General features: G+C 47.7%; 100 protein-coding genes, 4 tRNA genes, 3 rRNA genes and 1 pseudogene (2 of these 108 running past the window's edge). 44 read left to right on the top strand and 64 right to left on the bottom strand.

Going from position 1 to position 115,343, the window contains the following annotated elements; translation table 11 throughout:
• A protein-coding gene (locus ACO6VG_RS06795; RefSeq protein WP_422136224.1) for an acyltransferase crosses the window boundary here: on the top strand, window positions 1-464 show its 3' portion. 451 nt of this gene lie to the left of the window's left edge; the window shows 464 of its 915 coding nt (coding positions 452-915); its start codon lies beyond the left edge, outside the window; its stop codon occupies window positions 462-464.
• 88 nt (window positions 465-552) lie between these two features.
• Here the strand turns inward: ACO6VG_RS06795 and ACO6VG_RS06790 are convergent, their stop codons facing one another.
• Window positions 553-1,590: a hypothetical protein gene (locus tag ACO6VG_RS06790; RefSeq protein WP_422473238.1), complete on the bottom strand. Its 1,038-nt coding sequence runs from the start codon at window positions 1,588-1,590 to the stop codon at window positions 553-555.
• Window positions 1,591-1,856: 266 nt separating this feature from the next.
• Between ACO6VG_RS06790 and ACO6VG_RS06785 the strand changes: the two genes are divergently transcribed.
• From ACO6VG_RS06785 to ACO6VG_RS06765, 5 genes are all read left to right on the top strand, one after another.
• Window positions 1,857-3,323, top strand: coding sequence for a protein adenylyltransferase SelO (locus ACO6VG_RS06785; protein ID WP_422473236.1), 1,467 nt, complete (start codon window positions 1,857-1,859; stop codon window positions 3,321-3,323).
• A 56-nt stretch (window positions 3,324-3,379) separates the two neighbouring features.
• Entirely contained in the window at window positions 3,380-3,652 is a 273-nt protein-coding gene (locus ACO6VG_RS06780; protein ID WP_422136221.1) for an oxidative damage protection protein, read from the top strand.
• Window positions 3,653-3,672: 20 nt separating this feature from the next.
• Window positions 3,673-3,891: a hypothetical protein gene (locus ACO6VG_RS06775; protein WP_422136220.1), complete on the top strand. Its 219-nt coding sequence runs from the start codon at window positions 3,673-3,675 to the stop codon at window positions 3,889-3,891.
• Between the two features lie 146 nt (window positions 3,892-4,037).
• Window positions 4,038-4,113: transfer RNA gene (locus tag ACO6VG_RS06770), tRNA-Phe, on the top strand.
• A gap of 41 nt (window positions 4,114-4,154) precedes the next feature.
• Window positions 4,155-4,230: transfer RNA gene (locus ACO6VG_RS06765), tRNA-Phe, on the top strand.
• An 86-nt stretch (window positions 4,231-4,316) separates the two neighbouring features.
• Here ACO6VG_RS06765 and ACO6VG_RS06760 read toward each other — a convergent pair.
• The gene (locus ACO6VG_RS06760; protein WP_422136219.1) at window positions 4,317-4,976 is read right to left on the bottom strand and encodes an XRE family transcriptional regulator; all 660 of its coding nucleotides are present in this window, start codon (window positions 4,974-4,976) and stop codon (window positions 4,317-4,319) included.
• A gap of 124 nt (window positions 4,977-5,100) precedes the next feature.
• Between ACO6VG_RS06760 and ACO6VG_RS06755 the strand changes: the two genes are divergently transcribed.
• A complete protein-coding gene (locus ACO6VG_RS06755) occupies window positions 5,101-6,870 on the top strand; it encodes a DEAD/DEAH box helicase (protein ID WP_422140061.1) in 1,770 nt (589 codons plus the stop codon).
• A 69-nt stretch (window positions 6,871-6,939) separates the two neighbouring features.
• Here the strand turns inward: ACO6VG_RS06755 and ACO6VG_RS06750 are convergent, their stop codons facing one another.
• Window positions 6,940-8,070, bottom strand: a complete 1,131-nt coding sequence (locus ACO6VG_RS06750; RefSeq protein WP_422473234.1) for a hypothetical protein — start codon at window positions 8,068-8,070, stop codon at window positions 6,940-6,942.
• 488 nt (window positions 8,071-8,558) lie between these two features.
• Here ACO6VG_RS06750 and ACO6VG_RS06745 point away from each other — a divergent pair, with 488 nt between their 5' ends.
• On the top strand, window positions 8,559-8,996 hold the full coding sequence (locus tag ACO6VG_RS06745) for a hypothetical protein (protein ID WP_422136216.1): 438 nt from the start codon (window positions 8,559-8,561) through the stop codon (window positions 8,994-8,996).
• 100 nt (window positions 8,997-9,096) lie between these two features.
• On the opposite strand, the gene ACO6VG_RS06740 is transcribed toward ACO6VG_RS06745, so the two are convergent.
• From ACO6VG_RS06740 to efp, 8 genes are all read right to left on the bottom strand, one after another.
• On the bottom strand, window positions 9,097-9,909 hold the full coding sequence (locus tag ACO6VG_RS06740) for a formate/nitrite transporter family protein (RefSeq protein ID WP_317144287.1): 813 nt from the start codon (window positions 9,907-9,909) through the stop codon (window positions 9,097-9,099).
• 271 nt (window positions 9,910-10,180) lie between these two features.
• Window positions 10,181-10,296, bottom strand: a 5S ribosomal RNA gene (gene rrf, locus ACO6VG_RS06735).
• A gap of 209 nt (window positions 10,297-10,505) precedes the next feature.
• Window positions 10,506-13,987: ribosomal RNA gene (locus ACO6VG_RS06730) — 23S ribosomal RNA — on the bottom strand.
• A gap of 329 nt (window positions 13,988-14,316) precedes the next feature.
• Window positions 14,317-14,392, bottom strand: a tRNA-Ala gene (locus ACO6VG_RS06725).
• Between the two features lie 17 nt (window positions 14,393-14,409).
• Window positions 14,410-14,486 (bottom strand) — tRNA-Ile (locus ACO6VG_RS06720).
• Window positions 14,487-14,638: 152 nt separating this feature from the next.
• Window positions 14,639-16,195: ribosomal RNA gene (locus ACO6VG_RS06715) — 16S ribosomal RNA — on the bottom strand.
• Together the 16S, 23S and 5S rRNA genes with 2 tRNA genes alongside form the textbook arrangement of a ribosomal RNA operon.
• Window positions 16,196-16,793: 598 nt before the next feature.
• The gene (gene epmA, locus ACO6VG_RS06710; protein WP_422139470.1) at window positions 16,794-17,792 is read right to left on the bottom strand and encodes an EF-P lysine aminoacylase EpmA; all 999 of its coding nucleotides are present in this window, start codon (window positions 17,790-17,792) and stop codon (window positions 16,794-16,796) included.
• Between the two features lie 107 nt (window positions 17,793-17,899).
• The gene (gene efp, locus ACO6VG_RS06705; RefSeq protein ID WP_252177617.1) at window positions 17,900-18,469 is read right to left on the bottom strand and encodes an elongation factor P; all 570 of its coding nucleotides are present in this window, start codon (window positions 18,467-18,469) and stop codon (window positions 17,900-17,902) included.
• Between the two features lie 29 nt (window positions 18,470-18,498).
• Here efp and epmB point away from each other — a divergent pair, with 29 nt between their 5' ends.
• From epmB to ACO6VG_RS06690, 3 genes are all read left to right on the top strand, one after another.
• Window positions 18,499-19,554, top strand: a complete 1,056-nt coding sequence (gene epmB, locus ACO6VG_RS06700) for an EF-P beta-lysylation protein EpmB (protein ID WP_422139469.1) — start codon at window positions 18,499-18,501, stop codon at window positions 19,552-19,554.
• A gap of 93 nt (window positions 19,555-19,647) precedes the next feature.
• The gene (locus ACO6VG_RS06695) at window positions 19,648-21,324 is read left to right on the top strand and encodes a hypothetical protein (RefSeq protein ID WP_422473232.1); all 1,677 of its coding nucleotides are present in this window, start codon (window positions 19,648-19,650) and stop codon (window positions 21,322-21,324) included.
• 132 nt (window positions 21,325-21,456) lie between these two features.
• Window positions 21,457-21,711 carry a hypothetical protein gene (locus ACO6VG_RS06690; RefSeq protein ID WP_422139468.1) on the top strand — a complete coding sequence of 85 codons (255 nt, stop codon included), beginning with the start codon at window positions 21,457-21,459 and terminating at the stop codon, window positions 21,709-21,711.
• A gap of 76 nt (window positions 21,712-21,787) precedes the next feature.
• On the opposite strand, the gene ACO6VG_RS06685 is transcribed toward ACO6VG_RS06690, so the two are convergent.
• Complete coding sequence (locus ACO6VG_RS06685; RefSeq protein ID WP_422136206.1) at window positions 21,788-22,651, bottom strand: YicC/YloC family endoribonuclease; 864 nt, start codon at window positions 22,649-22,651, stop codon at window positions 21,788-21,790.
• Between the two features lie 317 nt (window positions 22,652-22,968).
• On the opposite strand from ACO6VG_RS06685, the gene rph reads away from it, so the two are divergent.
• Window positions 22,969-23,688, top strand: coding sequence for a ribonuclease PH (gene rph / locus ACO6VG_RS06680; protein ID WP_422136205.1), 720 nt, complete (start codon window positions 22,969-22,971; stop codon window positions 23,686-23,688).
• A gap of 311 nt (window positions 23,689-23,999) precedes the next feature.
• Window positions 24,000-25,415 carry a hypothetical protein gene (locus tag ACO6VG_RS06675; protein ID WP_422136204.1) on the top strand — a complete coding sequence of 472 codons (1,416 nt, stop codon included), beginning with the start codon at window positions 24,000-24,002 and terminating at the stop codon, window positions 25,413-25,415.
• Between the two features lie 190 nt (window positions 25,416-25,605).
• Here the strand turns inward: ACO6VG_RS06675 and ACO6VG_RS06670 are convergent, their stop codons facing one another.
• Entirely contained in the window at window positions 25,606-26,382 is a 777-nt protein-coding gene (locus ACO6VG_RS06670; RefSeq protein ID WP_422136203.1) for an exodeoxyribonuclease III, read from the bottom strand.
• 912 nt (window positions 26,383-27,294) lie between these two features.
• Here ACO6VG_RS06670 and pyrE point away from each other — a divergent pair.
• The gene (gene pyrE / locus ACO6VG_RS06665) at window positions 27,295-27,939 is read left to right on the top strand and encodes an orotate phosphoribosyltransferase (protein WP_422136202.1); all 645 of its coding nucleotides are present in this window, start codon (window positions 27,295-27,297) and stop codon (window positions 27,937-27,939) included.
• 144 nt (window positions 27,940-28,083) lie between these two features.
• Here pyrE and slmA read toward each other — a convergent pair whose 3' ends face one another.
• The 5 genes from slmA to ACO6VG_RS06640 all read right to left on the bottom strand — a co-directional run bounded on the left by slmA (window position 28,084) and on the right by ACO6VG_RS06640 (window position 31,996).
• Entirely contained in the window at window positions 28,084-28,674 is a 591-nt protein-coding gene (slmA, locus tag ACO6VG_RS06660) for a nucleoid occlusion factor SlmA (protein ID WP_422136201.1), read from the bottom strand.
• A 120-nt stretch (window positions 28,675-28,794) separates the two neighbouring features.
• On the bottom strand, window positions 28,795-29,700 hold the full coding sequence (gene argB, locus ACO6VG_RS06655) for an acetylglutamate kinase (RefSeq protein WP_422136200.1): 906 nt from the start codon (window positions 29,698-29,700) through the stop codon (window positions 28,795-28,797).
• 105 nt (window positions 29,701-29,805) lie between these two features.
• Complete coding sequence (gene dut, locus ACO6VG_RS06650; protein ID WP_422136199.1) at window positions 29,806-30,261, bottom strand: dUTP diphosphatase; 456 nt, start codon at window positions 30,259-30,261, stop codon at window positions 29,806-29,808.
• Window positions 30,258-31,502 carry a bifunctional phosphopantothenoylcysteine decarboxylase/phosphopantothenate--cysteine ligase CoaBC gene (gene coaBC, locus ACO6VG_RS06645; protein ID WP_422136198.1) on the bottom strand — a complete coding sequence of 415 codons (1,245 nt, stop codon included), beginning with the start codon at window positions 31,500-31,502 and terminating at the stop codon, window positions 30,258-30,260. The genes dut and coaBC overlap by 4 nt, the downstream gene beginning before the upstream one ends.
• Window positions 31,503-31,783: 281 nt before the next feature.
• Window positions 31,784-31,996: a hypothetical protein gene (locus tag ACO6VG_RS06640; protein WP_422139461.1), complete on the bottom strand. Its 213-nt coding sequence runs from the start codon at window positions 31,994-31,996 to the stop codon at window positions 31,784-31,786.
• A 177-nt stretch (window positions 31,997-32,173) separates the two neighbouring features.
• On the opposite strand from ACO6VG_RS06640, the gene ACO6VG_RS06635 reads away from it, so the two are divergent.
• From ACO6VG_RS06635 to ACO6VG_RS06600, 8 genes are all read left to right on the top strand, one after another.
• Window positions 32,174-32,740 carry an RING finger protein gene (locus ACO6VG_RS06635; RefSeq protein WP_422473228.1) on the top strand — a complete coding sequence of 189 codons (567 nt, stop codon included), beginning with the start codon at window positions 32,174-32,176 and terminating at the stop codon, window positions 32,738-32,740.
• Window positions 32,741-33,163: 423 nt separating this feature from the next.
• The gene (locus ACO6VG_RS06630) at window positions 33,164-34,168 is read left to right on the top strand and encodes a hypothetical protein (RefSeq protein WP_422139459.1); all 1,005 of its coding nucleotides are present in this window, start codon (window positions 33,164-33,166) and stop codon (window positions 34,166-34,168) included.
• 252 nt (window positions 34,169-34,420) lie between these two features.
• Window positions 34,421-35,116, top strand: coding sequence for a RadC family protein (radC, locus tag ACO6VG_RS06625; RefSeq protein WP_422136194.1), 696 nt, complete (start codon window positions 34,421-34,423; stop codon window positions 35,114-35,116).
• A 404-nt stretch (window positions 35,117-35,520) separates the two neighbouring features.
• Complete coding sequence (gene rpmB, locus ACO6VG_RS06620; RefSeq protein WP_422136193.1) at window positions 35,521-35,757, top strand: 50S ribosomal protein L28; 237 nt, start codon at window positions 35,521-35,523, stop codon at window positions 35,755-35,757.
• A gap of 20 nt (window positions 35,758-35,777) precedes the next feature.
• A complete protein-coding gene (gene rpmG / locus ACO6VG_RS06615) occupies window positions 35,778-35,945 on the top strand; it encodes a 50S ribosomal protein L33 (protein ID WP_034834535.1) in 168 nt (55 codons plus the stop codon).
• Window positions 35,917-37,470 carry an AAA family ATPase gene (locus ACO6VG_RS06610; protein WP_422473225.1) on the top strand — a complete coding sequence of 518 codons (1,554 nt, stop codon included), beginning with the start codon at window positions 35,917-35,919 and terminating at the stop codon, window positions 37,468-37,470. Before rpmG ends, ACO6VG_RS06610 begins: the two co-directional genes overlap by 29 nt.
• 53 nt (window positions 37,471-37,523) lie before the next feature.
• Complete coding sequence (locus ACO6VG_RS06605; RefSeq protein WP_422411960.1) at window positions 37,524-37,982, top strand: hypothetical protein; 459 nt, start codon at window positions 37,524-37,526, stop codon at window positions 37,980-37,982.
• 14 nt (window positions 37,983-37,996) lie between these two features.
• Entirely contained in the window at window positions 37,997-38,707 is a 711-nt protein-coding gene (locus tag ACO6VG_RS06600) for a DUF47 family protein (RefSeq protein ID WP_422136190.1), read from the top strand.
• A gap of 38 nt (window positions 38,708-38,745) precedes the next feature.
• Here ACO6VG_RS06600 and ACO6VG_RS06595 read toward each other — a convergent pair whose 3' ends face one another.
• From ACO6VG_RS06595 to ACO6VG_RS06550, 10 genes are all read right to left on the bottom strand, one after another.
• The gene (locus tag ACO6VG_RS06595) at window positions 38,746-39,177 is read right to left on the bottom strand and encodes a hypothetical protein (protein WP_422136189.1); all 432 of its coding nucleotides are present in this window, start codon (window positions 39,175-39,177) and stop codon (window positions 38,746-38,748) included.
• 48 nt (window positions 39,178-39,225) lie between these two features.
• Window positions 39,226-39,894 (bottom strand): epoxyqueuosine reductase QueH, encoded by a 669-nt coding sequence (locus ACO6VG_RS06590; protein ID WP_422136188.1) that lies wholly within the window; start codon window positions 39,892-39,894, stop codon window positions 39,226-39,228.
• A gap of 505 nt (window positions 39,895-40,399) precedes the next feature.
• Entirely contained in the window at window positions 40,400-42,250 is a 1,851-nt protein-coding gene (locus tag ACO6VG_RS06585; RefSeq protein WP_422473222.1) for an F-box/WD repeat-containing protein, read from the bottom strand.
• A 237-nt stretch (window positions 42,251-42,487) separates the two neighbouring features.
• Window positions 42,488-44,329, bottom strand: a complete 1,842-nt coding sequence (locus tag ACO6VG_RS06580) for an F-box/WD repeat-containing protein (protein ID WP_422473217.1) — start codon at window positions 44,327-44,329, stop codon at window positions 42,488-42,490.
• Window positions 44,330-44,925: 596 nt separating this feature from the next.
• Window positions 44,926-46,776, bottom strand: a complete 1,851-nt coding sequence (locus ACO6VG_RS06575; protein WP_422473215.1) for an F-box/WD repeat-containing protein — start codon at window positions 46,774-46,776, stop codon at window positions 44,926-44,928.
• Window positions 46,777-47,013: 237 nt separating this feature from the next.
• A complete protein-coding gene (locus ACO6VG_RS06570) occupies window positions 47,014-48,855 on the bottom strand; it encodes a hypothetical protein (protein WP_422136184.1) in 1,842 nt (613 codons plus the stop codon).
• A gap of 229 nt (window positions 48,856-49,084) precedes the next feature.
• Entirely contained in the window at window positions 49,085-50,932 is a 1,848-nt protein-coding gene (locus ACO6VG_RS06565; RefSeq protein ID WP_422139450.1) for an F-box/WD repeat-containing protein, read from the bottom strand.
• A gap of 215 nt (window positions 50,933-51,147) precedes the next feature.
• The gene (locus ACO6VG_RS06560) at window positions 51,148-52,998 is read right to left on the bottom strand and encodes a WD40 repeat domain-containing protein (protein WP_422473213.1); all 1,851 of its coding nucleotides are present in this window, start codon (window positions 52,996-52,998) and stop codon (window positions 51,148-51,150) included.
• A 234-nt stretch (window positions 52,999-53,232) separates the two neighbouring features.
• Entirely contained in the window at window positions 53,233-55,083 is a 1,851-nt protein-coding gene (locus tag ACO6VG_RS06555) for an F-box/WD repeat-containing protein (RefSeq protein ID WP_422473211.1), read from the bottom strand.
• 191 nt (window positions 55,084-55,274) lie between these two features.
• Window positions 55,275-56,837: an FAD-dependent oxidoreductase gene (locus tag ACO6VG_RS06550; RefSeq protein WP_422473209.1), complete on the bottom strand. Its 1,563-nt coding sequence runs from the start codon at window positions 56,835-56,837 to the stop codon at window positions 55,275-55,277.
• 385 nt (window positions 56,838-57,222) lie between these two features.
• Here ACO6VG_RS06550 and ACO6VG_RS06545 point away from each other — a divergent pair, with 385 nt between their 5' ends.
• Window positions 57,223-57,384, top strand: a complete 162-nt coding sequence (locus tag ACO6VG_RS06545; RefSeq protein ID WP_422473207.1) for a hypothetical protein — start codon at window positions 57,223-57,225, stop codon at window positions 57,382-57,384.
• Between the two features lie 336 nt (window positions 57,385-57,720).
• On the opposite strand, the gene ACO6VG_RS06540 is transcribed toward ACO6VG_RS06545, so the two are convergent.
• On the bottom strand, window positions 57,721-58,854 hold the full coding sequence (locus ACO6VG_RS06540; protein WP_422473205.1) for a glycerate kinase: 1,134 nt from the start codon (window positions 58,852-58,854) through the stop codon (window positions 57,721-57,723).
• A 143-nt stretch (window positions 58,855-58,997) separates the two neighbouring features.
• Between ACO6VG_RS06540 and ACO6VG_RS06535 the strand changes: the two genes are divergently transcribed.
• Both ACO6VG_RS06535 and parC read left to right on the top strand, forming a co-directional pair.
• A complete protein-coding gene (locus ACO6VG_RS06535) occupies window positions 58,998-59,693 on the top strand; it encodes an endonuclease (RefSeq protein WP_422410142.1) in 696 nt (231 codons plus the stop codon).
• 87 nt (window positions 59,694-59,780) lie between these two features.
• Window positions 59,781-62,054: a DNA topoisomerase IV subunit A gene (parC, locus tag ACO6VG_RS06530; RefSeq protein ID WP_422473203.1), complete on the top strand. Its 2,274-nt coding sequence runs from the start codon at window positions 59,781-59,783 to the stop codon at window positions 62,052-62,054.
• Between the two features lie 93 nt (window positions 62,055-62,147).
• Here the strand turns inward: parC and ACO6VG_RS06525 are convergent, their stop codons facing one another.
• From ACO6VG_RS06525 to trxA, 5 genes are all read right to left on the bottom strand, one after another.
• Window positions 62,148-62,798: a TetR/AcrR family transcriptional regulator gene (locus ACO6VG_RS06525; protein WP_422139444.1), complete on the bottom strand. Its 651-nt coding sequence runs from the start codon at window positions 62,796-62,798 to the stop codon at window positions 62,148-62,150.
• A 169-nt stretch (window positions 62,799-62,967) separates the two neighbouring features.
• Window positions 62,968-63,702 (bottom strand): NAD(P)H-flavin reductase, encoded by a 735-nt coding sequence (locus ACO6VG_RS06520; protein WP_422136172.1) that lies wholly within the window; start codon window positions 63,700-63,702, stop codon window positions 62,968-62,970.
• 318 nt (window positions 63,703-64,020) lie between these two features.
• Window positions 64,021-65,487, bottom strand: coding sequence for a 4-hydroxy-3-polyprenylbenzoate decarboxylase (gene ubiD / locus ACO6VG_RS06515; RefSeq protein ID WP_422136171.1), 1,467 nt, complete (start codon window positions 65,485-65,487; stop codon window positions 64,021-64,023).
• Window positions 65,488-65,552: 65 nt separating this feature from the next.
• On the bottom strand, window positions 65,553-66,812 hold the full coding sequence (gene rho / locus ACO6VG_RS06510; RefSeq protein WP_257276489.1) for a transcription termination factor Rho: 1,260 nt from the start codon (window positions 66,810-66,812) through the stop codon (window positions 65,553-65,555).
• A 591-nt stretch (window positions 66,813-67,403) separates the two neighbouring features.
• Complete coding sequence (gene trxA / locus ACO6VG_RS06505; RefSeq protein ID WP_422136170.1) at window positions 67,404-67,727, bottom strand: thioredoxin TrxA; 324 nt, start codon at window positions 67,725-67,727, stop codon at window positions 67,404-67,406.
• A gap of 488 nt (window positions 67,728-68,215) precedes the next feature.
• Between trxA and ppx the strand changes: the two genes are divergently transcribed.
• A complete protein-coding gene (gene ppx / locus ACO6VG_RS06500) occupies window positions 68,216-69,712 on the top strand; it encodes an exopolyphosphatase (protein WP_422136169.1) in 1,497 nt (498 codons plus the stop codon).
• Here ppx and ACO6VG_RS06495 read toward each other — a convergent pair.
• Window positions 69,698-71,542 (bottom strand): Na/Pi cotransporter family protein, encoded by a 1,845-nt coding sequence (locus tag ACO6VG_RS06495; protein WP_422136168.1) that lies wholly within the window; start codon window positions 71,540-71,542, stop codon window positions 69,698-69,700. The two genes, ppx and ACO6VG_RS06495, sit on opposite strands and share 15 nt — an antisense overlap.
• Window positions 71,543-71,807: 265 nt before the next feature.
• Here ACO6VG_RS06495 and ACO6VG_RS06490 point away from each other — a divergent pair, with 265 nt between their 5' ends.
• Window positions 71,808-72,002, top strand: coding sequence for a hypothetical protein (locus ACO6VG_RS06490; RefSeq protein WP_422136167.1), 195 nt, complete (start codon window positions 71,808-71,810; stop codon window positions 72,000-72,002).
• Window positions 72,003-72,083: 81 nt separating this feature from the next.
• Here ACO6VG_RS06490 and ACO6VG_RS06485 read toward each other — a convergent pair whose 3' ends face one another.
• Window positions 72,084-73,343, bottom strand: a complete 1,260-nt coding sequence (locus tag ACO6VG_RS06485) for an FAD-dependent monooxygenase (RefSeq protein WP_422410133.1) — start codon at window positions 73,341-73,343, stop codon at window positions 72,084-72,086.
• Between the two features lie 433 nt (window positions 73,344-73,776).
• Here ACO6VG_RS06485 and ACO6VG_RS06480 point away from each other — a divergent pair, with 433 nt between their 5' ends.
• The gene (locus tag ACO6VG_RS06480) at window positions 73,777-75,036 is read left to right on the top strand and encodes a hypothetical protein (protein WP_422410131.1); all 1,260 of its coding nucleotides are present in this window, start codon (window positions 73,777-73,779) and stop codon (window positions 75,034-75,036) included.
• Here the strand turns inward: ACO6VG_RS06480 and ACO6VG_RS06475 are convergent.
• Complete coding sequence (locus ACO6VG_RS06475; RefSeq protein ID WP_422139439.1) at window positions 75,033-75,311, bottom strand: hypothetical protein; 279 nt, start codon at window positions 75,309-75,311, stop codon at window positions 75,033-75,035. The two genes, ACO6VG_RS06480 and ACO6VG_RS06475, sit on opposite strands and share 4 nt — an antisense overlap.
• Window positions 75,312-75,884: 573 nt before the next feature.
• Between ACO6VG_RS06475 and ACO6VG_RS06470 the strand changes: the two genes are divergently transcribed.
• Window positions 75,885-77,672, top strand: a complete 1,788-nt coding sequence (locus tag ACO6VG_RS06470; protein ID WP_422473200.1) for a hypothetical protein — start codon at window positions 75,885-75,887, stop codon at window positions 77,670-77,672.
• A gap of 148 nt (window positions 77,673-77,820) precedes the next feature.
• Here ACO6VG_RS06470 and ACO6VG_RS06465 read toward each other — a convergent pair whose 3' ends face one another.
• On the bottom strand, window positions 77,821-78,309 hold the full coding sequence (locus tag ACO6VG_RS06465) for a DUF29 domain-containing protein (RefSeq protein ID WP_422136162.1): 489 nt from the start codon (window positions 78,307-78,309) through the stop codon (window positions 77,821-77,823).
• A 52-nt stretch (window positions 78,310-78,361) separates the two neighbouring features.
• Here ACO6VG_RS06465 and ACO6VG_RS06460 point away from each other — a divergent pair, with 52 nt between their 5' ends.
• Entirely contained in the window at window positions 78,362-78,493 is a 132-nt protein-coding gene (locus ACO6VG_RS06460; protein WP_422136161.1) for a hypothetical protein, read from the top strand.
• Between the two features lie 256 nt (window positions 78,494-78,749).
• On the top strand, window positions 78,750-78,911 hold the full coding sequence (locus ACO6VG_RS06455; protein WP_422136160.1) for a hypothetical protein: 162 nt from the start codon (window positions 78,750-78,752) through the stop codon (window positions 78,909-78,911).
• A 101-nt stretch (window positions 78,912-79,012) separates the two neighbouring features.
• Here ACO6VG_RS06455 and ACO6VG_RS06450 read toward each other — a convergent pair whose 3' ends face one another.
• On the bottom strand, window positions 79,013-79,501 hold the full coding sequence (locus tag ACO6VG_RS06450; protein WP_422473198.1) for a DUF29 domain-containing protein: 489 nt from the start codon (window positions 79,499-79,501) through the stop codon (window positions 79,013-79,015).
• On the bottom strand, window positions 79,494-79,991 hold the full coding sequence (locus tag ACO6VG_RS06445) for a DUF29 domain-containing protein (RefSeq protein ID WP_422136158.1): 498 nt from the start codon (window positions 79,989-79,991) through the stop codon (window positions 79,494-79,496). The genes ACO6VG_RS06450 and ACO6VG_RS06445 overlap by 8 nt, the downstream gene beginning before the upstream one ends.
• Window positions 79,992-80,043: 52 nt before the next feature.
• Between ACO6VG_RS06445 and ACO6VG_RS06440 the strand changes: the two genes are divergently transcribed.
• The 3 genes from ACO6VG_RS06440 to ACO6VG_RS06430 all read left to right on the top strand — a co-directional run bounded on the left by ACO6VG_RS06440 (window position 80,044) and on the right by ACO6VG_RS06430 (window position 82,640).
• The gene (locus ACO6VG_RS06440) at window positions 80,044-80,232 is read left to right on the top strand and encodes a hypothetical protein (protein ID WP_422136157.1); all 189 of its coding nucleotides are present in this window, start codon (window positions 80,044-80,046) and stop codon (window positions 80,230-80,232) included.
• Window positions 80,233-80,252: 20 nt separating this feature from the next.
• Window positions 80,253-81,074: a glutamate racemase gene (murI, locus tag ACO6VG_RS06435; RefSeq protein WP_422473196.1), complete on the top strand. Its 822-nt coding sequence runs from the start codon at window positions 80,253-80,255 to the stop codon at window positions 81,072-81,074.
• Between the two features lie 177 nt (window positions 81,075-81,251).
• The gene (locus ACO6VG_RS06430; RefSeq protein WP_422473194.1) at window positions 81,252-82,640 is read left to right on the top strand and encodes a hypothetical protein; all 1,389 of its coding nucleotides are present in this window, start codon (window positions 81,252-81,254) and stop codon (window positions 82,638-82,640) included.
• 73 nt (window positions 82,641-82,713) lie between these two features.
• On the opposite strand, the pseudogene ACO6VG_RS06425 reads toward ACO6VG_RS06430, so the two are convergent.
• Window positions 82,714-82,824: pseudogene (locus ACO6VG_RS06425) on the bottom strand (IS701 family transposase); the annotation flags it as partial.
• Window positions 82,825-82,857: 33 nt separating this feature from the next.
• On the opposite strand from ACO6VG_RS06425, the gene ACO6VG_RS06420 reads away from it, so the two are divergent.
• On the top strand, window positions 82,858-83,289 hold the full coding sequence (locus tag ACO6VG_RS06420) for a hypothetical protein (RefSeq protein WP_422473192.1): 432 nt from the start codon (window positions 82,858-82,860) through the stop codon (window positions 83,287-83,289).
• Window positions 83,290-83,454: 165 nt separating this feature from the next.
• Here the strand turns inward: ACO6VG_RS06420 and uvrD are convergent, their stop codons facing one another.
• Window positions 83,455-85,608 carry a DNA helicase II gene (gene uvrD / locus ACO6VG_RS06415; protein WP_422139434.1) on the bottom strand — a complete coding sequence of 718 codons (2,154 nt, stop codon included), beginning with the start codon at window positions 85,606-85,608 and terminating at the stop codon, window positions 83,455-83,457.
• 280 nt (window positions 85,609-85,888) lie between these two features.
• Here uvrD and ACO6VG_RS06410 point away from each other — a divergent pair, with 280 nt between their 5' ends.
• Together ACO6VG_RS06410 and znuA are read left to right on the top strand one after the other, a co-directional pair.
• Window positions 85,889-86,068: a hypothetical protein gene (locus ACO6VG_RS06410; protein ID WP_317144168.1), complete on the top strand. Its 180-nt coding sequence runs from the start codon at window positions 85,889-85,891 to the stop codon at window positions 86,066-86,068.
• 698 nt (window positions 86,069-86,766) lie between these two features.
• Complete coding sequence (gene znuA, locus ACO6VG_RS06405) at window positions 86,767-87,738, top strand: zinc ABC transporter substrate-binding protein ZnuA (RefSeq protein ID WP_422136152.1); 972 nt, start codon at window positions 86,767-86,769, stop codon at window positions 87,736-87,738.
• A gap of 68 nt (window positions 87,739-87,806) precedes the next feature.
• Here znuA and ACO6VG_RS06400 read toward each other — a convergent pair whose 3' ends face one another.
• From ACO6VG_RS06400 to ACO6VG_RS06380, 5 genes are all read right to left on the bottom strand, one after another.
• Window positions 87,807-88,076, bottom strand: a complete 270-nt coding sequence (locus ACO6VG_RS06400; RefSeq protein ID WP_422136151.1) for a hypothetical protein — start codon at window positions 88,074-88,076, stop codon at window positions 87,807-87,809.
• A 136-nt stretch (window positions 88,077-88,212) separates the two neighbouring features.
• Complete coding sequence (locus tag ACO6VG_RS06395; protein ID WP_422473190.1) at window positions 88,213-89,862, bottom strand: hypothetical protein; 1,650 nt, start codon at window positions 89,860-89,862, stop codon at window positions 88,213-88,215.
• Window positions 89,863-89,894: 32 nt separating this feature from the next.
• Window positions 89,895-90,482, bottom strand: coding sequence for an FGGY-family carbohydrate kinase (locus ACO6VG_RS06390; RefSeq protein WP_422473188.1), 588 nt, complete (start codon window positions 90,480-90,482; stop codon window positions 89,895-89,897).
• Window positions 90,454-90,897 (bottom strand): FGGY family carbohydrate kinase, encoded by a 444-nt coding sequence (locus tag ACO6VG_RS06385; RefSeq protein ID WP_422139430.1) that lies wholly within the window; start codon window positions 90,895-90,897, stop codon window positions 90,454-90,456. The genes ACO6VG_RS06390 and ACO6VG_RS06385 overlap by 29 nt, the downstream gene beginning before the upstream one ends.
• On the bottom strand, window positions 90,894-91,175 hold the full coding sequence (locus ACO6VG_RS06380; RefSeq protein WP_422136147.1) for an FGGY family carbohydrate kinase: 282 nt from the start codon (window positions 91,173-91,175) through the stop codon (window positions 90,894-90,896). Before ACO6VG_RS06380 ends, ACO6VG_RS06385 begins: the two co-directional genes overlap by 4 nt.
• Before the next feature lie 160 nt (window positions 91,176-91,335).
• Between ACO6VG_RS06380 and def the strand changes: the two genes are divergently transcribed.
• Window positions 91,336-91,944 (top strand): peptide deformylase, encoded by a 609-nt coding sequence (def, locus tag ACO6VG_RS06375; RefSeq protein WP_422139429.1) that lies wholly within the window; start codon window positions 91,336-91,338, stop codon window positions 91,942-91,944.
• Window positions 91,945-91,949: 5 nt separating this feature from the next.
• Here the strand turns inward: def and ACO6VG_RS06370 are convergent, their stop codons facing one another.
• From ACO6VG_RS06370 to ACO6VG_RS06340, 7 genes are all read right to left on the bottom strand, one after another.
• Window positions 91,950-92,291 (bottom strand): hypothetical protein, encoded by a 342-nt coding sequence (locus tag ACO6VG_RS06370; protein ID WP_422136145.1) that lies wholly within the window; start codon window positions 92,289-92,291, stop codon window positions 91,950-91,952.
• Window positions 92,292-92,301: 10 nt separating this feature from the next.
• A complete protein-coding gene (locus ACO6VG_RS06365; protein WP_422473186.1) occupies window positions 92,302-92,883 on the bottom strand; it encodes a hypothetical protein in 582 nt (193 codons plus the stop codon).
• Entirely contained in the window at window positions 92,873-93,487 is a 615-nt protein-coding gene (locus ACO6VG_RS06360) for an NUDIX domain-containing protein (protein ID WP_422139427.1), read from the bottom strand. The genes ACO6VG_RS06365 and ACO6VG_RS06360 overlap by 11 nt, the downstream gene beginning before the upstream one ends.
• An 8-nt stretch (window positions 93,488-93,495) precedes the next feature.
• Entirely contained in the window at window positions 93,496-94,059 is a 564-nt protein-coding gene (locus ACO6VG_RS06355; RefSeq protein ID WP_422139426.1) for an adenylyltransferase/cytidyltransferase family protein, read from the bottom strand.
• Window positions 94,056-94,928, bottom strand: coding sequence for an endonuclease/exonuclease/phosphatase family protein (locus tag ACO6VG_RS06350; protein WP_422136141.1), 873 nt, complete (start codon window positions 94,926-94,928; stop codon window positions 94,056-94,058). The genes ACO6VG_RS06355 and ACO6VG_RS06350 overlap by 4 nt, the downstream gene beginning before the upstream one ends.
• A 65-nt stretch (window positions 94,929-94,993) precedes the next feature.
• Complete coding sequence (locus ACO6VG_RS06345; RefSeq protein WP_422136140.1) at window positions 94,994-95,689, bottom strand: thiol:disulfide interchange protein DsbA/DsbL; 696 nt, start codon at window positions 95,687-95,689, stop codon at window positions 94,994-94,996.
• A 319-nt stretch (window positions 95,690-96,008) separates the two neighbouring features.
• Complete coding sequence (locus ACO6VG_RS06340; RefSeq protein WP_422136139.1) at window positions 96,009-96,617, bottom strand: c-type cytochrome; 609 nt, start codon at window positions 96,615-96,617, stop codon at window positions 96,009-96,011.
• Between the two features lie 437 nt (window positions 96,618-97,054).
• Here ACO6VG_RS06340 and yihA point away from each other — a divergent pair, with 437 nt between their 5' ends.
• Window positions 97,055-97,678, top strand: coding sequence for a ribosome biogenesis GTP-binding protein YihA/YsxC (gene yihA, locus ACO6VG_RS06335; protein WP_422136138.1), 624 nt, complete (start codon window positions 97,055-97,057; stop codon window positions 97,676-97,678).
• Between the two features lie 665 nt (window positions 97,679-98,343).
• Here the strand turns inward: yihA and polA are convergent.
• Entirely contained in the window at window positions 98,344-101,082 is a 2,739-nt protein-coding gene (gene polA / locus ACO6VG_RS06330; protein WP_422473184.1) for a DNA polymerase I, read from the bottom strand.
• Between the two features lie 158 nt (window positions 101,083-101,240).
• On the opposite strand from polA, the gene ACO6VG_RS06325 reads away from it, so the two are divergent.
• From ACO6VG_RS06325 to znuB, 5 genes are all read left to right on the top strand, one after another.
• The gene (locus tag ACO6VG_RS06325) at window positions 101,241-101,651 is read left to right on the top strand and encodes a DUF2782 domain-containing protein (protein ID WP_422136136.1); all 411 of its coding nucleotides are present in this window, start codon (window positions 101,241-101,243) and stop codon (window positions 101,649-101,651) included.
• A 172-nt stretch (window positions 101,652-101,823) separates the two neighbouring features.
• Window positions 101,824-103,521 (top strand): C2H2-type zinc finger protein, encoded by a 1,698-nt coding sequence (locus ACO6VG_RS06320; protein WP_422136135.1) that lies wholly within the window; start codon window positions 101,824-101,826, stop codon window positions 103,519-103,521.
• Window positions 103,522-103,750: 229 nt separating this feature from the next.
• Window positions 103,751-104,236 (top strand): Fur family transcriptional regulator, encoded by a 486-nt coding sequence (locus ACO6VG_RS06315; RefSeq protein ID WP_422136134.1) that lies wholly within the window; start codon window positions 103,751-103,753, stop codon window positions 104,234-104,236.
• 74 nt (window positions 104,237-104,310) lie between these two features.
• Complete coding sequence (gene znuC, locus ACO6VG_RS06310; RefSeq protein ID WP_422137055.1) at window positions 104,311-105,090, top strand: zinc ABC transporter ATP-binding protein ZnuC; 780 nt, start codon at window positions 104,311-104,313, stop codon at window positions 105,088-105,090.
• Window positions 105,083-105,865 (top strand): zinc ABC transporter permease subunit ZnuB, encoded by a 783-nt coding sequence (znuB, locus tag ACO6VG_RS06305; RefSeq protein WP_422136133.1) that lies wholly within the window; start codon window positions 105,083-105,085, stop codon window positions 105,863-105,865. Before znuC ends, znuB begins: the two co-directional genes overlap by 8 nt.
• 42 nt (window positions 105,866-105,907) lie before the next feature.
• Here the strand turns inward: znuB and ACO6VG_RS06300 are convergent, their stop codons facing one another.
• The 9 genes from ACO6VG_RS06300 to ACO6VG_RS06260 form a co-directional block, all read right to left on the bottom strand.
• Window positions 105,908-106,570 carry an SCO family protein gene (locus ACO6VG_RS06300; RefSeq protein ID WP_422136132.1) on the bottom strand — a complete coding sequence of 221 codons (663 nt, stop codon included), beginning with the start codon at window positions 106,568-106,570 and terminating at the stop codon, window positions 105,908-105,910.
• Window positions 106,571-106,662: 92 nt separating this feature from the next.
• Entirely contained in the window at window positions 106,663-107,580 is a 918-nt protein-coding gene (cyoE, locus tag ACO6VG_RS06295) for a heme o synthase (RefSeq protein WP_422136131.1), read from the bottom strand.
• Window positions 107,577-108,662 (bottom strand): COX15/CtaA family protein, encoded by a 1,086-nt coding sequence (locus tag ACO6VG_RS06290; RefSeq protein ID WP_422136130.1) that lies wholly within the window; start codon window positions 108,660-108,662, stop codon window positions 107,577-107,579. Before ACO6VG_RS06290 ends, cyoE begins: the two co-directional genes overlap by 4 nt.
• A 16-nt stretch (window positions 108,663-108,678) precedes the next feature.
• A complete protein-coding gene (locus ACO6VG_RS06285) occupies window positions 108,679-109,284 on the bottom strand; it encodes an SCO family protein (protein WP_422473181.1) in 606 nt (201 codons plus the stop codon).
• Between the two features lie 27 nt (window positions 109,285-109,311).
• Window positions 109,312-110,520, bottom strand: a complete 1,209-nt coding sequence (locus ACO6VG_RS06280; protein WP_422473179.1) for a diacylglycerol/lipid kinase family protein — start codon at window positions 110,518-110,520, stop codon at window positions 109,312-109,314.
• Window positions 110,521-110,714: 194 nt separating this feature from the next.
• Window positions 110,715-111,893, bottom strand: coding sequence for a diacylglycerol/lipid kinase family protein (locus tag ACO6VG_RS06275; protein ID WP_422136127.1), 1,179 nt, complete (start codon window positions 111,891-111,893; stop codon window positions 110,715-110,717).
• A 152-nt stretch (window positions 111,894-112,045) separates the two neighbouring features.
• The gene (locus ACO6VG_RS06270; RefSeq protein ID WP_422473177.1) at window positions 112,046-113,374 is read right to left on the bottom strand and encodes a diacylglycerol/lipid kinase family protein; all 1,329 of its coding nucleotides are present in this window, start codon (window positions 113,372-113,374) and stop codon (window positions 112,046-112,048) included.
• 154 nt (window positions 113,375-113,528) lie between these two features.
• Entirely contained in the window at window positions 113,529-114,689 is a 1,161-nt protein-coding gene (locus ACO6VG_RS06265; RefSeq protein ID WP_422139419.1) for a diacylglycerol/lipid kinase family protein, read from the bottom strand.
• A protein-coding gene (locus tag ACO6VG_RS06260) for an SURF1 family protein (RefSeq protein WP_422136124.1) crosses the window boundary here: on the bottom strand, window positions 114,686-115,343 show its 3' portion. The gene runs 125 nt beyond the window's last position; 658 of the gene's 783 nt are visible here — the last part of the coding sequence; its start codon lies off the right edge, out of view — the gene reads right to left on this strand; the stop codon is at window positions 114,686-114,688. Before ACO6VG_RS06260 ends, ACO6VG_RS06265 begins: the two co-directional genes overlap by 4 nt.

Here is a 115,343-nt window from a genome sequence, read left to right as displayed (position 1 = left end):
AGCACCCGGAAAAACGTGGCAAAGATCTGGAAAATACCCTCAAAGCCTGCGAAAAATTCAAAACCATGCCGGTATCCATTGTCAATTACCTTGAAGGCACCCGTTTTAGCAAAGCAAAACAGCAAAAGCAGTCGTCACCTTTCAAACATTTACTAAACCCCCGCGCTGGCGGTATCAGCTACGTGATCGGAGCACTGGGTGAGCAGGTGAGAACCCTTTTGAATATCACCATTGTTTATCATCAAAAAGACCAGCTGGGCTTCTGGGACTTCCTGTGTGGTCGAATTAAAAGCGTCAGTATCCATTTTGAACAACAAACGATCCCGGAATCATTCATAGGTCGAAGCTACCAGCAGGATGCTGAATTTCGAAATGACTTTCAGGCATGGGTCAATCAGCTCTGGGTAGAGAAAGATCAGCTCATGCTGGAAATGAGTCAGCGTCAGGAAGGTGTTGTTAAATGACAATCGTTGAAGCTGGTAAAAAAAGCTAAAACATAGTCGTATAATACAGCCTTCATTCTGACTCCTAGGCCAAAAAATTCTTTTTGGCCTAGAGTTTACGCTTGCTTTCAATATGTGACGAAAGCAACTTTCCAAGTCTACTTTCCAGAACGTATGCATTTATGTAAGCAACAGCCTCTGATTCATCCTCTGATTCAGAATCATCCTTTGTCAAAAGTGACTGATATACAGTTCTCAATAACGAAACCATTTGCACTCTTATTTTTGAATCACACTCGTTATATTGGATTTCAGTAAATAAACTACAGTAGCCATCTACAAAATTAGTAACGAACTCTGGAAAAGCACTTATCCAATCAGATAAATCAGGGTCATCAAGTAATAACACCGTCCCCGGTAAAACTTGAAGTATCACTGTGTTAATATCAATAACTATCTGCTGTGGTGATTTTACTGATTTGTATAAACCATCTGTATCTACAAAGAGCACAGAATTATCAGATTTGACGATTATATTTGAGCTATGCAAATCTCCATGCACTAAGCGGGATTTCAATAAAATAAAATTGTTTTCAACATATTTATTGATTATCCCTGAGCTATGCAGAGTACCGAGAGTCATTCCAATTTTTCTATACAATATATTTAGTTTTTTTTGATTTAAACCATTTGAATACATTTTTTCTTTTATTGTACTTAATGTTTTTCCTTCAATATAAGGAAAGACAGAGTAATAAAAGGGTATTGAATCACTTAAAAGGGAAACTTCTCTCACTGGTTTTACTAACATTGAGCAAAATTCAGATATGCAGTTTGTAGATAAGTAGTCATTGATAAGTGTATTTTCTTGATAATTGCTATTTCGTGACTCTTTTATAAAAAATCTATCCGACGGGCATATTAAAGAATAGAAAGCGTCTTTAGTGACAGAGCCTTTATCAAAATTAAGGCTTTCCAACTGACATACTTCATAATTCTCAATACCGAGAGAATTTGAAATATCAAATACGCAGTCCTGAATACTTCTGGAGTTACAGGATACCCTTTCATATGCCTTAGCAGTTGAAGACAATGACATAAGCTCAACCAAGAGGCAGATCATTAAAATTTTTATTGTGGTTTTCATGTTAATACAAAAAATTTGATTAATAATGTTTAGACTGCTTTTTTTGAAGAAAGTTCAAACTTTATGTTCCGACCGCCATCTAACAAATGCTTCCTGCTCTTTCTGGTGTCTCGTCTCTTGAGCCGACGTTTTTTATATAAGCATTTCTGAACAGCTCTCCCCTACAGGACGATTTCCTAGTAAAATACTAAGGTATTATTTGAACGTAGCAATGCCGTCGAAGGGAGTGGTGGCATTTCCGTCCTCTGATGTATGGAAAATCCTGAATGAGAACAAGCCTGGATCAGCTCAACTTTAACAACCGCTTTGGCCAGCTGCCTGACGTGTTCTACACCCGTCTTCAGGCCACGCCTCTGGATAATCCAAAGCTGGTAGCCGTCAGTCAGCCAGCCGCTGATCTGTTAGATCTTGAGCTGAGTGACACCTGCAAAGAACAGTTGACCCAGGTGGCTGGAGGCTTAAAAACTCTGAAAGGTTCCGATCCTCTGGCAATGATCTACTCCGGACATCAGTTTGGCAGCTACAATCCACAGCTGGGTGACGGACGAGGCTTGCTTCTTGGAGAAGTGACCAACAACCTGGGTGAAAGCTGGGATCTCCATTTGAAAGGGGCAGGTATGACGCCTTATTCCCGATTTGGAGATGGTCGGGCCGTTCTACGTTCCTGCATTCGAGAATACCTGGCCTCTGAGGCTCTGTTTCACCTGGGCATCCCGACCACCCGCGCCCTATGTGTGGTGACCAGCGACACTCCGGTTTACCGTGAAACTGAGGAACGCGGATCTACCCTGCTGCGAATGGCAAAAACTCATATCCGTTTCGGTCACTTTGAGTATTTCTACTACAGCAAACAATACGATGCCCTTGAAACTCTGGGCGAATTTACCATTGAGAACTACTTTCCCGAGTGTTCCGATAAAAACGACAAATACAGTTTATTTTTCAAAACGGTGGTAGACAAAACCATTGAAATGATTGCCCTTTGGCAGGCTAACGGTTTTGCGCATGGGGTGATGAACACCGACAACATGAGTATCCTCGGCGAAACTTTTGATTACGGACCTTTCGGCTTTCAGGATGATTTCAACTGGCACTTCATCTGTAACCACTCTGATCACTCCGGTCGCTACGCCTTCAGCCAGCAACCTGATATCGGTTACTGGAACTGTGGCCGACTGGCACAGGCCCTGGTGCCTCTGCTCGACGATGTATCCGCTCTGCAAAAAATACTGGACACCTATCCTGCACTATACTCAGCCAGATATCTGTCATTGATGAGTGAAAAGCTGGGACTCCTGGAAGAAGACCCCAAAGACTCAGATCTGATCAAGGATCTTCTGCAGTTGCTCCATGAACAACATGTGGACTACACCCTGTTTTTCCGAACCTTGTCTGATTACCATGTGGGTCAGGGAGTATCCGCATTCGTTGCTTTATGCAGCGAATCTGAGCCGCTCGGACAATGGCTGCAACGCTATGATGAAAGAGTTTCTCAAAACTCCGAGCCAGAGCAGCTACGCCACCAACGTATGAAGCAAATTAACCCCAAATACATTCTGCGAAACTATCTCGCCCAGGCTGCTATCGAGAAGGCAGAACAAGGGGATTATGTCGAGATTGAACAACTGATGACAGTGTTGCAGTCCCCCTATGATGAGCACCCTGATCTGGAACATTATGCTCAAAAGCCCCCTGAGTGGGGTAAAAAGCTGGAAGTCAGCTGCTCGTCCTGACGGATAGTTTGCTATACCATTCCAACCTGTTACTGATTAAGAAAATGAGGATACCCATGGCCCGTACCGTACATTGTGTAAAACTCAAAAAAGAAGCCGAAGGTCTTGCTGTACCACCTCTGCCCGGACCCAAAGGCCAGTGGGTTTATGAGAACGTTTCCCAGACAGCCTGGAGCGAATGGCAAGCCCACCAGACTCGCCTGATTAACGAGAAACACCTCAACTTGCTGGACCCTGAAACCCGCAAATACCTGACCGAACAGATGGATAAGTTTTTCGCCGGTGAAGATTATGATACCGCCGATGGTTTTGTGCCTGAGCAGAAGTAAACTGATTAGGAGCCTCTACCATGAACATCAAAGACATTTCCATCTCTAACAACAAAAAGAAGCAGATCCTCTCTGCTATCAGCGACCACTCCGTCCTCTTTCAGGAAGAAAATGGCGACATTGTTGTAGATACCCGGGCCTATCAGACTTACAAGGAAGAAAAAGGGCAGGCACCGATTGAAGAAATAGCGGAACTGGACTCTCTGGAAGAATTGGCAGACTATGTCGTTTTTCAATGACAAAGCAAGCTCTGTCTGCTGCGTTACATCTCTAATCTATTGATCCAACCCAATTTTTTTGTTCAAAAGACCGAAAATCGTTGTAGCCGACTTGACTCAGAGGGGTGAAATCCGTTTAATACGCCTCGCACATGATTGCATGAAACGCCTGGGTAGCTCAGTTGGTAGAGCAGCGGATTGAAAATCCGCGTGTCGGTGGTTCGATTCCGCCCCTAGGCACCATTGATCTTCACGATGGTGCTATTAAGTCGAAAAGCAGTCTGGCCTGGGTAGCTCAGTTGGTAGAGCAGCGGATTGAAAATCCGCGTGTCGGTGGTTCGATTCCGCCCCTAGGCACCATATATCAAAGGGTTACGAGAAATTGTAACCCTTTTTTTGTGCGCCGAAAAAATTTACAGATTAATAGTGTACCTCTGAAGCGCTACTCAGACCGCCCTGGCACACCAGATGACCTTGCCCACAACTGGATTCTCTTCCACCTTTTTCAGATCCATATTCCAACGGGGATATTCAGGGTTATCACTGGTTATTTTCAGTTCATGCTGCACCTGTTTTACCCGCTTGGCCATCAAACCATCTTCGGTTTGAATAAGGTAAACAGCTTCACTATGGACTGATCTCCGGGACAGATCCACCAACACCTGATCTCCGTCCTGAAAGGTGGGCAGCATACTGTCACCGCTGATGGTGACAAATGCCAGACTTTCACCGGAAACGCCCAATTGTCGGCTCAGAAAGGTTTTATTGAAAGCAAAATAATCGCTGACTTCTTCACCCTGAACAGCTGAACCCATTCCTGCACTGGCCTCTACATCAAACATAGGAGCGAAGACAATTTCTTTACTTTCTTTAGTATCAGATATTTGTCCACTGTCGTTTTGATTGCCAGTCAGCAACCAGTTCAGGTCGACCCGAAACTCATCATAGAGACTTTCCAGATAGGCCATGGAAGGGCGGCTTGTACCCCGACAGATTTTATAGATGTGAGAGGCGGATTTGCCTGTCATTTCGGCAAACTGCTTTTTGTTTCCCTTTGCCAGACGATCAACTATCAACTGGAATCGACGCGCGAAAGCGTTTGCCATACTCTGTTTTGTCCTGAAATAAGAATGAAAGAGCAATTATACAACAGCAGATCTGATTAAACGTGCACAGATAAAAAAGAGGCCTGCTGTTCAGCCTTTAGCAAAGGACCGATATAATCAGCCAATGACTTTCCAGCTACGCCCTTATCAACAAGACGCTGTTTCCAGAGTGATACAGCACTTTCGCAACAGTGACGACCCTGCCCTTGTGGTACTGCCCACAGGTGCTGGCAAGAGCCTGGTCATCAGTGAGCTGGGACGCATTGCCCGTGGCCGGGTCCTGGTTCTGGCTCATGTCAAAGAGCTGGTTGAACAGAATCATGTCAAATACGAAAGCTATGAGCTGAAAGCTTCCATATTCAGTGCCGGGCTGGGCAAGAAAGAGGCTACTGAGCAGGTTGTATTTGGCAGTGTTCAGTCTGTCGTTAAAAACCTGGATCAGTTTAATGACGAGGACTTCACGTTGCTGGTCATAGATGAGTGTCATCGGGTTTCTCTGGAGAAAACCTCCAGTTATCACAAGATTATTGAGTACCTTCAAAAGCTCAATCCAAAGCTGAAAATACTGGGATTAACGGCAACGCCCTACCGGCTTGGCATGGGTTGGATTTATCAGCATTACCTGCCCGGAAACCAAAAAGGCACCCTGCGAACGGCAGAAAAGCGATTTTTCAAAAGCTGCATTTATGAACTTCCGTTGTCGTACATGATCAAAAACAACTATCTGACACCGGCAACCTTGATTGATGCTCCTGTTGTTTTTTACGACTTCAGTCTTTTATCAAGGGACCGTTTTGGTCGCTACAGCGAAGCTGATCTGAACACGCTGCTCAAGGGCGAAGGGCGGGCGACACAACAGATCATCAATCAGGTTCTGAAAGCGTCGGAAAACAGAAAAGGTATCATGATCTTCGCTTCTACCGTGGACCATGCCCGGGAAATAATGGGCTATCTGCCAGAATCTGAATCCGCTTTGATCATTGGTGACACGGCTACTCAGGAACGCGATAACCTGATTCAGGCTTTCAAGGCTCAGAAGATCAAATATCTGGTCAACGTCTCGGTCTTAACCACCGGCTTCGACGCCCCCCATGTTGATCTGATCGCTATTCTTCGCCCCACCGAATCTGTCAGCCTTTATCAACAGATTGTGGGCCGTGGGCTTCGTCTGGCAGGAGGCAAGAAAGATTGTCTGGTTATAGATTTTGCCGGCAATCGCTATGATCTGTTTAGCCCTGAAATAGGTAGTCCAAAGCCAGACTCCCAATCCGTTGCGGTGACAGTTCCCTGCCCTGCCTGTGGCCATGAGAACAGCTTCTGGGGCATTGTCGATGATGACGGTGATCTGATCGAGCACTATGGTCGCCGTTGCCAGGGCGTTGAAACGTTTGAAGGTCAAATCGTTCGATGCGACTTCCGCTATCGTTTCAAGGAGTGTCAAGAATGCGGTGCAGAAAACGACATTGCCGCGAGAAAATGTCATCAATGCAGAAAAACACTGGTTGATCCGGATCAAAAACTGCGAGATGCCCTTAACCTGAAAGACTGTATGGTGCTTCGTTGCTCCGGTATGACGATGGAATCTGACTCCGGAGGAAATCACCCCAGAATCAAAATCACCTACTACGATGAAGACGGAGCTGAAGTCAGCGAGTATTTCCGTCTGGACACCGCTGCCCAACAAGGTGCTTTTTATCATCACTTTGGCAAACATGCCCTGATTAATCGTGCTGAGCCCTTCAGGGCAAAGTCAGTCGACTCCGTTATCAGTCAACAAAAGAAATTTCGCAAACCAGACTTCGTGATTGCCAGAAAAGAGAAACACTACTGGTCGGTCGTTGATAAGCTCTTTGATTATGAGGGTCATTACCGAAAGGCTTATGAGGCTGAATAACTCCTCCTCATACTCTAGACCTATTATGAAGGTGCCTGAAGCAAGACATTTATGACAGCAATAATCAGACTAAACCTCTCTTTCGACAGATTCTCTTATGTCATATTGAGAGAGTTCATGTCTGATGCGCGTGTTTAATTCATCGCGATTAAGCCAAATAAGTTCTTCGATGTGTTGGATATTCCTGCTTTTGAAATCCATAGATAAGAGTAAGATGAATCGTCTCTTGGCTAACAATGAGTCACAGTTCAGGATCTGCCTGCGAAATTCTTCGGATGCAATCATTTTTTTTCTCAGAGGATCTCCCAGATTATAAAACAAGCCCTTTGCTAATTTATTAAAGAAAATAATCAGCAGGTTTTCGACTGTTCCATCGGGTTTACCGGGATCCAGATCCGGACGGTCAAGTAGTGTAAGTGCTAAATGAGGGTTATTTAACAATATGGCCTGACCGATAAGGCTAACAGGGATCTTTCTTTCACCCGTTTTTTTATAAAATGAAAACTCAGGAGGAAATTTAATATGAAAGGAAGATTTAAAAGGCCCTGAGTACTCAAATCCTATTTTTGTATTTACCCGGGTTCTGGGATCGCTGGCCAGTAATTCACTGATTACGCCTCTGTTTTTGGCTCCTACCTGGCTGTTTACTAATTCCGTTGGTGTCATGTACATACTTCCAGTAAAATCTTGAATACAATTGACGCTATTAACGTTGGTATCATTGTTTTCCAGTAACACCTTCATTATTTTTGATGTGAAATCAGCAGGCGAATAACTAGAGTGCCTGCCACTGCGAACAAATAGTCGGGGGAGGTTACCTTCTCCTTTTTCATAGCTTTCACTCGCCAATACTGTATCCGGTAATGCTCCATAGTTAATTAACAATTGGAGTGCTTCCGTTTTACCATGAACTGCCGCCTGAATGGCCGGATTTCGATTTTTTTGCTTCAAGCAAAGTTGTAAAGAGGTCGGGTGCCTGTCAATGATATAGCTGATCAGCTTAGTATCGTTGTGTTTGGCTGCTTTCATTAATGCTGAATCTGGTCCTCTTAATTTCAGATGCAATTTGTTAACTTTATGCTGAGCCCAGGAACAGGTCCGTGTCTCACTGTTCTGTTGTCCTTGAGCTGAATTGCTTCTACCAAGCAGGCTGTGATTCTCAAGAATATGGCTATTGGGTGCTCCTCCAGTGGCTATCATCTCTCTTCTCCTTTTTTAATTTCATATTCCTTAGATTATTATTTTTTTATAAAGTTCAACGGTATCCTTACTTTTTTTACTTCAATCCGGATAATGAATCATATCCGCTGATAGGGCTCACAGCTGGAGTAATTGTAGAGACATCAATCTATTATCAAGCTCCTGAATCTGATTTAATCGCCTCTGTCCGTGATACAGAACACAGGTGGGACTTACTGAACATAGGTACAAATCAGTCCTGCTGCTGGTCAGTAACTACTTTTAATTCCTTATGGTATTATCCTTGTCCATAAACATTTGCTTAAGGCATTAAGTACTCAGCCATACGGAATCGAATATTTCTGGCTTATTGGGCAGGTGCTCTGCAAGGCACAACGACGGGAACATAGCAAGCTATATGACCAGGGTTGCAACGCAGTCAGAGTGCCTGAACAATGAGTCAGAAAATATGATTTCGTATGGTTGAGTACTTACAGTAGAATAATGACATGATCTGGATCATCGCACTCATTGCTCTGATTATTATTGGTAACTTCATGTGGCTCCTGCCTTCCAAATCAGACAGGCGTCGTATGAAGCTTAGAAACAAAGCCATCTTGTCTGGCTTTACCTGTCGGGAAATCAAAGACAAAGATCTTTTACCTGAATCTGCCATTATCGAGCAGAGCCCATGGCTTGAGTATTCCACTGTGTCTTTGACTGAAGATAATGATCCCGTTATCGTTCTGGAAAAAGCCGATGGATGCTGGCCTGAAAACACTAGAGTCGGCTCTGAAAAGCTCTCCAAATTACCTGCTTCCGCTGTCAGAGTGAGCTTCCGGGCAGGTTCCATCGCAGTACTCTGGAATGAAGAAGGTGAACTGGAGGATGTTCAGACTATCATGGATTTTCTTGAGAGCGTTGCGGTTACAGAGCCCCGGCAATAAACCTGAGCCACCACGTAAAATTCCTTCCGTTCTTTTCTTTTTTCTCAAGACAACTTTTGTGACTACCTCTTTATGTAAGAGAGGCAGTCACTCTGATACGTTAAGCCAGTCCTCGCTCCGGGCTGGTTCTTACATGGGTCAAATAAAGTGGCAGGCCAACCAAAAGGAAACCTCCTACCAAATTCCCCAGAGCGGTAGGCAGTTCATTCCAGATCAGGTAATCCATCACAGTAAACTCACCACCCATGATCATTGAGAAGGGAAAAAGGAACATATTGACAATAGAGTGCTCGAAGCCCATGAAGAAAAACAGCATAATAGGCATCCACATGGCCACCATCTTTGCACCTGCAGACGTTGAGATCATGGCGCCGACAACCCCCATTGATACCATCCAGTTACAGAGCATTCCCCGAACAAAAATCGTTAACCAACCTGCAAGACCATGCTCCTGATAGCCCAATGTTCTCGACTCACCAATGGCGGAGACTTTCGCAGCTATGGCTCCACCATCAATGCTGTAGCCATAGGTCAAAATAAACGACACAAAGAAAGCAGTAGTCAGTGCTCCGGCAAAATTCCCCAGAAATACCAGACCCCAATTCCTGAGAAGCCCTCGCATATCCACACCAGGTCGTTTATCAATTAACGCCAGAGGAACCAGGGTGAAGACGCCGGTCAACAAGTCAAATTTCATGAGATACAACATGATAAAACCAATCGGGAACAACAGAGCTCCGATCAGCGGTGAGCCAGTATTGATAGTCACTGTAATGGCAAAGATAGCCGCCAGTCCCAGAATAGCTCCTGCCATGAAGGCTCGAATAAAAGTATCTTTGGTTGACATAAAGATCTTTGACTCACCGGAGTCCACCATTTTTTTGACAAACTGATCGGGTTCGATATAAGCCATATAATTCCATCTCGCTAATTTTATTATTCGTCGAGTCCTGCACAGCAAAAAAGATGCCTGTCTTTTGATTTATCACTTAACAATTTGATTTTTAATAAGTTAACTATTTACAGGATGGCAAGTACCTGAAGAAAATAGTTGATGGGAAAGAAGTGAATCGGTGCATTTTGTGTGAACATGCACCAAAGAAGGAAAAAGTTTTGAGAGTAATGGGATACGATTAAACAAAAACCCCGATCAATCTCTCAACCGGGGTTTTGCTTTATTCAATGCCTGGCGATGACCTACTCTCACATGGGGAAGCCCCACACTACCATCGGCGATGTGTCGTTTCACTTCCGAGTTCGGGATGGGATCGGGTGGTTCCAACACTCTATGGTCACCAGGCAAAACTGGTCGAGCCGTTGGCTCTCGAGCTGGAAGCTTTAAGCTGGAGGCTTGAAGCTGTTTCTCGAAAACCAAGGCTCTGGAATCCAAATATCTTTTAAGCTGTGTGTCTATTCTTGCTCAACACTCTCGTTCACTGTGTACGGCTTCAAGCTTCCAGCTTCCAGCTTTTGCTGGCAGCTTCGCTGCGCAAATCGCTTTGGCGTTATATGGTCAAGCCTCTCGAGTCATTAGTACGGGTTAGCTCAACGCCTCACAACGCTTACACACCCCGCCTATCAACGTCATAGTCTTTAACGTCTCTTATGGGCCTTACGGCCAGGGAAGTCTCATCTTGAAGGGGGCTTCCCGCTTAGATGCTTTCAGCGGTTATCCCGTCCGAACTTAGCTACCGGGCAATGCGTCTGGCGACACAACCCGAACACCAGTGGTTCGTCCACTCCGGTCCTCTCGTACTAGGAGCAGCTCTTCTCAAACTTCCAACGTCCACGGCAGATAGGGACCGAACTGTCTCACGACGTTCTAAACCCAGCTCGCGTACCACTTTAAATGGCGAACAGCCATACCCTTGGGACCGGCTTCAGCCCCAGGATGTGATGAGCCGACATCGAGGTGCCAAACACCGCCGTCGATGTGAACTCTTGGGCGGTATCAGCCTGTTATCCCCGGAGTACCTTTTATCCGTTGAGCGATGGCCCTTCCATTCAGAACCACCGGATCACTATGACCTACTTTCGTACCTGCTCGAGATGTACCTCTCGCAGTCAAGCTGGCTTGTACCATTACACTAACCGCACGATGTCCGACCGTGCTTAGCCAACCTTCGTGCTCCTCCGTTACTCTTTGGGAGGAGACCGCCCCAGTCAAACTACCCACCACACAATGTCCCCGATCCTGCTAAAGGACCTGGGTTAGAACCTCAATATTGCCAGGGTGGTATTTCAAGGTTGGCTCCATGCAGACTGGCGTCCACACTTCAAAGCCTCCCACCTATCCTACACAAGCAACATCAAGATCCACTGTGAAGCTGTAGTAAAGGTTCACGGGGTCTTTCCGTCTAGCCGCGGATACACTGCATCTTAACAGCGATTTCAATTTCACTGAGTCCTGGGTGGAGACAGCGTGGCCATCGTTACGCCATTCGTGCAGGTCGGAACTTACCCGACAAGGAATTTCGCTACCTTAGGACCGTTATAGTTACGGCCGCCGTTTACCGGGGCTTCGATCAACCGCTTCTCTTGCGATAACAGCATCAATTAACCTTCCGGCACCGGGCAGGCGTCACACCGTATACGTCCACTTACGTGTTAGCACAGTGCTGTGTTTTTAATAAACAGTCGCAGCCACCTGGTATCTTCGACCAGCCTCAGCTTACGGGGCAAGCCCGATCACCAAAGCCGGCGCACCTTCTCCCGAAGTTACGGTGCCATTTTGCCTAGTTCCTTCACCCAGGTTCTCTCAAGCGCCTTGGTATTCTCTACCTGACCACCTGTGTCGGTTTCGGGTACGGTCCCTTTTGACCTGATGCTTAGAAGGTTTTCCTGGAAGCCTGGCATCAACCACTTCCCCACCTTGGTGGGTTCGTCATCAGTTCTCGGCTTTGTGAACCCGGATTTGCCTGAGTCCACAGCCTACGACCTTAAACAGGGACAACCATCGCCCTGCCGGCCTAGCCTTCTCCGTCACTCCATCGCAGTCAAAAGGGGTACAGGAATATTAACCTGTTTCCCATCGATTACGTCTTTCGACCTCACCTTAGGGGCCGACTCACCCTGCGCCGATTAGCGTTGCGCAGGAACCCTTGGTCTTCCGGCGAGGGAGCCTCTCACTCCCTTTATCGTTACTCATGTCAGCATTCGCACTTCTGATACCTCCAGCCCACCTTCCGGTGAACCTTCAACGGCTTACAGAACGCTCCTCTACCGGTTCAGTTGTCAGTTTGCAGTTGTCGGTTGTCAGTTTGAACTGAGTTATTTAAAACTCTTGTGCAAACTAACCAACATCTTACTGACTTGATTGTATTCGGTTTTGAGGTCTTGCCATTGCTGATCGTCAATGTAATTGAGATCAAGGCAGTACCTTAACCAAACTCTCATTTCGTCAGATGATCCGATAGCCATCAATATGAACCTTCGAAACTCTGCTTTTGAGATGATCAGTTTCCCATGTCCTTCAGCAATATTTGCACAGATTCCTTTACTGGCTCTGCGCATCTGATCAGCAAGTCCATGCATTTGTTCAATTCTCGGAAATTCCAGCGAGAGCTTGTGAACTTTCAAAGAAAGCTTATAGGCCCGTTGAAATACTTCTAAATCTTCAAATCGCTGCATACTTACTTCTCATACTGCCAACTGACAACTGTAAACTGACAACTGAACCCCGTAGCTTCGGTGAATAGTTTGAGCCCCGTTACATCTTCCGCGCGAGCCGACTCGACCAGTGAGCTATTACGCTTTCTTTAAAGGGTGGCTGCTTCTAAGCCAACCTCCTGGCTGTCTGGGCCTTCTCACATCGTTTCCCACTTAACTATTACTTTGGGACCTTAGCTGACGGTCTGGGTTGTTTCCCTTTCCACGACGGACGTTAGCACCCGCCGTGTGTCTCCCGTGATTGCACTCATCGGTATTCGGAGTTTGCATGGGGTTGGTAAGCCGGGATGGCCCCCTAGCCCAAACAGTGCTCTACCCCCGATGGTGAGACACGAGGCGCTACCTAAATAGCTTTCGAGGAGAACCAGCTATCTCCGGGCTTGATTAGCCTTTCACTCCTATCCACAAGTCATCCCCTGGCTTTTCAACGACAGTGGGTTCGGTCCTCCAATCAGTGTTACCTGATCTTCAACCTGCTCATGGATAGATCGCCCGGTTTCGGGTCTATTCACTGCGACTGGACGCCCTGTTAAGACTCGCTTTCGCTACGGCTTCCCTATACGGTTAACCTTGCCACAGAAAATAAGTCGCTGACCCATTATACAAAAGGTACGCAGTCATCAGTGGCCAGTTGTCAGTTGTCGGTGGTCAGTTTTGTTCAGCGTCAATTTCAACACCTCTGCAAATCTGCCCGTATTTTCCAACTTGACGACCTGGTAATCAGTCATCTGCTGTCGCTTGCCTACTGGCAACTGACAACTGACAACTGACCACTGACTCCCACTGCTTGTACGTACACGGTTTCAGGTTCTGTTTCACTCCCCTCAACGGGGTTCTTTTCGCCTTTCCCTCACGGTACTGGTTCACTATCGGTCAGTCAGGAGTATTTAGCCTTGGAGGATGGTCCCCCCTTGTCTCCGAAAAGACGGTTCAGACAACATTTCACGTGTGCCGTCCTACTCGATTTCACAATAACTGGCTTTTCGCGTACGGGGCTATCACCCACTATGGCCACACTTTCCAGAGTGTTCCGCTAAACCAAAAATTGCTTAAGGGCTACTCCCCGTTCGCTCGCCGCTACTGGGGGAATCTCGGTTGATTTCTTTTCCTCCGGGTACTTAGATGTTTCAGTTCCCCGGGTTCGCCTCCTAAACCCTATGTATTCAGGTAAAGGATACTCACTTGTGTGAGTGGGTTTCCCCATTCGGACATTCCTGGATCAACGCCTGTTTATCGGCTCCCCAAGACTTTTCGCAGATTACCACGTCCTTCATCGCCTCTGACTGCCAAGGCATCCACCGTGTACGCTTAGTCACTTGACCATATAACCCAAAACGATCTCTTCGAGATCTCAGTTGTCAGTTGTCGGTGACCAGTGGTCAGTCGATTCGTGGCAACTGATGGTTATAGGCAATAACTACCTTTAACGATCTTCAGTAACCGGCAACTGTCAACTGACAACCGGCCACTGATACGCCCTACACTTGAGAGTGTCTCAGCAAGAATTTCATTAAAAGACCAAAGTCTTTTAAATCAACTCAGCTTAATTTAAGTTTGGATTCCACATTGTTAAAGATCGCATTGTCCGCTTTCTATTAAAGAAGGGGACAATGAAGCAAAATACGCTTAATGAATGAGTCGTTCGGATTAATGGTGGAGCTAAGCGGGATCGAACCGCTGACCTCCTGCGTGCAAAGCAGGCGCTCTCCCAGCTGAGCTATAGCCCCATATTCCGAATCATGATTGGTGGGTCTGGGCAGACTCGAACTGCCGACCTCACCCTTATCAGGGGTGCGCTCTAACCAACTGAGCTACAGACCCAATCCTGCTGGTTCAGCGCACCGCCAAAACAACCGATTCATTAAACACACTTTTTTAAAGAACAAAACTAACAACTGCCAACTGACCACCGTCAACTGACAACTGATAATCAAACAATTCGTGTGAACGCTTATGGAAGGTCGGTCTTCGTTTAAGGAGGTGATCCAGCCCCAGGTTCCCCTAGGGCTACCTTGTTACGACTTCACCCCAGTCATGAATCACTCCGTGGTAACCGCTCTCCCGAAGGTTAAGCTAGCTACTTCTGGAGCAACCCACTCCCATGGTGTGACGGGCGGTGTGTACAAGGCCCGGGAACGTATTCACCGTGACATTCTGATTCACGATTACTAGCGATTCCGACTTCATGGAGTCGAGTTGCAGACTCCAATCCGGACTACGATGCACTTTCTCAGATTAGCTCCACCTCGCGGCTTGGCAACCGTCTGTATGCACCATTGTAGCACGTGTGTAGCCCTGGCCGTAAGGGCCATGATGACTTGACGTCGTCCCCACCTTCCTCCGGTTTGTCACCGGCAGTCTCCCCAGAGTGCCCACCCGAAGTGCTGGTAACTGAGGATAAGGGTTGCGCTCGTTGCGGGACTTAACCCAACATCTCACGACACGAGCTGACGACAGCCATGCAGCACCTGTCACTGCGTTCCCGAAGGCACCCCTCTATCTCTAAAAGGTTCGCAGGATGTCAAGGCCAGGTAAGGTTCTTCGCGTTGCTTCGAATTAAACCACATGCTCCACCGCTTGTGCGGGCCCCCGTCAATTCATTTGAGTTTTAACCTTGCGGCCGTACTCCCCAGGCGGTCTACTTATCGCGTTAGCTGCGTCACCAGAAATGCAAGATCCCCGACGACTAGTAGACATCGTTTACGGCGTGGACTACCAGGGTATCTAATCCTGTTTGCTCCCCACGCTTTCGTACCTCAGCGTCAGTGTCAGACCAGAGTGTCGCCTTCGCCACTGGTGTTCCTTCCTATATCTACGCATTTCACCGCTACACAGGAAATTCCACACTCCTCTTCCGCACTCTAGCTTGCCAGTTTTGGGTGCCGTTCCCAGGTTGAGCCCGGGGCTTTCACATCCAACTTAACAAGCCGCCTACGCACGCTTTACGCCCAGTAATTCCGATTAACGCTCGCACCCTCCGTATTACCGCGGCTGCTGGCACGGAGTTAGCCGGTGCTTCTTCTGCGAGTAACGTCACAGATGCAGGGTATTAACCTACACCCTTTCCTCCTCGCTGAAAGTGCTTTACAACCCTAGGGCCTTCTTCACACACGCGGCATGGCTGCATCAGGCTTGCGCCCATTGTGCAATATTCCCCACTGCTGCCTCCCGTAGGAGTCTGGGCCGTGTCTCAGTCCCAGTGTGGCTGATCATCCTCTCAGACCAGCTACGGATCGTCGCCTTGGTAGGCCTTTACCCCACCAACCAGCTAATCCGACGCAGGCTCATCCGATAGCGCAAGGTTCCGAAGAGTCCCCTGCTTTCCCCCCTCTTCCGAAAAAGAGTAGGACGTATGCGGTATTAATCCGGATTTCTCCGGGCTATCCCCCACTACCGGGCAGATTCCTACGTGTTACGCACCCGTCCGCCGCTCGTCAGCAACTAGCAAGCTAGTTCTGTTACCGCCCGACTTGCATGTGTTAGGCCTGCCGCCAGCGTTCAATCTGAGCCATGATCAAACTCTTCAGTTTAAATCGTTTTGTCAGCTGCCCCGAAGAACATGCTGACTGCTCAATCTTTGCAATCAAACGTACATGTTAGAATTAACGAGTATGTTCGCTTGCTTGATCAGCATTTAAATCATTCCAGAGCAAAGCTCTGTTGACCGATGCCATTCGCACAAGCGCCCACACGAATTGTCTGATAATTTGTTAAAGAACTGGATTAAAACAAGAAGGTTTTAACCGGCTGATTCAGCGGTCAGCGCTGTTCAGCAAGGCCGCTATCTTACCGCGACCGTTTTTGTTGTCAAGCCTTGTCTTTGCCAAGGAGTCAAAGCGGCTTTCCAACCCGCTAAACTGACAAACACTTATGATTAATCAGTGTTGTTTTTCCTGTTCAGCGGCGGCGCATTCTACATCGCCAAACCAGACTGTCAACCAATATTTTATTGATTGCAATGCCGTCTGCCAGTAATGGAATATTGCGCCGGATAAGTAGAATGAATTATACGTCTGAAACCGACTATGGCAACAGAGGATTAATACCTAATGCTCAATAGTGCTATTCAGGCACCCAATCATTCCAACGACAAATGTCGCTTGAAAACCGGCTTGACGATCTGTTTGCTCAGGCCCTGAAGAAATCGAACGCAACGACATCTGCAATTTTCTTTTTGTTCAGCATTAACATCAGGAGGCGATCAAGCCCCATAGCGACACCAGCGCAATCGGGCATACCTGACCTCAAGCCTTCAACAAGATGATGATCGTAAGGGTAAACTGGTCTGCGCAGTTCTCTACGATTAGCCTGCTCCGTTTTGAAACGCATCTGCTGCTCTTCAGCATGGGTCAGTTCGTGGTAACCATTGGCCAGTTCAACACCGTTAACAAAAAGCTCGAATCGTGCTGCCACCCGGTCCCCTTGATCATTTGTATGAAGCTTCGCCAGAGCAGCCATACTGGCTGGGTAGTCGTAGACGTAAACGCCATTGAGCTCACCGGCCTCACCGACACCGAGCTCGGGTTCAATCTTCTTTGAAAACAACAGATCAAGACAATCATTTCTTTCCAGGCCTGAGAGTGCCTCATCGACATGCTTTTTAACCAGATCAGAAAGCGCCTCATCTGTTGCCCCATGAGGATTCAGTCCCAGTTTTTCCTGAAAAATGCCCCCATAACTGACTCTCTCTATCTCTTTAAAAGCTGTCACTGAAGACAGGAGTGAGGTCATATCATCCATTAACTGGTGCGGATCCATTCCGAGTCGGTAATATTCAAGCATCGTGAATTCAGGATTATGGCGCCCGCCTGCCTCTCCATTACGAAACACTCGACCCAGAGAATAAATATCACCACTTCCCGCAGCCAAAAGCCTTTTCATTGGAAACTCGGGTGATGTATGCAGGTAGCAAGTTTGCTCACTACCTCCACCGATAGGTAAAAAGCTAGTGACAAAACTATCGATATGAAGATCTACAGTTGCGCTGGCAGAAAGCATGGGCGTATCCACTTCCATCACTTGCTGCTCGTCGAAGTACTGCCGGATTCTGGCGAACAGCCGGGCTCTTTCTTGCAGTGTCGAGATTGAGGCAGAGGGCTTCCAGTTGTCGGATGACATGTAAGTCATACTCCATTTGCCAAATGAGTCACATGTTAGCCCTCAGAGGGACGCAATCAATTAAAGCGGCGGACGATGCTAAAGCCCTCCAGCCAAAGGCTGGAGGTAACGGTCAATTACTTCACACGACCCACATACTCACCAGTTCGGGTATCGATTTTCAGAACTTCACCTTCAGTGATAAACAAAGGCACCTTCACGGAAGCGCCAGTACTTAGCTTGGCTGGCTTGGAGCCGCCCTGGGCAGTATCACCTTTCAGGCCCGGATCGGTTTCAATGACTTCCAGCTCTACGAAATTAGGTGCGCTCACAGAAAGAGGAGATCCGTTGTAAAGGGTTACGGAGTATACTTCCTGCTCCTTGAGCCAATCGAGAGTATCCCCCACGGCTTCCTTGCTGGCAGCGTGCTGCTCGAAAGAACCGTCAGTCATCATGAAGTGCCAGAATTCACCGTCGGTGTAGAGGTACTCCATGTCATAGTCCATCACGTCTGCCGCTTCGATGCTTTCACCAGACTTGAAGGTACGCTCCCAGACACGGTTGCTCATCAGGTTGCGGAACTTGACGCGGTTAAAGGCCTGACCTTTACCCGGTTTTACAAACTCGTTTTCAATGATGACGCAGGGATCACCTTCCAGCATCACTTTGAGACCTGAACGAAATTCGTTGGTACTATAACTAGCCATCGGACACTACCAGCAAAATGAAAACCCCTATGATAACCCGTTACGAGGACGGTGTGCATACTGACAAGCTATCAACCCGTTTTATGCTTCCTGAAGAGCAACCAGACAACTGGAAAAAAGTGCTGGCTGATTCAGTCACCGACCCTGAAGTATTGCTCAACATTCTGAATCTTCCAGACACTTTGTTGCCGGGGGCCATCAAAAGCGACAAGTCTTTTCGTATGCGGATTCCACGTCCTTTTATAGATCGGATGACCCGGGGTGACCAGTACGATCCGCTGCTCAGACAGGTTCTGCCTCTGGGTGAAGAGTGTGAGGAAGTCAGTGGGTTCAGTCTCGACCCTCTGGCAGAACAGTCTCAGAACCCGACCGAGGGCATTATTCATAAATATCAGGGAAGACTGCTTCTGATTATCAGCGGAGCCTGTGCCATAAACTGCCGCTTCTGCTTTCGGCGACATTTCCCTTATGAGGACAACCGGCTGGGCGGAGACAACTGGATGCAGGCGATAGAATACATTCGCACTCAGAACAGTATTCATGAGGTCATATTAAGTGGCGGAGATCCACTGGCTACCACGGATAGTCGCCTTGCTCGTATGGTAGAGGCACTGTCCGATATACCCCATGTGAAAACGCTTCGAATTCATACCCGACTGCCTATTGTTATTCCCCAGAGAGTCACCAAAGAAATGCTTCATTGGTTTTGTAGCGGAAGGCTGAAACCCGTTATGGTGATTCACTGCAACCACGCCAATGAGATCGATGAACAGGTTGAACGAGCGCTGCAAAAGCTGAGACAAGCGGGTGCAATAGTATTGAACCAGACGGTGCTGCTTAAAGGCATCAATGATGACTCCGGATCACTGGCCGATCTGAGTCACACCCTGTTCAATGCCGGAGTTCTACCCTATTACCTGCATCTTCTGGACCGGGTTCAGGGTGCCGCCCACTTTGACGTAACGGAAGAAAGAGCCAAAGTGCTCGTTAACGAGCTGATGCAGAAATGTCCGGGTTACCTGGTCCCCAGGCTGGTCAAAGAAGTAGCAGGAGAAGCCAGCAAAACCCCCATACCGGTTAATTAGCCTGTCTGTCACGCTGGATTCTTTAAGCCCGTGATCTTAATATAAGAAATGGTCCTAAAGGATTTTTAACAGGCAGACAATCAGGATGATTTCATGGACGCGCAGAACGAAAGGATTCCGCTGCAGCTCCCGTCTCAGAGCCTGAACACTTTATCGTTCAGCCAGACCGATGTGCACGGAGTTCATCAATGGCTCAGTGAGCTGCCTAAAATTGATAGATCTTTGTCGTTTAAATCAATAGGGCAGGCATTGGAAGAGCTGGCTCGCCTCAAAGTACAGCCTTCTCTTCAGTGGTCTCTGGTTGAGCAATTCAGACCCGTCGTTTATTTTCTGGTTCATCAGAGTCAGAATCAGGTTCTGAAAGATATCATCACTTTTAACGATGCTCAGCAGGTAGAATACGATAATTGTCTGAAACTGCTGCTCAGACTGCTGAGAGTCTACAAAGTGATTGTGCGCAGCAGCCAGAACCAGGAGGATGCTTCCAGCCCTCTGGGCGCCGCATTGCATCGCTCACTGACTGAAAGTGCCTCCATTCTGCTCTTTACCTGTGAGTATTATCGACCTGCTCCCGAGCGGGTGTGGCTGGAAATGCACACCCTGTACTTTACTGCCCGCACACAAAATCTGGACACTTTCAGCCTAGAGGATGCCATCACTACCAAGGCCAGAAAACTGTCTCTTTCAGATCTGTATAAGCGTGCATTGCTACTCAGTCGTTCCCGATCCAACCAGCTGAGACCTCAGGAAATCCGACAGATTTTCAAGGCCCTCTGTCTCTGGGCACCGCACAGCAAACTCGAGCCGGTTGAAAACAGCCGGTCGCACTTTGTGGTCAATCTGGATTCCGATGAAGGGCTGCTCTACAGCTCTCTATTGGAAGGAGAAAAAAATGATCACCTTATGGCTCTGGATTCCAGGCTGCTGACCGCGCACCTCAAAAAGCTGAGCGAATCGGTCTCGGAAGAAAAACCCGGAGCTCTGACAAAACGGGTCATTGATCATCTGGCAGCTGCATGGAGCCTTCCCGGGCAACGAAAACACCAACGTCAGACAAGCTCAGACAGCTGTGAAATCTGCTTTGGCTTCAGCGCTGTTCATTATTTCCTGCACGGCCAGCAGTCGTTTGATGAAATGGTTTCCAGACATATAGCCCATAACCAATCCGGTATGAGTAGCTTCTCTTCCAATGACAGTAGTGATGCCTGGTCCGAAGCCCATGACACCCATACGGATGAAGATACAAAGATGTCCACGAGCACTTCATCCATTCAATTTGCCCGCTCAGGCAATCAGGGCTCTCTCTATCCCGTCTATGATTGCTCGATCATCAATACCTGCGCAGGGGGTTACTGCCTGAGCACCAGTGGTGATCTTGAACGCCAACTGCGAACCGGGGAGCTTCTGGCCGTCAGGGAAACCGGCCAGAAAAACTGGTTACTGGCCGCAGTCCGTTGGGTTCAGGTGAATAATCAAAAAGATCTGCTCATAGGTTTGGAACTTCTGTCTGCCTCAACAAAACCCTGTGCGCTTACGCCTCTGAAAAAAAACATGGACACCAGTCACTATCAGAGAGCTTTCCTTCTACCGGTCATGCCAGCCGTGAATGATATGCCCACCCTGATAACGCCCAGGGTCTCATTCAAAAGTGGACTGAAATTCACTCTGCTTCAGGGAGACAAAATCCGAAAAGGTCAACTGCTGGAATGCATCTCCAGTTCACCAGGCTATAGACAGTTCAAATTTCGGCTGCTGGAAGATCAGTACTGATCGCTTCTATACTTTTTTCGATTCAACCCTGAAGATCGAAGCAGGGGCAATAAAGTGTTCAGCAACCATTCTTTGCAATATGTACTACCATTCATCTTCCTTCTGACAGGCTGTAGCACCACTCAGGAGGTCATGGATTCCTGGCACGGCCACCACGTAGAAGAAGCCATCAGTAACTGGGGAGCCCCCAGTTCCATGCTGGAACTGAAGAATGGTAATAAAGTTTATAGCTGGGTCTCTAACTGGGGCTCAGCCTACCTGATGAGCACTTGTCGACAGTCGTTTACTACTTCTTCCAACGGCGTCATTCAAAACTGGCGATACACGGGCTGCCCTTACTGGCAATCGATATCGATGGATAAAATTAAAAAGATGTCGTCTGAGTGACACTTCCACCGTCGCCAGAACGCAGGAGGCGCCATGGTTAGCACTTAACGATGTTCAAAACTGATACCAGAACAAATCACTCGATATTCTGAATCTGCTCCCGCATCTGCTCAATCAACACCTTAAGATTAACGGCACTTTGTGTCAGACCTGCGTTGATGGATTTTGAGGACAGCGTATTGGCTTCCCGGTTGAGTTCCTGCATCAGGAAGTCAAGTCGGCGCCCGATAGCTCCTTTCTTGCCCAGGGTGTGTTTAACTTCAGAAACATGGGTCGACAAACGATCCAGCTCTTCATCAACGTCCATTTTCTGAGCCAGAAACACTAATTCCTGTTCCAGTCGATCCGGGTCCAGTTCAGCCTTGGCTTCTTTCAGACGATCCATGATTTTTTGTCTTTGGGACTCCAGCAAATCAGGGAGAACAGAACGCACGCTCTCTACTTCTTCGGTCACGCCTTGCAGCCTTAAACGGATGAACTTCTCCAACTCGCCCCCTTCTCTGCGACGGAAATCCGACAGCTGTATCAGAGCCTCTTCAAAGGCTTTGATAACCGCCGCATGAACCGGAGCCATATTGGTCTCTTCATTGTCCATAATGCCGGGCCATTGCAAGACCTCCAGAGGATTTACGCCGGAAGCATTGATGAAGTAGGTTTCAACTTTGTTGACCACTGACTGCAGAGCTTCCAGGGCCGATTCATTGACGTTCATCTGCTGCTGACCTTCTGCCAGTTGCAGCTTTAATGAACATTCGACCTTACCCCTGTGCAGGTGCTTTCTCAATGCTTCTCGCAATGCAGGTTCTACTTCCCTGACAGCTTCTGGCAGACGAAAATGAGGCTCCAGGTAGCGATGATTGACTGAACGAATTTCCCACACCAGACTGCCCCAGCCCTCCTGGACCTGAGTGCGGGCAAATGCCGTCATACTGGAAGTCATAAGTATCCCTGTTAAAAGAACCGTCAGCCACATCGGCTGAGCATAAATTACTGCACTGAAAAGCAACCGCCCCGAGTGCCGCCTTTGAAGATGTCGGAATCCTGATCAACTCGGATCAGGAAGCAGAACGGGAACCACCCAATCTTTTTCAGAGCGAAAGTTTGTGGTCCGGTGTTGCAGGATACATCAACAGCAAGCAGTATCAAGCCTCGATCAACTTCCGGCCATTAATGGTTATTTTATGGCAAACATAGAGCCCAACGTCGGCGTTGGTTATAATTCCGCTTTTAATATTCCCGGCGGTAGAAGGTAAGACAATGCGGCGTCCTAGTGGAAGAACTGCGGATCAGTTACGCAACATCAAAATCACTCGTGAGTACACCATGCACGCTGAAGGATCAGTGCTGGTTGAGTTTGGCAACACCAAAGTGATCTGCACAGCGTCTGTCGACAGGTCAGTCCCCCGATTTCTGAAAGGTTCCGGACAAGGCTGGGTGACCGCCGAATACGGTATGCTGCCCCGATCAACCACAGATCGCATGGGCCGCGAAGCCGCCAGAGGCAAGCAGGGTGGCCGCACTCTGGAAATTCAGCGTCTCATTGGCCGCTCACTGCGTGCTGCTGTTGACCTGAAAAAACTGGGCGAGAATTCCATCACCATCGACTGTGATGTTATCCAGGCAGACGGTGGTACCCGTACAGCCTCTATTACCGGTGCCTGCGTGGCTCTTGTTGATGCGATCCGCCATATGCAAAGGAAAAAGATCATCAAGAATGATCCATTCCTTCAGTTGATTGCTTCTGTTTCTGTAGGTATTTACAAAGGCAGCCCGGTTCTTGATCTGGATTATCCGGAAGACTCCAACGCTGAAACCGATATGAACGTTGTCATGACAGAAGAGGGTGGTTTCATTGAAATTCAGGGTACCGCTGAAGCAGCACCGTTCAGTCAAAACGAGATGACAGCCATGTTAGCTCTGGCTAAAGCAGGCATTAATGACCTGATTAACCTGCAGAAAGAGGCTCTGGCAGAATAAACCGCTTGATCCAGACCGCCTGCCGGTCTGGCATAACCCGATGGGACGAAAGGATATTGATAACCGACAGCCTGGCAGCTATCTGTTAAATGCGAGACAGTCTGCGAGAATGCAAAAATCCTGTCGAATCACAAAAGAGCACATCGAAAGGGCAAGACCTTTTGATGTGAACCGGGATGATTTCCCAAGCCCTGCGACTGACATCTGCCCTTTCATGAGTGAAGACACAAAAAACACACTTATTTTCTTGATCTATCCTTCCTCTCTGTAAACCAGAAGGCAAAGATAGAACTATTAAACACTTACTCTTTTTGGCACTGCTGTTACTGACGTTGTCTGCCATCTGCCAGGCTAAACCCTTGACAAAACACTTTGTTATCGAGCTTGAACGGAATGCAGATTTTTCAAACCAGAACTTTTTGATAAAGCTTGACCGACGAACATTGTCAGGCAACCCGTCTGAGATTGCCGACACAAACGGCTATACAGAACCCGATTCACAGACTGATAACAAACGACACAAACCTGACAGTTACTGGATAAAAAAAACCTCCCAGTGCCCAACCCCTTATTCATGGCTGCTTCTGGAAGCGGTTATCACTGTCGGCTGGCTTTTAAAAAACTATTGGAACCCCGACTCATCGCTGTTTAACCCAATTGAAGGACAGGAGACGGGTCAAAATCCCCCGTTTGCGATCACCACTATGATGCCTGGCACTGAACAGGACCAACCACAATATCAGTCATCACAATCACCGGGCCAGAATACCTCACAGGCCACTACTCATATTACATGCTATTACAGCGGCCTACTGTATTCTGACACTGGCGGCGGTAATGAAGACCCTGGACAATCCCTCCATACTTTGGGTTTAAATTGTTTTGTCTATCCCTGTGACGACGTTTGTCGATTCCGACAATCTTCCGACCCATCCAATAGTGTAAACGGAGTCGCCTCAAACTCAATGGTTTCAGAGACAGCTGATACAACTCCCCCTGTCGGACAGGCAGCCTGCAACGTGATCCTGATGGGAGATGATGGCCAGCTGCGGCAATGCGGGAAGGTCTTCAAGAATGAAAGAGTACTTATTTCTCACAAAAGCAAATACCACACCGGGCAAAAAACCTGCGACTTAACTTTAGTCGGTGAGGATGGTCAGCTTGGGCCATGCGGAATGGTCTGCCAGAATGCTAAAGCCCTGTCGAACCACAAAACCCAATATCACACCACGCAAAAAATCTGTGGCGTAAGAGTCGTCGGAGAACTTGGCCAGCTTCGGCCATGCGGAACGGTCTGCCAGAATGCACAAGTCCTGTCGAATCACAAAAGATACGCCCACACCAGGCAACAAATCTGTGGTGCAACCGTTACCGGGGAAGATGGCCAGCAGCGACTGTGCGGGAAGATCTACAAGCATAAGCTAGCCCTGTCGTATCACAAAACCAAATACCACACCGGGCAAAAAACCTGTGACGTAATACTAGTCAGCGAGGATGGCCCGTCAAGGCCGTGCGGAATGGTCTGCCAGAATGCTAAAGCTCTGTCGAATCACAAAAGAACCCACACCAGACAAAAAACCTGTAACCTGACAGTAATCGGGGAGGATCGCCAGCCACGGCCATGCGGATGGGTCGGTCAGAATGCTAAAGCCCTTTCGAATCACAAAAGAATTCATCGAAAACGCAAGCCTGTTGATGCGAACCAGGATAATGACCTCATCCCTTGAACTGATACCCGCCCTTTGATGAGAAAGTCAAAAAAACACACTTATTTTCTTGATCTATCCTTCCTCTCTGTAGATCAGGAGGCAAGGATAGAATTATTAAACACCCACTCTTTGCGACACTGCTGTTACTGTCATTGTCAGGCAACCCGTCTGACATTATCGACACAAACTGCTATTAAGAAGGTACAGATCAGCTCTCCAGTTCCCAGTCAAAATCGATGATGACCGGCGCGTGGCTGGAGAAAGCCTGGTTTTTGTAGATGCCGCCATTCAGGACACTGTGACGCATCCCGGCCGTAATGATCTGATAATCAATACGCATGCCCAGATTATCGTGACGCAGAAACTCATCCTGCCACCAGCTGTATTTGCCAGACTCACGATCCACTTCACGATAAGCATCAAAGAAGCCCATATCACCCAGCAGACCTTCCATCCAGCCACGTTCAGCAGGCTGAAAACCGGAAACTTCTTCAGAATCGCGCCAGTTGGCCACATCAATCTTGCGATGAGCAATGTTCCAGGTACCCGCCATAATGAATTCACGGCGCTTGCGACGCTGTTTGTTCAGATGATGGGAGTAATTGTCCAGAAAGCGATACTTGAAGTTCTGGCTGGCAGCATCATGACCTTCAGGCACATGCATGCTGGCAATACTGATCTTGTCAAAGTCAGCCTGAATATAACGCCCTGTTTCGTCCGCCTCGGAAAAACCAAGCCCGCTGATAATAGCTTTGGGCGCCTGACGTGTATAAATGGCTACACCGCCACAATCTTTCCTGTCATAACCACCGTGTGCATAACAGAAATATCCATTGAGCTGATACTGGTCTTCTTCCATTGCAAACTCATCTTCTCGAATGTCCTGCAAACAGATGACATCGGCATCCTGGTCCATCAACCAGCCAAGCAGACCTTTTTCACGCGCGTTTTTTATGCCTTCGCAATTAAAGCTGATAACTCTCATTATTGACTACACCTTACCTGAACCAGACCTGGCCCGGCATAAAGCAAACTACCTGATTGAACTGTCGACCTGAGTCAACAGTCATTAAAACAGGCTTAATCCTGCATCTGCCTCAGGCCAATGAGGGTGTTGCAAAAGCAGCGACAAAGCTGAGACAGGGAAAAAAGTGGCAAAAAGCGAAGTTTACAAGGAGTAAATGAGCATTTTGAATCACCTTTTAACGCAGTATCAGTCAGGCACAGCACCTTTGCGACGGCCTCCAATGACTTGGGAATCGACTCATAACCTGAATAGTCACAGGTCTCTCTCCATAACCAGAGCATTGCTTCCCGGATCCGGGACCAGCCTTATACAGCCCTGATTAAACCCTGGAAATGACTTAATAGTTAAAAGTGCTGCATTTCCAAGGTAAAAGTTCAACTACACAGAGTACAGGAAAAGAGGGAATTTTAACTGAAGAATGATACAGGGTTGTCGCCGATATGTTTATCCGCATAAATGCTGCAACAGCTTCTCAAAATATCAGAGCAGTGCACTGTCGTCAGGCATCAAAACATCACTTTGGCTTTTTTTCATTTAAAGACACTACTTTCGAGAATAGCTGCACCCATGGATAGTTGGCAAAGGTATTTTCAAAATTGAGGGTTCCCATACAGTTTACTGACCTTCTTACTCAAGGCTAAACACAGAATTACAAACTCACTGTCGTAAGAATAGCGTTCAGCATTTCCGATCCATTTTATGGGGTTTTATAAAAGCCTCCTACAGGTTGACGGTTCGTCCTGCTGCAAGCGGCGCCAGTGACCCAAACTTTATTTGACCGGAATCATGTAAATCGCTTCAGAGCCTGCATGAGAAGAATTTTCGCGGTAAAATAAAGCTACCTTTTTTCGAATAAGCACTTGATAGATCATGCTCGATTATCAGAGAGAATTTCTAGACTTCGCCCTGCAAGAACAGGTGATTCGCTTCGGTGAGTTTACCCTCAAATCTGGCAGAAAATCGCCCTACTTCTTTAATGCCGGCCTTTTCAACACTGGCGAAGCCATCAGCAAAATGGGGCAGTTCTATGCTCACGCCCTGGTCAATTCTGGTATTGAGTACGATATTCTTTTTGGTCCGGCCTACAAGGGCATCCCTCTGGCCACTACCACTGCAGTTGCATTATCTGAGCATCACGACCTCAATACGCCCCTGTGTTTCAACCGCAAGGAAGTTAAAGAACACGGCGAGGGAGGCAATATCGTCGGAGCCCCCCTTGAAGGTCGTGTCATTATTGTGGATGACGTGATCACAGCAGGTACTGCTGTTCGTGAAGTTATGGAAATTATTGATCAGAGCCCTGCCAGTCCGGCGGGAGTCATGGTTGCTCTGGACCGTCAGGAAAAAGGCAAGGGCGAACTGTCAGCCATCCAGGAAGTTGAGAGAGATTTTTCCATCCCTGTGGTCAGCATTGTCACACTGAATGACCTTTTGTCGTACGCCGAAGAGAATAAAGATATAAAGATGCATGCCCCTGCCATCAGGGAATACAGGGAACGTTACGGAGTCTCATAACAATCTCTGGCATCAGAAATAAGCGGCTCTCTTCGATCATGTCGGCCTGTTTCGCTGCTCTGACAGTCTCTTGCGCCAGTCTAAACGCAGACGGCTGTCAAAGCAGCAAGGGCGATCACTGAGTCGCCCACTGACACATCGTGCTTATCTGAAGACGACGGTTGCAAGCACTTCCCATTGTGCGAGCCACTGCTCAGTTGGCTTCCGTTTGAACTCACTGCGCACGTACTGACAAATACGTCCTTCAGCAATGGAGAGCAACATATTAGCCATAGCACCCGGAGTAGCTTGAGGTCTCAGCCCCTCACTTAATTCAGCACCTCTCAGGACCTGCTTGATCTGGGTTTCCAACCGGTCAAACAGTTTGAAGACTCTCTGTCTAAGGCGATCAGGCTCTCCAGCCAGAGCATCGCCTGTGAGAATACGAGTCAAACCAGGGTTTTTCTCACAGAAACCCAGCAGAAGTTGCAGCATCATGCCGCAGCGCCGCAAAGCCTGCTGCTCTTCTTCCATTATCAAATTAACCCTTGAGAACAGAGTATCTTCTATGAACTCTATCAGTCCTTCAAACATCTTGGCCTTGCTGGGAAAGTGGCGGTAAAGCGCTGCTTCAGACACCCCCACTTCTCTGGCCAGAGACGAGGTAGTAATCCTCTCCCCGGGGGCATTTTCCAGCATATGAGCCAGTGCCTGCAGAATTTGATCCTTTCGGGAAAACTTTCTGGTTTTATCCATTACTTCTCGACACACTCTTACTATGTCCGTGAAAAAATTTTCAGCCTCCAAACAGCCTTGAGCCGAAAATGCCGCTGACCTCTGACTGTAAATATCACTGTCTCTTTTCTCAGAGGCTGTTCACGCATGACCGCCAGTAATCAGGGTACCCACACCCTGATCGGTCAGAAGTTCCAGTAGCAGGGCATGGGGAACTCTTCCATCAATGATATGAGCCCGGTTTACCCCATTACTGACTGCACTCAGGGCACACTGGATTTTTGGCAGCATACCGCCATAAATCGTGCCATCAGCAATCAGCTTCTCAACTTGCACGGAATCCAGTCCGGTCAACAATTCACCTTCTTTACTGAGTAGCCCCGGAGTATTGGTCAGCAATAACAACTTTTCCGCATTCAGAGCTTCTGCAAGATGACCCGCTACCAGATCGGCATTGATATTATAAGACAGACCCGAATCATCACCACCGATAGGTGCAACTACAGGAATGAAGTCCGAGTTCTGTAGCATCTCAACAATACCGGTATCGATGGACTCCACTTCACCCACATGGCCAATATCTATGATTTCCGGTGCAGACATTTCCGGTGTCTTATGAGTCACTTGCAGACGACGTGCCCGGATGAAGCGACCATCCTTACCTGTGACACCCACTGCACGACCACCGTTGTTATTTATCAGCGTGACTATTTCCTTGTTGACCAAACCACCGAGCACCATCTGGACAACATCCATGGTACTGGAGTCTGTCACTCTCATTCCCTGCACGAAGCGGGTTTCCAGATTCAGGCGTTTCAGCATGGACCCAATTTGAGGGCCGCCCCCATGAACAACAACAGGATTGATGCCCACAGCTTTCAGCATGACGACACCCTGGGCGAAGGCATTTTTAAGCTCTTCACTCTCCATAGCGTTGCCACCGTACTTGATGACTATGGTTTTACCTGCAAAACGCTGTAAATAAGGCAGAGCCTCTGTGAGCACCCGGGCCCGATCATGCAATGGCAGTTGGGTTGCTTTATCCATCAATACTCCTCACAAAACACAATCAGCCGAAAAAATACCAGAGCAAAAGTTCGACTCTTTATGACACTTCCGGCTCAGGCACTGGCTCGCATTGCCGACACTGATTTATCGAGTTCCAGAATGACCAAAGCCACCGACACCGCGATCAGTTTCATCAAAGCTGTTAACAATATCCAGTTTGGCCTGAACCACCGGCACTAGCACCAGCTGAGCAATGCGCTCACCGGGCTCGATGGTGAAAGTCGAACGACTCCGGTTCCAACAGGAAACCATCAGCTGCCCCTGATAATCAGAGTCAATCAAGCCCACCAGATTACCCAGAACAATACCGTGCTTATGTCCCAGCCCGGAACGAGGCAGGATCATGGCAGCCAGAGCAGCGTCTTCAATATGAATGGCCATACCGGTAGGCAGCAGCTCGGTCTGCCCCGGCTCCAGTGTTAACGGCTTTTCCAGCATAGCTCTGAGATCAATCCCTGCAGAGCCATCCGTTGCATAGGCTGGCAAAGGGAATTCAGAACCCAGTCGTGTATCAAGAATTCGGGTTTTCAGTGCTTTCATTGGTCACCTGACGTGTTTTTGTATTCTCTTTCCCATTTACCAAAACGACGCGCGACAATTTTCAGAATCTTTCTGGACAGAACGGTCTTGGAAGCTCTTGGTATGGGCTCTTCAAAATCTTCACCCAGAATGGTCACTTCATTATTGTCACTACTGAAACCTATTTCATCATCTGACACGTCGTTGGCAACAATCAGGTTCAGTTTCTTGCGACGCAGTTTATCTATTGCATAACCCAGAACATTTCGGGTTTCTGCCGCAAACCCGATAACAAAAGGAGGTTCTTCCAGATCGGCCACCGATGCAACGATATCCGGATTCTTGACCAACCTGATCTCCAGCGTTTCAGAAGGATCGTCAGGGTTCTTCTTGATCTTGTCTTTCTCGATTTCAACAGGACGATAATCACAGACCGCTGCACAGCCAATAAAGATATCAACCCCTTCGATGTTATCCAGAACAACCTGTTGCATATCTCTGGCACTGATGACATCAATGCGCTCAACCCGGTCGGGTGTTTCCAGGGCAACCGGGCCACTGACCAGTTTGACCGATGCACCGGCTTCCACGGCTGCGGCCGCCAGAGAGTATGCCATTTTTCCAGAGCTGTAGTTGGAAATAAACCGCACAGGGTCCAGAGCTTCCCGGGTAGGTCCGGCGGTAATCAGAACATTCAGGCCACTCAATACATCATGTTCAAACATTTCAGCGGTATGCCGGGCAATCAGTTCGGGGTCCAGCATTCGGCCCGGACCAATATCACCACAGGCCTGACTGCCATCGTCAGGCCCGAAGATGCTAACGCTGCGCTCTTTTAACAGTTCTATATTCTGCTGTGTGCTCTGGTCACGCCACATGCCCTGATTCATGGCAGGTGCCAGACAGATAGGCGCACTGGTTGCCAGACACAGTGTAGTCAGCAGGTCATCGGCCTGACCGCTTGTGAGTCGGGCAATGAAGTCGGCTGTGGCCGGAGCCACCAGCACTACGTCAGCCCAGCGGGCCAGTTCAATATGACCCATTCCGGCTTCAGCCCTGGCATCCAGCAGATCCAGGTGGACCGGATTGAGGGAAAGGGCCTGAAGCGTCAGAGGCGTGATGAATTCACAGGCAGCTTTGGTCATGACCACCCGGACATCCGCATCCCATTTGCGAAGCATGCGAATCAGCTCAGCACTCTTATAGGCAGCAATGCCACCTGTTACACCGAGCAAGATCCGTTTATTTCTTAAACGTTGCATAGTAGGCCTATGTTCGATAAATAAAGGGGATTTCTCAATTCCTTTAAACCTTTGGGTCTATTTTCGGGCTATTTTAATTTATAAGGCAGGCATTAGATAGATGACCTTGATCAGTCATTGTCTGCCAGATTCTTCTGGACTCATCTTTAGACTTTGAAGGCATCCATTTTGCGTAAACTTCATTGATCATTTTTGTGTTCTTGTGGCCAAGCTGAGTCGCCAGCGGTAACTTTCAAGCCTGTTTGAAGCAGACATGTTTTTTACCGGAAGTGACTCCTTGGTTATCGAACTATGCGATCAAGCTGACCATCTTCCCTCTGTCGCCTAACGACGACCAGGTAGACAGCACCAGTCAGTTTCTCAAGTGGACCCATGAGAACCATGACCCGCTTATGCTTTGCTGCCAGTGGAAAAAAACGTTTGGGAGCTGAAGCCTTGGGCGACAACAGAATCAATTCCAGAACATTAAAGGTATGCCCTATCCGAAGTAGCATAAGATTCTGCATTTATGAAATTTGATCTGGACGAACATGACACTGGCCACTATAAGTAGTGCACAAATCTGAAAGTAGCACTTAATAATAAATTCAGAGACTGTGAAGTAGATGCATTCCTTAAGAAATTTTTTAATGCTTGTTCTCTTGATTCAAATCAAAATGGTGTAGCTGTTTATGCGCTGGTTTATTTTTTTAGTTTTCAACTTTAGTTTAACAATCAGTACAGGATACGCTGACGTATGTCCAATTTGTCTGCATGAAATTAACAGTAGTCAGCAAAGTACCAGCCTTTGCTGCGGACATGATTTTCATAAGGATTGCATAGATACATTGCGATCAACTCATCAGGATCTATTATGCCCGGTTTGTAGGCGGCGAGCACGAATACATCATGGTGCAAGTTCAGCAGATCATAAAACTTGTATTGAGCAAGAACCTCTGTCACAGGCACTTACCAGACCAGAGTCTCAGGCATCAATGATTGTTGCACTACAAAGGGGTCCGGCAAGTCCGAAATTTTTAGTTTTTGCAGCTCCATTCGTAAAATCACAAGAACATTACCCAGCAAGAGACGATATCAGCAGAGAATTATACCAAAAATTATCTACTTTGTTTTTTCAGCGTTTATCAGAGTTAAGCGAAGACGATCATTCGAAATTTGAAAAAGGTCTTGAAGAGCTCACGGATTTTCTAAATGAGCCAACAGAGACTCAGATTGAGCCAAAGACGGAAACACAATAACAGCTGGTTTTATTGAGAGTATGCTGCCTGATTAAGTCGAGCCGCCAAAGGTGGTGTCGGGTGAGCGTCAGCGAGTCCGAGACAATGCTGTTATTATGTTGCATTCGCACTGAGTTAAAAGCGATGTGCTTAGAGACGTACACTGGCAGAGTGTTACTGGAATTCTTAGATAAACATGTAAATGGGAACCCGTTTTTTTACATGAAATTGGGCTGGATGAAGGATGAGCCCAGATCTTTTTGGGGACAGAAATTTAATAACCCTGCTCACTTGCACGGAAGACTGACCAGACTCGATTCAGCGGCACCGAAGACATCTGCTGGAATTTTTTGTTATGCATTCTTTCAATACTGTTTTCTTTACTAACAAATCATAGAAACTTATTCCACATAAGAAGCTCTAAGTATTTATATGGAAATCACTATGGATAGTTTGATTATGAAAAGTTTGTTTTTTTTGTTCATCACTTTTATTACGATAAACTCTGCATTAGCCCAAAATGATATGGTTTTAGTTATTTCTGATACTAGTTATGCATCTTTACTTGAAAAAGAACTAGAGGTTTACAAAAATGACCTTGAATCAGAAGGTTGGAATGTTAATTTTCTTTTTAAAGATAAAAAATATTATTCATATAGTGAATTCCATAAAGAATTAGTCTTACAACATTCAATGCAAAAAATGAAAGGTGTAGTCTTAATTGGCAATTTCCCATATGAAGATGATCATTTAATTAGTTGTAGTGAGTGCACTTTTGCTAATTCATTTTTTTTCTCGATAAAACCAGATTTTTGGGTGAGCCGTATCGATCCTAGCCTGGTAACAAATCTAGATAACGTAGCGCTGCTTAAGAATTACTTTAAGCGGAACCATGAATATCGAAAAAGCAACTATTATTGGAATAACCATATCAATGCAATATCATCAATTGAGTCTTACCATGATACAATTAATTACTATATACATGCTTTATATTCTTTGGGAAGTTATTTACCCAATGTTGTTTATAGTACGGATGATTTTTGGAAAGCTGTGAATGAATCTAACGCAACCATAACTGAAATTAACGTTCATGGTAATAGGGATTTAATTTCTGTAAATAATCAGATTATTAAAGCTGAAGAAATCCTTTACAACTCCCATTCTAAAAGCAGATTTATTGATCTTTATTCTTGTTACGGCGGATTTCCAGATAAGAACAATATTGCCTCTGCATTCCTTTTTTCCCCATTTAGTAGAGTGTTAGCTGTTTCAGCAAGATCTGATCTTGCAAGCATAAATAGCCAAGTACATGCACATTATGTGAACTCAATGAATGTGGTCATAGGTGAAAGTTTCATAAAAAATTATTCTTGGGCAAACCATGCTCTTCCGTACTATAACGGTAGAATTTTATTAGGTGACGGAACTTTAAAGTTGAAAAAATAATTATTTTATGGCGCTGAATGCATAACCGCAGAACTGACCGGCAGCGGCTGTCCCCGTCAAGTGGGATCTTGCGGGCGAGTGAGCCAATGACCACAAAGCCCTCTGGTTTCAGAGATACGGTAACGGAAATGGCTCGTTCCCATACTTTTAGGCCCTGTGGGTCCAAGTGTGGGAACGAGATAAATCAGGGAATTTTTCGGGTTTTCTTGTGTCTGAAATAACACCAACTTAACAGTCGATACTTCAGACCTTATGACTCATCAACCTCAGGACACAGCCATTAAAGCACTTCCGGTAGAGGAACGCCCCAGGGAAAAGTTGATCTCCCGGGGGCCTGCCGTATTGAGTGATGCCGAGCTACTGGCCATTCTGCTGCGTACTGGCTACAAAGGCACTCATGTGCTGACTCTTGCTAACCAGCTGATTCAGCGCTTTCAGTCGTTAGATGGTTTGCTTTGTGCAACACCTGCGCAATTACAAGCTTTAAAAGGACTTGGGAAAGCGAAGGCGACTGAACTCAGTGCCATTCTCGAAATCTGCCAGAGAGTACTCTCAGAAAAAATGTCTGAGCAGAGCACGATCAACTGCCCGGATGCCACCCGTCAATACCTTCAGCTCCATTTCAGGGGCTGTCAGAGAGAAGAGTTTGCCTGCCTGTTTCTGGACACCCGTCACCGGGTTCTGGCTTTGGAAACCCTCTTTCAGGGCACACTCGATGCAGCGCCTGTCTACCCCAGAGAGGTGGTAAAAAGAGCCCTTGAACTCAACGCGGCGGCGGTTATAGCCAGCCACAATCACCCATCAGGTGATCCGCAGCCCAGCCAGGCTGATATAAGAATTACCGAAGCCCTTAAGAAAGCACTGGCCCTGGTGGATATCAGGCTACTGGACCACATTATTATTGGCAAAGGCGTATCGGCTTCTCTGGCCGAGCAAGGCCTTATGTGAATCTGGCAAGCGATGGGTATAACGATGGGTATAATGCTGAAGAGATCCAATAGACTTCCTGCAACACAAATACGTGATAATCAGATACCCTGACACCACAAATATCGATTTTTACCACTACAGATTCTGTTCAAATCCGTGGATAATTCAGACCGCGACCCTTGAAGAACTGACTCTTTCAGTTTTTCAGGAGCCAGTAAGGAGAAGGCTTTCGAGCCAACAGGCGGAAACGCTTACAGCGCCCAACTTGCACCAAAGCCTTGACTTTGGTATAAAGCGCGGTCTTTGTATATGGGTAGCTGCTGAGAGTTCTGACTCTTAACATTGGGCAGACCTGCCCGAAAAAGAATAACGGAATCCTCCGGCCTCATGGCTGGGTTTTTTTGGTTTGAGAGGCCACTACTATGTCCAAAGTTTGTCAGGTTACCGGCAAGCGCCCGGTTACCGGAAACAACGTTTCCCATGCGCACAACAAGACCAAGCGTCGTTTCGTGCCAAACCTGCACCACAAGCGTTTCTGGGTAGAGAGCGAGAAGCGTTTCGTTCGCCTGCGTATATCTGCTAAAGGCATGCGCATCATCGACAAGAAAGGTATCGACACCGTTCTGTCCGAAATGCGTGCTAACGGTCAAAAAGTTTAAGATAGCGGGAGCAATAAGTCATGGCTAAAGGTATTCGTGAAAAAATCAAGCTGGTTTCATCGGCTGGCACAGGTCACTACTACACCACGACCAAAAACAAGCGTAACACTCCAGACAAGCTGGTGTTCAAAAAGTACGACCCGGTTGTACGCAAGCACGTTGAATATAAAGAATACAAGATCAAGTAAGATCCTGAGTTCTTTCCGGCCCGATGCTCTGTCGGGCCCACTTTTCCTCCTCATGTTCTTCTTACGTTCAAATACATTACGATTTAATATAACCTGCAACTACTCTGTAACCGAGTTGTCTATTTTGGACCAGTTTGGTCAACCCTCAATCCACCATTCATTCCAAACGTTCCAACACTTACTATCTGGAGTAGTGTCAAAAGAAAAAGACAAGAAAGCCTTTCTCCCGGCAGATCAAGCAAACGGTAGCTTTATGATAAAAGAAATCCGAGTAGAAGACTGGAAAAGCTTCGAAAGCTCGACCCTTTACATAGACCCTCTCACAGTTCTCATCGGCACCAATGCCAGTGGTAAGTCCAATGTACTGGACGCCTTACTATTTCTGAACCTCAGTGCATCAAGCGTGCCTTTGAATGTTATTCTTCAGGGAGACAGTAATTTCCCGGGATTGCGTGGCAGCATAGACTGGGTATGTCGTTCGGGTACAAAACAGTTTGCCTTGGAAGTAAAAGCCTCTGGAAGCAATGAACTCATTGATTATATTTACAGGCTTGAAGTCAATATTGAGGGCTTACCACAAATTGCCTCAGAAAGCTTGAGACGAGTGAAGTACAGACCAGGAGCCCAAGCCATCTCCTCAGATATATTTTTATTCAAAACTGATGATTGCGGACTGGATGCACCTGCTATTACAGCCCGTCTCTACAACAGAAAACAAGGTAAACCCAGACCCTCGGCACGACAATCCACTATTTTGAGTCAGCTACACCCGGAAGCATTCTCTCAAAATCTGAGTAAAGATATTACCGAGGGGGTTGAAGCCGTTATCGGGGCACTAACAAGTATTTTTATTCTTGACCCTATCCCATCTCACATGAGGAATTATGCCCCCTTGTCAAAAGATCTCGATAGCGATGCAGCCAACATGGCCGGAATCATTGCGGCTCTTGATGTACAACAAAAACAGCACATTGAAGAGACATTGACAAAGCATGTCAGTTTATTGCCAGAAAAGGATATTGGTCGGATATACTCTGAAACTGTTGGCCGTTTCAAATCCGATGCCATGTTATATTGTGATGAGTTGTGGGGCGACAAGAAGATTTCCGTTGATGCCAGAGGTATGTCAGATGGTACATTGAGGTTTTTGGCCATACTGGTTGCCTTACTCACCCGCCCCGAGCACAGCCTTCTGGTAGTAGAAGAAATTGATAATGGTCTTCATCCTTCAAGATCCAATGTCCTTTTGAGCGTTTTGAGGTCTATTGGAGAACAACGTCATATCGATATCCTGGTGACCACACACAACCCAGCACTATTGGATAGCCTGGGACCGGAAATGACGCCTTTTATCACGATAAGTCATCGTGATAGTGAGACAGGGCACAGTCGTCTGACTCTTCTGGAAGATTTATCGAAACTCCCCAAACTGCTTGCTATAGGTCCTGTTGGCACTCTTTCAAGCCAGGGAAAGCTTGAACAGGCGCTTCGTCAGGAGCAAGTGTCCGGAGGTATAGGTCAGTAATGAGCAGTAAAGTCATTATCTTTGATACATCTGTACTATGTTGCTGATTGCAGGTGCCAGGAAAAGATACTTGTGGCCCGGAAGGTGATCGTTGGTACTTTGAACGCATAGAACAAAAAGTTTCAGAAGAGTTACAAGCAGGCAGTACGTTTGTATTACCTTTGGCCACTATTATAGAAACTGGAAATCACATTGCTTTTGCATCAGGTGACAGATATTCATTAGCAAAAAGCCTTTCAAAATATATTCGCAAAGCGGCTACCGATACAGACCCGTGGGCAGCATTTGGCCATCAAACGGAGCTATGGGGAGCAGACAAGCTGATACAACTGGCCGAAACTTGGCCAGATCTCGCTATTCAAGGGTTAGGTATTGGCGATACAACGATAAGAGATGTCGCCGATTATTATGCCAGGACCAACGCCATAGCAGTGGAAATCTTAACTGGAGACAAAGGCCTAAAAAGCCAACAACCTCATAGCCCGGCTATCACACCTAGAAGAAGACGCTGATGAAAGTGAGGCCGATGAAGGGACAGTTAAGTTCGTCAGACTCCTGGCCGATAAACGGCCTTATGGATCTTGAAACCTTTGCCAGCCTCTTCTCAGGCTCACCGTTCAAACCCTTGTTACGACATCGTAATGCCGTGTTGAATGCACTTTTGCACCTCAACCGACAACTTCAAGGTTTTGTGTATGAAAACACGCCGACCCCTTCCAGCAAGCCCTGGATCAAAGAACTCCCACATCAGCTTGAAGCCATGGAGCAAGAAGTGCTGTCCCGGCTGCAAAAACCATCGCTGACAGCTCAACCCAGGGAAGTAATCGCAGATACACTGCAGGCACAGAGCCAGCTCGCCCATCAGATCTTTCGACTTTCAGAACGACTGAGCTACCGCCCCCTTCGATTGCCAGCCGAAATGATTGTTCCGCTGAATAACCTGACCGGGCACTTTGGCAAGACGGCGTATCAATTAAAGCAGGCCGCCATCGAATTAGATGAACTCAGCAAGGGCGGATTCAGAAAGCAGCACAACAAATCTCAAGGTTGCTACAGGAAAAGTCTGGCCTGTGATGTCGATGAGCTCAGTAAGGTCTGTCACGAGATTCGTGAACAAACCTGCCTGACGGAAAGCGAAATAGACCCTGTGGATGTCGCCCTGCTGTTTCTGATTCTGGACGACATCAGTGATCTGTCTTTATGGATGCGTTCTCTGATAACTCATCTGCAAGCCTGATAAAACCCGCTGGCAGACACTATTACCATCATCAACAACTACTCACTTTCAACAACACATTCAATCCGCTTTTTACCGGTACGATCCAGATAGTCCTGAAAATCTTTGGGCAGGCGCCCTGTTGTTGAACCGAACCAGCGCACCGTGTCTCCGGAGTTTGTCTGAAACTCAAAGTTATGTTTGGAGACGTTTCTCTTACGCTTGCCTTCCTTGCCTACCTCTTGCAAAAGATTCAGGTCAGACATCGAGAGGCCTTTGGCCTCCATAACTTTCTTGATCTCTTCTACGCTCTGAAGCTTTTGTTTTCTTTTTATATCAGCGGCTTCTTTTTCCTGATTTTTTTCTTCCAGCACCTCATTCAACCGGTTAATGATGCGCTCCATCTCATCCATACCCATATCCTTGAAGAGAGAACGGATTCTGGTTTTACTACCCAGACGATGCAGAAGTTCATCAAATATATTCATCATCAGACCTCAGTGTATCAAACAAATGCCGTCAGCTTGTGAAGGCACCATTCAGCGTTCACCATAAAACTTGATAAGTCGTTTAATTCTAGGGCGACCCCGACTCATTCGCCATCGATTAGTATCTCTCAGGCTATAGACACAGCCACAATACTCCTGTTGATAGAAATGCTCATCTTTGGAAATTTCAATCATTCTTGAGGCGCCACCCTGTTTGCGCCAATTAACAGTCCAGTACGTCAGGTCCGGATACCGACCGGCAGCTTCAACGCCGCAGCGATTGATTTGCTCAAGGTTCTTCCAGCGAGAAATACCCAATGTACTGGAGATGAGATTAAACCCATGTTCAAAAGCATACAACGCTGTTCTCTCAAAACGCATCGAAAAGCATATTGAACATCTTTCTCCACGCTCCGGCTCGTCCTCGTAACCCTTAACACGATCAAACCAGTTTTCAGTATCATAGTCGGCATCAATAAAGTTGATGTCATTTTTTTCACAGTAACGCTTGTTCTCTTTTTTCCTTAACTCATATTCTTCCAGAGGATGAATGTTAGGATTATAAAAATATACCGTCTGCTCAAAACCAGAGGCTTTAATGGCACTAATGATTTCGCAGGCGCAAGGTGCACAACAAGAATGCAATAAAATTCTCCTTGAGCCGTTGGGAGACTTCAGGACAGGCCTTTGATAGTTATCTGCAGAGTAGGGTGAATTCATAATATGGATACCTGAATCCAGTCGTAATCATCAGTTAAATAGCAAACGCGTCAATTGAGAAATGCTTTTTTCTTATATCCATGAGTTAAGGTGAGTTCAACGCAGAAAACCTCCAGACATCTTGGCTAACGTCAAGATACCAAACCATAGACAACTACCAAAGGCTTCGTGTCTATGACCAGTGTATTCCGTGATGTCGATGATTTCTGCCTGAGTTTTGCAACCGGGCAGCATAAGCAACTCGTCTGCGATGCCAATAGCGCAAAAGTGATATATCAAAACTGTCGCTCAGTGAAATAATGACCATCATATTCTATTTCCATCAGGGTGCCTTTCGGGAGTTCAGGCATTACCAACAGGTTTGTCATTTATTGATTCAAGGCCAATCATCAATCGAAGACCTGTACCTGGCCTTGTTGAGGAGTCCAATAAAAAACATCTTTATTCAGATGGCCTGAACAGGAGAGTGGATACCCATGCACAGCCTGGACGCCAGAACCACGGATCAAAAGAGGCGGCATATACCCTCACGCAGGGGTTCATCTTCCACCCTAAGTTCGGTGATTTTCACAGTTTCACCACCAACATCCTGATCATTATCAGAGACGGTCATCACATAGTCGCCATCAGCGCTGAAGCTGGCTGACAAGACTTGACCGTGATGGGAAATGATCGCTTTTACTAACCAGGATCCATCGAGCATCTGACCACAGATTTTCGCCGTGCCGTCATCACTGGCAGTCACCACATGTCGGCCATCAGTGCTGAAGGTCGCTGAATAGACCCTGCTCTTATGAGAGATGGTCATTTTCTCCTGCCATGTTCCATCGTCCTTCAGGCCATAGATTTTCGCCGTGCCGTCATCACTGGCAGTCACCACATGTCGGCCATCAGTGCTGAAGGTCGCTGAATAGACCTTGCTCTCATGAGAAATGGTCATTTTCTCCTGCCATGTTCCATCCTCCTTCAGACCATAGATCTTCACCATACCATCATGACTGGCAGTCAACACATGGCGGCTATCAGTGCTGATGATAAGTGATAGAATCGAGTGAACATGGGAAATGGTGCCTTTTTCTTCCCATAACCCATCGTCATTCTGACTAAAGATTTTCGCAAAATTATCGACAGCAGTGACCAGGTGGCGGCTATCGGGGCTGAAGCTGACTAACTTGTCTGACCTCCTGTGGCGGATGCTGGCTTTTGGTTGCCATGATCCGTCAATCTCCAGGCCATGGACTTCCACATTTTGATCTTTACTGGCAGTCACCACAAGGCGGCTATCGGCACTGAAGCTGGCCGACCTGATTGGATAATTGTGCCGAATGATGGCTTTTGGTTGCCATGAGCCATCGTCCTCCAGGCCGGAGATTTGCGCTGTCCGATTCTGATCGCCACCGATGGTCACCATATGGCGACCCTGGGCGCTAAAGGTCGCTGGATGAAAGAAATTCTGATTGGGAATCATGGTTTTTTTTACCCATGTACCATCAGCTTCCAGACCGCTGACTATCGCCATGCCATCTTGACTGTTGGTTACCAAATAGCCACCATCAGGACTGAAGGCGGCTGAATGGACAGCGTCCTCATGAACAATAATGACTTTTCGTTCCCATGAACCATCGGCCTCTTGGCCGTAGATTTGTGCTGTGCCGTCGTAATCGAAAATAACCACACGGCGGCCATCGGCGCTCAAGCTGGCATCATATGATGTATCCTCCTGATTAATGACGACTTTTGGTTTCCATGATCCATCGGCCTCCAGGCCAAAGATTCTCGCCGTGCCATCCTGACTGGCAGTCACCGCGTGGCTGGCATCAGCGGTGAAACTGGCCGAGTTGACGCGGCTATCATGTGAAATAGTGGCTTTTGTAGCTAATTTGAAGGTTCTAGATTGAGACTTTCGTTCGGTATTAGTGAAATGAAGCAGAGCAGGTAAATGAGGATCGCTCCGGTGTTGTATCAGTAATTCGATTAAATCTTTATCGTTTATAAACCGCTCCATCCAACAACGGAGCTGATCGTCATCTTTTGAAGTGATGATTGTGTTAAGTAGAAGCTGGTGTGATGAAGGAAAACGGCGATACCACGCCTTTGCCAGCGCATTATCTTCTTGAATCACTTCTCGAAAGTGGGTAGATACCTGTTTTAAACGGGCAATATCTCTAAGCCTCAAACAGCCAATAATTTTCAAATGCTTGTCGACGGACAAATCGAGTAGTGAAGGTTTACTCTCGTCAGATACACTGATATTTCTGCCCTCACTGACACCCGTCGGAGCTTGCGCCAATATAGACTGATAGCGTTCTGGTGGAGGTGAACCACCGGTGGTGCCGTTATTTTCTAGTCCATTCATGTTCGGAATCCTCAAAGTCAGTATTTGTTCTTGATTAGAAAGAAAATTCAAAATTAATGCGGTAATGTAGAGTTGGGTTAAGGATGAAAGTTCATAACATGTTGTTAAGAACAACTAACAAAAATGCCGCCATGCATTTTCAGTGTTTTCTCCGCAACAAATGATAAACAGAACGGATGGATGTTGCTCAGGGTCGTAGGACCACCGTGCACAGCGTGGAAGCCAGAGTGTCATAGATCAAAAGAGGCGGCATATACCCTCACGCAGGGGTTCATCTTCCACCCTAAGTTCGGTGATTTTCACAGTTTGACCACCAACATCCTGATCATTATCAGAGACGGTCATCACATAGTCGCCATCAGCGCTGAAGCTGGCTGACAAGACTTGACCGTGATGGGAAATGATCGCTTTTACTAACCAGGATCCATCGGGCATCTGACCACAGATTTTCGCCGTGCCGTCATCACTGGCAGTCACCACATGTCGACCATCAGTGCTGAAGGTCGCTGAATAGACCCTGCTCTTATGAGAAACGGTCATTTTCTCCTGCCATGTTCCGTCGTCCTTCAAGCCATAGATTTTCGCCGTGCCGTCACCACTGGCAGTCGCCACATGCCGACCATCAGCGCTGAAGGTCGCTGAATAGACCATGCTCTTATGAGAAATGGTCATTTTCTCCTGCCATGCTCCATCGTCCTTCAGGCCATAGATCTTCGCCATACCATCATCACTGGCAGTCAACACATGACGGCTATCAGTGCTGATGATGAGTGATAGAATCCCATGATAGGAAATGATGCCTTTTTCTTCCCATAATCCATCGTCATTCTGACTAGAGATTTTCGCAAATAAATCGTCAGCAGTGACCAGGTGGCGGCCATCGGGGCTGAAGCTGGCTAACTTGACTGACCTCCTGTGGCGGATGCTGGTTTTTAGTTGCCATGATCCGTCAATCTCCAGGCCATGGACTTTGGCATTGCTATCGTTACTGACAGTCACCAGAAGGCGGCTATCGGCGCTGAAGCTGGCCGAACTGATTGAATAATTGTGCCGAATGATGGCTTTTGGTTGCCATGAGCCATCGTCCTCCAGGCCGGAGATTTGCGCTGTACGATCGCGACCGATGGTCACCATATAGCGACCCTGGGCACTAAAGGTCGCTGAATGAAAGCATTTCTGATTGGGAATCATGGTTTTTTTTACCCATTTACCACCATCTTCCAGACCGCTGACTATCGCCATGCCATCTTGACTGTTGGTTACCAAATAGCAACCATCAGGACTGAAGGCGGCTGAATGGACAGCGTCCTCATGAACAGTAATGACTTCTCGTTCCCATGAACCATCGGCCATTTGACCATAGATTTGTGCTGTGCCGTCGTAATCGAAAATAACCACACGGCGGCCATCGGCGCTCAAGCTGGCATCATATGATGTATCCTCCTGATTAATGACGACTTTTGGTTTCCATGATCCATCGGCCTCCAGGCCAAAGATTCTCGCCGTGCCATCCTGACTGGCAGTCACCGCGTGGCTGGCATCAGCGGTGAAACTGGCCGAGTTGACGCGGCTATCATGTGAAATAGTGGCTTTTGTAGCTAATTTGAAGGTTCTAGATTGAGACTTTCGTTCGGTTTTAGTGAAATGAAGCAGAGCAGGTAAATGAGGACTGCTTCGGTGTTGTATGAGTGATTCGATTAAATCTTTATCGTTTATAAACCGCTCCATCCAACAACGGAGCTGATCGTCATCTTTTGAAGTGATGGTTGTGTTAAGCAGAAACTGGTGTGGTGAAGGAAAACGGCGATACCAGGCCTTTGCCAGCGCATTATCTTCTTGAATCACTTCTCGAAAGTAGGTAGATACCTGTTTTAAACGGACAATATCTCTAAGCCCCAAACAGCCAATAATTTTCAAATGAGTGTCGACGGACAAATTGAGTAGTGAAGGTTTACTCTCGTCAGATACAGTGATAATTCTGCCCTCACTGACTCCCGTTGGAGCTTGCGCCGATATAGAGTGATAGGGTTCTGGTGGAGGTGAACCGCCGACTGTGCCGTTATTTTCCAGTCTATTCATGCTCGGATCTTCGAAGTGAGTATTTGTTCTCGATTAGAAAGAAAATTCAAAATTAATGCGGTAATGTAGAGTCGTTTTAAGGATAAAAGTTCATAACATGTTGTTAAGAACAACTAACAAAAATGCTGCCAGCCCATGGATTTTCCTTCTCTTTCTCCACAACAAATGATTAACAGACTGGATGACACATACTGAAGACATTTTTTGTTCAATTACCCTGAACAGAGGTATGGATAACCGTGCACAGCGCGGGAAACCTAGCAGCCTGTCGGACTTAAGCGTCCGTAGCGAGGATTGCAAGAAATTGAGGATAAAAATCTCTGTTTCTGAGGAGAATAGCGAGCTATTTGACGAAGAAACAGGGATTTTTAGACCAATTTATTGCAACCGCAGTAGGACAGTCTTAAGTCCGACAGGCTGCTAGGAGGCCGACCGAGAATAGACTGCCCTACTGCGGCGGCAGCAAATTGGTCTGAAAATCCGCTTTTGTTCGTCAAATAGCTCGCTATTCTCCTCACAAAACCGAATTTTCATCCTCAATTTTCTGCCGTCCTCGCTACGGGCGCTATTCTCGGTCGGCCTCCTAGAGTCATAGATCAAAGGAGGCGACATATATCCTCAAGAATGTCATCTTCCATAGAAAGCTTGGTGATTTTCACGGTTTGACTAGCACGATTGTCCCAATCATTGTCAGCGACGGTCATCACATACTCGCCATCGGCGCTGAAGGTGGCTGATCTGACGCGACCAGCATGGGAAATTGTCGCTTTTACGAACCAGGATCCATCGAGCATCTGACCACAGATTTTTGCCGTGCCGTCTTTACTGGCAGTCACCACATGTCGGCCATCAGTGCTGATGGACGCTGAATTGACCCTCCCCTTATGAGAAATGGTCACTTTCTCCTGCCACGATCCATCGCCCTTCAGGCCATAGATCTTCGCCTTATCGCCACCGAAAGTCACCAAATAGCGGCTATCAGAACTGAAAGTCGCCGATATTATCGTATCATCATGGAAAATAGTATCCTTTTTCTCCCATGACCCATCGGCCTTCAGGCCATAGATTTTCGCCGTTTTATAAGCACTGGCAGTCAGCACATGGCGGCTATCAGCGCTGAAGATAACTGATAGAAAACTTTTACGAGGAATGGTGGCTTTTTCTTCCCATCCATCGTCCTTCAGACTATAGATTTTTGCAAAATTATGTCTGGCAGTGACCAGGTGGCGGCTATCGGGGCTGAAGCGACCAAAGGGGCTGAAGTGGATTGATGAATACGAAAGATCATGGTACAGGGTGGCTTGTTCTTGCCATGATCCGTCTATATCCTGGCCATGGACTTTCGCATTGCGATCGCCACTGACAGTCAACACAAGGCGGCCATTGGGGCTAAAGCTAGTTGACACGACTAAACTATTGTGCCGAATGATGGCTTTTGGTTCCCACGATCCATCGTCCTCCAGACCGTAGATTCGCGCTGTCTGATCGTTACTGATGATCGCCACATTGCGACCGTCGGAGCTAATGATCGTTGAATACAAGCCTTGCTGATCGGGAATGCTGGCTTTTATTTTCCATTTACCATCGGTCTCCAGGCCATAGATTCTTGCCCCACTCCCAGAGCTGGTTACCAAATAACAACCATCGGGACTGAAGGTAGCTGAATAGACAGCGTCCTCATGAACAAGAACGGCTTTTCGTTCCCATGAACCATCGGCCTCTTGACCATAGATACGCACTGTGCGGTCGTAACCGGAGACTGCCACACGGCGGCCATTGGCGCTGAATCTGGCTGAACATCTTAGATGGCTTTGATGACTGAGGACTTTTGGTATCCACGATCCATCGGCCTCCAGGCCAAAGACTCTCGCCACGCCGTCTTGACCGGCAGTCACCATGTGGCTGGCATCAGCACTGAAACTGGCTGAGTTGACAGGCCTATCGTGTGAAATAGTGGCTTTTGTAGCTAAGTTAAATCTCCAAAATTTTGACTTTCGTTCGGTATTAGTGAAATGAAGCAGAGCAGGTAAATGAGGACTGCTTCGGCGTTGTATGAGTGACTCGATTAAATCTTTATCGTTTATAAACCGCTCCATCCAACAACGGAGCTGATCATCATTTTTTGAAGTGACGATTGTGTTAAGCAGAAACTGGTGTGATGAAGGAAAACGGCGGTACCACGCTTTTGCCAGCGCATTATCTTCTTGAATCACTTCTCGAAAGTAGGTAGATACCTGTTTTAAACGGACAATATCTCTAAGCCTCAAACAGCCAATAATTTTCAAATGTGTGTCAACGGATAAATTGAGTAGTGAAGGTTTACTCTCGTCAGATACAGTGATATTTCTGCCCTCACTGACCCCCTCTGGTGCTCGCTCCGATATAGATTGATGAGGTCTCAGGGGAGCTGGACTGCCAACGGTGCCGTTATTATTTACTCTATTCATGTTCGGAATCTTCGAAGTGATTATTTGTTCTCGATTAGAAAGAAAATTCAAAATTAATTCGGTAATGTGAAGTCGGTTTAAGGATGAAAGTTCATAACATGTTGTTAAGAATAACTAACAAAAATGCCGCCATGCATTTTCAGTGTTTTCTCCACAACAAGTGATAAACAGAACGGATAAATGTTGCTCAGGGTCGAAGGACCACCTTGCACAGCGTGGAAGCCAGAGTGTCATAGATCAAAAGAGGCGACATATGTCCTCACGCAGGGGTTCATCTTCCACCCAAAGTTCGGTGATTTTCACGGTTTGACCACAATTATTACTATGATCATTGTCAGCGACGGTCATCACATAGTCGCCATCGGCGCTGAAAATGGCTGATCTGACGGGACCAGCATGGGAAATGGTCGCTTTTACGAACCAGGTTCCGTCGAGCATCTGACCACAGATTTTCGCCGTGCCGTCTTTACTGGCAGTCACCACATGTCGCCCATCAGTGCTGAAGGTCGCTGAATTGACCCAGCTACTATGAGAAATGGTCACTTTCTTCTCCCATGACCCATCGTCCTTCAGGCCGTAGATCTTCGCCTTACCATCACAACTGGCGGTCAGCACATGGCAGCCATCAGAGCTAAAGGTCGCCAATCTAACCCCATCTCCATGGAAAACGGTCTCTTTTTTTTCCCATGATCCATCGGCTTTCAGTCCATAGATTTCCGCCGTTTTATCAGCACAGGTGGTCACCATATGACGGCTATCAGAACTGAAGGTAAGTGATCGAATCGAACGATTATGGAAAATGATGCCTTTTTCCTCCCATAATCCATCGTCCCTTTGACAATAGATATTCGCAACCCAATCGTCACGAGTCACCACGTACCGACTATCGGGGCTGAAGCAGGCTGATGCAGCCGAGTGATAATGGTGTAAGGTGGCTTGTTGTTGCCATGATCCATCTATCTCCTGGCCATGGACTTTCACATTGCGATCACCACTGACAGTCACCACAAGGCGGGCATCTGGGCTGAAGCTAGCAAACCTGACTAAACTGTTGTGCCGAATGATGGCTTTTGGTTCCCACGATCCATCGTCCTCCAGACCGAAGATTCGCACTGTCTGATTGTTGCCGATGATCGCCATATTGCGACCGTCGGAGCTAATGATCGGTGAATGCAAGCCTTGCTGATCGGGAATGCTGGCTTTTATTTTCCATTTACCATCGGCCTCCAGGCCATAGATTCCCGCCCTTCTCCAAGAGCTGGTTACCAAATAACAACCATCGAGACTGAAGGTAGCTGAATAGACAGGGGCCTCATGAACAATAACGGCTTTTCGTTCCCATGAACCATCAGCCTCTTGATCATAGATACGCGCTGTGCGGTCGTCACCGAAGACTGCCACACGGCGGCCATTGGCGCTGAATCTGGCTGAACATGTTTCATCGCTATGATTTAAGACCTTTGCTATCCACGATCCATCGGCCTCCAGGCCAAAGACTCTCGCCGCGCCGTCTTGACCGGCTGTCACCATGTGGCTGGCATCCGCGCTGAAACTTGCTGAGTTGACAGGCCTATCGTGTGAAATAGTGGCTTTTGTAGATAAGTTAAATATTCTAAATTTTGTCTTTCGTTCAGTGTTAGTGAAATGAAGCAGAGCAGGTAAATGAGGACTGCTTCGGCGTTGTATGAGTGATTCGATTAAATCTTTATCGTTTATAAACCGCTCCATCCAACAACGGAGCTGATCATCATCTTTTGAAGTGACGATTGTGTTAAGCAGAAACTGGTGTGATGCAGGAAAACGGCGATACCACGCCTTCGCCAGTGCATTATCTTCTTGAATCACTTCCCGAAAGTAGCTAGATACCTGTTTTAAACGGGCAATATCTCTAAGCCTCAAACAGCCAATAATTTTCAAATGCGTGTCGACCGACAAATTGAGTAGTGAAGGTTTACTCTCGTCAGATACATTGATGTTTCTGCCCTTACTGACTCCCTTCGGTGCTCGCGCCGATATAGATTCATGAGGTCTCAGGGGAACTGGACTGCCAAGGGTGCCGTTATTATTTACTCTATTCATGCTCGGAATCTTCAAAGTGAGTATTTGTTCTCGATTAGAAAGAAAATTCAAAATTAATGAGGCAAAATTAATGAGGCAATATAGAGTCGGTCTAAGGATAAAAGTTCATAACATGTTGGTAAGAACAACTAACAAAAATGCTGCCATGCATTTTCAGTGTTTTTCTCCGCAACCAATGATAAACAGAACGAATGGATGTTACTCAGGGTCTATTGAGGAGTGTCATGAATCATAAGAGGCGACATATATCCTCAAAGGGATCATCTTCCACCCAAAGTTCGGTGATTTTCACGGTTTGACCACGAGTATCGTCCCAATCATTGTCAGCGACGGTCATCACATAGTCGCCATCGGCGCTGAAAGTGGCTGATCTGACGCAACCAGCATGGTAAATGATCGCTTTTACTAACCAGGTTCCATCAAGCACCTGACCACAAATTTTCGCCGTACCGTCACGACTAGCAGTCACCACATGTCGGCCATCAGTGCTGAAGGTCGCTGAACTGAGCCACATCCTATGAGAAATGGTCACTTTCTCCTCCCATGCCCCTTCGGCATTCAGGCCATAGATCTTCGCCATACCATCAACACTGGCAGTCACCACATGGCAGCCATCGGGGCTGAAAATCGCTGAAATGACCCAATTCCTATGAGAAATGGTTACTTCCTCCTCCCATGACCCATCGTCATTCAGGCCACAGATTTTCGCCGTTTTATCAGCACTGGCAGTCACCACATGGCAACTATCAGCGCTGAAGTTAAGTGATCGAATCGAACCATTGTGGGAAATGATGCCTTTTTCTTCCCATAATCCGCCCTCCTTCAGACTAAATATTTTCACAAAATTATCGTCACCGACAGTCACCACGTGGCGGCTATCGGGGCTGAAGTGGGCTGATTTGACCGGGGGAACATGGGGTAGAGTAGCCTCTTCTTGCCACAGCCCGCCTATCTCCTTGCCATGGACTGTCGCATTGTGCTCTCTACTGACAGTCACGACATGACGGCAATCGGCGCTAAAGCAGGCTGACCTGACTGTATTATTGTGGCGAATAATGGCTACCCATTGCCATAATCCATCGTCCTCCAGACCTAAGATGTGGGCTGTGTGATCTTCAGCGATCATCACCAAATAGCGACCATCGGCACTGAAATTCACCAAAGCATTGGAATTGTGACCGAGAATAATGAGTTTTTTTACCCATGAACCATTACTCTCCAGACCGGAGATTATCGCCTTTCTATCCCAACTGCTGGTTACCAAATAACAACCATCGGGACTGAAGGTGGCTGAAGAGACAGTGCTCCCATGAACGATAATGAGTTTTCGTTCCCATGAGCCATCGGCCTCTTGACCATAGATACGCGCTGTGACGTCGTAGCCGAAGATTACCACACGGCGGCCATTGGCACTGAAACTGGCTGAACAGCCAAAATCGCTTTGATGAGTGAGGACTTTTGGTATCCACGATCCATCGGCCTCCAGGCCAAAGACTCTCGCCACGCCGCCTTGACCGGCAGTCACCACGTGGCTGGCATCAGCACTGAAACTGGCTGAGTTGACAGGCCTATTATGTGAAATAGTGGCTTTTGTAGCTAATTCAAATGTCCAAAATTTAGACTTTCGTTCGGTATTAGTGAAATGAAGCACAGCAGGTAAATGAGGACTGCCTCGGCGTTCTATAAGTGAATCGATTAAATCCTTATCATTTATAAACCGCTCCATCCAACAACGGAGCTGTTCATCATCTTTTGAAGTGACGATTGTCCTGAGTAGCAACTGATGTGATGAAGGAAAACGGCGATACCACGCCTTTGCCAACGCATTATCTTCTTGAATCACTTCCCGAAAGTAGGTAGATACCTGTTTTAAACGGGCAATATCTCTAAGCCTCAGACAGCCAATAATTTTCAAATGCGTGTCGACCGACAAATTGAGTAGTGAAGGTTTACTCTCGTCAGATACATTGATGTTTCTGCCCTTACTGACTCCCTTCGGTGCTCGCGCCGATATAGATTCATGAGGTCTCAGGGGAACTGGACTGCCAAGGGTGCCGTTATTATTTACTCTATTCATGCTTGGAATCTTCGAAGTGAGTATTTGTTCTCGATTAGAAAGAAAATTCAAAATTAATGAGGCAATGTAGAGTCGGTCTAAGGATAAAAGTTCATAACATGTTGGTAAGAAAAACTAACAAAAATGCTGCCATGCATTTTCAGTGTTTTTCTCCGCAACCAATGTTAAACAGAACGGATGGATGTTGCTCGGGGCCTATTGAGGAGTGTCATGAATCAAAAGAGGCGACATATATCCTCACAAAGGGGTTCATCTTCCACCCAAAGTTCGGTGATTTTCATGGTATGACTAAGGAAATTGTTCCGATCACTGTCAGCGACGGTCACTACATAGACGCCATCGGCGCTGAAGGTGGCTGATCTGACGCGACCATCGTGGGAAATGGTCGCTTTTACTAACCAGGTTCCATCAAGCATCTGACCACAGATTTTCGCTGTGTGGTCATAACTGGCAGTCAACACATGTCGGCCATCAGTAGTGAAGGCCGCTGAATAGACCCATCCACTATGATAAATGGTCACTTTCTCCTCCCATAATCCATCGTCCTTCAGTCCGTAGATCTTCGCCATACCATCGTCACTGGCAGTCACCAGATGACTGCCATCGGGGCTGAAGGTCGCTGATCTGACCCAATCTTTATGGAAAATAATCTCTTTTTCTTCCCATGATCCATCGGCTTTCAGGCCATAGATTTTCGCCGTTTGATCTGCACTGGCAGTCACCAAATGGCAGTCATCGTGACTGAAGTTAACTGATAGAATCGAATCATCATGGGAAATGATGCCTTTTTCTTGCCATGACCCATCGTCCTTCTGGCTATAGATTTTCGCAAAATTATCCTTACCGGCAGTCACCACGTGGCGGCTATCGAGGCTGAAGCTGGCTAACTTGACTGAACGATTGTGGCGAATGATGGCTTTTGGTTGCCATGATCCGTCTATCTCCAGGCCATGGACTTTCGCATTGCAATCGCGACTGAGAGTCACAACAAGGCGGCCATTGGCGCTGAAGCTGGCCGACCTGACTGAACTATGGTGGCAAATGATGGCTTTTGGTTGCCATGATCCATCGTCCTCCAGGCCGAAGATTCGCGCTGTCTGATCTCTACCGATCGTCGCCACATAACGACTGTCGGCGCTAAAGGTCGCTGAAACAGAGCAATCCTGATGGAAAATGATGGTTTTTTTTATCCATGCACCATCGGCTTCCAGACCATAGATTCTCGCCTCGCCATCTGCACTGATGGTTACCAAATAGCGACCATCGGAACTGAAGGTGGCTGAAAAGACAGCGTCGTCATGGACAATAACGGCTTTTCGTTCCCATGAACCATCGACCTCTTGACTATAGATACGCGCTGTACCGTTGTAACTGGAGACTACTACATGGCGGCCATGGGCGCTGAAGCTGGCTGAACATGATGAATGGCAGTTAAGAATGAGGACTTTTGGTTTCCATGATCCATCGGACTCCAGGCCAAAGATTCTCGCCGTGCCGTTACTACTGGCAGTCACCATATGGCGAACATCAGCGCTGAAACTGGCCGATTTGACAAGGCTATCATCTGAAATAGTGGTTTTTGTCGCTAATTTAAAGGTTCTAAATTGAGACTTCCGTTCGGCATTAGTGAAATGAAGCAGAGCAGGTAAATGAGGACTGCTTCGGCGTTGTATGAGTGATTCGATTAAATCTTTATCGTTTATAAACCGCTCCATCCAACAACGGAGCTGATTATCATCTTTTGAAGTGACGATTGTGTTAAGTAGAAGCTGGTGTGATGAAGGAAAACGGCGATACCACGCCTTTGCCAACGCATTATCTTCTTGAATCACTTCCCGAAAGTAGGTAGATACCTGTTTTAAACGGGCAATATCTCTAAGCCTCAGACAGCCAATAATTTTCAAATGCGTGTCGACCGACAAATTGAGTGGTGAAGGTTTACTCTCGTCAGATACATTGATGTTTCTGCCCTTACTGACTCCCTTCGGTGCTCGCACCGATATAGATTCATGAGGTCTCAGGGGAACTGGACTGCCAAGGGTGCCGTTATTATTTACTCTATTCATGCTCGGAATCTTCAAAGTGAGTATTTGTTCTCGATTAGAAAGAAAATTCAAAATTAATGAGGCAATGTAGAGTCGGTCTAAGGATAAAAGTTCATAACATGTTGGTAAGAACAACTAACAAAAATGCTGCCATGCATTTTCAGTGTTTTTCTCCGCAACCAATGATAAGTACCTACCAGTTACTTAAACAGAACGGATGGATGTTGCTCAGGGTCTATTGAGGAGTGTCATGAATCAAAAGAGGCGACATATATCCTCACACAGGGGTTCATCTTCCACCCAAAGTTCGGTGATTTTCACGGTTCGACGACCATCATGGTCCCAATTATTGTCAGCGACGGTCACTACATAGTCGCCATCGGCGCTGAAGGTGGCTGATCGGACATAACCATCATGGGAAATGGTCGCTTTCACTAACCAGGTTCCATCGAGCATCTGACCACAGATTTTTGCCGCGCCGTCGTCACCGGCAGTTACCACATGTCGGCCATCAGTACTGAAGGCCGCTGAATAGACCCACCCACTATGAGTAATGGTCGCTTTCTCCTCCCATGACCCATCGACCTTCAGGCCGTAGATCTTCGCCATACCATCGTCACTGGCAGTCACCAGATGGCAGCTATCAGGGCTAAAGGTCGCCAATCTAACCCAATCTTCATGGAAAACGGTCTGTTTTTCCTCCCATGACCCATCGGCTTTCAGGCTATAGATTTTCGCCGTTTCATCAGCACTGGCAGTCACCACATGGCAGCTATCAGCACTGAAGTTAAGTGATTGAATCGAACCATTATGGGAAATGATGCCTTTTTCTTCCCACAATCCACAATCCTTCTGACTATAGATTTTTGCAAGGTTATCGTCACCGACAGTCACCACGTGGCGGCTATCGGGGCTGAAGCGAGCTGATGCGACCGCGAGATCATTGGGTAAAGTGGCTTGTTCTTGCCATAATCCGTCTATCTCCCGACCATGGACTTTGGCATTGCGATCGCGACTGACAGTCACCACAAGACGGCTATCGGCGCTGAAGCTGGCTGACCTGACTGAAGTATTATGCCGAATGATGGCTTTTGGTTGCCATGATTCATCGTCCTCCAGGCCGAAGATTTGCGCTGTGTGATCTCTACCGACGGTCGTCACATAGCGACCATCGGCGCTAAAGGTTGCTGATACATAGTGATCCTGATGAAAAATGACGGTTTTTTTTACCCATGCACCATCAGCTTCCAGACCGTAGATTCTCGCCTCGCCATCTGCACTGATGGTTACCAAATAGCGACCATCGGGACTGAAGGTGGCTGAATAGACAGAGTCCTCATGAACAATAACGGCTTTTCGTTCCCATGAACCATCGACCTCTTGACTATAGATACGCGCTGTACCGTTGTAAGTGGAGACTACTAAATGGCGGCCATGGGCGCTGAAGCTGGCTGAACATGATGAATGGCAGTTAAGAATGAGGACTTTTGGTTTCCATGATCCATCGGACTCCAGGCCAAAGATTCTCGCCGTGCCGTTATAACTGGCAGTCACCATATGGCGAACATCAGCGCTGAAACAGGCCGAGTTGACAAGGCCATCATCTGAAATAGTGGTTTTTGTCGCTAACTTAAAGGCTCTAAATTGAGACTTTCGTTCAGCATTAGTGAAATGAAGCAGAGCAGGTAAATGAGGACTGCTTCGGCGTTGTATGAGTGATTCGATTAAATCTTTATCGTTTATAAACCGCTCCATCCAACAACGGAGCTGATCATCGTCTTTAGAAGTGACGATTGTACTAAGTAGAAACTGGTGCCTTGAAGAAAAACGCCGATACCACGCCTTTGCCAGCGAATTATCTTCTTGAATCACTTCTCGAAAGTAGGTAGATACCTGTTTTAAACGGGCAATATCCCTAAGCCTCAAACAGCCAATAATTTGCAAATGTGTGTCGACGGACAAATGGAGCAGTGAAGGTTTACTCTCGTCAGATAGAGTGACATTTCTGCCCTCACTGACCCCAGTTGGTGCTTGCGCCAATGTAGATTGAAAAGGTCTCTGGGGAACTGAACCGCCAACAGTGTTGTTATTATCTGTTCTATTCATGATCGGAGTCTTCGAAGTGAGTATTTGTCCTCGATTAGAAAATATTCAAAATTAACGCTGTGAAGTAAAGTCGGCTTTAGAGTAAAAGTTAAGAACTTCTTGTTAAGAACAACTAACAAAAATGCCACCGGCCCATGCATTTTCTTTGTCTTTCCCCACAACAAATAATGAACAGGCTGGACGGTTGTTGCTCAGGGTCTATCGAGAAGTGCTTCTTGCGCTTCCATCATCAGGATTTCTTCCAGTGCCCGCAAGCCGACAAGGTAGCCAGAATAAGAGGCCGTTATTGCTTGTCTGGGCAGGTCGTGCTGGACAGCAACATCCCCGGCAGTCAGCACGCCGCTCTGACAGGTATGGCTCCAACGGTATTCGTTATCCGGACTCTCGGGCGCTGTTGAGCCAATTCCCAGGCTCTCCGGCGCGTATTCCAGTGTGTTTGCAATGACGCCATCCACCACGATGGAACGGCTGTCAGCCTGAACATGGTAGAGATTTTCTAAAGGCGTCAAGGTAATGGTATCTACGGTTGTTGCAGAAACGGATAACTTGAGAAGCTGCTTATCCAGACTTGTGAGCAGGCTGGATTCATTGTCGGGGACTGGCCAGAAGCCTTTCAATGACTTTCTGTTTCGGGTATCAATGAGAACAACATCAAATCCCGATCGACTGGCATATAAAGCAGCGGTTTTTCCGCCAATCCCTGCGCCAAGAATAGCGACCCTCCTTTTCGGCCAGATACTTTTTGTCACCGTTTTATTCAGCCACTGGGCAGTGGTGGTTCCCCTGGCAGCAGCCATCAGGAGAGTAACAAAGGGGCTATCAACAGAACCCAGTGTCAGTATGCTGCTCTTCATCAAGGGCTGGGACCATGGGGTTTGGTTGAGATCATAACGTTGGATATAGTCCTTGTTATTCAGACAAATATCAGGATACATACTGGATTGAGGTTTCTGTCCGATGGCTGAGAACACGCCAGAAATGGGAAGACTCAGCTTGCGCCTGCCACCCTCAAAACTCAATGTAGTGGCATTTAACAAGCCATCCTGATTGATGTAAACAGACTCCAGATTATGTTCGAAATAGAGAAAAAGAGCCTTCTTTCTTCTCTCCAGTGCATTGTAGAGAAGATCAATCAAGATGCTTTCTGCCTTGAAGCTACTGCCTTGAACGGCCAGATGCACCTTGTTGGCATTGAGGCTGAGCAGGCTGATGGCCTGTTCAATGGCTGAGGCTCCTCCACCCACCACCAGAACATCTTTTTCCGCAAACCTGGGACCATCACAATCGGTACAGGTAAATACTCCGTTGCCTTTGTAGGGCTCCAGAATCGTCGGCAGGTTCGGTTTTGCCCCCGATGCCAATATAACAAGGGGCGCATAATAGACGGAGCGCTCCCCCTGTAAAATCTTCATTTTTCCCTTCAGTTGAGTGGCAACGATATGATCTTCGATGATTTGGACATTAGGACTGCTCCTTGCCTTGTCTTCCATCAACTGTTGCAGGCCTCTCCCCATGATTGTCAGGCTACCTGGCCAGTTCTCAATAATGCCCGCCCCTTCAAGCTGACCCTGGCTCTTATGGCTTTTTATCACCTGTATCCTGACCATTGGGTTGTATCTGGCAATCGTCTGGGCGGCCGTCATGGCTGCAGGCCCACCACCTACGATCACAACTGAAGGCGTCAATGCCCGGAGTGTCGGACTCAGGAATAAGGTGAGCAGCAGACCTACCTTAATGATATTTTTAGACTTCATTCTTAAAAGTGTTCAGCAATAGGCAATTCGTTGCAGAGTATTTTTCTTTTAATACCAATCGAACTGTCTAACTCCCTATTGCGCTGAAGATTTTAGCCTTAATCCTGCGTTGGCGATCGTCGCCATAGCTAAGGCTCAAATCTCCACGCTCATCATGGGAGTTAGAAAATACGACTGGTATAACTCTTATTGTTCTTTACCGGCCTGATTCCGATCAAGCTGTCGGATTTCCGGAACGCCTGGAAAATAGATCAGGTTACGACTTACTCAGGCCAATGGGTAAAAATAGATCAAATTATTTGTTTGTGAATGCGATTTCCAAAATTTCAGGTCTTTCTCACGCTATTGGACGGTGTCGCAAAACTCTCTCCAGCGTGGGAACGAGTTGACTCCCGTCATTCCCGGCTTCATTCTCGTCATTCCCGAGAAGGCAGAGATCCACCGTTGGCGCTGGATTCCCGCCTTCGCGGGAATGACGACCTCAGAGCATGGGAACAAGCTGTTGGAGTTTTGCGACACCCTCTATTGCCAGGGACTGAAGGATTAAAAAATCAAAGACCGCGTTAAACCCTGATGCCTGATTGCAACTCTCGCGCTAGTCTTGTAAATCACAGTTTTAAACTATGAGACTGTCAAAAAACTCTAACAATTCGCTCCCACACTCTTGAGTGTTCTAGCAGCCTGTCGGACTTAAGACTGTCCTACACGGCAACTGCTCCTGCGTTGCTCTAGCTCCTGCATCCATGCAGTCGTGCGGTTGCAATAAATTGGTCTAAAAATCTCTGTTTCTTCGTCAAATAGCTCGCTATTCTCCTCAGAAACAGAGATTTTTATCCTCAATTTCTTGCAATCCTCGCTACGGACGCTTAAGTCCGACAGGCTGCTAGAGCTTCATTGTCAAAGCTACAGCCAGATTTCTGGCAGCCCTGATCAGGTTTTCTTCTCCTTTCATCAGTGCCTGCTCAAGAGTCACCGCTCCGTGAACTACAGGAAACAAGGCATCGATCCCCTGAGCATAAACAGCCTCTGCCCCTTGCCCAACTGAACCGGCCAATGCCACTACCGGAAGATCCAATGATTTGGCAATACGGGCCACACCCACTGGGGTTTTTCCCTGAGCAGTCTGACCATCAATGCGGCCTTCACCTGTAATGACCAGATTGGCCCCTTTGACTTTTTCAGCCAGGTCAACAGCAGCCATGACGATTTCAATACCCGGCTCCAGCCGGGCATTGAGAAAACCCAGTAATGCCGTCCCCATGCCACCCGCTGCTCCGGCACCCGGCCTGTCACAGACAGAGACACCCAGGTCGCGTTCCATAATCAGGCCATAATGACCAAGGGACTGATCCAGAACTTTGACCATATCGGGTGTTGCTCCCTTTTGCGGACCAAAAATAGCGGAAGCTCCATTGTCACCGGTCAGTGGATTATCAACATCGCAGGCAGCAATAATCTCTACTGATTGCAGGCGCTGATCCAGGTTAGAAGTATCGATCCTGGTCAGGCTTGATAACTGACCACCACCGCGTTGCAACTCCTTGCCCTGGTCGTTCAATAAACGAACCCCCAGAGCTTGCACCATACCGGCACCACCATCATTGGTTGCACTGCCACCGATCCCGACAATTATTTTCTCGACGCCCCTGTCCAGCGCACTCAGGATCAGCTCACCGGTACCCTGTGTGGTCGCAATCATCGGGTCACGGTGATCAGGACTTACCAACTCCAGTCCGGACGCCCTGGCCATTTCAATGACAGCGGTTGTGCCGTCACCCAGTATGCCAAACTCAGCCTGAATCTGATGACCCAGAGGGCCTGTGACGGGCACTTCTATACAATGTCCACCCGTGGCATCAACCAGTGACTGAAGTGTTCCTTCGCCACCGTCAGCAACAGGTACTTTGACGTACTGTGCATCAGGAAGAATTTCCTTAAAGCCGGTTTCGATCGCAGAGGCTACCTGGGCAGCCGTTAGACACTCTTTAAAGGAATCGGGGGCAATGACAATTTTCATCGGTTTCTACTCTTCCGTGTCAGCCAGTCTTTATGATGCCGCAATACGTAGTAGACGTCAGGGCTATTCTGAAACACATATGGAATTACAGGGCTAATTTTTAATAAAATAAGACCTGTGTCTTTTATGTCCGAGTCTGATTCGTGTCCATTGCTTCTCGTTTATTGGTTGTATTTTCCGTTGCTCTGCTTCCTTTTTCTGCCTGGTCTGCACCCGCCAGTTTTTCTCAGGCCAAGCGGGAAGCGGTGAAAATCTATTCCGATCACCTCACCAGTTTTTATTGCGGTTGCGATATAACCGTCCGCGGCAAGAAACTGGTGCCTGACCTGGAATCCTGCGACTACAAGGTACGAAAACAACCAAACCGTGCTTCAAGGATTGAGTGGGAACATGTTGTACCGGCCTGGGAATTTGGTCATCAGCTCCAGTGCTGGCAGGAAGGGGGCCGTAAGCTCTGTAGAAAGAATCCCGATTTTCGCAAAATGGAATCGGATCTCCACAATCTGGTGCCCGCCATAGGAGAGGTGAATGGCGATCGATCCAACTACCGCTTTGGCTTTCTGCAAGATACGCCCAAAATGTATGGCCAGTGTGACTTTAAAGTCAATTTCAAGGAGCGAAAAGCACAACCACCGATAACAAAACGAGGCAAGATTGCCCGTATCTATCTGTATATGGCAAGCCGCTACGCCTTCAGAATCAGTAAAAGTCAGAAAAAGCTCTATGAGTCCTGGGATCGGCTCTATCCGGCAACCGCCTGGGAAATTGAGCGTAATGCTCGTATTGCCGAGGTTCAGGGCTGGGAGAATCCATACGTTTCAATATATTCAGAGGGATGAATGAGCCCATTCCACTGTCCTATCTGCGATCAGGGTATTATCATATTCCGATTAGCACATTTTTAAAGCTCCCAAGGTTTATAGAGAATGGAACAGACCTTCATAGGTGATGATGGAATAGAACGTCAGTCACTGAGGGCCTATACAGAAAGCGCATACCTGAATTACTCCATGTATGTCATTCTGGATCGCGCTCTGCCCCACATTGGCGACGGCCTGAAGCCAGTACAACGTCGTATTGTTTATGCGATGAGTGAGCTGGGACTGAAAAATACCGCCAAGTTTAAAAAGTCGGCCCGTACGGTGGGTGATGTTCTGGGTAAATTTCATCCTCATGGCGACTCTGCCTGTTACGAAGCCATGGTATTGATGGCGCAGCCCTTCTCATACCGCTATCCGCTGGTAGATGGTCAGGGTAACTGGGGGTCGCCGGATGACCCCAAGTCTTTTGCTGCCATGCGATATACCGAGTCCAGACTGACTCGTTATTCTGACGTACTGCTCGGTGAGCTGGCACAGGGCACGGTAGACTGGGTGCCTAACTTTGACGGAACACTGGAAGAGCCATCCATCTTGCCTGCCAGATTGCCCAATCTGCTGTTGAACGGTACCACCGGTATCGCAGTGGGTATGGCGACCGACATTCCTCCTCACAACCTGAGAGAAGTCGCAAACGCCTGTATTCATCTGCTGGATCATCCGGGGGCAACCACTGCCGAGCTTGTTGAGCATGTTCAGGGACCGGACTTCCCCACCGAAGCTGAAATCATCACACCCCGCGAAGAAATTCTGAAGATTTACGGGCAGGGACGAGGTTCTCTGAGAATGAGAGCCGTCTATCAGCAGGAAGGCGGAGAAATCATTGTTACAGCGCTGCCCTATCAAGCTTCCGGAGCCAAAATTCTGGAGCAGGTAGCCGCTCAGATGCAGGCCAAGAAGTTGCCCATGGTCGCAGACCTGAGGGACGAATCAGACCATGAGAATCCTACTCGGCTGGTGATTGTTCCCCGCTCCAACCGTATTGATGTCGATGGTTTGATGAACCATCTGTTTGCCACAACCGATCTTGAGAAGACCTACCGGGTCAATATGAACATGATCGGTGTCGATGGCAAGCCTCAGGTCAAGGCTCTGGATACCCTGCTGAAGGAGTGGCTGGTCTGGAGAACCGATACCGTCAGACGTCGCCTGCAGCACCGTCTGGATAAAGTACTGGCCAGACTTCATATTCTTGAAGGTTTACTGGCAGCCTTCCTGAATATTGATGAAGTCATCGAAATTATCCGCAATGAGGACAAACCCAGGGAAGTCATAATGACTCGATTTGGCCTCTCCGAGCTTCAGGCCGATGCCATTCTGGAAATCAAGCTGCGCCAGTTAGCCAAACTGGAAGAGATCAAGATTCGTGCTGAACAGGAAGAGCTGGAAAACGAACGCAAAAATCTTGAGCTGACCCTCAGTTCCGAGCGTCGACTGAAAACCCTGGTCAAAAAAGAGATCAAGGCCGATGCCGAAGAGTTTGGTGATGATCGTCGTTCACCCTTGAAGGTTCGACAGGAAGCCCAGGCTCTCTCGGAAACTGACCTGATGACATCTGATCCAGTGACTGTCGTGCTGTCTGAAAAAGGCTGGGTGCGATGTGCCAAAGGACATGAGGTTGACCCCGCCAGTCTCAACTACAAGGCAGGGGATAGATATCGACTGTCTGCCAAGGGCAAGAGTAACCAGTCTTCGGTATTTATAGACTCTACTGGTCGTGCATATTCTATTCTAACTCATACTCTTCCCTCTGCGCGAGGCCAGGGTGAGCCGCTGTCCGGGCGTGTCAATCCACCTTCCGGGGCGACCTTTGAAGGGCTGTGTGTCGGTGACAATGATGACTGTTATTTGCTGGCGAGCGATGCTGGTTATGGCTTTGTCGTTCAGCATTTTGATATGGTCAGCAAGAACAAAGCCGGTAAGGCTCTGCTGACTTTGCCCAAGTATTCCCGGGTCATGTCACCTATACCGGTAACGGGCGAAGACCAGGTGCTGGCTGCCATTACCAACGAAGGGCGTATGCTGATCTTCCCGCTATCTGAATTACCCAAGCTGGCAAGAGGCAAAGGTAACAAGATCATTAATATTCCTGCGGCACGGGCATCGGATCGAATCGAATTGATGGTTCATCTGGCGGTGATGAACTCGAGCGATGCTCTGGTTCTCTACGCCGGCAAACGGCATGTGACTCTGAAACCGGCAGATATTGAGCATTACCACGGAGAGAGAGGTCGCAGAGGCAATAAGCTGCCCCGAGGCTTCCAGAAAGTGGACAGTGTTGAGGTTATTCGGGCGAACAAGGAGGAGGAGGAGGATTGTTAAGCTCGATGCCTGAGTCATCCGGTCACAGGTTTTTATAGCCGTCGCTGACGACCGTTAAAAACCCATGACGGTCTTTGCACCCAGTGACTGCGATCAGCGACTTCTGATCCCACACCCCTTGATGATGAGGTTGCAAAGATGCTCTGTCGCAGCCTCTAAATCCTCATCGGACAGAGCCTCCTTACCAATAACACAGGCTACCTGTGGGCTGTAATCCACATAATATTGGGTGGTAGCCCAGATGGTAAATAACAGGTGCAAAGGGTCGACAGGGTCCATTTTGCCTCGCTCTATCCAAGATTCAATAACTCGTGATTTCTCTTTGATCCATGACTTGAAGTACTCAAAATGTTCTTTAAGATGTTGCCCACCATGAATGATCTCACTGCTGAATATACGGGAAGCGTTGGCGTGAGCCAGACAGTATTGCATTTTTGCCTGTATGTACTGACGAAAGGCTGAAGCCGGATCATCCTCTATGTTCAAGCCGGAAAAAACCGCTTCCCAGAGTTCCATAATATGGCCAAGAACAGCACCATACAGATCGACCTTGCTGTTGAAGTAATAATGAATATTGGCTTTTGGCAACCCGGCTCTGGTTGCAATATCCCTGATTGAAGCTCCTTTGAAGCCACTAAGAACGAATTCGTCCTCTGCAGCTTGCAATATGACCTTAATATTTTTCTGGCGCACACGACTGCTTCTCACAGCCGTCTGCTGAACTTTGGCAGCGGAAGATTGCATAAAATCTCCGTATATTGATTGGGTGTTATGACGATCGACTATGAATATAGACAAGAGTTGCGCAATTACCATTCGTTGCACATAAATTACGGCAGTGTTTTTTATTACTGTGCTAATGGGTCAGGGTTTATATTTGCAATTCAGAAGGGTAGCAAGATTTGTGACGATATTATTTTCTTGGTGCGTAGTCAAAAACGTCAGAGTGCAGGTTTTTTTCCGGGAATCCGTCTCCAATCATTACGTCATATGTCGCATAAACCATTTGTGGTGAGCCACTGATATAGGTCTGACAATCGAGCAGCTTTTCGCGATCGACCAGAATCGCTTCATACAGCAGCCCATGGCGCCCACACCAGTCATCTTCATGATGGGTTTCACTGACTACCGGATGATAATGAACGCCCTGGCCAGACCATTGCACAGGGAGGTTGGGCAGATAGAAGTCTGCAGGTGTTCTGGCTCCCCAGTAAAGATGCATCTCACCGTGATGATGGTGACGCAGGCAATACTCAATCATGCTTTTCATTTGGGAGAAGCCGGTTCCGGCGGCAACGAAAAGCAGGGGCTGCTGTTTGTCGATTGAGTCAGGGAGATGGCAATTCCCTAGAGGCAAACTGACGTTCAGCACACCTTCTTTTATTTCCCGAAAGAGCTGTTGAGAGTTTGGACTGCCTTTCAGCTGTTGAATATGCAGCTCCAGATGCTGCTGGTTTTTTTGCGGCGCTGAAGCAATAGAAAAACAATTGTTTTCATTATTCTGAAGGTGAACAACAAGATACTGACCCGGATAATAGCCAGGAAAGCAGTCTGACTCAGCAGTCAGTTTGATACGGTAAATGTCGGAACTGAGAAGCTGAGTATCGGCAACTGAGCACCGCAGCCTGGAAGACTCGCTTATCTGCACAATACCTCCCTCCCGAATATCACAGCCAGCAGGAATGCCCGGGGTTTCCCTGATGACCGTATTAAGAAGTAACTCTCTAGCAGCCTGTCTGCCCTACTCGGCAACTGCTCCTGCGTTGCTCTAGCTCCTGCATCCGTGCAGTCGTGCGGTTGCGATAAATTGGTCTAAAAATTCCTGCCTCTTCGTCAAATAGCCCCGCTATTCTCCTCAGAAGCAGAAATTTTTATCCTCAATTTCTCGCAATCCTCGCTACGGGCGCTTGAGTCCGACAGGCTGCTAGCTCGGGTAACCGACTGATAATCAAGAGCTGTAATTGTTTCAGTCTATACCCAAATCACCCCAGAGTGCATCAACCCGTTCCTTGACTTCCTGCGTCATGGTTATGGTTTGCCCCCATTCCCGATCGGTTTCTCCGGGCCATTTATTCGTAGCATCAAAACCCACCTTGGAACCAAGACCTGCAACGGGTGAAGCGAAATCCAGATAATCAATGGGAGTGTTTTCAACAAAGACGCAGTCCCGCTTGGGATCCATTCGAGTCGTCATGGCCCAGATGACATCGTTCCAGTCTCTGGCATTGACATCATCGTCGGTGACAACAACGAACTTGGTATACATAAATTGTCTGAGGAATGACCATACACCGAGCATGACTCGCTTGGCATGACCCGGGTATTCCTTACGCAGGGTCACCACCGCCATTCGGTAAGAACAGCCTTCCGGAGGCAGATAAAAGTCCACGATTTCCGGAAACTGCTTTTTCAGAATGGGAACAAATACCTCATTCAGGGCCACTCCCAGGATAGCGGGCTCATCGGGAGGCCTGCCTGTGTAAGTGCTGTGATAAATGGGATCTCTTCTGTGAGTAATACACTCTACGGTAAAGACCGGGAAACGCTCCACTTCGTTGTAGTAACCGGTGTGATCACCGAACGGGCCTTCGTCCGCCATCTCTCCCGGATAGATATGCCCTTCCAGAACAATCTCGGCACTGGCAGGTACCTGAAGATCGTTGGTGATGCTTTTAACCAGTTCGGTTTTACTGCCTCTTAACAGGCCCGCGAAGGCATACTCTGAAAGACTGTCAGGCACAGGGGTCACTGCCCCCAGGATGGTAGCCGGATCAGCACCCAGAGCTACGGTTACGGGGAAAGGTTTATCAGGGTATTGCTGTTGCCAATCCCTGAAGTCCAGAGCACCGCCACGATGAGAGAGCCAGCGCATGATCAGTTTGTTTTTACCAATCAGCTGTTGGCGATAAATTCCGAGGTTCTGTCGATCCTTTCCAGGGCCTTTGGTGATGACCAGAGGCCAGGTGACCAGAGGGCCCGCATCGCCGGGCCAGCAGGTTTGAACAGGAATCCGGTTCAGATCTATCTCATCACCTTTGAGCACGACTTCCTGACAGACGGCTTTACTGACCACTTTGGGTCCCATGTTCAACACTTGTCTGAAGACAGGCAGCTTTGTCAAAGCATCACGGAAGCCCTTGGGTGGATCGGGTTCCTTAAGATATGCCAGGAGCTGACCTACCTCCTTCAGCGCGCTGACATTATCCTGCCCCATACCCAGAGCCACCCGGCGCTCTGTGCCAAACAGATTGGCCAGTACCGGCATGTCATAACCTTTTGGATTTTCGAACAGCAGTGCCGGCCCTTTCTTGCGAAGCGTTCGGTCGCTGATTTCGGTCATTTCCAGATACGGATCGACTTCGGTCTTGATTCTGACGAGTTCACCCTGCTTTTCCAGCAGCTTGATGAAGTCCCGTAGGTCCCTGTATTTCATTGGAAGTTAAAGCTGAGGCTGAGAGAAGATGGGGACAGGCTGACCTGTCCCCGGATAATGATGGATTACTTCCGCTTCATAGACTGGAAGAATTCTTCATTGGTCTTGGTGTGCTTCATGCGGTCCAGCAGGAATTCAATGGCGCCGATTTCGTCCATTGGGTGCAGGATCTTGCGCAGAATCCACATGCGCTGCAATTCTTCTTCTGTGGTCAGGTAGTCTTCACGACGAGTACCGGACTTGTTGAAGTTAATGGCAGGGAAAACGCGCTTTTCAGCGATGCGACGGTCGAGGTTCAGTTCCATGTTACCAGTACCTTTGAATTCCTCGAAGATCACTTCGTCCATTTTCGAGCCAGTGTCCACCAGGGCGGTAGCCATAATGGTCAGACTGCCACCTTCCTCGATGTTACGGGCAGCACCAAAGAAACGTTTGGGACGCTCCAGAGCGTGGGCATCAACACCACCGGTCAGAACTTTACCGGAAGAAGGAATAACTGTGTTGTAGGCACGAGCCAGGCGGGTAATGGAGTCCAGCAGGATCACCACGTCTTTCTTATGCTCAACCAGTCGCTTGGCTTTTTCCAAAACCATTTCAGCCACTTGCACGTGTCGTGACGGAGGCTCGTCAAAGGTCGAGGCCACCACTTCACCACGCACGGAACGGGCCATTTCGGTCACTTCCTCCGGACGCTCATCAATCAACAGAACGATCAGGTGGCATTCGGGGTTGTTACGGGTGATATTAGCTGCAATATTCTGCAGCATCAGGGTCTTACCAGCCTTAGGGGGGGAGACGATCAGACCACGCTGACCTTTACCGATTGGAGCCACCAGGTCGATAATTCGGCCTGTTAAATCCTCGGTGGAGCCGTTACCCATTTCCATGACCAGACGATCCTGTGGAAACAGCGGGGTCAGGTTTTCAAATAGAATTTTATTACGGGCGTTTTCTGGCTGGTCAAAATTAATTTCATTGACTTTTAGCAGTGCGAAATAGCGTTCACCCTCTTTAGGTGGTCGAATTTTACCCGCAATGCTATCACCGGTTCTCAGATTGAATCGACGAATCTGACTGGGTGAAACATAAATATCATCAGGACCTGCCAGATAAGAGCTGTCGGAAGAACGCAGGAAGCCGAAGCCATCCTGCAGGATCTCAAGAACACCATCGCCATAGATGTCTTCCCCGCTGCGGGCGTGGCGCTTCAGGATTGAGAAGATTACGTCCTGCTTCCGGGAACGGGCCAGATTTTCAAGGCCCATTTCATTAGCGATCGCCAGAAGTTCAGGAACAGATTTTTTTTTCAGTTCGGTAAGATGCATAAGAGTTCGCGAACGTTAAATTGAAAGGTAATGGCCGTCGTAGTTGCAGGAAGATCAGATATTATTGAGATTATTATTTTCAGCATCGTTTAATATCGATGCCTGCCTAAGCTCATAAAAACGGCTTTCAAGCTGTAACCACATCGTAAAGGCAAGCTCGAAACAAACGTGGCCGGAGTATCCACTACTGCTGTTCAGAAGGACCTTCAAAGCTCCAGAAAAGCATCCAACAGGCTTACCTGAAACAAGCAGATCTAATAACTCCCGAATTAACAGTCTATATCCTTTTCTGGAAAATAATCAAGAACTCCTGCTACGTCAACTTTTCAGAAACTTTTTGTTGAGAAATATTTCCCTTCGGAGCAAGCATGAAAACAGCTATTTCGTATCTGTGTTTTTGATTTTCATCAGCCTCATTCTGACGATGATGGATGGGCGCCGGACTATCCTGACTCATTGCTTTGTGATATCACACAATGCTGTGAAACCAGCTGGATGATTCGACTTCATCCGGCTGATTTTTTCCAGAAATCTCCTGGCCGGGAGTATCAGAAAGCTTCTGAAATCTCTAAAGCCGTAAGATTGATTCTGTTACAGGTTGCTATCAAGAAATGCTGTCAGCTGAGACTTGGACAGGGCTCCAACCTTGGTCGCTTCAACATTGCCACCCTTGAACAGCATCAGTGTTGGAATGCCTCGAACGCCATACTTTGGAGGTGTGGCTTCGTTGTCATCAATGTTCAGTTTACAGATTTTCAGCTTGCCGTCGTAGTCCAGTGCGATTTCGTCCAGTACGGGCGCGATCATTTTGCAGGGACCACACCATTCAGCCCAATAGTCGACCAGTACAGGACATTCTGCCTTCAGCACGTCCTCTTCGAAGGAAGCGTCTGTCACATTGACAATTTCGCTCATGGAATGGATCTCCTAGCCATTTTGCTTAATGTCAGAGCACGAATCATAGCAAAGGGATGAACCCGGAAACAAATTCGATCACTCTGATTTTATTGTGGGTGGTAGTTTACAGAGTTATGATTATTTGTATACGGCTGTCAGCATGAATCAGATTTTGCAGCCGAATTTATGACTCATGGGATGTTTATTTTTCATCATCAGAAACTTGAAAGTATGGCTTTTTTCCTTTCACGAAATCTCTGCCAAAACCTGTAAACAGAAGCTTTAAGCGCAAGCAGCCCGGTATACAACAATGTGCGGCTGACAGTAAATGTGCTGTAACCAGAGCCTTCTGTTATATTGCTGGTTTATGTTAGCCAGCACCATGATTTGCATGACAAAAACTGATTGTCTGGTCATGGCCTGATTATTCAACCAACCGTCAGCTCAACGGGCCCCGGGTGAAAAAAACCGGACTGATTGCTGCGGGAGTGTCGAAGAAGAACATTATGACAGACCAGGGTCGTATTGAGTCCAACAGCCAGCCTCTCGTGGCAGCTATTGATCTGGGTTCCAACAGTTTTCACATGATTGTCGCCAGAGTGGAACAGGGGGAAATCAGGCCAATTGAACGACTTGGAGAAAAAGTACAGTTGGCTGCCGGTCTGAGTGAGGATGATTGTCTTTCTGAGCAGGCCATGAAAAGAGGACTGAATTGCCTGGCACAGTTTGCCCAGTATATGTCCGGAAGGCACTTTCAGGCACTTAGGGTCGTTGGCACCAATGCCCTTAGAAAAGCGAAGAACAGCAGCGATTTTGTCGAAAAAGCTGAAAAAATCCTCAATCATCCTGTTGAAATTATTGCCGGTCGGGAAGAGGCCCGTCTGATCTATTTGGGCGTAGCCCAGACTCAATCAGACGACAATGATCGTAGAGTTGTGGTCGATATTGGTGGTGGCAGCACCGAGCTGATTGTAGGTGAGCGCTTCGAACCCAGACTGCTCGAGAGTCTTCATATGGGTTGTGTTGCCTATACCGACCGGTTTTTTCCCGGCGCAGAGCTGTCCCCCGAGCGCTTTCAGTCGGCTTATTATGCGGCGCGCCTGGAACTCCTGAATATTGAACAAGCCTACAAAAATCTTGGTTGGGTGGATGCGGTGGGCTCCTCTGGCTCTATTCGGGCAGTGAGTTCGATTCTCTCAGCCATGGGCCATGGTGAAATTATTACCCATGAAAAAATGGACATGCTCAAAAGTCAGGTTCTGGAATTCAGTCACACTGGCAGAGTCCGTTTCCCTGGCCTGAAACCGGATCGGCAGGCTATCTTCCCTGCCGGGCTGGCCATTTTGATGGCCTGTTTTGACGCTTTCGAGATAGAAAGGATGCAATACTCAGAGGGTGCTCTTCGGGAGGGCGTTCTTTACGACATGCTGGGTCGGGACCATCATGAGGATGTCAGGGGCCGGACCCTGTCGGCATTGATGAAACGCTATCATGTTGACCTGACCAATGCAGAAGGGATTAACCGTTACTCACAGGCCTGTTTTGATCAGGTCAGAAAGAGCTGGGGACTGGTGGCTTCTGATCGGGAGTTATTGAACTGGGCTTCACTGGTGTGCGAGGTAGGCCTGGATATTTCACATGCACAATACAACCGTCATGGCGCTTATCTGATCCAGCACTCGGATCTGATGGGGTTCAATAAAGAGCAGCAGAGAAAGCTGGCTCTGCTGGTGCATGGGCATCGCAGAGCCATTCCGAAAGGCTTGCTTGAACATTCAGACAGCAACCTGCTGTTAAAGCTGACTGTGCTCCTGCGTCTGGGGATTGTGCTCAATCATATACGGGACGGGGCTTTCTCCCATTATGATTTAAAAGCGGGTCACCGTACTCTGAATGTTAGCTTTGAATCAGGTTGGTTAGGAGATCACCCCCTGACAGCAGCCGACTTTGAACGAGAAAAAATGTATCTGAATAAGGTCGGCTTCAAATTAACTGTGAACTGATGGATCGGGGGGCTGTTCGGAAGACATATCAAATTCCTGATACTCTTCCCTGTCCCTTGTGAGCATGATGACGGCACCGTCAATCAGGTTTGTGCAGGCATCGTGAACATGAGCGCTGTCGTTCAATAGTGAGCTTGCAATAAATGGGTCGACCTGTCCGGAGCGAATCAGTTCATTCAGAGTCTCGTTGGTTTGCCCGTCTCTTTCCCTGAGTTCTTTCTTCAGTTGTTCCGCATGTTCACGGATATGGCTGTAACTGCGACGAACGCCCAAAATGTCAACCAGCTTGAGAACGGAAGCCAGACAGAGCCTCAATTGATTGTACTGTTCCCGAATCTGCTCATTTTCCGACTGGGTGTATTTGCCCATGTTCTTGTAAATATGCTTGACGTGCTTGATGGCCTGAACAAAATCACGACAGGCCACTTTCAGGGCAAACAGCTCCTGAGCTTGCTGCCTGGGGAGTTTACCTTCCAGGGCACCAGAATACTGGACAATATCCGCATAGATACCCTTTATGTGGCGAATATAAAGTTCCTTGATCGTCCAGGGCTGGTCATCCCTGCGCCAGCTCTGAACCAACTCTTCGAGGTTGTCAGACTCACGAAGCTTTTCACCGCTGAGATAAATGCCATAACAGATCAACTCAAGAGTATTGCGATAGAGATGTCCACACTCCTTGGTAATGGCTCTCAATGCGGTATCGGGATAACTGAGAGTGACCGGGTTCAGGTAAATAGCTCTTTCAACCTTCAAAGATTCATCCCCCGCAAGATTTAATGGAACCTGCGGAGTGCTCTCGGTAAAGAGCATCTGTAGCCAATGCACCATTTTATTGAGGAAGGGCAAAAGGGTCACGATACCAATGATGTTGAACAGGCTATGAAAGATGGCCAGCTTCAAGGTGTAATTATTCGCGGCAATACCATAAACAGAAGCCAGATAGTCCACTGCGCCCATCAGAGGTTTGAGAGCAGCAATAGCAATGGTGGCCGTGACGACATTAAAAGCAAGGTGGGCAACAGCCAGCCTTTTACCTTCTGCGTTGGCACTGATGGCTCCAAGGATGGCCGTAATCGTGGTGCCAATATTTGAGCCGATGGCCAGGGCCAGGGCATTCTCATAGCTGAGCTGACCTGCAGCAAGAGCCGAGAATGTCAAAACCATTGTTGCGTTGGTTGACTGCATAATGATGGTGGCCAGCATACCTAACCCGGTATACACCAGCACCCCCGAAAAGCCCTGCATGGCAAATTCAGCCAGGTCAATGGAGCTTTTGAAGGCATCAAAGCCCACCTTCATGAAGTGGATACCGAGGAACAGAAAGCCTATACCAAGAAGGATGTAACCTAATCCATTAATATTCTTGTACTTGTTGGATTTCAGGAGCACTCCTATCACTAAAAGGGGCATGGCATAGGTTGACAATTTAACCTTCAAGCCAAAAACAGCTACCAGCCAGGCACCGGCTGTACTGCCAAGATTTGCACCAAAAATAATCCCGATTCCTGCCGTCAGGCCTATCAGTCCGGCACTGAGAAAGGAAATGACGATAACCGAAACCAAAGAGCTGGATTGCAAAAAAGCGGTGGAAATCACACCAAAGGACAGGCTTTTCCAGACCTTATCGGTAGTCTTCTTGAGCAGAGCTTCAAGAAGCCCTCCGGTATAGACCTTAAAGCCCTGCTCCAGATAAACCATGCCAAACAAAAAAATAGCAACACCAGCCGCTATCTCACGAAATTCGGGGCTGACCCAGAAACCATAGATCAGCATTACAATGATAGAAGGTAAAAAAAGTCGGCTTAACATGCCTGATTGAAAGCTCATAAACATTCCGAACGCTGACTTCATTACCGTCCTTATCGGCGCTTTGGTTCGGACTTTTCAATTAATTTATCTGTAGCAAAACTGTCACTAAAGAGTCAGGACTAGGGCCCGATAATATGGGTTCCCGAGATTCTAATGCCTGATCAGCAGTATGGAATAGCCTCGCGGGTAAAGATGACAGAGATGAGAAACATTCAAAGAGCTGTGACGGCAAGTTTCATAACAGGGAACTTCGTTCAGATGGTTGAGTAACAAGGTTAGGAAGATGGCCGGAAATCTGATAGTTAAAGATCGAATCACCTGCGAGCAGGGGCGATTATATCAATGCCTGCGAAATGGTCGGATCAAGGTACTGATGGACACTGGTGAGGTCAGAGAGTACTTTGCTAAAGATCTGGTGGCTACACTGGCCTCCAGTCCGGCGGCAGAGCTCTCCAAAAGACGTTGTCTGAAGCAGTGACATAATGGACTAAAGTGCACTAATAAATGAAGGCCTGTTTTTTCAGGCCTTTTTTCTGACACTTCCTACCCTGTCAAAAATTTACGACGATTTTGCTAATTCAGCCTGTCGCCCGGAAATGCCCATGGCGTATTTCATGACTTCCTTCACGGCAGGCTTTGATTTAGCGGCAAGACTCAATGCAACGTTTCTCAAAACCTTCAGGGGCAAACTGTTGTTGCTGAAAGCAAGGTAGAAAGCATCCATAGTACTCATCATCAATTGATTGTCTCTGCGACGAGCTTTTTCGTAACGCGATAGCACTTTCTGGCTACCCAGTGACTCACCCGCTTGAAAGGCATCAGTCAGTACCTCTGCCAGCCAGGCAACATCCTGAAAGCCCAGATTGACCCCCTGACCCGCAAGAGGGTTGATGGTATGTGCGGCATCGCCTGCCAGCACTACTCCATTAGTGAAATAGTTCATGGCATGACGACGGGCCAGCGGGAACGAGCCTCTCCCGTGCAGCTTAAGCAACGGTGGTAACTCTTTGGGAAAAGTCGATGACAGCTCTTCCAGAAAGTCAGTGTCCGAAAGTTTCATGAGTTTCTGGACATTCTCAGGCAAGTTATACCAGACAATAGACGCATAACTTTTGCTGTCGATATCGGGCAGTGGCAGAAAGGCTTCCGGTCCGGTAGGCGTGAAAGCCTGCCAGGTAATGTCCTGCAAGCCGCCTTCAATCTCTACAGTAGCCACCAGACACTGTTGCTCATATTCACGAGTGTCAAGACGAATATTGGCTTGCTCCCTGACTCTGGACTGGGCACCGTCAGCCCCGATAAGCAGATCCGCTTTAAATACACTTCCATCCTGCAGCATGATTTCAGGCTTTTCACCCTTTAGATTCATACTTTCAATAGTTGCCGGGGCGAACAAGGATACCGACTCTACATCTTTGAGCCTTTTTAAAAGACCCAGCTGAGTGATGCGATTCTCGACAATAAAACCCAGCTGGTCGTGCCTGATATCTGCTGCGTTGAATACGGTTTGATTAGGACGCTTATCCGTTTCACTGCCGAGCGGAAAGTGCAATTTCTCCCATACAGCCATGCGTCGGTATGGGCACATTCTCATGGTTTGCAGGTATGGCCAGACTCCCAGGTTTTTCAGAATCTGCTCTGATGCATAGCTCAGTGCCGACACTCTCAGGTCCGGCAACTGATCAGGTTTGAATGCTGACGGTAAGGCCCGGTCAAAAACTGCAATACGAATACCTTTGAGACCCAGAGCACAAGCAATTGCGGCACCCACCATACCTGCGCCAACCACCAGTACATCGTAGTTTTCTGATTTCACCATAGCCTCACTTCCCATTAACCCAATCTGTGCAGATAACCGGCCCATATGACCACAGGGCCGCTGAATGCTCAACTACCCGAATCAGGAAGGATGTCGCAGCATCTAACAAATAAAAACCAATTTTCTTGCATATCAATCAACTACTGCTAAATAAATTGTCATCATAAATAAAATTTATTAAGTGAGTATTCAAATGCAGTATCGGTTTCTTCCGATAGTCCCATTCCTTGTGTCATTTTACAGTGAAGCAGGACAATGGCCTAACTTAGCCCAGTATTCAACTTCTTATTATTACAACCAACCCAAAATAATAATGGACCGGAATCTTCCACATTTACTTCAATTGTCGGAAGCTCCCAAAGTACCATGGACCGATGAATTATTTTATCATCCCGAAACACCCCCCCTGAGTGGAACAAAAACACTTTTTCAATTGAACATTGCTACAGCTGGTGCTTCCTGTGTTGAGATTTCTGAAGCCGATGGCGGTGTTTTCGTCAGTGCATTTAAAGACGCAGAAGGAACTTCCAAAACAACACCTGCATTAGAGCAGGTCTATCTGAATCAACTGGATATTCTCAGACTGAACAGAATCAGTCTTATTTTTGACTCTCAGGTCAACACCATGAAATTTTCTTTTCATGGAAAAACCTTCATTATTTCCGAATTCAGCGATTCTGAAATTTTCGAACCCTATCACTCATACCTGGTCCCGGCTATCTTGTTAATGCCCGAAGTCCTGCAACTGGTTGTCAATCTGGTCCAGCACCTGAATGAACACCCTTATGGTATAGAGGGAGAAGAAGCTTTCCCCGGGGGAATGCTCGAACAGGCTGACGAGAATGAGTATTTCATTTTTCCCGACATGACTCTGTTTCCCACTCAGCCCAACACAGGCTTCTGCAGGGGCAGCAGTCACTGTGTTCCCCTGAGTCAATATGCCTGGCTGGTCTATTCAGGGCATGGGAAAGCAGCCATTATCAGTGATCCTTATTCCTCCGATGAGCCTATGGATGGAAAAAAAGGAAAAAGAGGTAATGGCGATAGAGGGAAAAAAACGGTCTATAGACCAGCACCTGCCGGATTGACTAACTTCCGGGTCGGTAATGTCCGAAATGGATACGTCGGGCTTGGCTCAGGCGGTGAAGAAAATGATCCACCTGAAAGAGCAACAGATTATTCCAGAACACCTCCAGAAGACAGAAACGAATTTGAAGATGACGAAACCTCTTTCCTACTACCTGAAGATGATGAAGCTGACGAGCGAGATGCTCAATCAAGGTCTGACCTGGAAAGGTCTACAATTGCCAGACTGAATCGTAATGCATCAAAAGACAGACGCATCGAGACTGTCCAGATAGAAAAATTCGCAAATTTCAGAGGCCGTTTTTATCGTATAAATCATGGTAAAAGAAGCTGGAAGAAGCTGACGAATGACCAAAGCGTTCAATTCGATGACTCAAAGGAAGCGTCCCAGAAACCATCCACACCACCACCTGAAGCACCTGCAACTTCTGATCAGGAATCAGCTGAAACAGAGACAACAGTCGTGCCTCCTGACACAGCTCCATTGCTGGTAGCGAAGGATGAAGAAGAGCCCGTAGTCAGTTCTGGCCCTTCAAAAAACAGAGAGCTGCGCAAAGGTATGTCATCCAAAGAAAGGAGGTTACTCATCAACATTGATGAGATTTAGACATCAGACTCGCTGTCATTTTGATACTCGTCTTTGTCTTTTTGACGGGCCCGACGCTCAGAAAGTTTTCGGGCCCCACGCTTCTTATTGCGTTTTTTTGAAGCTTTTCGGGATCGCAGATTTCGGGCAGAGTTGAGCCCCCGCTCCTTTTGAGGGACTTTAGGCTGATACTCATCGCCACCCTGTTGAGAACCTTCACCCTGATCGCCTGAGCTTTTGTTTGGGTTTTCACCATAGTCCAGTGCAGTCGAAGTAGAAGACGGATTGATTTTCATCAGTTGCGCTTCCTTGCTGACCTATTGAATGAGTGTATCCTGAAAAATATTTACCTCCAAGCGTAATCAGCTAAATCGTCACAAACCTTGAAAGCAGTTCTGCCAAATGGCTGGAAGACAAATAAAAAACAATTTTTTTGCATATCGATCAACTACTGCTAAAAATAACCTTTGCATAAATAATGTTGATTAATTACCTGGCCAGTTGGTTTCGCATATTCTGGCGAGTGGATTTTTTCATCCTTCAAGGCGCAACGACGGGCGCGTAGCCATAGCTACGCAACCAGAGTTGGAACGCAGAAGGATGGAAAAAGCCGCCGTCCAGAATATGCGAAACCAACTGGTTAGGTACTAAAGTGGAGTATACAAATGCAGTATCGGTTGCTTCCGATAGTCCCTCTCCTTGTGTCATTTTACAGTGAAGCAGGACAATGGTCTGACCTGGTCCATCATTCGATTTCTTATAACTACCAACCCAAAACAACGGACTTATATCTATCACCTATAGAAGTATTGGGACTTCCTGAATCACAATGGACTGATAATTTGTTTTATCAACCCGAAGCGTCCCCTTTGAGTAAAACAAAAACATTTCTTCAATTAAATGTTGCCACTGCCGGTTCCTCCTCTATTGAGGTTTCTGAACCTGATGAAGGTGTTTTCGTCACTGCATTTAAAACCGCAGAAAGAACTTCCAAAACAACATCTGCATTAGAGCAGGACTATCTGAATCATCTGGATATTCTCAGACTGAACAAGATAAGGCTGGTGTTTGATTCTCAGTTCAACACCATGAGATTTTCTTTTCATGGAAAAACGTTCATTATTTCTGAATTCAGCGATTCTGAGATATCCGAACCCTATCACTCATTCCTGGTCCCGGCTATCTTATTAATGCCGGAAGTTCTTCAACTGATTATCAACCTGATCCAGCACCTGAATGAACATCCTGACGGCTTGGAAGGAAAAGAAGCTTTCCCTGGGGGAGTGCTGAAACAGGCTGAAGTAAATGAGTATTTTATTTTTCCCGACATGACTCTTTTTCCCACTTATCCCAACACAAGCTTCTGCAAAGGCAGCAGTCACTGTGTTCCCCTGAGTCAATATGCCTGGCTGGTCTATTCAGGACATGGTAAAGCGGCCATTATCAGCGATCCTTATTCCTCCGAAGAGCCTATGGATGCAGATAATGGAAAAGAAGGTGAGGGAGGTGAAGTGAAAAAGCCTGCCGATGCACCTCTTGCTTCCGGGTCCACTGACTCTCGGGCAGGTAATATCGGCAGTGGTGGAGGTATTGGGGCTGGCTCAGGCGGTGAAGACAATGACCCACCGGAAAGAGCAACCGATTATTCCCGAACTCCTCCAGAAGACAGAAACGAGTCTGATTATGTTTATATCTCTTTAATGAATGACATCTCTTTGCTTTTAGCCAAGGTTAGTGAAGTCTACGAGCGACAAGGCTGGACCTTCTCTGACAGGGAAAAGGCTACAGCAATTTATGCATCTGAAGGCGTAACATTTAGTGCATTTTCTTTTAGTGCACATTCTGGAGAAGAGATTCCGAAAGATATGCCACAGGAAGAACTCGAGAAGCTGCGATACGCTTTAGTGCTCGCCCAGGATGCTATTGGTGATAAATTTAAAGTTATAGGCATAAGACATCTTATACAGAAGCTGGAAAACCTCATTGGCAAATCCGATGATTCAGGGGAAGCTTCGCCAGAAGCACCTGTCACTTCTGCTCAGGGATCTTCTGAAACAGAAACAACCGTCACCACTCCTGACACGGACGCCGGGGCTACAAGTGGTGCAGGTGGTGGCTACCGTCACTGGATGTTCCTGAAAAATTATGGCACGCTGTACGGTCGCGGTTATATTTTTGAAGACGTAAAGATGCAGCCAGATGATTCCCACACCAGCATGTCAGATGGCTCAGGGAAAGCTTCGCCAGAAGCACCTGTCCCTTCTGCTCAGGGATCTTCTGAAACAGAAACAACCGTCACCTCTCCTAACACAGACGCCGGGGCTACAAGTGATGCAAGTGGTGGCTACCGTCACTGGATGTTCCTGAAATCTTATGGCGAGCTTTACGGCGTCGGTTATATTTTAAAAGACGCAAAGATGCAGCCAGATGATTCCCACACCAGCATGTCGGATGGCTCAGCTAAAGCTTCGCCAGGAGCACCTGTCCCTTCTGCTCAGAGATCTTCTGAAACAGAAACAACTGTCACAGATTTTGACACGGCCTCCTTGCTGACGAACGATCAAGAACAGTCCGTCGTCGATCCGGACTCTGCAGACAGAAGAACACACCCGGAAGCTAGTCTAGACACAGGATTGGACTTAGTTGATCAGCATTAGTGATTTGCATGACTTGTAACGGATACTTTGGCAAGGAGAGCTGATTATGTGTTTTGGAGGCAGTGGCGGTTCAGCAGAGTGCCCGGAACCAGGGTGGGTTCTTTGGCACCATTTGGACGGTGGCGGGGATTGGGGCTGCTGAGCTGTTTTAGTCGTCGGGCAGCCATCCCATTTGTGTAACCTGCTCATAGCTCCATGGGCATTGGTCGGGAAAGCTTTTTTTGTTCAGCCGTTTGCTATTGATCCTGATATAGCGGTTTAGTTCTTCAATGGCGTATCGTTTAGCCTTCGGATAGGCTTTTTCGAGTGATTCGTCAAAACGGTTGCTCAGGTGGGGATATTCTTCGACGTGCAGCTCAATCTGTTTTCTAGGGTTGCTGATACTGGGCATCCATGACTGAATAACCTTGTCTTCCACCCAAGGGTCTTTCAAAATCCGCTTCTGGTAGTCGTATTTCAGCAAGTGAACCAGCAATATCACCAAGTGAGAGCGTAATTCTTTAACCTCATCGCCCATACGTCGTTCCATCGCCTCCAGAAGATTGTCAATGTCGAGCTGGTCAAACTGTCGCTGAGCCAGTAACTCCCGTTGCTTGCTGAGCCATTGGGTGTAATCGGTTTTGTATAGGTTTTCCATAAAATACCTCCATTGCCCCTCCAATGTAGGCAATTAACAGAAGGGAATCAAAATGAATTACCAAAGCACAGACGCCTTTGCCGGTGGCTTTGCCCGTGGTTTTGGGCTGGTCAATTCGGCCATTGATGCCAGGGAGAATCGTCAGTATCGAAAACAAATGATGGGGATGCAGAAAGATTTATAACGGCTACTCTGGCAAGGAGAACTGATTATGTGTTGTCAACTGGCCGGGTATGGTGCCGGGCTGACAGGAGCACAGAAACAGGCCCGCTAGCAGCCTGTCGGACTTAAGACTGTCCTACTGCGGTTGCAATAAATTGGTCTAAAAATCTCTGTTTCTTCGTCAAATAGCTCGCTATTCTCCTCAGAAACAGAGATTTTTATCCTCAATTTCTTGCAATCCTCGCTACGGACGCTTAAGTCCGACAGGCTGCTAGCGCATGAGGTCACTGAGCCGGAACGGTGCCCGGATTGTCGCCGCCAATACCGTGCGGGAAGGGGCAGCACAACGTCAGGACAGTCTGAGGACAGGCTTGATGAATCTTGTCAGAAGCGCACAGGGTCAGGGTTTGCAGGGGATTAACTCGGCAGCCGCATTGTAAAGCCAGCGCAACCAGGCGGCGGTTCAGCAGAGTGCCCGGAACCAGGGTGGGTTCTCTGGCGCTATTGGGTCGGTGGCGGGGATTGGGGCTGCTGCGCTGTTTTAGTCGCCGGGGAGCCAGTTTTTTTTGGTGGCTTGCTCAAAAGACCATGGGCATTCCTTGGGGAAACTGTTTTTGTTCAGGCGTTTGCTCTTGATCTTGATGTATCTATTCAATTCGTCAATAGCATCCCGTTTAGCCTTCGGGTAAACATTGGCCATTATCTCTTCAGCATTTGGCTGAAGACACGGGTTTTCCTCAACGTGGAGCTCAATTTCCCTTCTCGGATTGTTGATACTGGGTATCCAAGTGTAGAGAACTTTGTCTTCAACCCAAGGGTCTTTAAGAATCCGCTTCTGGTAGTCGTATTTCAGCAAGTGAACCAGCAATACCACCAAGTGGGCGCGTAATTCTTTAACCTCATCTCCCATACGTCGTTCCATCGCCTCCAACAAATTGTCGATGTCGAGCTGGTCAAATTGTCGTTTGGCCAGTAGTTCGCGTTGCTGACCTAGCCATGCGGTGTAGTCGGTTTTGTATAGGTTACTCATGGTCAGCCTCCGGCAGCCAGTCTTCTGTCATGATCTGCTCAAAGGTCCACGGGCATTGGTCTGGGAAGCTGCTTCTATCAAGTTTCTGGCTTTCACTACGAGCGTGTTGATTCATCTCCTTAACTGCAAGCTTTTTAGCATCTTGATAAACGTCGGTTATCAGCTCGTCAGCCTTGGATTCAAGACAGTGGTCACCCTTTAAATGGCGATTGATCTGAACTCTTGATTGCCCAATACTAGTGACCCATAAATGGGCTACCATACTTTCCACCCAAGGGTCTTTTAACACTCGTTTCTGATAATCGTACTTGAGTAGATGCAGCAACAAGATAGTTAAATGAGAGTCAAAAGCCCTGATACTGTTGCCCATCTCGTACTCCATCGCCTCCAGAAGATTGTCTATGTCGAGCTGGTCAAATTGCCGCTGAGCCAGTAACTCCCGTTGCTTGCTGAGCCATTGGGTGTAATCGGTTTTGTATAGGTTTTCCATAAAATACCTCCATTGCCCTACCACTGTAGGCAAATAACAGAAGGGAATCAAAATGAATTACCAAAGCACAGATGCCTTTGCCGGGGGCTCTGCCCGTGGTTTTGGGCTGGTCAATTCGGCCATTGATGCCAAGGAGAACCCTCAGTATCGAAAACAAATGATGGGGATGCAGAAACTAAGTTTAAGCAACTATTTTCAAAGAGAAACAAAGGCTCTAGTCTATGCTGTTTATTTTCATTGAACCGGTACCTCTGTCATCTTATGCAACAGAAGCCTATCGTCATTTTTGACTCCGGAGTCGGAGGTCTCAGCATCTACCAGAAAGTCAGGGAGAAACTGCCGTCTCTGTCCGTGATTTACTGCTCTGACAGTGAAGGTTTTCCCTATGGCCCAAAGTCTGAAAATGATGTGGTTGACCGAACTCTTCATTGTCTGTCACGGCTGGTTAATAACTTTCAACCCTCCCTGGCCATCATCGCCTGCAATACAGCCAGCACTATTGCTTTGCCCAGGGCCCGCCAGCTGCTCGAAATTCCTGTTGTTGGCGTTGTGCCAGCCATCAAACCTGCCAGCCAGTCTTCAAAAAAACGCTGCATTGGCCTTCTGGCCACGCCGGGAACCGTTGAAAGAGAATATACCAGTCAGCTGATCCATGAGTTCGCAGGAGACTGTGAGGTGATTCGGGTAGGCAGTAGTGAACTGGTGCACCTTGCTGAACAACATCTGCGCGGTGAAAAAATAAACCCTGATGATCTGAAAAAGATTATTGAACCGCTGTTCAATGGCACTAACTGGCCAGACTGTATCGTTTTGGGTTGCACCCATTTTCCATTGGTTCAGGAACTTCTGGATTCTGTCGTACCCGCCCCCGTTACCTGGATTGATTCCGGTGAAGCTATCGCCCGCAGAGTGGCCTCTTTGCTGGAGGTGCATTATTCCCATCATGAAGGGCCTGTTGAACATTGCTTCCTTTATACGGGCTCAGACAAATCGGTCACGTCATTGCTACCCGCTCTGGAAGCCATGAATTTTTCGGAAATAACCTGTCTGGACTGCCTGATCGGGATTACCCCGTCAGGCTGACAATCAAAGTTCTCAGGAATGTTGTAATACTCAGCGGCATGCATCAAAGGATACATGGGTCTGTTTTGCCTGCCTGCTGTGATCCGGATTCTCGTCTACGCTCAATGCCATGATTTCATTATCTGTCAAAAACCAATCAGCAGTTTTCAATCCATTTGATACCTGAAAGGCGATGTTATGTTTATTCAAAAATTAAGATATTCAAATTACAGTCTGGTGTTGATGCTCATCATGCTGCCACTTGTTTCACCTTATGCCCGTTCTTCTCCATATTTAAACTCTAATTCCTGGCTACAATCTCTGGCAACCATGTTTGTTCTCCACTCCGCTATTAACCGTCCTGATAATCAAAATAGCGGCTTTGCAGATGCCAAAAATCTTAAAACTTGCGAAGGTAGCTGTCAGTTTGAGCCACAGTTGCATGAATATTTTAAAGGCACAGTTGTTCTTTTTGTCAGGATTGATCATGGCCCTTGCCCGACAGGGAATTTTGATGAAAAAGAGGAGATTTGGTTTGGGCTCTGGAATCGTCAATATAAGTGGGTCGATTTTTCTATGATGAAGTTAGAAAATCATACATTGGATACAGAAAAAGGTTACGAAGGACGGTTTTCTTATTCTTACAAAGGAGATGCGGCAGGCGCTAATCTGAAAATCTTTTTTAAGGATGTACAGCCAGAAGAGGCCGGATTTTATGGCGCACGCATCCGTTATGACTCCTTCCCACCAGTTATATTCAGATGCGATCTTGAACTAAGACACATTCATCATGGGCCAGTGAATCCAAACATTGCTGTTCTTCAGGGCAATGAAGCCAGATTCCAATATAGATTCAATCCCACTGTTGATAATGAGATACCATCACTGGATTCGGTTCGCTTTGGCCCCCAGCAAAAAAATGGCAGTATCGAAACCTACCTTTATTGGCAGAAAGACAAGGTAGAAAGTATTTCCTATCAAAATGCCGAAAGACAAGTACCGATGAATTTTTCCAGTCCGGGAAACACATCGCTGAGTTTTTCCAATCTGAGAAATATTTCACTGGATCTTTCCAATCTTGGGAACTATACCTTCACTGTGACTATGCACGGAGTCAATGTAACTGATACTGGTCGTTATCTTTGTGATATAGAAGTGACACGTTCTCTAAAAACTTTCCACACGCTAACCACAGACCTGGTTGTCAAAGCAAATCTCTCCGACCCTGAGGTGATAGAAGCATCCACCCAAAGCCCATTTTCGCAAACACATACTTTCTATCCCGGAGATACCAGAACCCAAAAAGCAGATCTTGCCAATAGACTCAACTCGCCCATCGCTATACATCAAGAACTGCCTCAACAGGAGTGTCTTTATCCCAACCCCGACTGGAAAAAATTATCACGAGATTACAGCAAGGGAATAGAGACAGGAATCGCCGTTGGAATCCCCGTGGGGTTCGTTTTAACTACTATAGCTGCTGGTATTATCTATTATGTTCGCAATTTGCGAAAAAACCATAACCATCATCTTATTGAGGGCGAGTTTATTCCTAATTATGATGTAATTATCCTTGACACTAAATGATCATTAAGACTTGTAAAAGTCTCCTCAGTTACTGATGAATCAAACTACACAGTTGACAGTTCTCTTGACTGCCTCTGTTTGTAAAGACCTTGCGGTATAGCAGAATGGGGAAATCCACACCTGCTATACACGCTTGTGTAGATCTATTTTCTGAAAAATCAACAGTATCTATACGTTGTGAACGGGTTAGAATCACTAACCAACTGGCCAGGTACTTATGAACAAAATTTTAACCCTATTCATGCTGCTATTCACTGCAATAACTTATGCAGAATGGATAAAAGTAAACCCGGGCAAATACTCTGACTATTATCATATGCAATATGAACTGAAGTCTGGCGAGTACAGGGTTAACAAGCACTATGGTTTTAACCAGGGTGGTCAATTTGAAATATTGGTGCCCAAAAAATACTTTCCTATACCTGCACCAAACTGCAAAAAAAATATCATTATACGAATGCCAGCTTCAGAGAATGAAGGGCGAAAACGAGCACTGTACGATAAGCTGCTGGCGGCAGAGTCAGTAGTAGTCACATTGGAACTTAACCCTTATGTCAATGTCACCAACGAATCGCCATTAGAATTGGAGTTACAGTACTGTAACGTGTTTTTCAGACAAAAGTGGGGGGATTACTACGACGCACTGTGAATCACGCTACAAAATCAATTGCGGCACTCCTCACCTGAATTAAGGCTGTCGCAAAGCTCTCGTTTCCATGCAGGGACCCACAGGGTCTGAAAACTTGGGAACCAGGGTTTTGCGACACCCTCTTTAGACGGGGGAAGATCCAGGTCGCTGACCAGATGCTTATACCTACAACGGACTCAGGTTAGCGTAAGCCATCATCAACCATTTTGAACCTTCCGAATCAAAGTTGACCTGAACCCGGGCCTGGCCGCCTTCACCCTCATAATTCAGGACCACCCCTTCACCAAAGACATCATGATGAACACGCTGGCCTAAAGCCAATCCATGGTCAGATGTTTGAACAGAAACCGGACGAGTAATTGATCCACCCAGACGCACTTCCTGCAGCAGCTCGCCGGGAATTTCCCGAATAAAGCGGGAAGGGCGATTCATGGTGTCACTCCCGTAGAGTCTGCGATTCTCTGCATAGGTAAGATAGAGCTTTTCCATAGCCCGGGTAATCCCGACGTAACAGAGTCGTCTTTCTTCTTCCAGGTTACCTTCTTCCAGAGACATCTTATGGGGGAACAGACCTTCTTCCAGACCGGCAAGAAAAACCAGCGGAAACTCCAAACCCTTAGCTGAATGAAGGGTCATCATCTGAACGCTGTCTGTAAATGGGTCAGCTTGATTGTCTCCGGCTTCCAGAGCCGCGTGGGCCAGAAATGCTGCCAGCGGAGACATGGGCTCTGTCTCTTCATCCTGATCGAAGTCTTCAATATCAAATTCGCTGCAGGCGGTGACCAGTTCCTCCAGGTTTTCTACCCTGGCACGACCTTTTTCCCCTTTCTCTTTCTCATGATGATCAATCAAACCAGAGACGGATATTACATGGTCGGCCAACTCCCCCAGATTCAGCTCATCACCTGAAGCACTCAGGCTTTCTATCAAGTCAACAAATTCACCCAGAGAACGACCGGCTTTGCCACCAATGGCACTGGCGGCAACAACAGTTTTGACGGCACCCCATAAACTCAGGCCCTGTGAACGGGCTGTTTCACGGAGTTTTTCAACGGTTTTTTCACCAATACCACGAGTAGGAATATTGATAACCCTTTCGAGGGAAGTGTCGTCATCAGGTGAGCTGACCAGTCTCAGATAGGCCAGAGCATTCTTGATTTCCGCCCGTTCAAAAAACCGCTGACCACCATAAATTCGGTAGGGAATGGAAGCCCTGAGCATGGCTTCTTCGAGAATACGGGACTGGGCATTAGAGCGATAAAGTATCGCTATACCACTGCGAGCCATGCCCTGTTCAGAAGCCTCACGAATACGATCGGTGATAAATCGGGCTTCATCCATTTCGTTAAAACCGGCATAAAGCTGGATGGGCTCTCCTTCATAACCGCTGGTCCAGAGCTCTTTACCCAGCCTGTCCGGGTTATTGGCAATCACTGCATTGGCTGCACGCAGGATGTTACTGGTAGAGCGATAATTTTGCTCAAGACGAATGGTTTGGGCTTTCGGAAAGTCTTTTGAGAATTGTCGTATGTTTTCAATACGGGCACCACGCCAGCCATAGATCGACTGATCGTCATCACCGACGATCATCATTTTGTCCTGATCACCGGTCAAGATCCTCAACCAGGCATACTGAATGGCGTTAGTATCTTGAAATTCGTCCACTAGCAGGTAACGGAATCGCTCTTGATAGTGCTGAAGAATATCCGGTCTTTTCAGCCAGAGCTCATGTGAACGTAGCAGCAGCTCACCAAAATCAACAACACCTGTTTGGTTGCAATAGTCATGATAAGCCCGGTAAACATCCAGCATGGTTCTTTCAAAAGGATCATAACCCGGATCGATATAGTCAGGTCTGAGCCCTTCATCTTTCTTGCTGTTGATGTACCATTGGGCCTGACGGGGAGGCCACTTCTGTTCATCAAGGTTCATGGCCTTCATCAGACGTTTGATCACCCTCAGCTGATCATCGCTGTCGAGTATCTGAAAGTTCTCAGGCAAGCCTGCATCCTTAAAGTGAGCCCTCAACAACCGGTGAGCCAGCCCGTGGAAAGTTCCAACCCACATGCCACGAGGTGGAATCCCGAGCAGTTCTTCGATACGGCTTCGCATCTCTGCCGCTGCCTTGTTGGTAAAAGTCACTGCCATAATGGAGTAGGGCGACATGCCTTCAGCCTGAATCAGCCAGGCAATACGATGCACCAGTACCCGGGTTTTACCACTGCCAGCTCCTGCCAGAACCAGCAGTGAACCCGGAGGACTTGTGACCGCCTGTCGCTGGGCATCGTTCAGGGAGTCAATGATAGGGGTTACGTCCATAGACAGCATTCTTTCCAGCTAGATAAAAACCATGCAGTCCGGCTGCTCAATGCGCAACCAGAGCCGTTAAGGAATTGTACAAGGTTTTAGCAACATCGTCGTAAACTCTCGTTTGGACGAAGGTTTAAGACAATTCTGCTAAAAATCACTACCGTGAGAAATATCTCACACACTTTGTCGTATTTTTCTCTTGTTCTTCTCAAACATTTTTCATAATTTCGTAACTGTCAGAAAGCATCATAAAAACAATAAAAATCAAAAAGAACAAAGAGGTGCCGCCATGGCTAACAAAGATATACAGCTTAAGAAAGATTATCTTCAGGAAGAAGAAATTGTTCGAGACGATTTACCTAATAAAGGTTCAAAGCGCGCACTGCAGATTCGAAGGGCCCTGGAAGACAGAAAAGAAACCAAAAAACTCAGCTCGTTCTTCGGCGACAGCTACTGGGGTGATGTTTGACCATTCATTTTTTCAGCCCCTTATCAAGGGGCTGAGATTTTGCTGACCATTCCAGATTTTACTTTCCCACCGCTTTCCCTCATACGATCCTTATATCATCCGACTCTGTGACACTCCCCGCCTTGTCAGGCGAGGCTTCTGACTTCACAGGCTACAGCCAGCCTATAGCGACTGGACTTACACAGAAGCCTCCATCAGCAGTAACCGGGTGCCCCTCGGTTATTATTGGTCTTTTGTTTGATTTGCCGCAGCCTTAACGGGTCACTCAGGTATGGGCTCGTCTGGTTCTTCAAGGGCGGTTGGGCAGTTGTCTCTGCCTTCCCGTCTTATATCCCCGCCCGATTGAGGGTGTCGCAAAAGGTCAATTAAAACGCTTCAAGCTTCAAACCGTCATCTCCGCGAAGGCGGAGATCCACTGTTCGTGGTGGGTTCCCGCCTGCGCGGGAACGACGATCTTGATATATCCTGCTGACCATACCCTTTTGCGACACCCTCGATTGGGCGAGGGTTTATGACGATTTTGCTAACCGCCGAGTATTCAGTAGCTGTTCGCAATCCTATTGCCGGCGACAGTCAGACAACAAACCAATTTGTTAGAAAAACTCGAGCATTCACTCTCAGAATCGTTATAATATAACGTTTATTTTTGATACCGATACAGTTGTCTAACTATGATTTTCTCAAGAAAACCAAAGATAATGCTCTGGCTGTCTGGCCTTTTACTCCCTCTGACCTTGTCGGCCTGGAGCAAAGAACCACCCAAAGTACTGACTTCTATTAAGCCTTTGCAGCTGATTGCGGCTTCCATCACCGAAGGTGTTACTTCTGCTGACGTGTTACTTCCTGCTGGTGCTTCTCCCCACAGTTACAGCCTGAAGCCTTCAGACGCCAGAAAGCTTTATGAAGCCGATTTTGTTTTCTGGGTCGGACCCGATATGGAAGTCTTTCTGGATAAAACCCTGTCAGGTTCAATAAAAGCGACCTCCGTGCCTTTAATGCAGGAAAGTGAGTTAAAGCTTCTGAAAATTAATGAAGGCGAAGAAGAGAACCATGATAATCATGGTGGAGAAAACCACGATGATCATGCCGGAGAAGATCATGATGATCATGAGAACCATGATGACCATGCCGGGGAAAGCCATCATCACCACGGCGAGTATGACGTCCACATCTGGCTAAGCCCCGATAACGCCATAGCGATAGCCAAAACTCTGTCAGAGAAGCTGAGTGAGCTGGACCCTGGGCATAAAAAGCAATACACGGATAATTACAACGCATTCAAAAAAGCGGTACAGGCAGCAGATAAGCGCAACATCAGCAAACTGACTGACTACCATAATCAGCCCATGTTCGTTTTCCATGATGCTTATGGTTACCTTCAGAAGCATTACGAGCTGAATATTGTCGATCATTTCACTGCAAACCCGGAACAGCAGCCGGGTGCGAAACATCTGACTCATCTGCAAGAGAAGCTTAAAAAAGCCGGTAATAGCTGCGTTTTCCGTGAACCGCAGTTCCAGCCTGCTTATATTGACAGGATCATTGAAGACACCAACGCCCATGTTGCTGTGCTCGACCCTCTGGCCACAGATGTCGCTGTCGGCCCTGATGGTTATATCGAGTTTATGGACAGTTTGACCAACACCATCGTCAGCTGCCTGAAGCAGTAATTACAATTTAACAAGAGCCCCGTTAAAAAGAGCCCCGTGAACCTGCAATTGACAGGTGATCGGGGTATTTACTGAAGCCTGAGCCCCATAAAACTGCCACCAAGAAACGCGGCTACTGCCAGAAAAGGCAGCAGGGAAGCCAGCAGGGTTACCCACATTTTCAACTTTGAACGCTCCAGACGCAGATTCCATCGTTCTTCCGAAAAGGTCTGGTCATCATCCAGCTCTGTGGATAACCCGCAGCTTGAACAGGTCACCTGCCACATTTCAGTGTCCCCAACCATCATGCTGGCCAACTCTGCTTCGCCCAGACAACAGGGACACTTTTCCAGTTTCATAACGCCTCCTTGCATTTATGCACACATCAATGACAGTTTTTTCCACACCTTTTAACAGGTTATCCACAGATAAAACCTTTATTCAAGGATTATCTTATTCATTAGCTGGCCCTAATGTCACACCTCTGCCAGAGTTTCAAATGGCAATATCGCCAGCTAAATGAACACGTATGTTTTGAGTCAGGGCTTGTGTGGCAAATGCCTGAATCACTTGTTTCAGATTTTCTTGCGGCACATAGGCAATAGAAATATGATTGCTCTGGTGACCCGCCATCAGGTCGTCACGACCCACTCCGTCCAGTACACAGTTCATCAAAGGCCACTCTTTGCAGGTTGCATTAAGACGACGCTGAAACTCTTCCTGAGGCAGTTCGAAGGCCGTACCGGTACCGATATGCATGTGAACGTCTGTACCCTCATAGTGCGCTCGAGCCCACACAAACCTGCCTGCTTTACTCTGGCCGCTCAGCGTAGAGCCGCCTAAGGGGAAGTACATGGCAGGCTGTCGGTGACCGATAGCACCGCCGATTCCCCCCTTGATGTGTTCGAAAGGTACAGAGCCGGAAATTTCGAAATCCCAATAAAATGTACCTTCAAACTCACTGCCCCAGCGAATATCGTGCAGCGTTGTCTCCGATGGCAGACCCAGACTGTCGAGCAGGCGAAACAGCATGGTTTGTGGAATAGCGGTCCCCATGTCTACCTCGTTAATGCAGGGAATGGGCTTGCCTTCGGAAATCACGTCTCCATTGTCGTCTTTAATCGGAAAGCGGGCGGTTGAGCCGATGGCACCTTCTGCAAAGTCCGAGGCAGCACAACTGTCTTTCAAACCCTGTTGATACTGAACCCCAACGCTTGTCAGGCCAAAGCGTTTGGTCGCACGAGCCATGGCAATCATCATGGCGCACTGCTCTTTTACCTGCTCGCGGGTCAGCTCGGTGGCAGCATCGCTACCAAATTTGAAGGCCATACCGCGATCGATATACCATTGCAAACACTCCTCACGCAGCTCTTCTGAAACAAGACTCATGTCGTGCAAAAGCGCGGACTGGGATAATGCCTCAATGGGCATTCCAATCCTGACGAGGCATTCCTGTGGGAATACGCCGTTCATCATGCCCATGCAGAACATGTCGTAAAGTCCCATAATTTCCTTGTTTTCGAGAATGTATTCTCCCACCTGCTGACCTATTTTACCGGCTTCAGTGCCAGTCACAGGGTGCTCTCTGGTGATCTCTTTCAGGTAGGAGGTATCGTGTTCAATCTGTCCGCTTTCCAGCCAGGCTTGCAGACCCATGTAAAAGAAATCATCATCAAAGTTTTCGGACCACAGGCGGCTGTAATCTTTGCCAAGACTGGTCAGGGTGCCAGCCATGCACAATGCACCCACCAGACCGGGCCATGTGCCATCGAAGTTAGCCAGCAGCAGGATAGGGCCCCTGTGATGAACCAGGGAGGGTGCTATGTGATGCGAGTATTGCCACGCGGTCATCAGCACAATTACCGGGGCCTCAGGACTAATGGAGGCGAGAACATCAGAGCCTTCACGCTGGTTGCTGATAAACCCGTGTCCCTGATCCTCTTTTACGGGATGAGCACGACGGGCACTGAAATCAAACTTCTCTTTCAAGGCCGCCTCCAGTTTTCTCTCAAAAGACTGCTGAACATCCCAGCATGTCTGATTCGCAGTATCCCTGAGATCGCCATTTGCAATAACAAAGACTTCTTTATCTTGCAGGGCAACAGGTTGTCTTTTCTCAGGCAGGGTCAGGGTTAAAGCAGTCACAATTTAAACCTCCTTAGGCCGTGTTTGTCTGATTAAAATTCACCCATAATGTTTTTGTACTTCATCTGGTCTTCGAACATTTCTTGAAAAACCTTGTACTTGGCATCATGAAAAGCCCGGGTTGATGTTTGGGGTTTGATGACCTTGCCTGTGGATGACATAGCGGACATGGCATCCTTTAACCCGGCAAAATCACCGCAGGCCGTTGCCGCCAGCATGGCAGAACCAAGGATCACCGCTTCGTCCTCTTTACTCAGGATGATTTCGCAACTCGTTGCATTAGCGTGCTCACGAAGCCACAAGGGATTTTTTGTGACTCCGCCACACATATGTATGCGATTTATTTGATGCCCGGCATTGTTCATTGTCGCAATGATATGACGTGTGCCGTAGGACACTGATTGAATAGCAGCCATGTAAATTTTAGCCAGTTCGGCCAGGTCCTCATTTAATGACAAGCCTGAAACCATGCCTTTTAAATAAGGGTTAGCCCGAGGTGAACGGTTGCCATGATGGTAGCCCAGCAGATGGAAATGGGCGGTAAAATGGGGATTTTCAGACTCAAGGCGGGCCACCTCTTGGTTCAGAATCTCATATGTACTGCGCTTTTGCTGCTTCATCAGTCAGCTGTCCAGCAGGCGAACCGGGATCAATGATTGTCTGACCGATTTTTTCATCGACAATCAGGTCTTCCAGATCCAGCTGCTGAAACAGAGAGGTATCCCAACGTTGGTCGTGGGCAAGATAAGTCCATTTGCACACCTTGGTACAAGTGCTCCGAAGGTCCTTGCCACTGGAGCGGTAAACCAGGTAATCCGACAGGTCGAAAAAACGTGCAGTGCGTTCATAATGCTTCGGCAGGTGACGTTTTAACCATTTCAGTTTAGGCAGTCCCATTTCGGGGCTGACTTCGCCACCGACAAACTTCAGAACCTCACTGTTGGTGGCATTGATTTCGGCTGCCTCGGTTAATGCCCGGTGATCCATCCACATGATGATATTCTGATCATCCCGTTCTGTGGGCGAAACGGTCACAGGGTTATTATTTGCATCAACAGAGACCAGGGAACAGGTTGCGTCAAACCCGATGCCTTTACCTGTTCCGGATTGATAGCTGAATCCTTCAAAACGGTGCTTACAACCTTGCAGACCTGTTCCCAGATATCAGACGACGATTGTTCAACAAAGTCTGCGGCAGGGCGAAACTGCCTGATTGGACTGACGGCCAGGGCAATTTTCTCTCCCTTTGCATTGAACAATCCCGCCCGGGCACTGCCAGAGCCGACATCGACGCCTATGTAGAAATGTTGCATAAATTGTTGTCAGAGAACCCTTGCAGATGACTTTGGGGATGATGAATGTTTGGCGCGTATATAGGTTCCTGACATAGACACACAGCTCCTCGGGCTATTTTGCTGCATCAATATTAGGCTATAAAACAGACAGCGTATTTTTATTACGGAATCTATTGTGATGAGACTGAATCAAGATCCAAATGTATTACTCATGGGCCACCCTCTGCTGTTTCAGGAACAACCCCAGGTCGACGTCAGAGAAATAACTTCAGATGACTTTCAGCACAACCTTGAGATTCTCAAGCAGAAGCAATTAAGTACCCTTGGAGTGGGACTTGCCGCTCCCCAGATAGGTTGGCCCGCCCGTGTTCTCAGTGTTGGTATTTCAGAACTTAACCGGTTCAGATATCCACAGGCTCCGGACATCCCTTTTGCATTCTGGATCAATCCACAAATCACCGATTTCAGTAAAAATACCTGCTGGACCTGGGAAGGCTGCCTTTCAGTTCCGGGCATGAGAGCCTGGATTGAGCGCCCTGAAAGCATCACAGTGGTTGGATATAACGAACACGGAGAGCGGCATGAAAGCAACCTTTCAGGTTTTACTGCCAGGATAATGCAGCATGAACTGGATCACCTTAACGGGAAGCTTTTCCCTGTGAGGGTGGAAGATAAAAGTCTGATAATTCCCAATCAGTCGATTGAGTATCAGGAAGAATGGGCAGAAGGCTGGCCAACAGAAAATGCCCGCAAGACGACGCGCGGCCAGATTTCTAATAGGCGCTGATAAAACTAGAAGATCTCATCGTCGCCATCAATCAGATGGGTCGTATCATCCTGATCACGTAACTCTTCACGATACCGGCGTCGGTTCAGTAGTTTATTCTGTACCGGATCTGGCAGCTCGGTAAACTGAATGATCTGCTTATCAATGAGCAGGTCAATCAAATCTTCAAGTACCCGGATAAAGTCGGCATCCGCCGCCTGCATGACCTTGCCACCGATGGTCGGGTTTCGTTGCAGGAAGTTATGGACGGCTTCATCTTCCAGATTGACGATTTCCCAATCGTCAGTCAGCGGCTGGTCAGCAACCGCCTGAATTTCACCTTTCTCGTCTTTGAGTGCGTATAGCATCCTGCTGCTCCTAAATACGCCGGTTGATAGGTAAAGACTGAAGCAAATCGGATATCAAACCCCGGCTGATATCAAACAGATCGTCACCCTGCAAGCCTTCACTGGCACCGTTTATATCCCAGATTACCTCACCACTGCGGATATCAATAACCGTCAGTCCCATAGAAACATTGGGCCTGCCGCTGTCATCGTAGTACCACTCGAAAATCTCACCGGCAATTGCAAAGCTGATATCATTTTGCATAGCCCACTGTTTGCCATTCTGATAGCGATGAGCCGCTTCCAGCGATTTTGAGGCAGTCGTCACTTCTGACTCAGGATACAAGCGGGCTTCTTCAATACCCCGTGAAGGCAAATTAACCATCAGTATTCTTTCTACCTGAGTAGTGATACTGGAGGCTTCGCTGTGATTGATAAAAGGCAGGACGGCCCAATTAGCGGTACCTGGCAGACCTTCACGATACAGACCTGAGGAAGCGGCCGTACCGCCCAGACCACCCGAGTTATTAAAACCTGTGTACTGACAGCCTGTCAGAGCCAGCACTGCAGTTAGAATCAGTATTAAAAATCCGGGCCTGGCTTCATTGAACATAATCTTTAAGTTCTCCATGGTTCAACCTTAACCATTGCAGGGCAACGATAGCCGGAGCGTTGGAAATACGACCATCTTCAACCATCTGCCAGGCTTCTTCTTCTGCCAACACATGCACTCTGATATCTTCGCCTTCTTCCGGCAGTCCGTAAACCCCACCTGCCGATGAGGCATCAACAATGCCGCAATAGAGCATGAAACGTTCATTGGTTGCGCCGGGGCTGACGTAAAAATTGGATACCGGTAAAAGATGCTTCACTTCACAACCGGCTTCTTCTTTCACTTCACGAATGGCAACCGATTCCAGAGATTCACCCGGCTCGGATATGCCTGCAACAATTTCCAGCAACCAGGGGTCATCATGGCTCATCAGAGGGCCTATGCGAAACTGTTCGACCAGTACGACTTTTTCCAGAAAAGGGTCATAGAGAAGTACACCCACAGATGGCACTCGCAAAACCGCTTCCCGAACCAGTGTCTTACTCCACCCCCCCTGAAAAAGGGCATGCCTGACTTTATATCGGCATAGCTTCAGAAATCCAGACCAGACTCGCTCTTCACTTTCAACATGAGCGTCTTCGACTCCCAGACCAGATAATTTCATGGCACACCTTATTGATATAAATGATGCTGAAGAATGTAATCATGAACCGAAGGCAAGAGCAAAGCAGCCACGGCTTCCTTGTTGTTATCGTCAGAACTTCCTGAAACTAACAGCTCTCTTACCTGAGTGCTTCGAATATTCTGTCGTTCCAGTGCAGTAAAGACCTGCCAGCGTTGTTCAATCTCTTCAGACCGATAGAAGCGTTTCCAGATCCGGGGATCGGCATTATCGGGCCCTCTGATAAAACCCAGCTGATCCCTGGGGTATTTCTGCTCCAGGAGTTCCAACAAATCAAAGGTATATACCGGTTTTTCGGGATTATCTGCCAGCATTTTCTGCTCAATGTCTGAGACTTCTATCTGACATTGAGGCAGTTGTACCGCATTCACCAGATGCTGGCACATGGCCACACGATGATGAAACGGTAACATCGACTTGGAAAAAGCATGGGCAGCATTGGGCACCAGCAATATCAGGTCAAACTGCTGTCGGGCCTGTTCCAATACATCCAGATGCCCCAACGTCGGCGGATTAAAAGCAGAACCCAAAACTCCTATTTTCCTGGCGGTCATGATGTTGTTTCCAAAATGACACTCTTCGGTACTTCCACTTCGACTGCGATGGGCAGATGATCTGAAATTGGCAGATTCAGTACACCGACCTGATGCACTGTCAGGGAAGGACTGACCAGAATATGATCCAGTGAACGACTGGGACGCCAGCTGGGAAAAGTGTTCAGTTCTGAGTGAACAGCCTGCAAGTCAGTATCTTTCAGGGGTGAGTTGTTTAGCAGTTGTTCAGCGTGGGTATTCATATCGCCCATCAGGATCACATGATTGTAAGTTCTGACCAGATCCCTGATATAAGAAAGCTGATTATTTCTGGCCCTCTGGCTGAGAGCCAGATGCATCATCGCCACAACTAAAGGATCCCCCTGGTCACCAAACTGGGCAACGATAGCTCCCCGTCCGGGAATCAATCCGGGCAGTTTATGATCCTCAAGAATGATGGGTTTGTATCGGCTCAGCAATCCGTTACTGTGCTGCGCCAGTTTTCCGAGATTCCGATTCAACTGGTGATACCAATAGGGAAACTGGCATTTCAGGGCAAGGTATTCGGTTTGATTGATAAAGCCACTTCTGAGGCTGCCACCATCGGCTTCCTGAAGAGCTACCAGATCAAAATCAGGGAGGGCGGCAGCAATCTGATCCAGTGTTCTTGCGCGTCTGGAATGAGGCAACAGATGTTGCCAGCTGCGAGTCAGATAGTGACGAAATTGCTGGGTGTTGATGCCTACCTGGATATTAAAACTCAGTAGACGAATGTGTCCGGGCTTTTGTGATCGGGGGTTATAGACCAGCTCACTGCAGTGAACAGATCCCGGGGCTCTGTCCCTCTTCAAGCGAGAAGACAAGGCCCCCTTCAAAGCTCTAATCGGCATCAGTTAAACCTGAATTCTGGATGCTGGTCAGCCCGGCATCCATTTTGTCGAAGAGGTCAAAATGTTCAGCTTTTTGCCTTTGACTCTTCCTTAACCTTAGGCTTTAGCTGGGCTGCACGTTCATCACGCACTTTCTTGATGAGGAAGTCAGCAATAACGGGCATGTTTTCCAACCCAACTCTGGGCTCAATTACATATCGGCCATCGACTACCAAAGCTGGAACACCATTGAGATGATAACCTCTGATTTTTGCCCCCCCCTGATTCATCAGGTTCAGAACTCCGAAGGAATTATAGAAGCTTGCAAACTGCTTGGAATTAATGCCGTAGCGCTCCTGAAGAAAATTACTCATAGTTTTTACGTCGCCAAGACGGTTATTTCTATTCTGGATTTCAACAAAAATACTTTTGTGTATCTCGTTCAGTTTTTTCTCTTCAGGTATCATGGTTTCCAAGGTGTAGTAAAGCTGGGCATGGGTTTTCCAGATGTTTGGACCAAAGAAACCGGGCGTACGAAGAACGCGGGTGTCTTTTTCCAGAGAAGGCTTCCAACGCTCAACAATGGGTTCCAGAGTGTAGCAGTGTGGGCAGCCATACCAGAAGACTTCAGCCACTTCGATCTGGCCTTTCTTCACTGAAGTCTGAACCGGATCAGGCAGTACCCGATAGTCCTGACCTTCCTTATATTTGTCTTGCACAGCAGCCTGCGCCATTAATGGCAAAACCAGAGCCAACCATAAAAATTTCAGTTGTTTTGGCATCTAAAAACACTCCAAGGCTTTTATAATGATCTATCAGAGTGACAAGTTAACAGAAGTCTGGGCAGTGAGTCCAAGCAGAGGTAACCCTCTCTGTTATCCTATCGTATCGATCAGGAAAGATAAGGTATTTTCAAGGCAAATTCTTGTTGAATGTCGGACTATTGATAAAAAAATTTTTACGTTAAAAAGCCCATACAAAGAAAAATTTTTCTACCTTTCTTCCAATCATAAAAAAAACGGTTTACAACTTATCATTGCAAACCGTTTTTTGTGCTTACGGCTGAATCGCCAGACATCAGTACTGCTCAACCGACCGCCGCTATTGCCGCAGACCACTGATGTAACTCGACAGAGCGTCTACTTCTTTGTTGCTCAGTTTTTCAGCGATGCTTCTCATCACTTTGGTATCACCGTCATTAACACGCTCACCTTCTCGGAAATCACGCAACTGCTTGGCGGTGTATTGAGCGTGTTGACCACTGATTTTCGGGAAGCCTGCCAGGGAATTACCCTGACCCGTTGGAGAATGACAGGCTGCACAAGCAGGAATGCCTTTCTTCTGATCACCAAAGCGGTACAGCTGTTCACCCAGCCCCACCTGTTGAGGATCGGCTATCCCCTTTGGCGCAGGCTGGCTCGCATAGAAAGCAGCAATATCTTCGATATCCTGCTCTGTAAGCTGCCCTACAAAAGGCGCCATTTCCGGAACATTGCGGTTACCGGCTTTAATGTCTGAAATCTGTTTAACCAGATAGCGTTCGCCCTGTCCTGCCAGATTGGGGAAATTGGGCGCCAGGCTTACACCTGTTGCTCCATGGCAGGCGGTACAGGTTGCCACTTTGGCTTTTCCAGCATTTGCATCCCCCTTCGCAAATGCCACACCTGATACCCCCAAGGACACTACCAGACCGAAAATAACTTTTTTCATTAACCTGACCCAGCTACGGCACTTGCCATGAGTGACTGTTATTATCCCAACCCTTCCAGTCAGCTGCTCAGCGTCTGATTGTAAAGGCGGAGACCCCTCTGTCTTTACAAACATCCTCTTTATTCAGCTACTTTTTTCGACCTGTGCTCGGCCTCTATTCTGAAAAAGCTGGATTAAAATGGCTGCATATGCCTCAAAACGATGGCCATTATATACCTTAATGCTATTTTCCGATAGGTCGTTGAGCCCAGTAAATTCGCCAGTGTTCAGACAAACTGTTTTTTTTGGGGGCATTTAGCCTGCGACCAGCGGTTGCCAATTGTCGGCAAATACTTCGCGGCTATTCCATTTGCCCCACAAGTCAAGCAAAATTGCGCCAACTTTTCATTTCTATAGCGAAACTCCCGGACCAGGGAGCTTCCTGACAGGTCTGACACATGAGTGAAACCAGAACCGGTTTAAATTATCGCAAGGCCAAATTTCTGACCAGCGCTCCCAAGCTGAAACTGTGCCCGCCCGACAATGGCAGGGAAGTTGCCTTTGCTGGTCGCTCCAATGCAGGTAAATCCAGTGCGCTGAATACCCTGACGGGCTCAAAAATTGCCCGTACCAGTAAAACTCCCGGGCGCACCCAACTGATCAACTACTTCAATATCGAAGAGAGCATCCATCTGGTTGATCTTCCCGGTTACGGCTACGCCAAAGTACCGGAAGCTGTGAAAATCGAATGGCAAAAACATCTTGATGATTATTTAACCAACCGGGAATCTCTGGTGGGTCTCGTACTGTTGGTTGATATCCGCCACTCTCTGAAGGAATTTGACCGAATGATGCTCCAGTGGAGCATTGAATCCAGAATGCCACTGCATATTCTTTTAACCAAAAGTGACAAATTGAAGTCCGGTGTCGCAAAACAGGCCCTGAACAACCTGAAAAGAGAACTCTCGGAATATCCGCAAATTTCGATACAACTTTTTTCTGCCCTTAAGAAAACCGGTGTTGATCAACTGGCACAACGTCTGGATACCTGGTTGCTGTTGGATGACGAAGCGCTGGAATAAAAAAAGCTCCAGCCAACGGGGGAAGATGGCTGGAGCGCCAAGCTCCTTGACAAGGAGAGATCAAACACACAGATTGCAGTGAGAGAAAAGGGAGGGGAATTTCTCTCACATCGGACTATCGACCCGAACAGAAACCTTACAGTTGTAACTCCAGCTTCCAAACGAGACTCGTCCAATGCCTGACGCTCTTCGAGGCAAAAAAAAACCAGTTACCAAAGGGGGGGCGGTAACTGGTTCATTGCAGGCTTAGTCGGGGAACACAGCACTGCTTTAAATACCTACACTAAACACACACAACATACACACAACATACACACAAGGACTTGGTAACAAGGTTTTGCCTCGCTATACAACTTTTGACAACTGAATTTTTAAAAAGTTCCCGATGGATGAAAATATTTTTGATTTTTTTTCTGACAGGTCATCAGGCAAAAAAAACCGGCTACCAAGGGGGGAGGTAACCGGTTCCTCGCAGACTGTGTCGGGAAACACAGCGTTGCTTTTATTGCCAACACTAAACACACAAGGAGTTTGCAGAAAGGCTTTTCGCCTCCCTACATATACTGAGACAATCAAAATTCAAAAAAGTTCCCGAAGATGTGAAAAAAATAATATTTTTTTCACATCTTCAAATCTTTCGTGGAAACATTACCCTCATTGATGCATCAGTGAGCTTCATCCCAGTTGTATCCGGAGCCCGCTTCTACCACCAGGGGAACCTTCAGGTCTGCAGCCTGGGACATTTTTTCCACAACACCGGCTTTTACGATCTCCAGCTGATCCTCTGCTACTTCCAGCACCAGCTCATCGTGGACTTGCATAACCATTCTGGCATCCAGTTCACTCTCTGAAAGCCACTGATCCACATGAGCCATCGCTCTTTTTATGATATCTGCCGCCGTTCCCTGCATGGGGGCGTTGATCGCAGTCCGCTCCGCTGCCTGACGACGCATACCATTGCGAGCATTGATTTCGGGAAGGTAGAGCCTGCGTCCAAACAAGGTCTCAACATACCCTTTTTCTTTGGCAGACTCTCTGGTTCGGTCCATGTAATGAAGCACACCAGGGTAACGATCGAAATAAAGGTTGATGTACTCTTGTGCTGACTTTCTGGAAATACCCAACTGTTTGGCCAGTCCGAAAGAAGACATTCCGTAGATTAGACCAAAATTAATCGCCTTGGCACTTCTGCGCTGCTCTGAAGTGACCTCATCCAGCGCAACGCCGAAGACTTCCGCAGCTGTGGCTTTGTGAATATCCAGACCCTGCGCAAAGGCTTCCAACAAACCGGCGTCATCAGAAAGATGAGCCATGATTCTCAGCTCTATCTGTGAGTAGTCAGCAGCAATCAATTGATAGCCTTCAGGAGCGACAAAGGCCTGGCGAACCTTGCGTCCTTCCTCGGTTCGAATAGGAATGTTCTGAAGGTTAGGATCAGAGGAGGACAAACGACCGGTTGCTGTCACCGCCTGATGATAAGAAGTATGAATTCGCCCAGTGGCCGGATTGATCATCTGGGGCAGCTTATCGGTGTAAGTCGACTTCAACTTGCTAAGGCCACGATGTTCAATCAGAAGTTTTGGCAGGGGATAATCCAGTGCCAGCTCCTGAAGCACTTCTTCAGCGGTGGAAGCTTGCCCCTTCGGTGTTTTCTTGATGACCGGCAGACCCAGCTTCTCAAACAGAATCGCCTGCAATTGTTTGGGAGACGCCAGGTTGAAAGGCTCTCCCGCTGCATCATGAGCCTGCTTTTCAAGCTCATGTAGACGCTCGCCAATCTCCATACTCTGCTGCGCCAGCAGGTGGCCATTAACTCGGGCTCCCTGCCTTTCCATCCGCGACATAACAGCTACCAGGGGCATTTCTATATCACGAAATACAGAGTACAGAGACGGCTCATGCTCCAGTTGAGGGGCAATCGTTTCATGCAGTCTCAGGGTAATGTCGGCATCTTCCGCCGCGTAGGGCGCCGCTATTTCAAGATCAATCTGGTTGAAAGTGAGCTGCTTTTTACCTTTGCCTGCAATCTCTTCAAAAGAGATGCATTGATGGTCGAGGTACTTCTGAGCCAGGCTATCCATATCATGGCGGGTAGCGGTTGAGTTCAGCACATAGGACTCAAGCATGGTATCCCAATGGATACCTTCCAGACTGATATCATAGTTAGCCAGCACACTTTTATCGTATTTCAGGTTCTGGCCTACTTTTTTCTTTTCAGGATTCTCCAGTAGCGGTTTTAGCTGCTCCAGCACCCAGTTTCTATCCAGCTGAGCGGGTGCGCCAACATAGTCGTGGGCCACCGGAACGTAGGCGGCCTTACCCGCTTCTACAGCGAAAGAGAGTCCAACCAGTTCTGCTTCCATATAATTCAGACTGGTGGTTTCGGTATCAAAAGAAAACAGCTCCGAGTCATTCAATATTTTCTGCCAGCGGCCAAAAGTCTCTTGATCGAGAACCGTCTCATATTCAGCGTGTACATCTGGCTTGGCCGACCCAGTTTCTGCGCCTCCGTCCATGTCTTTTTCCAGTTCAGCGATCATGGAACGGAATTCATACTCTTTATAGAGAGTCAGCAAAGCATTTTTATCTACCGGTTCCGCTTTCAGGTCCTCAATTGCAACAGGCAGCTGGACATCGGTTTTGATAGTGGCCAGATCCCGGGAAAGCCGCACAATATCCTGGTGCTCTTCAAACTTGGGAGCAAAATTTTTGCTGCCCCTGAAGCCCAGGGCAGGGACTTCATCCAGACGTTTGGCAATCTCGTCAATACTGCCAATCCCCTGTAACAGAGCCAAAGCGGTTTTCTGACCAACCCCGGGCATGCCGGGAATATTGTCACTGGAGTCACCCATCAGGGCGAGATAATCAATAATCAGGTGCGCTGGAATACCAAACTTGTCCACAACGCCATCCAGATCAGTACGGGTATCGTTCATGGTGTCGATCAAAGTGACATGCTCAGAAACCAATTGCGCAATATCCTTGTCACCGGTTGAGATGACGGTAGCAATTTTTTTCTCAGTGGCTTCTCTTGCCAGAGTGCCAATGACATCGTCTGCTTCCACACCCTCAATCATCAACAACGGCATACCCAGGGCTCGAACCATTTCGTGAATCGGTTGGACCTGTGAGCGCAGATCGTCCGGCATAGGCTTGCGGGTTGCCTTGTACTCCTCGTACAGATCATGCCGGAAGTTTTTCCCCTTGGCATCAAAGACGACCGCTACAGGACTGCCCGGATACTCCTTAAGCAGACTCTTCAGCATGTTCGTCATCACACGGATAGCACCTGTTGGACGACCGTCTGATGTTCTCAGGTTCGCTCGTTCTGAAGCATGGAAAGCCCGATAGAGGTAAGAAGATCCATCTACGAGCACAAGGGGCGGATTGGCTTGGTCTGACATTGCTGAATTGATCTCTGGTTAAAGAGACTGTCGCAAAAGTAGCATTCAGACATTTATATAACTGAACACCATCGGCTACAGCCTCCCAAATATTGGAGTAGACTGCTATTTTAATCTCTTTTTGCAAACGGACACATGGTTATTACTTGGGGCACGCTATGAAATCAGTAACAGGTTCAATGGCTTTTGCTGCAATCATGTCTTTATTTCTTCTCGGCTGTGCCAACTCTCCACCGTCATCCAACCCGACAGAAGCTGCTCTGGAAAAGCCTCCCAAAGTCGTTCAACCTGAATCGACAACGATCAGCAAGGAAGATTTTGAAAAAATTCCTAAAAACCTGCGTCCGGAAGATCTTGAGCAAAGGGATGACACTACCGTAGTCATTCGTCCCGGCAGCCAAGGAATCATAAAGGAATACCGAATTAATGGCTTTCTTTACGGGATCCATGTCACCCCCGAGTTTGGCGAACCTTACTATCTGGTCGCAGCGGATCATATGGGTAACTTTATAGATCCCACCAAACCCGAAATGCTGATTCCATCCTGGACTATTTTTAAATGGGAGTAGATGGCTGAGCCTTTACTCTCAGTGGGTGCGGGATTCCCGTCAGACTGCTACCTGTTCACGATTTTGCAATGATTTCTGCTTAAAACGCCTCACTATCACCAAGATTGTCTAACCTGAGTTTTCAACTTACATTCAAAGGAAAACTCGAACATTGCAAGCTGTAAAAAAATTCTTGCTGATTTGGATCGCGGCCTTCAGCAAAGTCAGCTCAAATTGCTACAGCATGGACGAATATCTTGCCTTTTTTATGGCGCACGGCAGAACACTTTTGACCACCCAACAACTTTTTGTTGAGGTCACATCCACGCAAGCAATATACCTCAAAGAAGCGAATGTCCTTCCATTCCCTGACACACATTGCATAACTACGAAAATCCAGGGAGAACAGCTGTGTTTCGGGAACAAGGATCCAGCCCGTGTCCGGCTCCAGCCCACCAAAAGCATCAAGCTCGGACTATCTCCCCAGAGTATTTCACAACTGAAATTCAACGCATCACTCCCATCATCAACTTCAGTGTCCCTTGCCGGGCAGAGTGTATTCCCTGAGTTTGACTCGGGGACTGAAGCTTACAAACAGGGCAGATGGCCGAAGTTATTTCGCAGCTACTGGGAATGCACAGATGGGCCGGTACGTGAGGGTAAACAGGACGGAGAGGATGAAACTATCGAGTGGTATGTCTTTGAAGAGAGTGGGAATGAGCCTGATGACTCCAATGATGCAAATATTCGATATGAAGAGCCAGCTCACGAGGAGACACCCTTAAAGCCTGATACCCGCTACTGCCTGCCGCGCTGTTCCGATGATCAAAGCCAAATAAGCAGAGCCTCGCCCGGTGATGGAAACAGTGAAGGAGCGACAGGCAATGAAGGCCAATCAAGTCCTGAGAATACCAAGAATCAGGAAAATGAGGATGAAGGCACGAGCGAAGACACATCAGAAAACGCGGAGACAGAAGAAAACCATCATGAAGATATCGAGCCTTGCCGAACTTGTGGTGAATCATTTTGTGAGCACCCCGAATTCTACTTTGATACCCCTACAAAAGCCAATTTCCCCGAAGCCGCCTCAGAAACAGCAAAGCCCCATACCTGCATCGCTCCAGACTGCAATCGCCGGTTCACTTCTGTTTCCAACCGAAATGCCCACGCTCGCAGGATGCATGGCAGGGAAAAGCCTCATGCCTGCACCGATTCAGACTGTAATCGTCAGTTCGCTTCTATTTCCAACCGTAATGCCCACGTTCTCAGGAAGCATACTGAGGTAAAACTCTATCCCTGCACCGATCCTTACTGTAATCGCCGGTTCGCTGTTATTTGCGACCGCAATGCCCACATTCGTAGGATACATGCCAGGGAAAAGCCTCATCTCTGCACCTATCCAGACTGTAATCACCGGTTCGCTTCTGCAACGGAGCGTGATAGACATATTCGCAGGATGCATACTATGGAAAAACCCTATGCCTGCAGCAATCCAAACTGTGGTCGCCGGTTCATTTCCAATTCCGACTGCAACATGCACTTTCGCAGAATGCATAATAGGGAAAAGCCCCATGCCTGCATCGATCCAGGCTGTGATCGTCGATTCGCTTTTATTTGCGACCGTGATGCCCACATTCTCAGGGTGCATGCCAGTGAAAAGCCTTATGCCTGTAATGAGCAAGACTGTGATCGCCAGTTCGTTACTGCAACCGAGCGTGATACCCACACTCGCAGTAAACATACTATGGAAAAGCCCTATGCCTGTGACAAACCAGACTGTAATCGCCGGTTTGCTTCTTCTGCCAGCCTTAATGCCCACGGTCGCAGGATGCATAGCGAGGAGCCAAAACGCAAACGCCAGAGAATTGAAAATCAGGGTGATCGGAAGTAAATAAAATGACTATGATGTAACAGCCGTTAAGGAACGATTCCTCACAATAATCGGATAAAGCTACACTTCGAAGGGCTTTCTCTGCATCAAGGAATACATCGAGAATCAGGATCAGCCCGTCAGCTCTGACGAAATTGACCTCCCGCCCGGTTCGAAATGAATACTCTTTCGATTATGGATAGAAGTTTGGTTATAATATAACATCGTTCACCAACTACCTTTCATTGTCATGATCAGTGTCCACCAGCATCACGACCATCATGTGTGTATATCAGAAGCCTTGCAGGAGGCTCGTATACTCTGTCAACAGAGGGGAGTCAGGCTGACCCATCTCCGTGAGAAAGTACTGGAACTGGTCTGGCAGAGCCATCAACCCGTTGGAGCCTATGAGATTCTTGCCCAACTGACGAAGCAGGAAGAGCGGGTAGCTCAACCCCCCACGGTTTATCGCGCCCTGGACTTCTTGTTGGAGCAGGGCCTGGTTCACCGTCTCTCCTCTCTTAACGCTTTTATTGGCTGCCCGCATCCCGGCATAAAACATAACAGCTGTTTTCTTATCTGCGAGAAGTGCCGCGTGACACAGGAAATCGATCATCAGGCCATTAACCAGTCGATTAGCTCCTGTGCCTCTGATCAGGGATTCAAGATCGTTGACACTGCGATTGAACTCACAGGTTTGTGCTCAAGCTGCCAGAAATTCCAAGAGTCATTATGAGTTCAGACCAAGCCTCTGCCTGTAAAAAAACGTCTGGCCATAAAACAGTAACCACAAAGGATCTGAATGCCCCTATGTCTGAAGAGACGTTAATCAGATTGAACAACATCCATGTTGCGTTTCGCGAACGAGAAGTCGTTTCCGATATTTCTCTGGACGTAAAAGCGGGTGAAATCGTGACCCTGATAGGACCGAACGGGGCCGGTAAAACGACACTGGTCAGAGTTGTTCTGGGCCTGCAGACACCTGATTCCGGTAGCCGGACCATGAAAGAAGGCCTGCGTATCGGCTATATGCCACAAAAATTACATGTTGACGAAAGCATGCCCCTGAGCGTTAAACGCTTTCTTTCCCTGACCGGACAATCAGGAAAACAGATTCGTTCGGCACTGGCAAGAACCGGAGTAACCCACGTCATCAACTCACCGGTTCATTCGCTTTCAGGCGGAGAGCTTCAGAGAACATTGTTAGCCCGGGCACTGCTCAACAAACCTCATCTTCTGGTGCTCGATGAGCCGGTTCAGGGAGTAGACGTCAATGGTCAGAAAGAGCTTTATCACCTGATCACCGAACTCAGAAATGGCAATAACCCTGAGCTGAAAGACGGCTGCTCTGTCTTAATGGTCTCCCATGACCTTCATCTTGTGATGGCCTCAACAGATCGGGTCATTTGCCTTAACCAGCACCTCTGTTGCTCAGGTCACCCTCATCAGGTTCGTCAACACCCGGCCTATCTGAAACTTTTTGGTGGAGAGTCCGAGGAACTGGCTGTTTACGCTCACCACCATGACCACGAACATACTGTTGATGGTCATATCATTCACAAGAAAAACACCGGGAGCACTCATGTCTGAACTGCTCCTTACCGCACTGCTGGCAGGATCAGGGGTTGCTATAGTGGCAGGGCCTCTGGGTTGTTTTGTCGTCTGGAGAAAGATGGCCTACTTTGGCGATACCCTCTCTCATTCGGCACTGCTGGGCGTAGCCCTGGGGCTGCTGCTCGATGTTGATCTTAATCTGGCCATTGTAGTGTGCTCGCTGTTTCTTGCGGTTCTCCTGGTCTCGCTGCAGGAACAACAAAAAATGGCGTCCGATACACTCCTGGGGATTCTTGCCCATAGCAGCCTTTCTCTGGGTCTTGTTGCGATCAGTTTTTCCGAGAACGTCCGGATCGACATGATGTCCTACCTGTTTGGAGACATTCTGGCGACCTCACCCACAGACCTGTTCTGGATATACGGCGGCGGCGCACTGGTTCTCATCACTCTGGCCCTGCTGTGGCGACCTCTTCTGGCCATGACTATTCATGCAGAGTTGGCCCAGGTTGAAGGTTTTCCGGTGCGAAGAACCAAACTGATTCTGACCCTGCTGATGGCCCTTGTGATTGCTGTGGCTATGAAAATTGTTGGTGTGCTTTTGATCACTTCACTGATGATTATTCCGGCCGCAACAGCCCAGAGGTTTTCCCGAACACCGGAACAGATGGCTATCATCGCTGGCATCATTGGCCTGTTGAGCGTGGCAGGAGGATTGACTGCATCCTGGCAACTGGATACACCGTCAGGACCTTCCGTTGTCGTCTGTAGCTTCCTGATTTTTGTTTTGGGTTTGAGCTTCAAACGCAGCTGATCGACGGGCCAGTCTTTCTGGCCCCGAAGCCTGATAACCGAGTTATTCCTGATAAAGCTCATCAACACCCACCATTACCCGTGTCAGTTTTTCTGAATCCAGAGGCGGGCGGATAAAGCCGTGGTAGTCCCCCTTTGGATTGATGATGACCAGGTTAGCGCCATGATCCACCAGATAGTATTCATCTTCCGGATCGATGACCGGTGTGTAGGGGATGTTCATTTGCACGGCCAGGTTATGGATAGCTTTCTGGGAGCCCGTCACACCCACAAAATCAGGGTTAAAATGTGGGACATAGCCATTAAGCTTCTCTACTGTGTCCCTGCGTGGATCAACTGTCACCATGAAATAATGCATTTTCTTTGCCATTTCAGGGTTATCGTTCTTCAACAGCTTATCCATCTGGTTCAACTGACCCAGCGTAGTAGGGCAGATGTCCGGACAGAAGGTGTAACCAAAGTACACCAGGGACCATTTGCCTTCGAGATTGGCTTGGGTAAAAGGTTGCCCCTTGTTATCCACCATACCCTTCATTTCAAAGGTGCGTGGCTTGTCGAAAACCACTGTACCCATTCGCTGTAACTCTTCCAGTGTCAACGATGGCTTGTTTGTGTACTTGTAGAACGTCAGACCCATAATGACCGCAACAATGGCCACCAGAATCAATACTGTTTTATTCACGTTGTTTCTGATCCCAGATTCCATGGACAATCCTCTGGAGCCCTAAGCTCATAAAAAAAGCCCTCGGCTCGTATACAGCTCGAAAAAAACTGTGGCTGCTTTCAAGCCTATGCCTGTTAAAGCCACAAATAGAACGTGTAATGATCCACCAGCAATACCACGAAGAGCAACATCAAATAGGTAATGGAATACTTGAACGTCTTGATGGCGGCATGGGGCCTGCTTTCTCGCAACAGAGCAATAGCCCAGTAAAGAAAGCGCCCCCCGAGAATCAATGCACCCGCCAGATAAACAGTACCACTCATGCCAGTCAGGAAAGGCAGAACACTGACCAGAATCATGATCACTGTATACAGCAAAATATGCAGTTTGGTGTATGCCTCTCCATGAGTCACCGGCAACATGGGAATGTCCGCCCTGGCATATTCAGCTTTGCGATGAATAGCCAAAGCCCAGAAGTGAGGAGGCGTCCAGGCGAAAATAATCAAGACCAGCAGCAGGGCGTGTCCTTCAAAGTGTCCGGTCACTGCCGTCCATCCCAGCAGGGGAGGGGAGGCACCGGCAATCCCGCCAATGACAATATTCTGTGGAGTAGCACGCTTTAAAATCAGAGTGTAAATCACGGCATAACCCATCAGTGAGGCCAGTGTCAGCCAGGCGGTCAAAGGGTTGACCAGAAACACCAGAATCCCTATGCCCAGCACACCCAGAGTAAAGGCAAACAACAAAGCCTGAAGTGGCTCAACACGCCCTGTGGCTACCGGTCTCTTGTGGGTTCTGGCCATAACCGCATCAATCTGTCGATCGACCACATGATTGATCACCGCAGCGGAAGCGGCCGAGAGAGCAATGCCCAGATTACCAAACAGCAGAATATCCAGGGGCACCATGCCCGGCGTTGCCAGGCACATACCAATCACTACCGTCAGAACCATCAGGGCGACCACCCTGGGTTTGGTCAGCTCAAGATAATCACGCCAGTGAGCGGATTCCTGCAGGGATGCACTACTGCTCTTTTGAATGACCTTACTCATGATTGAACCTCACTGAATCCTTCAGATATGTTCATACGGAAGTTGAGAGCCACCAGTGTCAACAGCAAAGCAGCACCTCCCAGATTATGAGCCACTGCCACTGAAAGTGGCAGGCTGCCCAGGATGTTACTGACCCCCAAAATGACCTGTACCAGCAGAGCCAGAAGCATCAAAGTGGCCAGCACTCTCAGGCTGTTTCGGTTATTAGACAACTGTGTATTACTATATCGAAGTACCTGTACAAAAAGGAACAGCAGAAACACCGTAGTCACCAGTGCCCCTAATCGGTGTAAAAGATGTATAGCAGTCCGGGCTTCAGAGTCCATTTTTCCACCCAGATAATTCGGACCAATAGACTGGCTGACATTCAAACCGTCGGCAAAATCAGCCTCAGGCAGCCATTGCCCCTGACACATAGGAAAATCAGGACAGGCCAGGGCGGCGTAGTTGGAGCTGGTCCAGCCTCCCAGTGTGATCTGTAAAATCAACACCAGCAGTCCGACAGCGGCTAAGCCTCGCAGCCGATCTCTCTGGCCAGAGGAGGGGAGTTTTGGCCAAACCAATCCGGATAAACGAAGGGTCAGTAAAAACAACAAACTAAAGGTAGCAAAGCCACCCAGAAGATGAGCGGTCACCACCTGGGGCCAGAGCTTTAATGTCACAGTCCACATGCCGAAAGCCGCCTGCAGAATAATCAGCCCCAGAATCAATAAAGGCAGTTTTAATGGCTGTCCCGGCTCTTTCCGGTTCCGGACGGCCTGAATGGCGATCATCAAAACCAGCAGCAGCAGGGAGCCTGCGACATACCGATGCACCATTTCAGCCCAGCCTTTGTCGACCTCTACCGGGGCATGGGGAAAGAGTGTTTCCGCTATGGCTATTTCCTGCGCTGTTTCAGGTACTGTCAGGAAGCCATAACAACCTGGCCAGTCAGGACAACCCAGTCCTGCGTGAACCAGTCGTGTATAAGCCCCTAACCCGACAACCACAGCGGCCAGCAAGGTTGCAAACAGGGAGAGATAAAAACCCGTTCTCTGTCGTTTTGTCTGGCTTCTTGTTTTTTTAATAGACGCTGTCGTCATAGAACACCTTTCAATGTCAGCCGATGTTTGATGCTTTAAGCAACTTCCTTAAGTCTTTTAATAAATCTCCACCGTACTGCCCTGGCTGATACTTCATCATGATATTCCCCAGGGGGTCAACGATGTAAAAGCCATTGGTTGGCCATTCTCTTTTTTCACCCGGGTTTTTACCCAGAGCGTTCAACACCGATTCTTTACGACTGCCTAACCAGATCAGATCAGGGTGTTCGCTGAGTAAACGCTTGTTTAATTCAGGATTCGATGAGGACGAAATGAACAGCCGAACGACCCGGTCACTGTCTCTACCCAGCGCCAGATGCGCCTGACGGGTTTGATAGAGCGCTTCCTGACAGGCCTGATCAGAACAGGCATCGTCACCAAACACCAGAACCCCCCAACGTCCCTCCAGCCCCTGCAGATCAAACATTTCATTATTTTTCTCAAGCGTCATACTCTGGAAGCTGGCAGGGGGTAACAACAGTTCACCTTTGTTCGTACGACCATCCGGCACAAACTGTGTTCCAAAGAAATAAAAGTACCAGGCCAAACCCATTGCCAGAGAAGGCATGAGAATAACCAGAGCCAGTTGCCAGCGACTTTTTGCTTTCTTTACTCTTTTCATTCTTATAATACCCGGTTGATTAGATAGTCACATTTCTGCACTCAAAATATAAAAGGAATCCGGATCATCCCCGGCTCCGTCAAGGTCCATGAGGGCATAACCGAGTTCTCCATATTCGGGAGGTCTCATAAACCGGAACGCTGACGACAACCAGGTTATTTGTGCCGGTGTTTGCAGTGAAATATCACCATCGACCTGAATAGACAGCGGTGTCTCATCCTGATGTTGAATGCCCAGTTGAGTAAAAACAAGCTCCCGTTGACCTGACCAATTGCGTAATTTCTGCATATTCGTCCGAGTCAGACCTGACCAATTGAGTAATCTCTCCATAGTCATCTGAATAAGTGTCCAAATGGGATGCGTCCTCTGATGACTATAAAGCAGCTTTCCCCGCGTACAGATCGGGAGCATGTAATTAAAAAGGGCGATTCCACCTCCGAACGTTGGCCCTGTACTTGCGGCCAGAAAATTCAATGGAATATTGAACCTGCCATTATCAGTAGTGCACCTGACTATGGGTGTATTCCATCTCATCGCTGAACTGATGGCTAACATTGCAGAGGCCATACTTCTGGGTGAGTATCTGAGCAGTCGGCTTGGTCGTTTACCACTGTTGTGGTCGTCTTTCTTTTTTTTCATCTGGGTCGCCATACCCAGATCAAACTCGCTCACTGCCAGAACCGTTTTCTTCTCGCAGCTGCCTCCTTCACAACCTTCAATTTTATAGGCACCAAAGCGCATAGGAGTGCCATATACCAATGTCCGAAGGGCATGCATCGGTTTACCCAATCGGAGTGTATTCGCAATGTCGTTTCCCTTACCCGCCGGTATAACACCGATAACAACTTGTGGTTTACCTTCAAGACCCTGAACCACCTCATGGATAGTGCCATCGCCACCAACAGCAACAATCAATAACTGATCTTCCTGATCGTGTTGCACCTGTTGCCAGTCCAGATATGCCTGCATTGCCAGTTCCGTTGCATGACCCGCATGTTCTGTAAAAAAAACGTTATATGTCGCTTGTACCGCAGCTGCAGCCTGGTCTTGTGAGCCGACTGCTGTATAGTGCTGGTCGACCGCTTCTTCAATTCTGTCCCAGACCCTCCAACCTTTACCATTATTACTGGCAGGATTGACGATAAAGCAGGCGTGACGAATCGTTGCAAATCCATATACAGGAATAAGAAACACAAAAAGCAGCAGGACATATAAATAAAAAACTCGACTACTCACAGTAAACCATCCCCTTTTCTGTCAGTCACGGATACCTGTTTTTGTTGGCATTGATCCGGGCCTGGCGGTGGCAATTGCCATAGATACAAACCCAGCCATTAAAAACCATTGGATAGCTTAGCTGAGGTTTTTCTGAGAAACAGTCTGATAGCCACACTGAAAATTTAAATGGAACCCTGCTTTTTCCTGGCTCTTTAATCCTCCACTTCATCGAGATACATCAGGGCATGACCGAGTTCTCCATGTTCGGGAGGTCTCATAAACTGGAACAACCCCCTCAGCCAGGTTATTTGTGCGGGTGTTTGCAGTAAAATATCACCATCGACCTGAATAGACAGAGGTGTCTCAACCTCGTTTTCAATATTCAGTTGAGTAAAGCAAAGCCGCTGCATACCTGGCCAGTGGAATAATCTCCCAATGGTCATCTTGATAAGTCTCCAAATGAGGTGCGTGCTTGTCTCCATGTTAATCTGAATAAGTGTCCAAACAGGATGAGTCCTGTGCTGATTATAAAGCAGCTCTCCAAAGAATCTGGACGGTCCCATATCGTTATAAAGGGTAAGCCCGCCTCCTACCGTCGGCCCTGTCCCTGCTGCCAGAAAATTCAAGGGGATATCATGATAGCTTCCACGATCAAAACGACACCTGACATTGGGTGTATTCCATCTCATTGCTGAACTGAAGGCTAACATTGGATAGGCCATACTTCTTGGTGAATATCTCAGCAGTCGGCTTGGTCGCTCACCACTGTCGTGTTCATCTTTCTTTTTTTTCATCTGGGTCATCACACCCAGCTCAAACTCATTCACTGCCAGAACCGTTTTCTTCTCGCAACTGCCTCTTTCACAACCTTCAATTTTGTAGGCACCAAAAGGCATAGGAGTGCCATAAACCAATGTCCGAAGGGCATGCATCGGTTTACCCAATCGGAGTGTTTTCGCAATGTCGTTTCCCTTACCCGCTGGTATAACACCAATAACAACTTGTGGTTGACCTTCAAGACCCTGAACCACCTCATGGACAGTGCCATCGCCACCAACAGCAACAATCAGTAACTGATCTTCCTGATCATGTTGCCCCTGCTGCCAGTCCAGATATGCCTGCATTGCCAGTTCCGTTGCATGACCCGCATGTTCTGTAAAAAAAACGTTATATGTCGCTTGTAGCGCAGCTGCAGCCTGGTCTTGTGAGCCAACTGCTGTGTAGTGCTGGTCGACCGCTTCTTCAATTCTGTCCCAAACCCTCCAACCTTTACCATTATTACTGGCAGGATTGACGATAAAGCAGGCATGGCGAATCGCTGCAAATCCGTTTACAGGAATAAGAAATACAAAAAGCAGCAGAACATATGAATAAAAAACTCGACTATTCACAGTAAACCATCCCCTTTCTGTCGGTCACGGGTAACTGTTTTTGTTGGCTCTGTCCGGGCCCGACAGAGACATTTACCGGAGACACAGACCCAGCCATTGAATAGCGTAGCCGAGGTTTTTCTGAGAAATAGTCCCACTGCAATACTCAAAATTTACATGGAATCCTGCTTTTTCTTCGCTCTTTCGTCCTCGGCTTCTTCAAAGTACATGTCGAAATAATTGTAATCACCATATACGGGAGGTCTCATAAAATGGAACACTCCCGGCAACCAGGTTATTCGTGCCGGTGTTTGCAGTAAAATATCACCATCAACCTGAATATCCGGAGGTGGTTCCTTCACGTGCTCAATGTCCAGTTGATTAAACTGAGCCCGTTTGAGGCCTGACCAATTGAATAATCTCTGCATAGCCACCTGAACAAGTGCCCAAAGGGGTGGATCCCACTTCTCACCATAAAGCAGCTCCCCCTGCGAACTGTCTGCTCTGACACCATCCTGAAGGCCAAACTCGCCTCCGATTATAGGCCCCGTGACCCCTCCGGCCAGTATATTCAGAGGGATATGGAATCTGCTACCCCCATTAATGCTGCACTTGACCATAGGTGTATTCCATCTCATTGTTGAAGCGAGGTCTGAGAGTGGATAGATCATATTTCCGGGTGAGTAACTCATCAGTCGACCCGATCGTTCACCGCTCCCGTAATCATTTTTCCTTTTTGTTAACTGATTCGTCACGCCCAGATCAAACTCATTGACTGCCAGAACCGTTTTCTTCTGGCAACTTCCTCTTTCACAGGCTTCAATTTTATACGCACCTAAAGGTTGAACGGCTCCATAAACCAGTGTCCGAAGGGCATGCATCGGGTCACGCAATTGAAGTGATCTTGCTATATTGTTTCCCGTACCCGCCGGTATAACCCCAATAATAACTTGTTGTCGATGAGCTTCTAAACCCTGAACCACCTCATGAACAGTGCCGTCTCCTCCCACTGCAACAATTAACAACTGATTCTCTAATAACTGCCTGGCCGAGGCGGACTTCAACGCCTTCCTCCCGGCTTCTTTATAATGTAATAACTTCTTCTTTAATAATTTATGCTCGTCCCCCTGCAGCTCCTGCTCCTGTTGCTCCCGCTGCTCCTGATGCCAGTTCTGATGAGCTTGGGTTGCCAGATCCGTTGCATGACCTGCATATTCCGTAAAAAACACTTCAAATGTCGCTCGATCCTGAGCAGCAGCCTCGTCCTGTGAGCCTACTGCTGTGAAATAATGATTGACAGCCTGTTCAATACTTTCCCAGACTCTCGCACCCTGTCCATTATTACTGGCTGGATTAACGATAAAGCAGACGTGGCGGATATCTGCCAATATGCTTTTCGGAATCTCTAGATATGGGTTTCCCGGAATCACCGCAAATCCGTTTTTCGGAACAAGAAATACAAAAAGCAGCAGTCCATATAAATAAAAAATTCTGCCAGTCACGTTGAGCCATCCTAATTTCTGTAAGTACCGGAACTTTTTTATGCGGTTTTTGCCAGCTTCCAGAAGACTGATGTCTCCATCTGCAATAGGACCCACCATTAAAAACCATTAGACAGCTTAGACGAAGTTTTTCCGTGTAATGTTCAAGCCCTACTTAACGTTTAAAAAATTCAAGTAAAGTCAGCTCTTCTTCACGACGCATTGCCTCATAACCGAAATCACCGGGTTCAGGGGGTCTCATAAACTGGAATACTTCTGGCACCCAGGTTACTTGTGCCGGGGTTTGCAGCAAAATATCACCGTCAACCTGAATATTCTGAGGTGCCTGACCGTGCCCAATGTCCATTTGAGTAAACCAAGTCTGTTGCAGAGCTGACCGATTGAATAATCTCTGCATGGTCATCTGAAAAAGTGTCGAAATCGGGTGAGCCCTCCGCTGATTGTAGAGCATCTGTCCCTGGTCACTGTTCGGACGCATACCATTAAAAAGTCTGACTCCACCTCCAATCGTTGGCCCAGTTCCCGCTGCCAGCAGATTCAGGGGGATATTGAAGCTGCTACCGCCATCAATACTGCAATCGACTGTAGGTGCATGCCATCTCATTGCTGAACTGAGGGCTGACATTGTATAGACCATTCTTCTGGGAGAGCATCTCAGCAGTCGGCTTGGTCGCTCGCCACTGTCGTGTTCGTTTTTCTTTTTTGTCGCCTGAGCCGTCACACCCAGATCAAACTCGTCCACTGCCAAAACCGTTTTCTTCTCGCAAGTTCCTCTTTGACAACCTTCAATTTTGTAGGCACCAAAGGGGGCAGGTCTTCCATAAACCAGACTCCGAAGGGCATGCATGGGATTACCCAAACGAAGTGTTCTTGCTATATCATTCCCCGTACCTGCCGGTATAATCCCTATAACGACTTGCGGCTGTTGATTTTCTAAACCCTGAACCACCTCATGGACAGTGCCATCCCCGCCAACGGCAACGATCAGTAACTGATCTCCATGAGCGTGTCGCCCTTGCTGCCAATTCCGGTATGCCCGAAGTGCCAGTTCCGTTGCATGACCAGGGTGCTCCGTAAAAGACACCTCATATGTCGGCCCTAACGGAGAAGCAGCCTGGTCCATAGAGCCGCTTGCTGTATAGTATTGGTAATGGTCGAGGGCTTCCTTAATACTGTCCCAGACTTTTTCCCCCTGGCCATTATTACTGGTGGGATTAACAATAAAACAGGCGTGGCGAATTTCTGCAAATCCATTTTCCGGAATAAGGAATATAAAAAACAGCAGGCCACATAAACAAAAAATTCTGCTAATCACAGTGAATCATCCTCTTTTGCATCAGCTGCGGACACCTCTTTATGGTGCTTTTGTTGGCTTTGACCCAAGCCTGAACATAGCATCTGCCAGAGATAGAGAAAGAGCAGGACCAGAGCCATCAGGAACCATTGAATAGCGTAGCCGAGATGTTTCTGAGAGGTAGTTTTCATTGTCAGGGGGCGTATCAGATAAGCGCCGGGCTGATTCTGTTCCAGCTTCAGAATATATAGAGGTAGCGTCTGCCCCAATGCTTCCCCCATTCGGTCAAAGTGGATGGCCTGAATACGTTTGGGCCACTCTTCATGCCAGATATCTTCACCCAGCGTGAACGGATTCCCCAATAACCGATAGAGTTTGCCCGTTAACTCAAGTTCTCCATCAGGTGTCTTGATTTCCGGCAAACTGTCTCTGGATTGAGCAGGTATCCAGCCTCTGTTGACCAACAAGTACTGACCATCATTGGCCAGAAAAGGCATGATCAGGTCGTAACCGGCACGACCTTCGTGAATCTGGTTATCGAGAAAAAAAGCCCGACCGAAAATAAAACGACCACGGACGTTTATCGGCAGATACATGGCATCAGAGTAGCGGCTGATATCAGACAGGCTGAGAGCGGGCATGGTCTGTCGTTCTGCCAGGGTCTGCTCAAGCTCA

Source organism: Endozoicomonas sp. ALB032, from assembly GCF_049310125.1.
Classification (GTDB): Bacteria; Pseudomonadota; Gammaproteobacteria; order Pseudomonadales; family Endozoicomonadaceae; genus Endozoicomonas_A.
This window is presented reverse-complemented; position numbering and strand designations above follow the sequence as displayed.

What these genes read in the sequence shown, in the direction of transcription:
- ACO6VG_RS06790 (WP_422473238.1), bottom strand. Translation starts at nt 1,590, where the DNA reads ATGAAAACCACAATAAAAATTTTAATGATCTGCCTCTTGGTTGAGCTT.
- ACO6VG_RS06785 (WP_422473236.1), top strand. Translation starts at nt 1,857, where the DNA reads ATGAGAACAAGCCTGGATCAGCTCAACTTTAACAACCGCTTTGGCCAG.
- ACO6VG_RS06780 (WP_422136221.1), top strand. Translation starts at nt 3,380, where the DNA reads ATGGCCCGTACCGTACATTGTGTAAAACTCAAAAAAGAAGCCGAAGGT.
- ACO6VG_RS06775 (WP_422136220.1), top strand. Translation starts at nt 3,673, where the DNA reads ATGAACATCAAAGACATTTCCATCTCTAACAACAAAAAGAAGCAGATC.
- ACO6VG_RS06760 (WP_422136219.1), bottom strand. Translation starts at nt 4,976, where the DNA reads ATGGCAAACGCTTTCGCGCGTCGATTCCAGTTGATAGTTGATCGTCTG.
- ACO6VG_RS06755 (WP_422140061.1), top strand. Translation starts at nt 5,101, where the DNA reads ATGACTTTCCAGCTACGCCCTTATCAACAAGACGCTGTTTCCAGAGTG.
- ACO6VG_RS06750 (WP_422473234.1), bottom strand. Translation starts at nt 8,070, where the DNA reads ATGATAGCCACTGGAGGAGCACCCAATAGCCATATTCTTGAGAATCAC.
- ACO6VG_RS06745 (WP_422136216.1), top strand. Translation starts at nt 8,559, where the DNA reads ATGATCTGGATCATCGCACTCATTGCTCTGATTATTATTGGTAACTTC.
- ACO6VG_RS06740 (WP_317144287.1), bottom strand. Translation starts at nt 9,909, where the DNA reads ATGGCTTATATCGAACCCGATCAGTTTGTCAAAAAAATGGTGGACTCC.
- epmA (WP_422139470.1), bottom strand. Translation starts at nt 17,792, where the DNA reads ATGACTTACATGTCATCCGACAACTGGAAGCCCTCTGCCTCAATCTCG.
- efp (WP_252177617.1), bottom strand. Translation starts at nt 18,469, where the DNA reads ATGGCTAGTTATAGTACCAACGAATTTCGTTCAGGTCTCAAAGTGATG.
- epmB (WP_422139469.1), top strand. Translation starts at nt 18,499, where the DNA reads ATGATAACCCGTTACGAGGACGGTGTGCATACTGACAAGCTATCAACC.
- ACO6VG_RS06695 (WP_422473232.1), top strand. Translation starts at nt 19,648, where the DNA reads ATGGACGCGCAGAACGAAAGGATTCCGCTGCAGCTCCCGTCTCAGAGC.
- ACO6VG_RS06690 (WP_422139468.1), top strand. Translation starts at nt 21,457, where the DNA reads ATGGATTCCTGGCACGGCCACCACGTAGAAGAAGCCATCAGTAACTGG.
- ACO6VG_RS06685 (WP_422136206.1), bottom strand. Translation starts at nt 22,651, where the DNA reads ATGACTTCCAGTATGACGGCATTTGCCCGCACTCAGGTCCAGGAGGGC.
- rph (WP_422136205.1), top strand. Translation starts at nt 22,969, where the DNA reads ATGCGGCGTCCTAGTGGAAGAACTGCGGATCAGTTACGCAACATCAAA.
- ACO6VG_RS06670 (WP_422136203.1), bottom strand. Translation starts at nt 26,382, where the DNA reads ATGAGAGTTATCAGCTTTAATTGCGAAGGCATAAAAAACGCGCGTGAA.
- pyrE (WP_422136202.1), top strand. Translation starts at nt 27,295, where the DNA reads ATGCTCGATTATCAGAGAGAATTTCTAGACTTCGCCCTGCAAGAACAG.
- slmA (WP_422136201.1), bottom strand. Translation starts at nt 28,674, where the DNA reads ATGGATAAAACCAGAAAGTTTTCCCGAAAGGATCAAATTCTGCAGGCA.
- argB (WP_422136200.1), bottom strand. Translation starts at nt 29,700, where the DNA reads ATGGATAAAGCAACCCAACTGCCATTGCATGATCGGGCCCGGGTGCTC.
- dut (WP_422136199.1), bottom strand. Translation starts at nt 30,261, where the DNA reads ATGAAAGCACTGAAAACCCGAATTCTTGATACACGACTGGGTTCTGAA.
- coaBC (WP_422136198.1), bottom strand. Translation starts at nt 31,502, where the DNA reads ATGCAACGTTTAAGAAATAAACGGATCTTGCTCGGTGTAACAGGTGGC.
- ACO6VG_RS06640 (WP_422139461.1), bottom strand. Translation starts at nt 31,996, where the DNA reads ATGCTACTTCGGATAGGGCATACCTTTAATGTTCTGGAATTGATTCTG.
- ACO6VG_RS06635 (WP_422473228.1), top strand. Translation starts at nt 32,174, where the DNA reads ATGCGCTGGTTTATTTTTTTAGTTTTCAACTTTAGTTTAACAATCAGT.
- ACO6VG_RS06630 (WP_422139459.1), top strand. Translation starts at nt 33,164, where the DNA reads ATGGATAGTTTGATTATGAAAAGTTTGTTTTTTTTGTTCATCACTTTT.
- radC (WP_422136194.1), top strand. Translation starts at nt 34,421, where the DNA reads ATGACTCATCAACCTCAGGACACAGCCATTAAAGCACTTCCGGTAGAG.
- rpmB (WP_422136193.1), top strand. Translation starts at nt 35,521, where the DNA reads ATGTCCAAAGTTTGTCAGGTTACCGGCAAGCGCCCGGTTACCGGAAAC.
- rpmG (WP_034834535.1), top strand. Translation starts at nt 35,778, where the DNA reads ATGGCTAAAGGTATTCGTGAAAAAATCAAGCTGGTTTCATCGGCTGGC.
- ACO6VG_RS06600 (WP_422136190.1), top strand. Translation starts at nt 37,997, where the DNA reads ATGAAGGGACAGTTAAGTTCGTCAGACTCCTGGCCGATAAACGGCCTT.
- ACO6VG_RS06595 (WP_422136189.1), bottom strand. Translation starts at nt 39,177, where the DNA reads ATGATGAATATATTTGATGAACTTCTGCATCGTCTGGGTAGTAAAACC.
- ACO6VG_RS06590 (WP_422136188.1), bottom strand. Translation starts at nt 39,894, where the DNA reads ATGAATTCACCCTACTCTGCAGATAACTATCAAAGGCCTGTCCTGAAG.
- ACO6VG_RS06585 (WP_422473222.1), bottom strand. Translation starts at nt 42,250, where the DNA reads ATGAATGGACTAGAAAATAACGGCACCACCGGTGGTTCACCTCCACCA.
- ACO6VG_RS06580 (WP_422473217.1), bottom strand. Translation starts at nt 44,329, where the DNA reads ATGAATAGACTGGAAAATAACGGCACAGTCGGCGGTTCACCTCCACCA.
- ACO6VG_RS06575 (WP_422473215.1), bottom strand. Translation starts at nt 46,776, where the DNA reads ATGAATAGAGTAAATAATAACGGCACCGTTGGCAGTCCAGCTCCCCTG.
- ACO6VG_RS06570 (WP_422136184.1), bottom strand. Translation starts at nt 48,855, where the DNA reads ATGAATAGAGTAAATAATAACGGCACCCTTGGCAGTCCAGTTCCCCTG.
- ACO6VG_RS06565 (WP_422139450.1), bottom strand. Translation starts at nt 50,932, where the DNA reads ATGAATAGAGTAAATAATAACGGCACCCTTGGCAGTCCAGTTCCCCTG.
- ACO6VG_RS06560 (WP_422473213.1), bottom strand. Translation starts at nt 52,998, where the DNA reads ATGAATAGAGTAAATAATAACGGCACCCTTGGCAGTCCAGTTCCCCTG.
- ACO6VG_RS06555 (WP_422473211.1), bottom strand. Translation starts at nt 55,083, where the DNA reads ATGAATAGAACAGATAATAACAACACTGTTGGCGGTTCAGTTCCCCAG.
- ACO6VG_RS06550 (WP_422473209.1), bottom strand. Translation starts at nt 56,837, where the DNA reads ATGAAGTCTAAAAATATCATTAAGGTAGGTCTGCTGCTCACCTTATTC.
- ACO6VG_RS06540 (WP_422473205.1), bottom strand. Translation starts at nt 58,854, where the DNA reads ATGAAAATTGTCATTGCCCCCGATTCCTTTAAAGAGTGTCTAACGGCT.
- parC (WP_422473203.1), top strand. Translation starts at nt 59,781, where the DNA reads ATGGAACAGACCTTCATAGGTGATGATGGAATAGAACGTCAGTCACTG.
- ACO6VG_RS06525 (WP_422139444.1), bottom strand. Translation starts at nt 62,798, where the DNA reads ATGCAATCTTCCGCTGCCAAAGTTCAGCAGACGGCTGTGAGAAGCAGT.
- ubiD (WP_422136171.1), bottom strand. Translation starts at nt 65,487, where the DNA reads ATGAAATACAGGGACCTACGGGACTTCATCAAGCTGCTGGAAAAGCAG.
- rho (WP_257276489.1), bottom strand. Translation starts at nt 66,812, where the DNA reads ATGCATCTTACCGAACTGAAAAAAAAATCTGTTCCTGAACTTCTGGCG.
- trxA (WP_422136170.1), bottom strand. Translation starts at nt 67,727, where the DNA reads ATGAGCGAAATTGTCAATGTGACAGACGCTTCCTTCGAAGAGGACGTG.
- ppx (WP_422136169.1), top strand. Translation starts at nt 68,216, where the DNA reads ATGACAGACCAGGGTCGTATTGAGTCCAACAGCCAGCCTCTCGTGGCA.
- ACO6VG_RS06495 (WP_422136168.1), bottom strand. Translation starts at nt 71,542, where the DNA reads ATGAGCTTTCAATCAGGCATGTTAAGCCGACTTTTTTTACCTTCTATC.
- ACO6VG_RS06490 (WP_422136167.1), top strand. Translation starts at nt 71,808, where the DNA reads ATGGCCGGAAATCTGATAGTTAAAGATCGAATCACCTGCGAGCAGGGG.
- ACO6VG_RS06485 (WP_422410133.1), bottom strand. Translation starts at nt 73,343, where the DNA reads ATGGTGAAATCAGAAAACTACGATGTACTGGTGGTTGGCGCAGGTATG.
- ACO6VG_RS06475 (WP_422139439.1), bottom strand. Translation starts at nt 75,311, where the DNA reads ATGAAAATCAATCCGTCTTCTACTTCGACTGCACTGGACTATGGTGAA.
- ACO6VG_RS06465 (WP_422136162.1), bottom strand. Translation starts at nt 78,309, where the DNA reads ATGGAAAACCTATACAAAACCGATTACACCCAATGGCTCAGCAAGCAA.
- ACO6VG_RS06460 (WP_422136161.1), top strand. Translation starts at nt 78,362, where the DNA reads ATGAATTACCAAAGCACAGACGCCTTTGCCGGTGGCTTTGCCCGTGGT.
- ACO6VG_RS06455 (WP_422136160.1), top strand. Translation starts at nt 78,750, where the DNA reads ATGAGGTCACTGAGCCGGAACGGTGCCCGGATTGTCGCCGCCAATACC.
- ACO6VG_RS06450 (WP_422473198.1), bottom strand. Translation starts at nt 79,501, where the DNA reads ATGAGTAACCTATACAAAACCGACTACACCGCATGGCTAGGTCAGCAA.
- ACO6VG_RS06445 (WP_422136158.1), bottom strand. Translation starts at nt 79,991, where the DNA reads ATGGAAAACCTATACAAAACCGATTACACCCAATGGCTCAGCAAGCAA.
- ACO6VG_RS06440 (WP_422136157.1), top strand. Translation starts at nt 80,044, where the DNA reads ATGAATTACCAAAGCACAGATGCCTTTGCCGGGGGCTCTGCCCGTGGT.
- murI (WP_422473196.1), top strand. Translation starts at nt 80,253, where the DNA reads ATGCAACAGAAGCCTATCGTCATTTTTGACTCCGGAGTCGGAGGTCTC.
- ACO6VG_RS06430 (WP_422473194.1), top strand. Translation starts at nt 81,252, where the DNA reads ATGTTTATTCAAAAATTAAGATATTCAAATTACAGTCTGGTGTTGATG.
- ACO6VG_RS06420 (WP_422473192.1), top strand. Translation starts at nt 82,858, where the DNA reads ATGAACAAAATTTTAACCCTATTCATGCTGCTATTCACTGCAATAACT.
- uvrD (WP_422139434.1), bottom strand. Translation starts at nt 85,608, where the DNA reads ATGGACGTAACCCCTATCATTGACTCCCTGAACGATGCCCAGCGACAG.
- ACO6VG_RS06410 (WP_317144168.1), top strand. Translation starts at nt 85,889, where the DNA reads ATGGCTAACAAAGATATACAGCTTAAGAAAGATTATCTTCAGGAAGAA.
- znuA (WP_422136152.1), top strand. Translation starts at nt 86,767, where the DNA reads ATGCTCTGGCTGTCTGGCCTTTTACTCCCTCTGACCTTGTCGGCCTGG.
- ACO6VG_RS06400 (WP_422136151.1), bottom strand. Translation starts at nt 88,076, where the DNA reads ATGAAACTGGAAAAGTGTCCCTGTTGTCTGGGCGAAGCAGAGTTGGCC.
- ACO6VG_RS06390 (WP_422473188.1), bottom strand. Translation starts at nt 90,482, where the DNA reads ATGAAGCAGCAAAAGCGCAGTACATATGAGATTCTGAACCAAGAGGTG.
- ACO6VG_RS06380 (WP_422136147.1), bottom strand. Translation starts at nt 91,175, where the DNA reads ATGCAACATTTCTACATAGGCGTCGATGTCGGCTCTGGCAGTGCCCGG.
- def (WP_422139429.1), top strand. Translation starts at nt 91,336, where the DNA reads ATGAGACTGAATCAAGATCCAAATGTATTACTCATGGGCCACCCTCTG.
- ACO6VG_RS06370 (WP_422136145.1), bottom strand. Translation starts at nt 92,291, where the DNA reads ATGCTATACGCACTCAAAGACGAGAAAGGTGAAATTCAGGCGGTTGCT.
- ACO6VG_RS06365 (WP_422473186.1), bottom strand. Translation starts at nt 92,883, where the DNA reads ATGTTCAATGAAGCCAGGCCCGGATTTTTAATACTGATTCTAACTGCA.
- ACO6VG_RS06360 (WP_422139427.1), bottom strand. Translation starts at nt 93,487, where the DNA reads ATGAAATTATCTGGTCTGGGAGTCGAAGACGCTCATGTTGAAAGTGAA.
- ACO6VG_RS06355 (WP_422139426.1), bottom strand. Translation starts at nt 94,059, where the DNA reads ATGACCGCCAGGAAAATAGGAGTTTTGGGTTCTGCTTTTAATCCGCCG.
- ACO6VG_RS06350 (WP_422136141.1), bottom strand. Translation starts at nt 94,928, where the DNA reads ATGCCGATTAGAGCTTTGAAGGGGGCCTTGTCTTCTCGCTTGAAGAGG.
- ACO6VG_RS06345 (WP_422136140.1), bottom strand. Translation starts at nt 95,689, where the DNA reads ATGCCAAAACAACTGAAATTTTTATGGTTGGCTCTGGTTTTGCCATTA.
- ACO6VG_RS06340 (WP_422136139.1), bottom strand. Translation starts at nt 96,617, where the DNA reads ATGAAAAAAGTTATTTTCGGTCTGGTAGTGTCCTTGGGGGTATCAGGT.
- yihA (WP_422136138.1), top strand. Translation starts at nt 97,055, where the DNA reads ATGAGTGAAACCAGAACCGGTTTAAATTATCGCAAGGCCAAATTTCTG.
- polA (WP_422473184.1), bottom strand. Translation starts at nt 101,082, where the DNA reads ATGTCAGACCAAGCCAATCCGCCCCTTGTGCTCGTAGATGGATCTTCT.
- ACO6VG_RS06325 (WP_422136136.1), top strand. Translation starts at nt 101,241, where the DNA reads ATGAAATCAGTAACAGGTTCAATGGCTTTTGCTGCAATCATGTCTTTA.
- ACO6VG_RS06315 (WP_422136134.1), top strand. Translation starts at nt 103,751, where the DNA reads ATGATCAGTGTCCACCAGCATCACGACCATCATGTGTGTATATCAGAA.
- znuC (WP_422137055.1), top strand. Translation starts at nt 104,311, where the DNA reads ATGTCTGAAGAGACGTTAATCAGATTGAACAACATCCATGTTGCGTTT.
- znuB (WP_422136133.1), top strand. Translation starts at nt 105,083, where the DNA reads ATGTCTGAACTGCTCCTTACCGCACTGCTGGCAGGATCAGGGGTTGCT.
- ACO6VG_RS06300 (WP_422136132.1), bottom strand. Translation starts at nt 106,570, where the DNA reads ATGGAATCTGGGATCAGAAACAACGTGAATAAAACAGTATTGATTCTG.
- cyoE (WP_422136131.1), bottom strand. Translation starts at nt 107,580, where the DNA reads ATGAGTAAGGTCATTCAAAAGAGCAGTAGTGCATCCCTGCAGGAATCC.
- ACO6VG_RS06290 (WP_422136130.1), bottom strand. Translation starts at nt 108,662, where the DNA reads ATGACGACAGCGTCTATTAAAAAAACAAGAAGCCAGACAAAACGACAG.
- ACO6VG_RS06285 (WP_422473181.1), bottom strand. Translation starts at nt 109,284, where the DNA reads ATGAAAAGAGTAAAGAAAGCAAAAAGTCGCTGGCAACTGGCTCTGGTT.